The organism is Pseudomonas sp. NY15354 (assembly GCF_048068075.1).
Classification (GTDB): domain Bacteria; phylum Pseudomonadota; class Gammaproteobacteria; order Pseudomonadales; family Pseudomonadaceae; genus Aquipseudomonas; species Aquipseudomonas guariconensis_C.
In genome coordinates this window covers 114570-228018 of record NZ_JBLUPV010000002.1, presented here as the reverse complement: position 1 = coordinate 228018, position 113449 = coordinate 114570, and the positions used below count along the sequence as shown (strand labels likewise).

The window sequence follows — 113449 nt, the reverse complement described above, 5'->3', positions numbered from 1 at the left end:
CACCGCCGGCCTGCACTTCTGGCAGCTGGGTGAGTCGCACTACTGGGGGCACAACGCGATCATCCGCATGAAGCCCTTCATCGAGCATTGCGCCCTGGCGCCATTGCCGGGCAAGGGTGCGTTCGCCGGTGCGATCCTCTCCCACGACTTCGTCGAAGCCGCGCTGATGCGCCGTGCCGGCTGGGGTGTGTGGATCGCCTATGACCTGCCGGGCAGCTACGAAGAACTGCCGCCGAACCTGCTCGATGAGCTCAAGCGGGACCGTCGCTGGTGCCACGGCAACCTCATGAACTTCCGCCTGTTCCTGGTCAAGGGTATGCACCCGGTGCACCGCGCGGTGTTCCTGACCGGCGTCATGTCGTACCTGTCGGCGCCGCTGTGGTTCTTCTTCCTGGTGCTCTCGACCGCGTTGCTGGCGACCAACACGCTGATGGAGCCGCAGTACTTCATCGAGCCGTTCCAGCTCTACCCGCTGTGGCCACAATGGCATCCGGAGAAGGCCATCGCGCTGTTCTCCACCACCGTCGTGCTGTTGTTCCTGCCCAAGCTGCTCAGCGTCATCCTGATCTGGGCCAAGGGCGCCACCGCGTTCGGTGGTCGCATCAAGGTCACCTTGTCGATGCTGATCGAGATGCTGTTCTCCATGCTGCTGGCGCCGGTGCGAATGATCTTCCACACCCGCTTCGTCCTGGCCGCGTTTCTCGGCTGGGCGGCGACCTGGAACTCGCCGCAGCGTGACGACGACTCCACGCCGTGGAGCGAGGCCGTTCGCCGCCATGGCCCGCAGACCTTGCTGGGCATTGCCTGGGCGGCCCTGGTGGCTTGGCTGAATCCAAGCTTCCTGTGGTGGCTGGCGCCGATCGTGGGATCGCTCGTGCTGTCGATCCCGGTGTCGGTGATTTCCAGCCGTACGCGCCTGGGCCTGGCGGCCAAGGACGAGAAGCTGTTCCTCATCCCTGAGGAATACGCGACCCCGCAGGAGCTGCTGGCGACCGACCAGTACACCCACGAGAACCGCTGGCATGCCCTGCACGACGGCTTCGTCCGTGCGGTGGTCGACCCACGGCAGAACGCCCTGGCCTGTGCCATGGCCACTGCTCGCCATGGTCAGGCCGCGCCGATCGAGGCACTGCGCGTCGAGCGTGTGGCCAAGGCCCTGGAAGTCGGGCCTAAGGGCCTGGACGGCAACACCCGCCTGGCACTGCTGAGCGACCCGGTGGCGCTGTCGCGCCTGCACGAGCAGGTGTGGGCATCGAACAACGAGGCCTGGATCGGGGTATGGCGCAGCTCCATCACCAACGATCCGCACTCGCCGTTGCTGCCGCTGCATCCGGACAACCAGGCCCAGCCCTCGCTCGTTGGCGCCTGATTCCTCCCAAGGGCCGCTTTGCGGCCCTTTTCCAGGTTTCGCCAGTGTTCACCGGAGCCGTCACCTGAAGACTGACGAAGCCTGCGATCAGGGCTTGTGTCTCTATTTTGGCCAACAATGTCCCCCCCGGCTCTAGGTCCCAGGCCGCGCATGCGTTAGCATCCCTCTCGATATTGCGTATCGGTCTATCGACCTTTCCAACAATAAAATTCGCAACACTTTGCTAGGGGACTTGGTAATGATGAAGAAATACCTGTCGCGACTGCTGGTCGGTGTCACCGCACTGGTCGCCGTCACCGCCGCCCAGGCGGGCGCCATTGAAGACGCCGTCAAACGCGGCACCTTGCGGGTCGGCATGGACCCTACCTACATGCCCTTCGAAATGACCAACAAGCGTGGCGAGATCATCGGCTTCGAGGTGGACATTCTCAAGGCCATGGCCAAGTCCATGGGCGTCAAGCTGGAAACCGTCTCCACCGCCTATGACGGCATCATCCCGGCCCTGCTGACCGACAAGTTCGACATGATCGGCAGCGGCATGACCCTGACCCAGGAACGCAACCTGCGCCTGAACTTCAGCGAACCCTTCATCGTCGTCGGCCAGACCCTGCTGATCCGCAAGGAGCTGGCGGGTGAGATCAAGTCCTACAAAGACCTGAACAACGAGAAATACCGCATCACCTCCAAGCTTGGCACCACCGGCGAGATGGTCTCCAAGAAGCTCATCAGCAAGGCCAAGTACCACGGCTATGACAACGAGCAGGAAGGCGTGATGGACGTGGTCAACGGCAAGGCTGACGCCTTCGTCTATGACGCACCGTACAACGTGGTAGCCGTCGACAAGGCCGGCGCTGGCAAGCTGCTGTTCCTCGAAGAACCCTTCACCTACGAGCCGCTGGCCTTCGGCCTGAAGAAAGGCGACTACGACAGCATCAACTTCATCAACAACTTCCTGCACCAGATCAAGAACGACGGGACCTACGATCGTATTCACGACAAGTGGTTCAAGAACAAAGACTGGCTGAAGGAAATGGAATAAGGCCCAGGCCACAAGCCCGGCTTTATCACACCGACGCGCAGGCAAACCCTGCGCGTTCGCTTTTACGGAAGTACCCCAAGTGATCAAACACAAGAAAGCCCAGTGGCCCTGGCACGGTTTGACCGCGCTGGTCCTGGTGGGGCTGGCCTTCAGCCTCTATCTGGCCACTTCGATGATTTCCTACGAGTGGCGCTGGAATCGCGTCCCTCAGTATTTCGCCTACCAGGCCGAGGAGGCGCAGCGCGCCGCCGAGAACGGCACGGTCGAAGAGATTACGCTTTCGGGCGACACCGCCCGTGTCACGCTCAAGGATGAAAGCGGCGGGCAGCAGGTGGTCAGCGTCGCCAAGGACAGCCTGATGCTGAGCCGTGGCGATGACGTTGCCGAAGGCGACCAGATCGGCGTGACGCGCCAGTGGGCCATCGGCCCTCTGACCTGGGGCCTGTGGACCACCCTGTGGATCTCGGTGGTGTCCGGTGCCTTGGGCCTGGTGATCGGCCTGTTCGCCGGCCTGTGCCGGTTGTCGAACAACCCGACCCTGCGCGACCTTTCCACCGTCTATGTCGAACTGGTGCGCGGCACGCCGTTGCTGGTGCAGATCTTCATCTTCTACTTCTTCATCGGCACCGTGCTCAACCTGTCCCGGGAGTTCGCCGGGGTGGCGGCGCTGGCGTTGTTCACCGGCGCCTATGTGGCCGAGATCGTGCGCGCCGGCGTGCAGTCCATCGCCAAAGGGCAGAACGAAGCGGCCCGCTCACTGGGCCTCAATGCCAGCCAGTCGATGCGCCACGTGATCCTGCCCCAGGCGTTCAAGCGCGTGCTGCCACCGCTGGCCGGGCAGTTCATCAGCCTGGTCAAGGACACCTCGCTGGTTTCGGTGATCGCCATCACCGAACTGACCAAGAGCGGCCGTGAGGCCATCACCACTTCGTTCTCGACCTTCGAGATCTGGTTCTGCGTGGCAGGCCTGTACCTGCTGATCAATCTGCCGCTGTCGCACATTGCCAGCCGGCTCGAGCGGAGGCTTGCGCAAAGTGATTGAAGTCCGTGATCTGGTAAAAGTCTTCGACACCCGTGGCCAGGTGGTGCGGGCGGTGGACAACGTCACCACGCGCGTGTCCAAAGGCGAGGTGGTAGTAGTGCTCGGCCCGTCGGGCTCGGGTAAGTCGACCTTCTTGCGTTGCCTGAACGGCCTTGAGCATTTCGACGATGGCCATGTCTCCATCGATGGCCTGCAGTTGGATGACCCGAAGACCGACATCAACGCCTATCGCCGTGAAGTCGGCATGGTGTTCCAGCATTTCAACCTGTTCCCGCACATGACGGTGCTGGAGAACCTGTGCCTGGCCCAGAAGGTGGTGCGCAAGCGTGGCAAGGCCGAGCGCGAAGCCAAGGCGCGTGCGCTGCTGGAGAAGGTCGGCATCGCCCAGAAGGCCAACGAGTACCCCTCGCGCCTCTCTGGCGGCCAGCAGCAGCGGGTGGCGATCGCCCGTGCCTTGGCGATGGAGCCGAAGGTCATGCTGTTCGATGAACCCACCTCGGCGCTGGACCCGGAAATGGTCGGCGAGGTGCTGGATGTGATGAAGACCTTGGCCCAGGAAGGCATGACCATGGTCTGCGTGACCCACGAAATGGGCTTTGCCCGTGAAGTGGCCGATCGCGTGCTGTTCTTCGATCACGGCAAGTTGCTCGAAGACTCCCCGCCCCAGCAGTTCTTCGCGGCGCCCAAGGACCTGCGCGCCCAGGCGTTCCTGCGTCAGGTGCTTTAAGGAACTGCACGCTGCAAGCGGCAAGAAAAAGCCGAACCGAGATATTGAAACTTATCTCCGTTCGGCTTTTTCTTGAGCTCGCAGCGTGCAGCTGCTTTACAGCCGGAAGCGTGCTACCAGCCCCTGAAGGTGCGTCCCCAGGCGCGCCAATTCGACGCTGGAGCTTGCCGTCTCTTCGCTGGCCGCCGATGTCTGGTCAGAAATATCGCGCACGTTCATCACGCTGCGGTTGATCTCTTCAGCCGTGGCGCTCTGTTGCTCCGCTGCCGTGGCGATCTGCTGGTTCATTGCCTGGATCGACGAGACGGTGCGGGTGATGGTTTCCAACGAACCACCGGCGCGACGGGTCAGCTCGACGCTGCTGTCGGTCAGGGCGCGGCTGCCATCCATCACCCCGGCGACCCGCTGGGTGCCGCTTTGCAGGGCGGCGATCAGTTCCTCGATCTCCTCGGTCGATTGCTGGGTGCGCTGGGCGAGGCTGCGCACCTCGTCGGCGACCACGGCAAAGCCACGACCGGCTTCGCCTGCGCGGGCGGCCTCGATGGCGGCGTTGAGGGCCAGCAGGTTGGTCTGCTGGGCCACCGACTTGATCACGTCCAGCACGCTGCCGATCTTGTCGCTCTCGGCCTTGAGCTGGTTCATGGCCTCGCTGGAGTTGACCACTTCGCTGGCCAAGCGCTCGATCTGGGCAATCGCCTCGCCGACCACGCGATCGCCTTCGCGGGCCTGCTGGTCGGCCATCAGCGCCGCCTCAGACGCCTGCTCGGCGCTGCGGGCGACCTCGTGCACCGTGGCAGTCATCTGGTTCATGGCCGTGGCGACCTGATCGGTCTCGACCTTCTGATTGTTGACCCCGGCGCTGGTCTGTTCGGTGACCGCCGACAGCTCCTCTGCCGCGCTGGCGATCTGGGTAACGCCGTCGCCGATGCCGCTGATCAGCGTGCGCAGGCCTTGGTTCATGCGCTGCATGCTGGCTTGCAATTGCCCCAGCTCGTCATGGCGTTCGATCGGTTGATCGTTTTGGCTGAGGTCGCCATTGGCCACACGCTCGGCGGCGGCGAGGGTCTGGCGCAGCGGCACGATGATCTGGCGAGTGATGGTCCAGGCTGCCAGCAGGCCAAGCAGCAGCGCCAAGGCGGTGGCGCCGGCCAGCATGCGCTTGGCTTGGCGGGTGCCTTCGTCACGGACCTTGGTTTGCGAGACGGTCATCGCCTCGCTGGAATCCAGCAGCACAGTGCCTTGCGCGGCCATGTGCTGCAGGGCCTGTTCGCTGGCGGTTTGTGCGCTGTCAGGTTGCGTCGAGCGGCGCTGGTCGGCTTGCTTGAGCTGCTCGAAGCCTTGACGGTATTGGCGTACCGCCTCCAGTTGCTGTTGCAGGCGCTGGTGGTCGACAGGCTGTTCGATCTGCCCAAGCATCGATTGCACTTGCTGCTCGAGCTTGTTCAGGGTCGTGTCCAGCTCGGTGAGCGAGGCTTGATCGTGGCGGGTCGTATAGCTCAGGCGAGCTATGCGCAGATCCTGGGTGGTCTGGTAGATCAGTGAGATATTGCCCAGCTTGTCGCCACGGTGGGTGACATTGTCGATGCCGGTCCAACCCGTGGCGGTGATCGCCAGGGTCAGCAGCAACACCAGGCCGAAGCCAAAGCCCAACTTGCGATTGACGCTCATGTTCCCCAGAGACTGGGCAAACCATCGATACATGCTTCACTCCCCCGGTAGCTTGGTAGCATTTTTGTCATGCTTCCAAGGCCATCGGCTTGCCCGGGGGAAACTTGATGGGCGGTGCTTGACCCGCTCGTCAGAAAATTCGCGACAGCAACGCCGTCACGGCGGTCTCTACGCGCAGGATACGATCGCCCAGTTGTACCGGCGCCAGGCCTGCTTTGCCCAGCAGGTCGACTTCGTAGGGGATCCACCCGCCTTCCGGGCCGATGGCCAGGGTCACTGGCGACTCCACGGCGCGTGGGCAGGCCGGGTAGGGGCCTGGATGAGCGACCAGGCCAAGGGTCCCGGCCGCGATGGCGGGCAGACGGTCTTCGACGAAGGGCTTGAACCGCTTCTCGATGATGACCTCGGGCAGCACGGTGTCGCGTGCCTGCTCAAGGCCCAGGATGAGGTTCTCGCGAATCGTCTCGGGGTTCAGGAAGGGGGTCTGCCAGAAGCTCTTCTCGACCTTGTAACTGTTGACCAGGATCAGCCGAGGCACTCCCAGGGTGGCGACGGTCTGGAACAGGCGACGGAGCATTTTCGGGCGTGGCACGGCCAGCACCAGGGTCAGCGGCAGCTTGGCCGGTGGCGGCTGGTCGAAGGCCACCTGTAGCTCGGCCTCGTGGCTCGCCAGGCGCAGCACCGTGGCCTTGCCCATCAAGCCATTGACCTGACCGACGCGCAGGGAATCGCCCACTTCGACGCCATGGATCTCCTGCATGTGGGTGAAGCGCCGGTCGGCCAGCACTACGCGGTCGGCCGCGATGAAATCGGCCTCTTCAAGTAACAGCAGGTTCACGGTTGGGTCGCTGGCGGTTGATCGTTGTGGTCATCCGAGGCCGCTTCTTCGTCATGGCTGCGCTTGCGGATCAGGCTGCCGCACAGCACGCCGACCTCGAACAGCATCCACATGGGCACGGCGAGCAGGGTCTGGGAGAAGATGTCCGGTGGGGTCAGAATCATGCCGACCACGAAGCAGCCGATGATGACGTAGGGGCGGATCTTCTTCAGGTACTGCACGTCGACCACGCCGATCCACACCAACAGTACCACCGCCACCGGGATCTCGAAGGCGACGCCGAAGGCGAAGAACAGGGTCATGACGAAGTCCAGGTAACTGGAGATGTCCGTCATCATGGACACGCCCTCAGGCGTTGCGCTGGCGAAGAAACCGAAGATCAGCGGGAACACCAGGAAATAGGCGAACGCCATGCCGGCATAGAACAGGATGATGCTCGAAACCAGCAATGGAATGGCGATGCGCTTTTCGTGGCGGTACAGCCCAGGTGCGATGAAGCCCCAGATCTGCTGGAGGATGAACGGGATGGCCAGGAACAGCGAGACGATCATCGTCAGCTTGAACGGCGTCAGGAACGGCGACGCCACATCGGTGGCGATCATCGTCGCATTGGCCGGCAAGTGCGAGCGCAGGGGGGCCGAGACCAGGGTGTAGATCTGCTGGGCAAAGGAGAACAGCCCGGCGAAGATCAGGAAGATGGCGGCTACGCAGCGCAGCAGGCGGGTGCGCAGTTCGGTCAGGTGCGAGACCAGCGGCATCGGCTGGTCGTGTTCCGGTCTATCGCTCATGGGGCTCGTGGCGGCTGCGGCGGCTCAGTGGGGGCGGCTGGGGATACCGGGGCGCTGCTGCCAGGGGCTGCAGGGGGCACGGTGGGCGCCGCCGGTGTTTCGCTGCTGCCGATGGACGGCGTGGCAGGCCTGGTCGGGTCGAGGATGCGCTTGGCCTGTTCCTCCATCTGCAGGATCTGCTCGTTGTGCAGCTGGCGGCGGATTTCATCGGCACCGATCTCGCGCTCGACTTCCGTCTTGATGGCGTTGAAGCTGCGCTTGAGCCGACCGATCCACAGGCCTGCGGTACGCGCGGCGCCGGGCAGGCGCTCGGGACCGAGCACCAGCAGGGCGACCAGGCCGACGAGCAACAGCTCGCTGAAGCTGATGCCGAACATGGGTCAGTCTTTCCGCTGCGGCTCTTGGACCGGCTGGGCCTGGCCTTCGATGGTCTGGCCCTGGGGCTGCTGGGCGGTGTTCTGCACGGGCGCGGCAGGCTGGACTGGCGGCGGGGTCTGCTCGGCCGGCTTGTTTTCTTCCTCGTTCATGGCCTTGCGGAAGCCCTTGATCGATTCGCCCAGGTCGCTGCCCAGGTTCTTCAGCTTTTTGGTGCCGAAGACCAGGATCACGACAACCAGCAGGACGATCCAGTGTTTCCAGTCAAAAATGCCCATTTCGTACTCCTGAAATTTACAGGTACAGCGAATTTTTCTGGCAGCGCGGTCCCTGTGAGAGTGGGTTCACCGGAGAAGTCGATGCCCTACACCGCGTTGCATTCTTCGCGGGTAAACCCGCTCCCACAGGGGCGCGCTGCGCCCAGGGAATACATCAGGAAGGCTGGCGTGCGGCCTTCTCGTCATGCCCGGAAAGACCGAAGCGGCGCTCCAGCTCATCGAGCACGGCCTGTGGGTGCTGGCCCAGCGCGCTGAGCATCACCAGGCTATGAAACCACAGGTCGGCTGTTTCGTAGATGACATCGCTGCAATCCTTGCTGATGGCGGCATCCTTGGCGGCGATGATGGTTTCGACGGACTCTTCGCCAAGTTTCTCGAGGATCTTGTTCAGACCCTTGTGATACAGGCTGGCCACGTAGGAGCTGTCCGGCGCCGCTTGCTTGCGTTGCTCGAGTACTTCGGCGAGGCGGTTGAGGGTGTCGCTCATGTCAGTGTCCTGCGCTGTAGATGGCATCCGGATCCTTGAGGACCGGGTCGACGGTTTTCCACTGGCCGTCTTCGAAGACGCGATAGAAGCAGCTCTCGCGGCCGGTGTGGCAGGCGATATGACCCAGTTGCTCGACCATCAGGATGATCACGTCGGCATCGCAGTCCAGGCGCATCTCATGCAGCTTCTGCACATGGCCGGACTCCTCGCCCTTGCGCCACAGTTTGCCACGCGAGCGCGACCAGTAGATGGCGCGTTGTTCGGCGGCGGTCAGGGCCAGGGATTCGCGGTTCATCCAGGCCATCATCAATACGCGTCCGGTCTTGTGGTCCTGGGCGATCGCTGGCACCAGGCCATCGCTGTTCCACTTGATCTCGTCCAGCCAGTCTTTCATCGTCGACTCCAAATCCGGACCCGCGCCTGTGTCGGGCCCTTTGCGCTAGTGTGCCAGCCAGCCGCGCGGCTGGCTATTGGCGTACGATCAGGTAGAGCCCGGCCGCCAGCATCAGCCAGGCCGGCCAGGCTGCCGGCGCACTGAGGCTGACAGCCCCGGCCGCCAGGGTGGCGCCACCGCCGAGCAGGCCGGCCCCGAGCAGGCGCAGAGCCCAGCGATCGCCCTGGCGACGGCGCTCCGGCAGTTGTGGATCGTTCAGGTGCGGTTGCGACAGGCGCTCGAGCAGGTCGCGGGTCATGTCGGCCAGGTGCGGCAGTTGTTCCACCTGGCTTTGCAGGTTGCCGAATACCGCCTTGGGGCTCATGCGATCACGCATCCAGCGCTCCAGGTACGGCTTGGCGGTGCTCCACAGGTCCAGGTCGGGATAGAGCTGGCGGCCCAGGCCTTCGATGTTGAGCAAGGTCTTCTGCAGCAGGACCAGCTGCGGCTGGACTTCCATGTTGAAGCGCCGGGCGGTCTGGAACAGGCGCATCAGCACCTGGCCGAAGGAGATGTCCTTGAGCGGTTTCTCGAAGATCGGCTCGCACACGGTACGGATCGCCGCCTCGAACTCGTTGACCTTGGTCTGCGCCGGCACCCAGCCCGAATCGATGTGCAACTGGGCGACGCGCCGGTAGTCACGCTTGAAGAAGGCGATCAGGTTGCGCGCCAGGTAGTCCTGGTCTTCGGAGGTGAGGCTGCCGACGATGCCGCAGTCGATGGCGATGTACTGCGGGCTCCAGGGCTTGACCGTGCTGACGAAGATGTTTCCCGGGTGCATGTCGGCGTGGAAGAAGCTATCGCGGAACACCTGGGTGAAGAAGATCTCCACGCCACGCTCGGCGAGCAGCTTCATGTCGGTGCGCTGGTCGGCCAGGGTGGCAAGGTCGGTGACCGGCACACCATAGATGCGCTCCATCACCAGTACCTTGGGGCGGCACCAGTCCCAGTACACCTGGGGTACGTACATCAGCTCCGAACCTTCGAAGTTGCGACGCAACTGGCTGGCGTTGGCCGCTTCGCGCAGCAGGTCGAGCTCGTCGAAGATGGTTTTTTCGTAGTCGCTGACCACTTCCACCGGGTGCAGGCGGCGGGCGTCGGCGGAAACCCGCTCGGCGCCCTTGGCGATCAGGAACAACCAGGCCAGGTCCTGGGCGATCACCGGCTTGAGGCCTGGACGCACGACCTTCACCACGACCTCTTCGCCACTCTTGAGGCGCGCGGCATGCACCTGGGCCACCGACGCCGAGGCCAGGGGCTCGACGTCGAAACGGCTGAACACTTCGCTGACCTTGGCGCCGAGCTGCTCCTCGATCAAGGCCACCGCGTGCTTGGGGTCGAACGGCGGCACGCGGTCCTGCAGCAGCATCAGCTCATCGGCGATGTCGGTGGGCAGCAGGTCGCGGCGGGTAGACAGCAATTGGCCGAACTTGATGAAGATCGGCCCCAGGTCCTGCAAGGCCATGCGCAGACGCGCGCCCCGGCTGAGCTCGGACGGCTTGCGCGGGAACCAACGCCAGGGCAGCAGGGCGCGCAGGCTCATCAGCCACCAGGGCAGGGGGAGGTCGAACAGCAGGTCATCGAGGCGGTAGCGGATCACGACGCGCTGGATGCGCAACAGACGGCGGACGGCGAGCAGCTTCATGCGTTATCGCTGGTATCAAGGGATCGGGCGAGGCGGCGCAGGCGCGCCTCGAGGCGTTCAATATCGACTTTCAGGGCATCGAGCTCACTGAAGGCCGCTTCGGCTTCGCGCCGGCCGACCAGGGTGCGGGATTCCTCGGCCAAGTACTCGGAGAGGTTCTGGCTGAAGCGTGAGAGGCCCTGGCGGGTCCAGCGGGCGCGCAGGCGCAGGTGCCCGGCGACCAGGGCGGTGGCCACCGGCCCCAGCCAGCGCGAGAGCTCGTACTCCCAGTCCAGCTCTAGGTCCTGGAGCACACCGACCAGGTCCAGCAGCACGGCGCTGTCGCCATGCAACTCGACCTGCGGGCTGTGCAGCACGGCGTTCTTGTCCTTGGCAAAGGCCAGTTGGGCCAAGCTGCCGGCTGGGGCGCGCAGACTGCAATCGACCTCGCCTTCCCAGTGGGCGGCGAGCATCAGGCCTTCTTCGTCGGGCAGGATGTACAACTGCAAGGCCGGCTGGCGGCAATCGATCTCGATCACCTTGCCTTCGAGCGCGGCCAGGCGCGGCAAGGCCGTGCTGTCCATGCGCAGGACCCGGTTGAGCCCATGCTCGACGCTGGCGAGCAGGCCGGCCAGGAACATCAGGGCTTGATTCCCCGGTGCACGGCGACGATGCCGCTGGTCATGTTGTGGTAGGTGACGCGGTCGAAACCGGCCTCGACCATCATGGCCTTGAGGGTTTCCTGGTCGGGGTGCATGCGGATCGATTCAGCCAGGTAACGGTAGCTTTCCGAATCGTTGGTGATCAGCTTGCCGGCCAGTGGCATGAAGGCGAACGAGTAGGCGTCGTAGGCCTTGGACATCAGCTTGTTGGTCGGCTTGGAGAACTCCAGCACCAGCAGGCGGCCGCCCGGCTTGAGCACGCGCAGCATCGAGCGGATGGCTTCGTCCTTGTGGGTGACGTTGCGCAGGCCAAAGGCGATGGTCACGCAGTCGAAGTGGTTGTCCGGGAACGGCAGCTTCTCGGCGTCGGCCTGGACGAACTCGATGTTGCCGGCCACGCCGCGGTCGAGCAGGCGGTCACGGCCCACCTTGAGCATCGACTCGTTGATGTCGGCGAGCACCACCTGCCCGGTGGGGCCTACCAGGCGCGAAAACTTGGCGGCCAGATCGCCCGTGCCACCTGCGATGTCCAGCACCCGGTTGCCGCTGCGAACGCCCGACAGCTCGATGGTGAAGCGCTTCCACAGGCGGTGCATGCCGCCGGAGAGCACATCGTTCATCAGGTCGTACTTGGCGGCCACCGAGTGGAAAACCTCGGCGACTTTCTTGGCCTTCTGGCTCTCAGGGACGTTTTGGTAGCCGAAATGGGTGGTGGGTTCGGCGTGGTCGCCTTTGCGCTGGTCGTTCATATCGCTTCACCGGAAAAAATTACGGCCATTCTAGGGGCAACGGGCGGATTTGTCTTGGCGGGGTGCTCCGTTGGATGGGCGCGGGCATAATGGCTTCATTGTGTTGATATCCAGGATTACCCGCATGACCCAGATCAGCGTTGAACGCAAACACTCCCTCGGCCGTGAGGCTGCCCGCGCCAAGGCCGAGGCACTGGTAGAGCGGCTGACCCGCGAATACGACCTCAAGGCCAACTGGCAGGGCGACCGCGTCGATGTGTCGCGCAGCGGCGCCAACGGCAGCGTGCACATCGGCGAGGACACCATCCGCGTGGAGCTCAAGCTGGGCATGATGCTGTCGATGATGAGCGGCACCATCAAGGGTGAGATCGAGCGGGCACTGGACAAGGCCCTGGCCTGACGCCCGCTCCGAGCTGCATGTTTCAAGCTGCAAGAGAAAAGCAGAGCCGTGCACGGTTCTTTTGCTTTTGCTTGCAGCTGCTCTTAGGGTGAGAATTCTAATTTTCCTCCCTACCTTATGCTCAAGCCCGCATTCCATGGGCAGTTCCTCCATTCCCACACGTGAGTGAGGTGCAGAGCATGGCCAAAGTGAATCTGAAGAAAAAAGACGACGCCCCGGGCAGCACCCTGGGCGAGGTGCGCGGTTACGCGCGCAAGATCTGGCTGGCAGGCCTGGGTGCCTATGCCCGCGTCGGCCAGGAGGGCTCGGAGTACCTCAAGGAGCTGGTCAAGGCCGGCGAAGGCGTCGAGAAGCGTGGCAAGAAACGCGTCGATCAACAGCTCGATGCCGCCAATAACCAGCTCGACGAAGCGACCGAGCAGGTGAGCCGTGTACGGGGCAAGGTCGAGGTTCAACTCGACAAGATCGAAAAAGCTTTCGATGCACGGGTCGCCCGTGCCTTGAATCGCCTCGGCATTCCGTCTAAACATGACGTTGAAGCGTTGTCCATCAAACTCGAACAGCTGACCGAGTTGCTCGAGCGTGTCGCGCGCAAACCATAAGGAGAGCAGGATGGCTGGCAAGAAGAACACCGAGAAAGAAGGCAGCTCCTGGGTCGGCGGGATCGAGAAGTACTCCCGCAAGATCTGGCTGGCTGGCCTGGGTATCTATTCCAAGATCGACCAGGACGGCCCGAAGCTGTTCGAGTCGTTGGTCAAGGATGGTGAAAAGGCCGAAAAACAAGCCAAGAAGAATGTCGACGACGTGAAGGAGAGCGCCAAGTCGTCCACCTCTTCACGCGTCTCCGACGTGAAAGAGCGCGCGCTGGGCAAGTGGAGCGAACTGGAGGAAGCGTTCGACAAACGTCTCAACAGTGCCATCTCGCGCCTGGGCGTACCGAGCCGCAACGAGATCAAGGCTTTGCACCAGCAGGTCGATAGCCTCACCAAGCAGATCGAGAAACTCACCGGTGCTTCGGTGACGCCTGTGTCGAAGGCTGCCGCCAGCAAGACCGCCGCCAAGCCCCTGGCCAAGGCTGCTGCCAAGCCTGCGGCGAAGACGGCGGCTGCGAAACCGGCCGCCAAGCCGGCGGCTGCGAAGCCTGTAGCCAAGGCCGCTGCCAAGCCTGCGACGAAGACCGCTGCGGCAAAACCGGCTGCCAAGGCGACTGCCGCCAAACCTGCGGCCAAACCCGCTGCGGCCAAGAAGCCCGCGGTGAAAAAAGCACCAGCCAAGCCCGCGGCAGCCAAGCCAGCAGCGCCCGCCGCCAGTGCCGCCCCCGCTGCGACCGCCGCTCCGGCACCCGCCGCTGCGCCGGCCAGCAGCACGCCATCGGCACCGGTGAACGCCGCTACCCAGGCCTGATACCGCGTCGCTCCTTTCGCGGGTAAACCCGCTCCCACAGGTTCAGCGTAGAGCCCTGTGGGAGTGGGCTCGACCTGCGATGGCGTCAGCCCGGGCAGCCGGGGCAACGTTGGACCTTGTGGGAGCGGGTTTACCCGCGAATGCGTCAGCCCGACCAACGCAGCGGCTGCGTCTTACCCCTCCAGGTATTTCCCCGCCAGCTGTTCCGCGGCCCCGCGTGCAGGCCCCACCAGATGTGGCGCCACCAGCATCATCACTTGATACACCACGATGCCCACGTCCCCTTCACGGCCGAGCACTCGCTGGTAATCGAGCGAGAACATCAAGGTCAGGGTGATCTGTTCCACCAGTTGTCCCAACGCCTGCATCTCGCTGATCACAAGGCCTTGACTCTTTAGGCTCGCCAGCAGGGCCGCGAGGGTGCGCTTGAGGGCGTTGATCAGGCTGCGCATGCCGCGGGCCAGTTTCGGTAGGCGCCCGGTCAGGTTCGACAGGTCCTGGAACAGAAAGCGGTACTGGGCCATGTGCTCGACGATCAGGTGCAGGAACAGCCAGTAATCCTCAGCGTCCAGGCGCACCCCCAGAGGCGGGTCGAGCAGCGGCATGAGCGCTTCCTCGAAGCGCTCGAACAACCCCAGCACCAGCGGCTCCTTGCCATGGAAGTGGTAATAGAGGTTGCCTGGGCTGATGCCCAGTTCGTTGGCGATCTCCAGGGTCGAGACGTTGGGTTCGCCCTGGCGGTTGAACAATTGCAGGGCGCATTCGAGGATACGGTCGCGAGTCTTCATCGTTTCAGCGCGCCCTGACATAGCTGCCCGGCGCCGGGGCCAGCGGTGGGTAGCTGGCGTTGCCAAGCTCGGTGCCGGGCGCCTTCAGGCGGCCCGAGCGCTGGCCGATCCACTCCAGCCACTGGGGCCACCAGCTGCCTTCGTGACGCGTGGCGTCATGCACCCATGCACGTGGGTCGCTGGACAGTTTGGGGTTCTCCAGGAAATGCGCCTTGGGGTTGCCAGGCGAATTGATGATGCTCTGGATATGGCCGCTGTTGGCCAGCACGAAGCGGCGTTTGCCTCCGAGCAGCAACGCCGAGCGGTACACCGCATCCCACGGGGTGATGTGATCGTTGTTGCCGGCAACGGTGAAGCTGTCCAGGGTGACCTGCGCCAGGTCGATTGGTGTGCCGCACACTTGCATGCCGTTCGGGTAGGTCAGCGGGTTGAGTTTGAAGAAGTCCAGCAGCTCACCATGGAATGCAGCGGGCAGTCGGGTGTTGTCGGCGTTCCAGTAGAGGATGTCGAAGGCCGGTGGTGTCCTGCCCAGCAGGTAATTGTTGATCCAGTAGTTCCAGATCAGGTCGTTGGGTCGCATCCAGGCGAAGATCCGCGCCACTTCGCCGCCATCGAGTACGCCACGCTGGTAGGAGCGGCGCTTGGAGGCCTCGATGGTCTGCTCGTCGGCGAACAGGCTCGCGGGGCTGTCGAACTGGCTGTCCAGCAAGCTGACCAGGTAGGTGGCGCTGCGTACCCGACGCAATTGGCCCTTGGCCTGCAAGTGGCCTTGCAGGGCGGCCATGGTCAGGCCACCGGCACAGGCCCCCATCAGATTGGGGTCGCGGCTGCCGCTGATGCTGCGGCAGGCGACGAGGGCCTCTTCCAGCGCCTCCACATAGCTCGACAGCCCCCACTCGCGGTGACGTGGGTCGGGATTGCGCCAACTGACCATGAACACCTGCAGGCCGTTCTTCAGCATGTACTGCACGAAGCTGTTGGTCGGCCCCAGGTCGAAGATGTAGTACTTGTTGATCTGCGGCGGAATGATCACCAGCGGCCGAGCGTACTGTTTTTCGCTCATCGGCTTGTACTGGATCAGCTCCAGCAGCTCGTTGCGAAACACCACCGCGCCCGGCGTGGCGGCGAGGTTCACGCCCACTTCGAAGGCGCGCTCGTCCACCTGGCGCGGCAGGCCGTCGTTATGACGCAGGTCGTCGAGCAGGTGCGCCACGCCGCGGGCCAGGCTCAGGCCGCCGGTATTGAAGATTTCCTTGACCGCCAGGGGGTTGAGCAGCGAGTTGCTCGGCGCCAGGGCGTCGTTGAGCAGGTTGAACAAAAAGTGCACTCGGGCGCGGTCATCATCGTCCAGCGCGCTTTCCTCGATCCACTGACGGGTCTGTTTTTGCCAGGCCAGGTAGGCCTGCAGTCCGCGCCGGTAGAAAGGATTCTGGCTCCAGGTCGGGTCGCTGAAGCGGCTATCGCGCGGGTGGGGCTGATGGGGGGCGTCGCCGAGCATCACCCGCGTCAACTGACCGCCCAGGGCCAGCAGGTGATGGGCGGTATGCAAGGGGTTGCGCAGGCCAAGGCGGCCGACATTGCGCAGCGTCGAGAACAGATCGCGCCCGCGCAGGCCGGTGATCGCGTTTTGTACATTGATGCTCGTGGCGGGGACCGGTGTCGTCCCTTTTACCGGTTTGTCTTTCATCCCACACTCCGTCGTAAGGCTTCATCCACGTTCGTTTCGCGTAACCATCACCACCGGTGGGGCCCGGTTCAGCCGCCAGGACCTGGGGCCGGGCGCGGGTGCATGACCGCGCGCTGACGCTCCTGCTGGAGGAATTTCATGATGATCGGCGCCACGGCTTCGGCCCGGGTAATCAGGAACAAATGCCCATCGTCGATGATGTGCAACTGTGCATTGGGGATACGCCAGGCCAGCAGGCGCATGTTGATCAGGGGGATCAGCGGATCATCATCGCCGGCCAACACCAAGGTCGGCTGCTGGAGCTTGTGCAGCCAATGGATGCTGGTCCAGCCGAGGCCGGCGAACAGTTGCCAGTAGTAGCCGGTCTTGCCGCCGGAGCGCACTTTGGCCGCATGGTGCAGTGCCAGGTCAGGGTCGCGGCGAAAACCACCGCCATAGATCAGCGGGGCGATGCGGATCACATGGGAGGGCTGCACATAGCGCCGGGGGCTGGCCATCATCATCAGCACCTTGGGCTTACCCGGCACCATGAAGGCGCCGGCGGCCGTCGCGGCCAGGATCAGTTTCTTGCAGCGCTCGGGGTAGTCGTGGGCGAATTGCTGGGCCAGGGCGCCGCCCCAAGAGACGCCGATCACATTGACCTGGCCATAGTCGAGGTAGTCGAGCATGCGCGCGGTCAGCTTGGCCAGGCCCGGGAAGCGGTAGGGGCGGCTGGGCGTGGACGAGCCGCCGACACCCGGCACATCGAAGGCGATGACCTCGATGTCCGGGTCCAGCGCCTCGATGAACGGGAACACCAGCTCAAGGTTGGCGCCGATGCCGTTGAAGATCAGCAAGGGCGTCAGGTGCGGCTTGCCAGGGCGGACCGCGGTGCGAATGGACTGGTTGTCCAGCTCGACTGTCCTGAATATGTAGGGTTGCGGCATGCGCGGAACTCTAGGTCAATAAAGCGCCATGGCGCCGGCGAGCGGCCATGGCGACAGGTCTCATCGTTCGTGGACGTACGTGCCCGGTGCCGCTTCGCCCGCGCTGTAGGCGCGGTTGCCCAGGCGGGGCGGCGCTTTTTTCAGTTCACCTGCGCGTTCGCCCAGCCAGGCTTGCCAGTGTAGCCACCAGGAGTCGGCGTGCTTGATCGCGTTCTCCTGCCAGGCCACCGGATCGTCCGGCCGGTCTTCACCGGTCATGAAGCGTGCCTTTGGGTTGCCGGGCGGGTTGAGGATGCTCTGGATATGCCCGCTGTTGGACAGCACGAACTCGATCTTGCCGCCGAACAGGTGCGCCGAGCGATAGCAGGACTGCCACGGGGTGATGTGGTCGGCGGTGCCGGCGACGCTGTAGATGTCGCAGTGGACCTTCTTGAGGTCGATGGCGGTGCCGGACACTTCCAGGGCGTCGGCGCGAGTCAGTGGGTTGTTCTTGAACATTTCGATCAGGTCGCCGTGGAAGGCGGCGGGCAGGCGCGTGGTGTCGTTGTTCCAGTACAGAATGTCGAAGATCGGCGGCTCGTTGCCGAGCAGGTAGTTGTTGACCCAGTAGTTCCAGATCAGGTCGTTCGGGCGCATCCACGCGAACACCTTGGCCATGTCGCTGCCTTCTAGCACGCCGGCCTGGTAGGAGTGGCGCTTGGCGGCTTCGAGGGTCTGCTCGTCGACGAACAGCGCGACCTGGGTGTCCATGGTGGTGTCCAGTACGCTGACCAGCAGGGTCAGGGCATTGACCTTGTTCTCGCCCAGCGCCGCGTAGTGGCCGACCAGTGCGGTGCAGGTGATGCCGCCGGAGCAGGCACCGAGCATGTTCAGATCCTTGCTGCCGGTGATCGACAGCACCGCGTCCACGGCTTCCTTGAGTGCATCGATGTAGGTCGAAAGACCCCATTCGCGTTGAGCTTTGGTGGGGTTGCGCCAGCTGATGATGAAGGTCTGCTGGTTCGAGCGCAGGCAATAGCGCGCCAGGCTCTTTTCCGGGCTCAGGTCGAAGACGTAGAACTTGTTGATCTGCGGCGGCACGATCAGCAGCGGACGGGCGTGCACCTGCTCGGTGATGGGGCTGTACTGGATCAGTTCCAGCACGTCGTTGCGGTACACCACGGCCCCTTCGCTGGTCCCCAGGTTCTTGCCCACCTCGAAGGCATCCATGTTCACCTGGCTGGGCATGCCGCCGTTGTTGACCAGATCCTTCGCCAGGTTGGACAGGCCATCGAGCAGGCTCTTGCCGCCGGTCTCGAAGAAGCGCTTGACCGCTGCCGGGTTGGCCAGGGTATTGGTCGGCGCCATGGCTTCGGTCATGAGGTTGAGGACGAACTGCCCGCGGCTGACATCCTGGGGGGAGAGGTCGCTGTTGCCGATCCAGTCCTGCAGCTCCTTGCGCCAGGCCAGGTAGGTCTGCAGATAGCGGCGATACAGCGGGTTCTGACTCCAGGCCGGGTCGTTGAAGCGACGGTCGTCGCCACTGGGCTGCAGGCTGGATTTGCCCAGCAGCACGTTCTTGAGTTCCAGGCCGAAGTGCGCCACATGCTTGACGCTGTGCAGCGGCTGGCGAACGGTCTGGCGCAGGACGGTGCGTGCCGACGTCAGCAGATCCTTGCGACGAATGCCGATGACCGGGTTCAGGCCCAAAGTGTTCTCCGAGGCCTGCCGCTGCAACTCATCGTTGTTCTTGTTACTCATCTACGACGCTCCGTTGTCCTGAGACGAGTACCGGTTGGCTGTGGCGGGTACACAGACGATTGCCCGGTACTGCTGCTCGGGTGACCAGTGATAAGAAACAGCGGTGCTGCGACCGGATGCGTCAGGCGATGAGCTGCGGGGTTTTCTGCGTGTGAAGACAGCCTGCTTTCGCTCGCGACCTCTACATACCGGCCCGACCCTGACCGCGCGTTTGGCGATGCAGGGAACTTGCCAGCTCCATTGGTTACCCGACTTTCATGTAATGCGCAAGACAGCTCGCGCATGAGCTGTCTGTAAGGCATTCAAACAGATGAGATTAGAAAACGCGCTCTAAAGCGTGGAAGTCTTGCACTAGAGCATGAGTTTGACGACGGATTCGGCCGGATCCCGGGATTTTCCGGCTTTGTGCAACTCATCGAGGTACTCGGCCCACAACTGCTCCTGGCGCAGGCACAGCTGCTCGAGGTATTCCCAGGTGAACAGACCGCTGTCGTGGCCGTCATCGAAGACCAGTTTCAGGGCGTATTGCCCGGCAGGCTCCAGGCCCGTCAGGCCGACGTTGATCTTGCCGAACTGCAGGATCGGATTGCCGTGACCCTGGACCTCGGCGGAGGGGGAGTGCACGCGCAGGAACTCGGCGGGCAGGTGATAGACCTCGCCGGGGGCGTAGGTGAGGCTGAGGGTCTTGGAGGCTTTGTGCAGGTTGATGGCGGTGGGCAGGCGGGCCATGGGGGAATCTCTCGGGAGCTGATAAGGCAAGCTTCCAGCTTCTTGTGGAGGGATTCAAGGGCCCATTCGCGGGTGAACCCGCTCCCACAAGGTCACTGCAATCCTTGTGGAGCGGGTTACCCGTGAAGAAGGCGACGCTGGGCTTACAGGATGTAGCGCGACAGGTCTTCGTTCTGCGCCAGCTCACCGAGGTGGCTGTTCACGTAGGACGCGTCGATGCGGATCGGCGCTTCGTCATGGGCGCTGGCCAGGTCGCCCGCGCTGAACGACACCTCTTCGAGCAGGCGCTCGAGCAGGGTGTGCAGGCGGCGTGCGCCGATGTTCTCGGTCTTCTCGTTGACCTGGTAGGCGATCTCGGCCAGGCGCTTGATGCCGTCGGCGGCGAACTCGATGTTCAGGCCTTCGGTCTTGAGCAGCTCACGGTACTGCTCGGTGAGCGAGGCGTGCGGCTCCTGCAGGATGCGCTCGAAGTCTTCCGGGGTCAGCGCCTTTAGCTCAACGCGGATCGGCAGACGGCCTTGCAGTTCAGGCACCAGATCGCTCGGCTTGCTCAGGTGGAACGCACCGGAGGCGATGAACAGGATGTGGTCGGTCTTGACCATGCCCAGCTTGGTGTTGACGGTGCAGCCTTCGATCAGCGGCAGCAGGTCACGCTGGACACCTTCGCGGGAGACATCGGCGCCGCCGACGTTGCCACGCTTGGCCACTTTGTCGATCTCGTCGATGAACACGATGCCGTGCTGCTCGACCGCTTCCAGCGCCTTGGCCTTGAGTTCTTCCTCGTTGACCAGGCGGCTGGCTTCCTCGTCACGGACCATCTTCAGCGCTTCCTTGACCTTGAGCTTGCGCGCCTTGCGCTTGCCCTTGCCCATGTTGGCGAACAGGCTTTGCAGCTGATTGGTCATTTCTTCCATGCCGGGCGGCGCGGCAATCTCGACGCCCATGGACTCGGCCACTTCGATCTCGATTTCCTTGTCGTCCAGCTGGCCTTCGCGCAGGCGCTTGCGGAACAGCTGGCGGGTATTGGAATCGCTGCTCGACTGCGAGGCTTCCTCGGCGAAGCTGCTGACCCGGGCCTGAGGCAGCAGGGCGTCGAGGATGCGGTCTTCGGCGGCGTCCTCGGCGCGGTGGCGCACGCGGATGATCTCTTGCTCGCGGAGCATCTTCAGTGCGGCATCGGCCAGGTCACGGATGATCGATTCGACGTCACGGCCAACGTAGCCCACTTCGGTGAACTTGGTGGCCTCGACTTTGAGGAACGGGGCGTTGGCCAGCTTGGCCAGGCGACGGGCGATTTCGGTCTTGCCCACGCCGGTGGGGCCGATCATCAGGATGTTCTTGGGAGTGACCTCGGCGCGCAGCTCGGCCGGCAGCTGCATGCGGCGCCAGCGGTTGCGCAGGGCGATGGCCACGGCGCGCTTGGCGTCGTCCTGGCCGATGATGTGGCGGTTGAGTTCGTGAACGATCTCGCGGGGGGTCATGGACATGATGAAAATGGTCCTTGATCAGAGTGGGTCAGCGTGGAAAAGCCCTGTCACCGGGACAGGGCGCCAGAACAGCTGATCACTCGGCCAGGTCCTGCTCCTCGATGGTCAGGTTGTGGTTGGTGAACACGCAGATGTCGCCGGCGATGTTCAGGGCGGTCTCGGCGATCTCGCGGGCCGAGAGGTCGGTCTTGTTGAGCAGGGCGCGGGCGGCGGCCTGGGCGTAGGCACCACCGGAACCCATGGCGATCAGGCCGTCTTCGGGCTCGACCACGTCACCGTTGCCGGTGATGATCAGGGAAGCGTCCTTGTTGGCCACGGCAAGCATGGCTTCCAGGCGGCTCAGGGAGCGGTCGGTACGCCACTCCTTGGCCAGTTCCACGGCGGCGCGGATCAGGTGGCCCTGGTGTTTTTCCAGCTGGCCTTCGAAACGCTCGAACAGGGTGAAGGCGTCGGCGGTGGCACCGGCGAAGCCGGCGATGACCTGGCCGTGGTACAGGCGACGGACTTTCTTCGCGTTGCCCTTCATCACGGTGTTGCCGAGGGAAACCTGGCCGTCGCCGCCCATGACGACTTTGCCGTGGCGGCGGACTGAAACGATGGTAGTCAAGGGGGAGTCTCCACGCAGCGGGGCGAAAATGCCTGTTGCAGACTCATATGGGGGTGGGGGGAAGGATTTCAACCGTGGGGGATGAGTGGTAGCGCTGGGGCAGGACCATTTGCCTTGCGCCATTCGCGGGTAAACCCGTTTCCACAGGGGTATCGAGGCCCCTGTGGAAACGGGTTTACCCGCGAAAAGGGCGATGCGGTCTGTCAGGCCTCGTGGCAGACGTGCCCGTCGACCAAGGTATAACGCACCGCGCCCGGCAGGCAGTGGCCGATGAACGGGCAGTTCTCGCCGCGTGAATACCATTGCTCGCCCGCCACGGTGGAGGCGTTCGGGTCGAACAGCACCAGGTCCGCCGCTGCGCCGACCTTCAGCTCGCCCGCCGGCAGACGCATGGCCGCAGCCGGGCCGCTGGAGAGGCGTGCCAGCAGGGTCGGCAGGTCGAGCAGGCCGTCTTCGACCAGGGTCATGGCCAATGGCAGCAGCAGTTCGACGCTGCTGATCCCAGGCTCGGTGGCGCCGAACGGTGCCAGCTTGGCGTCACGCTCGTGGGGCTGGTGGTGGCTGGAGATCGCCTGGATCACCCCCGACTTGACGGCCTCGCGCAGGCCGTCGCGGTCGGCGGCGGTGCGCAGCGGAGGCTGCACGTGATAGAGGCTGGAGAAGTCGCGCAGGGCCTCGTCGGTGAGGATCAGCTGGTACAGCGCCACATCGGCGGTGACCGGCAGGCCTAGCTGCTGGGCCTGGGCGATCAGCCGTGCGCCGCGGGCACTGGTGATCTGGCTGAAGTGCGCTCGCACGCCCGTCTGCTCGACCAGCAGCAGGTTGCGCGCCAGGGCCACGGTCTCGGCCGTCTCGGGGATGCCCGGCAAGCCGAGGAAGCTGGCCATCGGGCCTTCATGGGCCAGGCCGCCCTGGGCCAGGTCGCGGTCCTGGGAGTGGAAGACCACGGTCAGGTCGAAGGTGGCGGCATATTCCAGCGCGCGGGCCAGGGTGCGATTGTTGGGGATTTCCTTCAGGCCGTTGCCGAAGGCCACGCAGCCGGTGTCGCGCAGGGCGACCAGTTCGGCCAGTTGCTCGCCTTCCAGGCCCTTGGTCAGCGCGCCGATCGGGTAGACCTTGCTGTTGGCCGCTTCCCGGGCGCGGTCGAGGATCAGTTCGGCGACTGCCGAGGTGTCCAGCACCGGTTTGGTCTGCGGCGGGCAGCACAGGCTGGTGACGCCGCCGGCGACCGCGGCGCGGGTCTCGCTGGCGATGTTGCCTTTGCGGCTGTAGCCCGGCTCACGCAGGGAGACGCCGAGGTCGACCAGGCCCGGTGCTGCCACCAGACCATCGGCCTGGATCGTGCGGGTGGCGCTGAAGCCGGCAGGCGCTGCGCCGATGGCGGCGATGCGACCGCCATCGAGGTGCAGGTCGGTGATGGTATCCAGGCCGCTGGCAGGATCGATGACCCGGGCGCCGATAATGCTGATGGTCACTGGGCGTTCTCCTGGTCGAATTGACGTTGCGCGGTCTGGCCGCTCATGGCCATGGACAGCACGGCCATGCGCACGGCGATGCCGTAGGTGACCTGGTTGAGGATCACCGAGTGCTGGCCGTCAGCCACGGCCGATTCGATCTCCACGCCACGGTTGATCGGGCCGGGGTGCATGACGATGGCATCGGGCTTGGCACCGGCCAGACGTGCGGTGGTCAGGCCGAACAGGCGGTAGAACTCGCCCTCGCTGGGCAGCAGGCCGCCGGCCATGCGCTCGCGCTGCAGGCGCAGCATGATCACCACGTCGACGTCTTTGAGGCCTTGGGCCAGATCGGTGTAGACCTTCACTCCGTACTGCTCGATGCCCACCGGAATCAGGGTCTTGGGGCCGATCACGCGGATGTCCGGGCAACCGAGGGCCTTGAGCGCCAGCATGTCGGAGCGGGCCACGCGCGAGTGCAGGATGTCGCCGACGATGGCGACCGAGAGGTTCTCGAAGCTGCCCTTGTGACGACGAATGGTCAGCATGTCGAGCATGCCTTGGGTCGGGTGCGCATGGCGGCCGTCACCGCCATTGATCACGGCGACGTCGGGGCAGACATGTTCGGCGATGAAGTGCGCGGCGCCCGAGTCGGAATGGCGCACGACGAACATGTCGGCGGCCATGGCCTCGAGGTTGCGCAGGGTGTCGAACAGGGTCTCGCCCTTGCTGGTCGAGGAGGTCGACACATTCAGGCTGATCACGTCCGCCGACAGGCGCTGGGCGGCCAGTTCGAAGGTAGTGCGGGTGCGGGTGGAGTTTTCGAAGAACACGTTGCAGACGGTCTTGCCGCGCAGCAACGGGACTTTTTTCACAGCCCGGGCGCCAACTTCCAGGAAGGAGTCGGCGGTGTCGAGGATCTCGGTCAGCAGTTCGCGGGGCAAACCGTCGAGCGAGAGAAAGTGGCGCAGCTGGCCCTGGTCATTGAGCTGCAGCGGGCGCTTGGCGTCGAATGGCGTCATCGCGGGGGACTCTTAAAGGGCGGAAGCGGTGGCGAGGTCCTGGCGCTCGAGGGCGAGCGGTGCGGGTCCGGTCAATTTTACCCGTTCAGTGGGCGCCAGTTGCAAGGTGGCGCCGAGCACGTTCGGGCGGATCGGCAATTCGCCGGCGTCCAGGTCCAGGAGGCAGACCAGGGTGACGCTGGCCGGGCGGCCATAGTCGAACAGTTCGTTGAGCGCGGCGCGGATGGTGCGACCGCTCATCAGCACGTCGTCCACCAGCACCAGGTGCTGGCCTTCGATTTCGAAGGGCAGCTCGGAGGGGCGCACTTGTGGGTGCAGGCCGTTCTGGCTGAAGTCGTCGCGGTAGAAGGACACGTCCAGGGTGCCCAGCGGGCTGCTGTCGCCCAGCGCCTGCTGCAGGGCCTGCGCTACCCACACACCGCCTGTGCGGATGCCGATGAAACGTGGCTCGGTGATAGTGCGACGGGCCAGGTGGGCGCGAAGGTCGACGGCCATCTGCCGGATCAGATCGGCGGGATTGGGTAGGCTCATTGCGTGCTCCTCGGGAGGGGGCGCCGGGCTGGCCGGCGGCAAAGCGGATTTAAGTGTTGGCCTCCAGCCAGCCTTGCAGCAGCAGGGCGGCGGCAATGGCATCGACCGGGTTGTCGCGGTAGCTGCCATGGCGCGTGCCTCGGGCCATCTGCTCGCCCTTGGCCTCGAAGGTGGTCAAGCGTTCGTCATGGGTGTGCACGGGCAGGTTGTAGCGGCCATGCAGGCGACGGGCGAACTTCTCGGCGCGGGCGCTCATCTCGCTGGGCGTGCCGTCCATGTTCAGCGGCAGGCCGACGACGATGGCGTCGGGCTTCCATTCGGTAATGAGTTTTTCTACCTGGGCCCAGTCCGGCACACCGTTCTGGGCCTTGAGCGTGCACAGCTCGCGGGCCTGGCCGGTGACCACCTGGCCGACGGCCACGCCGATCTGTTTGCTGCCATAGTCGAAGCCCAGCAGCAGGCGTACCTCGGCCATCAGGCGTGGCCCGCCTGGCTGGTCAGCAGGCTGAGCTTGATCCCAAGGCTGGCGGCTGCTGCCTCCAGGCGCTGGTCGCTGGCCAGACCGAAGATGATTTCGGGGTCGAAGGGGCAGTTGAGCCAGGCGTTGTCGGCAAGCTCGGCCTCCAGTTGGCCCGCTTCCCACCCGGCGTAGCCCAGGGTGATCAGGCTTTGCTTGGGCCCCACGCCTTCGGCGATGGCGAACAGTACGTCCTGGGAAGTCGAGAGCGATAGCCCCTGCAGTTCGACCGTGGCCTGATAGCTGCAGTCGCTGCTGTGCAGCACGAAGCCGCGGTCGGTCTGCACCGGGCCACCCTGGTAGATCGGGACTTGCAGGGTACTGGCCGGTGGCTCCTCATCCGGGCGCAGCTGCTCCAGGATGTCGGCCAGGTTCAGCTCCTGCGGGCGGTTGATCACCAGGCCCATGGCGCCGTTGGCGTTGTGCTCGACGATGTAGGTGAGGGTCTGGGCAAAGTTCGGATCGACCATGTGCGGCATGGCGATCAGGAACTGATGCTTGAGGTAGCTCGGGCTGAGGGTTTTCATGAGTGATAGTGTGGCGTCAGGTGGCGAGACTGACAAGGTGCTCATCGAGGCTTGCGCGAACCCCTGTAGGCGCGGGTTCACCCGCGACTGTGTCCGGCAAGGCGACGTCATTGCTCGATCTAAAGCATTCGCGGGTAAACCCGCTCCTGCAAGGCTTTGCGTGGCAACGGCCAATGCGCTCGGCGCAGTCCGCTGCCCAGGCCGCCGATCAGTTGCTGGACAGGCGGTCGCCCCGGGCAAAGCGCCAGGTGCGGATGATTTCCAGGCGGTCGAACTCGGCCAGGTCGCCCGTGAACGGCGCGAATGGCGCAGCCAGGCGGACGATGCGCTGGGCTGCCTGGTCGAGCACCGGCTGGCCTGAGGATTCGAGCACCAGCACTTCATACAGCGAGCCGTCGCGGTTGATCGAGACCATCATGCGCAAGTTGCCGTAGATCTGCTGGCGACGTGCTTCTTCCGGGTAGTTGAGGTTGCCCACTCGCTCGACTTTCTTGCGCCACTCTTCCTTGTACCAGGCACCTTTGTCGCGCATGGTCGAGGCCGCGTTCAGGCGATGGATGCGCGGGCGCTTGGCATACAGCTGCTGTTCGTTGGACAGCTCCGCCTCGAGGCTGGCGATCTGGCTGGAGAGCTGCGAGCTGTCGAAGTCTGGCGTGGCTGCCTGAGGCTTGGGCTGCGCTTTGCTTTCCTTGGGTTTGGGCTCGACCTTCTGCACCTTCGGTGCCTTGGTGGCCACTGCGGATTTCTGCGGGGCGGGCGGGGTTTCCTGGCGAGCGGCCGGGGGCGGGGTGATCTTGTTGATCTTGCTGTCCTGGAACGGCGCGACCTCGGTGGTCTTGGGCACGGCTTTCTTTTCCAGGGTGCCACTGCCTTGCTGGTTGTCCTGGGCCTGGAAATCCGCCTTCTCGGGCGGTTTCTCGCTTTTGAAGGTGGCCAGGGTGATGTCCATGGTGTGGCGGATTTCACTGGGCTTGCTGATGGAGAAGCCCACGCCGAGGATCAGCGCCAGGTGCACCAAGGCAGCCAGGAACAGGGTGAAGCCGAGCCGGTCCACCGGGCGGACGCGGGGTGGCAGCAGGTCGGCGGGGATGTCGGCGGGCAGCGTCATCAGGTATCCAAAGGCAGCTTCGAGTCACAAGCTGCAAGCTTCAAGTAAAAGCGGCTCGGTGCAGGCCTGCACGTACTTGCAGCTTACAGCTTGCGGCTGCGCATCATACCCCACTGCGCGGCGTTGCCACGTGTCCTCGGTCAGCGCGCCTTGAGCTTGCGATCAATGGCGTCCATCAACTGGGCGCCGATGTGGGTGTCGTAGGCGGCATCGATCTCGCGGATGCAGGTCGGGCTGGTGACGTTGATCTCGGTCAGGTAGTCGCCGATCACGTCCAGGCCGACGAACAGCAGCCCCTTCTCGCGCAGCGTCGGGCCAACCTGGGCGGCGATCCAGCGGTCGCGCTCGGTCAGTGGGCGGGCTTCGCCACGGCCGCCGGCGGCCAGGTTGCCGCGGGTCTCGCCGCTGGCCGGAATGCGCGCCAGGCAGTAGGGCACCGGCTCGCCGTCGATCATCAGGATGCGTTTGTCGCCGTCCTTGATTTCCGGCAGGTACTCCTGGGCCATGATCTGCTGGGTGCCGTGCTGAGTGAGGGTCTCGAGGATCACTGACAGGTTGGGGTCGTCCTTGCGGTGGCGGAACACCGAGGCGCCGCCCATGCCGTCCAGCGGCTTGAGAATCACGTCGCCACGGCTGTTGGCGAACTCGCGCAGGATGTCCACGCGGCGGCTGACCAGCGTAGGCGCCATGCACTGCGGGAACTGGGTGGCGAACAGCTTCTCGTTGCAATCGCGCAGGCTTTGCGGGCGGTTGACCACCAGCACGCCTTCACGCTCTGCCTGCTCCAGCAGGTAGGTGCTGTAGACGAATTCCATGTCGAAGGGCGGATCCTTGCGCATCAGGATCACATCCAGCTCGCTCAGGGCGCTGTCCTGCTCCTCGCCCAGCTCGAACCAGCGGGCCGGATCGGCGAACACCTTCAGCGGGCGCATCTGGGCCCGGGCCTGGCCTGCGCCCAGGTAGAGGTCGCGCTGCTCCATGTAGAACAGGCTCCAGCCACGTTCCTGGGCCGCCAGCAGCATGGCCAGCGAGCTGTCCTTTTTGTAGGAGATGGACGCGATGGGGTCCATGACAATCCCGAGGCGAACGCTCATGGGGTGATTCCTCTTGGCGGCGCGGGGCCGCGGTGATTCGAAAGAAAAGTGGCTCAGGGTGGCGCCGGGAGCGCCGATGGTCAAGGGGTTCGGCGGATGGAATGCCCTCCCGGAGTGTGCTAAAAATGCCGGACAAGCGGCTTGTGGGGCTGCGCACCGGCGCGGGAACTGCTGTGCAGTCCATCGCAGGCTCTGCCAGCTCTCACGCCTGGAATGCAAACCCTGTGGGCGCGGGCCAGGCCTGCGACGCGGCCCCTGGATTTCCGCCCCAGCAGCGATGGTAGCGCAACTATGGAACAACCCCTGAAGGTGATGGTGATCGACGATTCGCGCACGATCCGCCGCACCGCGCAGATGTTGCTCGGCGAGGCCGGCTGCGAGGTGATCACCGCCAGTGATGGTTTCGATGCCCTGGCCAAGATCGTCGACCACAAGCCCCAGGTCATCTTCGTCGATGTGCTGATGCCTCGCCTGGACGGTTACCAGACCTGCGCGGTGATCAAGCAGAACAGCGCCTTCAAGGACACCCCGGTCATCCTGCTGTCCTCGCGCGATGGCCTGTTCGACAAGGCCCGAGGCCGGGTGGTCGGCTCCGACCAGTTCCTGACCAAACCATTCAGCAAGGAAGAACTGCTCGATGCGATCAGGGCCCATGTGCCCGGTTTCGTCGCGCAAGAACAACACGCACCCTGACCCCGCCCACCCTGGCGGCGTCTTCTTTTCCTTTCATGGGGAAACAGCATGGCCCGAGTTTTGATCGTCGACGATTCGCCGACAGAGATGTACAGACTGACCGCCTGGCTGGAGAAGCATGGCCACCAGGTGCTCAAGGCCGACAACGGCGCCGATGGCGTGGCCCTGGCCCGTCAGGAAAAGCCCGACGCAGTGCTGATGGATATCGTCATGCCTGGCATGAATGGCTTCCAGGCCACCCGCCAGTTGAGCAAGGACCCTGAGACTCGTGCCATTCCGGTGATCGTGGTCACCACCAAGGACCAGGAGACCGACCGGGTCTGGGCCACGCGCCAGGGCGCGCGGGACTTCCTGACCAAGCCTGTGGAAGAGGCGGCCCTGATCAGCAAGCTCAAAGAAGTGCTCGGGGCTTGACCACCCGCCCCCATGGCGCGTCGCTGACCGCCTTCGAGCTGTTGCTGGACATCGACCGGCGCTGTCGCCTGTTGGTGGCCGACCAGCCCCTGCAGGACACCCGTGTGCAGCAGTGGAGCGGCATTGGGTTTCGTATTGCCGGGCAGTGGTTCGTGGCCCCCATGGGCGAAGTCGCCGAGGTTCTGCATGAGCCGCGCAGTAGCCGGGTCCCGGGTGTGCAGCCCTGGGTCTGTGGTGTGGCCAACCTGCGGGGTCGACTGCTGCCGGTGATGGACCTGAGCGCCTTCTTTGGCCTGGGTCCGGCCGTGGCGGGCAAGCAACGTCGGGTGCTGGTGCTGGATCACGAGGAGCTGTTCGCCGGCCTCTTGGTGGACGAAGTCCTGGGTCTTCAGCACTTCGCACTGAGCAGCCTGGAGCTGTCGCCGCCGCAGCCCTTGCTGCGTGCCGCGGCGCCCTTCGTCCAGGGCCATTTCCCCCGTGAACGCAACTGGGCGATCTTCAGCCCGTTCGCCCTGGCCCAGGCGCCGGGCTTTCTCGACGTGGCGTTGTAGAGGATCCTTCGACCGTGAACAAACCCGCCACTCCCGTCGCACCGGTTGCCGAGAGTCAGCGCAGCCGCAGTATCGCGCAGATCACCGCGCTGTTTCTGGTGCTGATCCTGGCGATCATCCTGCTGTTCGCCAACTTCGCTTACCTCAATACCCAGTCCAACTACGACAAGCAGTACATCGGCCATGCCGGCGAGTTGCGCGTGCTGTCCCAGCGCATCGCCAAGAACGCCACCGAAGCGGCGGCCGGCAAGGCACTGGCGTTCAAGCTGCTGTCCGATGCGCGCAATGACTTCGAGCGTCGCTGGCGCTACCTGCGCGAGGGCGACAAAGCCACCGGGCTGCCGCCTGCACCGCTGACCGTGCGGGACGAGATGGACGCGGTCCGCCAGGACTGGGACAACCTGCGCAAGAACACCGACACCATCCTGGCCAGCGAGCAGACCGTGCTGTCGCTGCACCAGGTGGCGGCGACGCTGGCCGAGACCGTGCCGCAGTTGCAGGTCGAATACGAAAAAGTCGTGGAGATCCTCCTGCAGAGCGGGGCGCCGGCGAGCCAGGTGGCGGTAGCCCAGCGCCAGTTGCTGTTGGCCGAGCGCATCCTCGGCTCGGTCAATACCGTGCTGGCCGGCGACGACACCTCGGTGCAGGCCGCCGACGCCTTTGGCCGCGATGCCAGCCGCTTTGGGCAGGTTCTCGAAGGCATGCTCGGCGGCAACCCGGCGATTCACGTGACCAAGGTCGAGGACGCCGATGCCCGCGCCCGCCTGGCCGAGATCGCCGAGTTGTTCCAGTTTGTCTCAGGCTCGGTGGACGAAATCCTTGAAACGTCGCCCGAGCTGCTGCGCGTGCGCGAGGCGGCCGGCAATATCTTCAGCCTCTCGCAAACCTTGCTCGATGAAGCCTCGCACCTGGCCAACAGTTTCGAGAACCTGGCCAGCGGTCGCACCCTGGCGACCATCGGCGGTTACCTGCTGGGCTTGGTGGCGCTGGCCTCGATCATCCTCATAGGCCTTGTGATGGTGCGCGCCACTCACCGCCAACTGCGCGAGACCGCCGAGAAGAACGAGCGCAACCAGCAGGCGATCATGCGTCTGTTGGACGAGATCGAGGAGCTGGCCGACGGGGACCTCACGGTCACCGTGTCGGTCACCGAGGACTTCACCGGCGCCATCGCCGATTCGATCAACTATTCGGTCGACCAGTTGCGCGATCTGGTGGCCACCATCAACCACAGCGCCGAGCAAGTCGCCGCCGCCGTGCAGGACACCCAGAACACCGCACGCCAGCTGGCCAAGGCCTCCGAACATCAGGCCGAGCAGATCAGCGAGGCGTCCCTGGCGGTGGGCGACATGGTCGAGTCGATCGACCGGGTGTCGTCCCACGCCTACGAGTCGGCCAAGGTCGCCGAGCGTTCGGTCGCCATCGCCAACAAGGGCAACGAGGTGGTGCACAACACCATCCACGGCATGGACAACATCCGCGAGCAGATCCAGGACACCGCCAAGCGGATCAAGCGCTTGGGAGAGTCTTCCCAGGAGATCGGCGATATCGTCAGCCTGATCGACGACATTGCTGATCAGACCAACATCCTCGCACTCAATGCCGCGATCCAGGCCTCCCTCGCCGGCGAGGCGGGGCGCGGGTTTGCCGTGGTCGCCGACGAGGTGCAGCGCCTGGCCGAACGCTCCTCGTCGGCCACCCGACAGATCGAGGCACTGGTGCGGACCATTCAGGTCGATACCAACGAGGCGGTGATCTCCATGGAGCAGACCACCGCCGAAGTGGTGCGCGGTGCGCGCCTGGCCCAGGACGCCGGGGTGGCCCTGGCCGAGATCGAAGGGGTGTCGCAGACCCTCGCCGAGCTGATCCACAGCATTTCCGATGCGGCCCAGTTGCAGACCTCCTCGGCCGGGCAGATCTCCCACACCATGGCGGTGATCCAGCAAATCACTTCCCAGACCTCGGCCGGCTCCAGCGCCACCGCCGACAGTATCCGCCACCTGGCGCGCATGGCCAGCGAGATGCGTCGCTCGGTGTCCGGGTTCACCCTGCCGGCACCCGCCGAGCGGCGTTGAGGAGCGACTGATGGCTGCTTCAGCAGTGAGCCCCGAACGCCACGACACTGTCGCTCTCGCATGGGTCAAAGCGCCCATCCTCGATTGCCTGGGGCAGGCCCGTCAGGCCTTGGAGCGGTTCGCCAGCGAGCCGGGCGATCCGGCGATGCTGGCTTTCTTCGTCGACAACCTGCATCAGGTCCAGGGCTGCCTGCGCATGCTCGAACTGCGCGGCGCGGCGCATCTGGCCGAAGAGCTTGAGTTACTGGGACGGGCCATGGCTGATGGCCAGGTCAGCCCGCGGGGTGACTGCCTGGGCGCGCTGTTCCGGGGGCTCGAGCAATTGCCGCCGTATCTGGAGCGACTGCGCGGCTCGCGGCATGACCTGCCGTTGGTGGTGGTGCCCCTGCTCAACCAGTTGCGCAACTGCCGTGGCGTCGAGCCATTGCCCCAGGGCAGCTTGGTCGGCGGCGTGGCGCAGCGCCTGGCTGGGGCGGCCGACCTGGCTGACCTGGACTTGTCCCTGGGCAACTGGCGCGAGCAGTTGCAGGCCGGTCACGGACGCGATGCCCTGCGCTCGGTGGTGACTGCGCTGTGCGATGACCTGATGCGCATCAAGGACCGCCTGGACCAGTACATGCGAGGGGACCGCTCGCAGCACGAGCAACTGGAGGCCCTGTTGGCGCCGTTGCGCCAGGTGGCCGATACCCTGGCGGTGCTTGCTTTCCAGCAGCCGCGCCGGGTGATCATCGACCAGGTGCTGGTGCTGCAGGCCCTGGCTCAGGGTGAGCAGGCGGTGGACGATGCCGTGCTGATGGATGTCGCCGGTGCCTTGTTGTACGTGGAGGCCACGCTCAACGGCATGGTCGGCCCGCTGGAAGAGAGCGGCCAGAGTGGCCTGCCGGGAGCGGATCTGACAGAGATTCGCCAACTGGTGCTCAATGAGTCCCTGGCGGTGCTGCAACAGGCCAAGGATCTGATCGGCGACTGCCTGGAGTCCGGCTGGCCAGCGGAGCGCTTGCAGCCGCTGCCGGGGCTTTTGCATCAGATCCGTGGCGCACTGACGATGCTGATGTGGCCTGAGGCCGCCGAGGTGTTCGGTGGCTGCGCCGGTTTTGTGCAGGGTTGGCTGTCACACCTGGAACAGCCGCCACCTGCAGATGAACTGGCGCACCTGGCCGAGGCCCTGAGCGCCGGCGAATGCCATGTGCAATGGCGGGTAGCCGACCCGCTGGTGGATGCCCAGCCGTTCATCGACAAGGCGCGGGCCAGCCTGGCGGCGCTGGGCGTGGCGTGCGGGCAGGCCCATGCCAGCGTCGAGCTCGAAGCGGTCGATGACGAATTGCGCGATGTCTTCCTCGAAGAGGCCGGCGAACTGCTCCCGGAAATCGAACGCCACTGGCTGCGCTGGCGCGCCGACAATGCCTTGCGCGAGGCTCTGGTCGAGGTGCGCCGGGCCCTGCATACCCTCAAGGGCAGTGGGCGCATGGTCCATGCCGAGGCGCTGGCGGAGCTTGCCTGGGGCGCCGAGCACTTGCTCAATCGTGTGCTGGAAGGCCGCATCACCCTCGGCGCCGACGGCGTGCTGGCCCTGCAGCAGGTGTTCGTCCGGCTCCCGGACCTGCTCGCCGACTTCGCGGTGGGCCATCTGCCGTCGCGGGTCGAGGTCGAGCCGTTGTCCAGTCATCTGCACCATCTGGCGATCAACGATGCGCCCGTGCCCGCGCAGGTCGACGGGCTCGACCCGCAATTGCTGGCGATCTTCGGCAACGAGGCCCAGGGCCACCTCGCCAGCCTGGAAGCGTTCCTGCGCGATGCCGATGGCCATGGCACGCCTGTCAACGACAGCCTGCAGCGCGCCCTGCATACCCTCAAGGGCAGCGCGGCGATGGCCGGGGTCCTGCCGATCGCCGAGCTGGCGACCGCCTTCGACCGTTTGGTGCGGGAATACAAAGGCCATGAATTGCCCTTGCAGGTGGCGGAGCTGGAGTGGCTGGAGGCGGCGCGCGCCCTGTTCCATCTCGGCCTTGCCCAACTGGGCAGCACGCCGTTGGCGGCCATTGCGGGGGCGGCGCAGTTGATCGAGGAAGTCGGGCAGTCGGTGGATGTGCGCCTGGCCTTCCTGCAGCAGGACCCACAGCACAGCCATCGACCCAAGCGCGACCCCCAACGAATCACCACATTCCTGACCCAGGGCATGGACATCCTGCTCGAGGCCGAGGCCCTGTTGTCGCGTTGGCAGGCGCAACCAGGCGACCGTTCGGTACTGGAAACCCTATTGGACGAGCTGACCACCCTCGGCCAGTCGGCGTACTTGGCCGAGCTGTGGCAAGTGGATGAAGTCTGCGAGGCGTTGCTCGACCTGTATGGCGCGGTGGAGGAGGGCAGTTTGGCCGCCAACCCGCGATTCTTCGACTTGGCCCAGCAGGCCCATGAGGCGCTGCTCGACCTGTTCGACGAGATCGCCGCCGGCCAGGAACTCAGTGCGCGCGTCGATTGCATCGCGGCCATGCGTGGCCTGTTGGACGACGCCCTGGATCCCGGAATCATGGGCGTGGTGGGGCAGGATGCGGTGGCCCCGCTGGCGGCCTACCCGGCACCGAACGATCCGGCATTGGTGCAGCTGTTCCTCGACGAAGCGGGCGATATCCTCGACGGTGCCGACCAGGTACTGGCGCAGTGGGCCCAGGACCCGGACAACTTCTCGGCGCTGTCGACCTTGCAGCACGATATCCAGACCCTCAAGGGCGGTGCGCAGATGGCGGCCGTGGGTGTGGTTGAGGTGCTGGCGCAGGCGCTGGGTGCGCTTTATGAGGACCTGGTGGACCGGCGTCTGGGCGCCACGCCCCTGTTGCTCGCGCTGCTGCGCCGCGGCCATCAGGCCGTCGGGCAGATGTTGCAGGCCCTGCGCGATGGGCAGGCGCCGGCTTCGGCAACGGCGCTTTTGGGCGAGCTGCGCGAGTATCGCCATGCGCCGCCAGCGCCTGCGGCCGTCGAGGCGGTGGCGGACGACGCCCAGCGCTCCAACGACAACGAACTGCTGGAAGTCTTTCTCGAAGAAAGCTCGGACATCGTCGAAAGCGCCGCCGCTGCGTTGGCGCGTTGGCAGGCCGATCCGCGCAACAGCGTCGAGGTGGAGAACCTGCTGCGCGACCTGCACACCCTCAAGGGTGGGGCGCGGATGGTCGAGATCGCTGCCATCGGCGACCTGGCCCATGAACTGGAATTCTTGTACGAGCTGCTTGCCGCCGGGCGGCTGCCGCCGAGCCCGCCCCTGTTCGCCCTGTTGCAGAACTGCCACGACCGCCTGGCGCACATGCTCGATGCGGTACGCCTGGGTCAGCCGCTGCATGCGGCCACAGCGCTGATCGACTATATCCGCAACTTCAGCAGCGCCGCTTTGACCGACAGCGCGGCGGGCCAGGCCCCGGTCGAAACGCCCTCTCCCGAGGCGCCGGCCGCCACGCCGGAGCGTGTGCCGGGCGACATGGTCAAGGTGGACGCCGAGCTGCTGGATGACCTGGGCAACCTGGCCAGCGAGCACTCCGTCATTCGCGGGCGCATCGAGCAGCAGGTCAACGACGCCCAGTTCGCCCTCAACGAGATGGAAACCACGCTTGAGCGGATGCGTGACCAATTGCTGCGCCTGGACATCGAGACCCAGGGGCGGATGTCCAGCCGCTACCCGGCCGAGGGCGACGCCTACGAAGACTTCGACCCGCTGGAGATGGACCGTCATTCCCAGTTGCAGCAGTTGTCCCGAGCGTTGTTCGAGTCGGCCTCGGACCTGCTCGACCTCAAGGAAACCCTGGCCCAACGTGCCCAAGAGGCCTACAGCCTGCTGCAGCAGCAGGCGCGGGTGAACAGCCAGTTGCAAGAAGGCCTCACGGCCACCTTGATGGTGCCATTCGAGCGCCTGGTGCCGCGCTTGCAGCGGGTGGTCCGTCAGGTGGCCAGCGAGTTGGGCAAGCAGGTCGAACTGGTGGTGGGCAACGCAGAAGGTGAGTTGGACCGCAGCGTGCTCGAACGCATGGTGGCTCCCTTGGAACATATGCTGCGCAATGCCGTGGACCATGGCCTGGAGTCGCGTGAGGCGCGCCTGGCGGCAGGCAAGCCGGAGCAGGGCACCATCCACCTGAACCTGCTCCACGAAGGGGCCGATATCGTCATCGAGATGAGCGACGACGGTGCCGGGGTGCCGCTTGAGGCGGTGCGCAACAAGGCCATCAAGCGTGGCCTGCTGGACCCGCAGGCGTACTTGAGCGACCACGAAATCCTGCAGTTCATCCTGCGCCCGGGGTTCTCCACCGCCGAGAAGATCACCCAGATTTCCGGGCGAGGCTTGGGGATGGACGTGGTGCATGAAGAGGTCAAGCAGTTGGGTGGCTCGATGAGTATCGAGTCGAGCCCGGGCAAAGGGGCGCGGTTCTTGATTCGCCTGCCGTTCACCGTGTCGGTGAACCGGGCGCTGATGGTGCACCTGGGGGAGGAGCAGTACGCCATCCCGCTCAACACCATCGAAGGCATCGTGCGTGTGCCCCCCGCAGAGCTCGAAGCGTGCTATCAGTTGAGCGCGCCACGCTACGTCTATGCCGGACATGAATATGACCTGCGCTACCTCGGCGAGGTGCTGCAGGGCGGCGGGGCGCGACCGAGTTTGCTGGGGCAGAGCGTGCCGTTGCCGGTGTTGCTGCTGCATTCCCAGGAGCAGTCGTTCGCCATCCAGGTCGACAGCCTGTCGCCGAGCCGAGAGATTGTGGTCAAGAGCCTGGGGCCGCAGTTCGCGGCAGTGCCGGGCCTGTCCGGAGCGACCTTGTTGGGGGATGGCCGGGTGGTGCTGATTCTCGATTTGCTCGGCCAACTGCGCGGGCAGCAGCGGCGCCTGGCTCGCCTGCCGGGTGGCTACGGTGGGCCGCGCCCGGTGTTCGGCCCGGCACCGCGTCAGCGTCTGCTGGTGATGGTGGTGGACGACTCGGTCACCGTGCGCAAGGTCACCAGCCGTCTGCTCGAGCGCCACGGCATGAGCGTGCTGACGGCCAAGGATGGGGTGGATGCCATGGCCCTGCTGGAGGAACACCGCCCCGATGTGCTGCTGCTGGACATCGAGATGCCACGCATGGACGGTTTCGAGGTGGCCACCCGCATCCGTCGCGATGCCCGCCTGAAGGACCTGCCGATCATCATGATCACCTCACGTACCGGTCAGAAGCACCGCGACCGGGCCATGGCCATCGGCGTCAACGATTACCTGGGCAAGCCATATCAGGAGTCGGTCCTGTTGCAGAGCATCGCCCATTGGAGCCAGCCCCATGCTTGAGTACATCGCCGGCCAGCGCAGCAGCCTGACCGGCCTGCTGCTGCCCTTGAGCGACCGCACCTTGGTGCTGCCCAACGTGGCAGTGGCTGAGTTGATCGGCCAGCGCGCCTTCGCCTGCCAGGCGGGCGACCCGGCCTGGCACCTGGGTTGGATCGACTGGCGCCAGCAGCGTCTGCCGCTGATCGGCCTGGAGGCCGCTTGTGGCGGCGAGACGGTCTGTGGCGAGCGGGCGCGGGTCGTGGTGCTCAACGCACTGGGTGATACCGGCCTGCGCTACCTGGCATTGCTGCTGCAGGACATCCCGCGCTCGTGCAAGCTCGACAGCCAGCTCAATTACGTGGATGTGCCGTTGGCGAGCCTGGAACTGGCGGCGGTGCAGGTGGGTGAGCAGGTGGCGCGGGTGCCTGACCTGGCAGCGCTGGAGCGGATGGTGCGTGACGCGGATCTTCACTAGCTTCAAGTTGTAAGCTTCAAGCGGCAAGCTGACCGTGTTGGGCTCGCCCATCCGCGTGCTTTGCTTGAGGCTCGCAGCTTGAAACTTGAAGCTGTCAGGGAGGTCAGTGTTTGCATGTATTACGGTGAACGCTTCAATGCCTGGACGCACCTGGTCGGTGCCGTGCTGGCCTGTATCGGAGCCATCTGGCTGATCGTCGTGGCCGGGTTGCAAGGCGATCCGTGGAAGATCGTCAGCTTTTCCATCTACGGCAGCACCCTGCTGCTGCTCTATAGCATCTCCACGCTCTACCACAGCACCCGTGGCCGGGCGAAGGTGATCATGCGCAAGCTTGATCATCTGTCGATCTATCTGCTCATCGCCGGCAGCTATACGCCCTTCTGCCTGGTCAGCCTGCGCGGCCCGTGGGGTTGGAGCCTGTTCGGCGTGGTCTGGGGCCTGGCCTTGATCGGCATGCTCCAGGAGATCAAACCGCGCTCCGAGGCGCGGGTGCTGTCGATCATCATCTATGCGGTGATGGGCTGGATCGTCCTGGTGGCGGTCAAGCCGCTGCTGCACAGTCTGGGTGGCGCCGGCTTCGCCTGGCTGGCGGCCGGCGGGGCGTTCTACACCATCGGCATCCTGTTCTTCGCCTTCGACAGCCGCTTTCGCCATTGGCATGGCATCTGGCACCTGTTCGTCATCGCCGGGAGCCTGATGCACTTCGTCGCGGTGTTCTTCTACGTGCGTTAGAAGTCGCCCCACAGCTGCTGGGCCACCGACAGCGCGACCACCGGCGCGGTCTCGGTGCGCAGGACGCGTGGCCCGAGGCGCGCTGCGTGGAAGCCTGCCGCTTTGGCTTGGTCGACTTCGGCGTCGCTCAAGCCCCCCTCTGGGCCGATCAGGAACGCCAGGCGGGCAGGTCGCGGGTGGCTGGTCAGCGGTTCTGCGACCGGGTGCAGCACCAGTTTGAGGTCAGCCTCGGTGTCCTTGAGCCATTCGGCTAGGGTCGCTGGAGGGTGGATCACCGGCAGCGTCGAGCGGCCGCACTGTTCGCAGGCGCTGATCGCCACCTGCCGCCAATGGGCCAGGCGTTTGTCTGCGCGCTCGTCCTTCAGGCGCACTTCGCAGCGCTCGCTGACGATCGGGGTGATGGCGTTGGCGCCAAGTTCGGTGGCCTTCTGGATCGCCCAGTCCATCCGTTCGCCGCGGGACAGGCCTTGGCCCAGGTGGACATGCAACGGGGATTCAGCCTGGCCGGGCAGCGCTTGGTCGAGGCTGACGCGCACGGTTTTCTTGCCGACTTCGAGCAACTGGCCAAGAAATTCCTGGCCACTGCCGTCGAACAGTTGCACGGCGTCGCCAGGGGCCATGCGCAGCACGCGGCCAATGTAGTGGGCCTGGGCTTCGGGCAGCTCGTGCTCGCCGAGGCTCAGAGGGGCGTCGATGAAGAAGCGGGACAGTCTCATGGCATGCTCGTTGGAAAGGGGGACTCGTCCTCTGTAGGAGCGGTCTTTCGCGGCACGAGGCCGCTCCTACAAGGGATATGCGTTCAGGTTTGTGGGGTTAGCCCGGATCGCGGAAGTCGGGGTGGAAATTGGCCGGCACCGCCACGCTGACACTGCTGCGGGTCGCGATGTCGATGCCTTCGCTGGCCACCTCGGCGAGGAAGTCGATTTGCTCTGGGGTGATGACGTAAGGCGGCAGGAAGTACACCACGCTCCCCAGTGGTCGCAGCAGCGCGCCACGGGTCAGGGCATGCTCGAAGACCTTCAGGCCGCGCCGCTCCTGCCAGGGGTAGGCGGTCTTGCTGGCTTTGTCCTGGACCATCTCGATGGCCAGGGCCATGCCGGTCTGGCGAATCTCGGCGACATGGGCGTGGTCGGCCAGATGGGCGGTGGCACTGGCCATGCGCGCCGACAGCGCCTTGTTGGCCTCGATCACGTTGTCCTGTTCGAAGATATCCAGCGTCGCCAGGGCCGCGGCGCAGGCCAGCGGGTTGCCGGTGTAGCTGTGCGAATGGAGGAAGGCGCGCAGGGTCGGGTAATCGTCGTAGAACGCCTGGTAGACATCGTCGGTGGTCAGGCAAGCGGCCAGGGGCAGGTAACCGCCGGTCAAGGCCTTGGACAGGCACAGGAAGTCCGGGCGGATCCCGGCCTGTTCGCAGGCGAACATCGTCCCGGTGCGGCCGAAGCCCACGGCGATCTCGTCATGAATCAAATGCACGCCATAACGGTCGCAGGCCTCGCGCAGCAGCTTGAGGTAGACCGGGTGGTACATGCGCATGCCGCCGGCGCCCTGAATCAACGGCTCGACGATCACGGCGGCGAGGCTGGCGTGATGCTCGGCCAGGGTCTGTTCCATGAGTGCGAACATGTTGCGCGAGTGCTCTTCCCAGCCCATGCCTTCGGGGCGTAGGTAGCAGTCGGGGCTGGGCACCTTGATGGTGTCGAGCAGCAGCGCCTTGTAGGTCTCGGTGAACAACGGCACGTCACCCACCGACATGGCGGCGATGGTCTCGCCGTGGTAGCTGTTGGTCAGGGTGACGAAGCGCTTCTTGTTCACCTGGCCCTTGTTCTGCCAGTAATGGAAGCTCATCTTCAGTGCCACTTCGATGCACGAAGAGCCGTTGTCGGCGTAGAACACCCGGTCCAGCCCCGCCGGTGTCATGGCCACCAGGCGTTCGGACAGTTCGATCACCGGCTGGTGGCTGAAGCCGGCCAGGATCACGTGTTCGAGTTGATCGACCTGGTCCTTGATGCGTTGGTTGATGCGTGGATTGGCGTGGCCGAACACGTTGACCCACCAGGAGCTGACGGCGTCCAGGTAGCGCTTGCCTTCGAAGTCCTCCAGCCACACGCCTTCACCACGGCGGATCGGGATCAGCGGTAGCTGCTCGTGGTCTTTCATCTGGGTGCAGGGGTGCCACAGGACCTTGAGGTCACGTTGCATCCACTGTTGGTTGAGGCCCATGGGCAGATCTCCTGGCGGGGCTTGCTGAGGCCGACAAGCCTAAGCAATGGGACCGCGCAGGACAACCGACGCGCAGTGCTTGATCACGCCGAAAATTAAATTTCCTGTGCTGGCAGGCACTTGATGTCACTACGCTGGCAGGGTCTGGATACCTGACGTATTCTTAACGCATCTCGTCCCAGGGGCATTCTCCCCCTCTTTTCTGTCACTTCTGATCCGGAGTTCGCCAACATGGCTGCTGCTTGGGTGCGCCTGTGCGCGTTGGTATTGATTGGTGTCTCCAGCGGTGCCGCGCTGGCCAAGGACACAAGCCCCACGGCGATCGTCGTGGGCGGGGGCCTGGCAGGCCTGACCGCGGCCTATGAGCTGCAGAGCAAAGGCTGGCAGGTCACGCTGCTGGAAGCCAAGTCCGGCATGGGCGGCCGTTCGGGCCTGGCCACCAGCGAGTGGATCGGCAACGGCAAGAGCCAGCCGGTGCTCAACCAGTACCTGGACCGTTTCAAGCTTGAAACACTGCCAGCGCCCGAATTCGTGCGCACCCCCGGCTACCTGATCGACGGCGAGTATTTCAGCGCCACCGACCTGGCCACCAAGCAGCCGGCTACCGCCGATGCGCTCAAGCGTTACGAGAAGACCCTCGATGACCTGGCCCGCTCGATCGACGACCCGCTGAACCCGGCCGCCACCAGCACCCTGTTTGCCCTCGACCAGCTGAACGTCTCCACCTGGCTGGACAAACTGCAACTGCCTACCACCGCACGCCAGCTGATCAACCAGCAGATCCGCACCCGCTACGACGAGCCGTCGCGTCTGTCGCTGCTCTATTTCGCCCAGCAGACTCGCGTGTACCGGGGTGTCAGCGATCGCGACCTGCGCGCCGCCCGTCTGCCAGGTGGCAGCCCGGTACTGGCCCAGGCCTTCGTCAAGCAACTCAAGACCATCAAGACCAGCTCGCCGGTCACCTCGATCGTCCAGGACAGCAAGGGCGTGACGGTCAAAGTCGGCAGCGTTGGTTACCAGGCTGATTACCTGGTCATGGCCGTGCCGCTGCGCGCCCTGGCGAAGATTCAGATGACCCCAGGCCTGGACAGCCAGCACCTGGCGGCTTTGAAGGGCACCAACTACGGTTGGCGCGACCAGATGATGCTCAAGTTCAAAAAGCCCGTCTGGGAAAGCCGAGCGCGCATGTCCGGTGAGATCTTCAGTAACGCCGGCCTTGGCATGCTGTGGATCGAACCTGCTCTCAAGGGCGGCGCCAACGTGGTGATCAACCTCTCGGGTGACAACGCCCGCCTGCTGCAGGCCTTTGGCGACAAGCAGATGGTCGATCAGGTGTTGATCCGTCTGCACGCGTTCTATCCGCAGGCCCGGGGCGCGTTCACCGGTTACGAAGTACGCCGCTACAGCACCGACGCGGGTACGGGTGGTGCCTACCTGGCCTATGGCCCCGGCCAGATCAGCAAGTACTGGCGCCTGTGGGAGCGTCCGGTGCAACGCATGACCTTCGCCGGCGAACACACCGACGCACTCTACCCAGGCACTCTGGAAGGCGCGCTGCGCAGCGGTCAGCGTGCCGCCAGCCAAGTGCAAGACCTGGCGGCCGGCAAGTCGTTCGATCCGGCCAAGGCCGCACCGGTCGCCGCCGCAGCTGCTGCGGGTGCCACCGCCGCTAAGGGCAAGGGCGGTTTCTTCTCCAACCTCTTCGGAGGCTCATCCGACAAGGCTGACAAAGCACCTGCCAAGGCCGAAGCGGTGAAGGCCGAAGAAGCCAAGCAGGACAAGCCAGGCTTCTTCTCGCGTCTGTTCGGTGGCGGCGACAAGGTCGAAACCAAGGCTGCGCCGATCGCCAAGGCCGACGAGGTCGCGCCGGTCGTGGCGCCTGAACCTGCGCCTACCCCTGCGCCGGTGGCCAAGGAGGAGCCCGTCAAGCCCGCCGCGAGCAAGGCTGCGCCGGCCAAGCCCACTCAGACCCACAAGCCGGCCGCCAAGCAGGCCCACAAGCCCGCGCCGGTGAAGAAGACCACGGCCAAGTCCGAACCTGTGAAAAAGCCACTGGCCAATACCCAGGCAAAGGCGGGCTGATCGCTCGGGCTGTTCGCGCTTGCACAGCCTAGCGCTGCTTTTTTCGCGGGAGAACCCGCTCTTACAGGGTGCTGCAGTGTTCTCAATGACACTGCTGTCTCTGTGAGAGCGGGTTTACCCGCGAAGAACGCGCCACCACAACTCGCCGCCAAACATCTATCGTTAATGTTTCCTTAATAGGAAACTTCCAAAATACCTATCGTATTTGTCGATAATCCCAAGCGAATTTTTCCGCTTTCTTTCGATACGTTACGCGTTAGTCTGTGCACCAGCTTTCACGGGGAATCACGCCAACATGCAACTGCGCAACTCTGCTTCTCGCTACGGTCTGGTCAGTATTGTCATGCATTGGGGCGTGGCCCTGGCGGTCTTCGGGCTGTTCGGCCTTGGCCTGTGGATGGTCGGCCTCGACTACTACAGCCCCTGGCGCAAGTCCGCACCCGACCTGCACAAGAGCATCGGTCTGGTGTTGTTGGCAGTCATGGTGCTGCGTGTGCTTTGGCGTTTCGTCAGCCCGCCACCGCCAGCGCCGGCCAACCACGGCGCGTTCACCCGCCTGGCTGCGAAGCTTGGCCATGCGACGCTCTACCTTGGGCTGTTCGCCGTGATGATTGCCGGGTACCTGATTTCCACCGCTGATGGGGTGGGCATCCCTGTATTCGACTGGTTCGAGGTTCCGGCGCTGGTCAGTGACCTGCCCGATCAGGCGGACACCGCCGGGGCCATACACCTCTACCTGGCCTGGGGGCTGGTGATCTTTGCCATCCTGCATGCCTTGGCAGCGCTGAAGCACCATTTCATCGACCGTGACGCGACCCTGACCCGTATGCTGGGCCGCAAAGCTTGACTCTCTACCTCAATTGCATAGGAAGGAAGTAAGGATGTTCAAAAAGACTTTTGCCGCACTGGCGCTCGGTACCGCACTGCTCTCCGCCGGCCAGGCCATGGCCGCTGAGTACAAGATCGACAAGGAAGGCCAGCACGCGTTCGTCGACTGGAAGATCAGCCACCTGGGTTACAGCTTCATCCACGGCACCTTCAAGGACTTCGACGGCAACTTCACTTGGGACAGCGCCAAGCCGGAAGACAGCAAGATCAACGTTGCACTGAAAACCGCGAGCCTGTGGTCGAACCACGCTGAGCGTGACAAGCACATCGCCAGCGCCGACTTCCTGGATGTGAAGAAGTATCCGGAAGCCAAGTTCGTCTCCACCGGCGTGAAGAAGACCGGCGACAAGACTGCCGACGTGACGGGCGACCTGACCATGCACGGTGTGACCAAGCCGGTCACCTTCAAGGCTACCTTCAACGGTGAAGGCAAGGACCCATGGGGCGGCGAGCGTGCCGGCTTCAACGCCACCACCACGCTGAACCTGAACGACTTCGGCATCAAAGGCCCAGGCCCGACCTCCCAGACCCTGGACCTGGACATCAGCGTCGAAGGCGTGAAGCAGAAGTAATTCGCTTTGCCCTAACGAAAACGCCGCCCATTGGGCGGCGTTTTCGTTTGCGTAGGCGCTGCGGGATCAGCCCTTGCGGGTCAGCAAGGCTGGACGCTCACCGCGCGGACGGCTCGGCAGATCATCGAGCTGCTCTGGCGTCGGGTAGCGATCGAGCTTGGATTCCTTGCGGATGATCACCGGCTGGTGGGTTTCACGCGGGCTGCGAACGGCTGGTTCCTGGCGGGAGAAGTCGTCGCGGCTCGAGGAGCGATTGCGACCGCCACCATTGTTGTCGCGACGTGCACCACCGTTGTTGTTGCGGGCACGTTTCTCGCCGGAGCCCTGGCCCTGGCTCTGACCTTGCCCTTTGCGCTGGCCGCCGTTGCTGCGCGGCTGGCCGCTGCCAGTGCGCTGGCCTTGGTTTTGGCCTTGCTGACCACCATTGCCGCCAGGACGACGGTTACGGCCTTGGTTCTTGGCGTTCTGGTAAGGACTGACGTAGTCGGCGCGGTTGCCGAAGTTGTCGATGTCGTCGTCCAGGAACTCTTCCGGATCACGGTCCACCGGGGCCGACGGCATGGCGCTCTGGCCTTGGGCCGCTTGCTGTTGGCGTGGCTTCTTGTTGCGTGGCTTGCGCTGCTGCTGGGATTTCTCGCCGGCCTTTTCCTGCTCGGCTGGCTTCTCGGCGGCGTGCTGCTTGGCCTTGCCTTTATCCTTGCCTTTGTCCTTGCGACCGCCGCTGCCGTCCTTGCTGCCTTCGGCGCGCTGCTGGTTGCGACCACCACGGCCGTTGTTCTGCGGGCGTTCGCGGACTTCCGGTTTCTCGGCTTCCACCTGGCTTGGGTCGAAGCCCATCAGGTCACCGTCCGGGATCTTCTGCTTGGTGACCCGCTCAATGCTCTTGAGCAGTTTTTCCTCATCAGGCGCGACCATGGAGATGGCTTCGCCCGAGCGGCCCGCGCGACCGGTGCGGCCGATGCGGTGGACGTAATCTTCCTCGACATTGGGCAGCTCGAAGTTGACCACGTGAGGCAGTTGGTCGATATCCAGGCCGCGCGCGGCGATATCGGTGGCGACCAGCACGCGCACGGTGTTGGCCTTGAAGTCGGCCAAGGCCTTGGTGCGGGCGTTCTGGCTCTTGTTGCCGTGGATCGCGGCGGCGCTCAGGCCGTGCTTTTCCAGGTACTCGGCCAGGCGGTTGGCGCCATGCTTGGTGCGGGTGAACACCAGCACCTGCTCCCAGGCACCGAGGGTGATCAGGTGGGCCAGCAGGGCACGCTTGTGGCTGGCCGGCAGGCGATAGACCCGTTGCTCGATACGCTCGACCGTGGTGTTCGGCGGCGTGACCTCGATGCGCTCAGGGTTGTGCAGCAGCTTGTCGGCAAGGTCGGTGATGTCTTTGGAGAAGGTCGCCGAGAACAGCAGGTTCTGGCGTTTGGCCGGCAGGCGGGACAGGACCTTCTTGACGTCGTGGATGAAGCCCATGTCGAGCATGCGGTCGGCTTCATCGAGGACCAGGATTTCCACGTGGGACAGGTCCACGCTGCCTTGACCGGCCAGGTCGAGCAGACGGCCCGGGCAAGCGACCAGGACGTCGACGCCCTTGGCCATGGCCTGGATCTGCGGGTTCATGCCGACACCGCCAAAGATGCAGGCGCTGATCAGGTTCAGGTCACGGGCATAGACCTTGAAGCTGTCGTGTACCTGGGCCGCCAGTTCGCGGGTCGGGGTCAGCACCAGTACGCGTGGCTGGCGCGGACCGTGACGCTGGGATTTGTCAGGGTGGCCACCCGGGAACAGACGCTCGAGGATCGGCAGTGCGAAACCGCCGGTTTTACCAGTACCTGTCTGGGCGGCGACCATCAGGTCGCGACCTTGCAACACGGCGGGAATGGCCCGCTGTTGCACCGGAGTGGGCTGGGTATAGCCCGCAGCCTCGATAGCGCGGACAAGAGCCTCGGAGAGACCGAGGGAAGCAAAGGACATGGGCAATCCTGTTCTCGTGGGGGCTGGGCCCGATGGGATGATCTGCCTGGCGCGACGGGCATCGGCGAGATGCGATCGCGTCCGGTCCAGCTGGGCATTCACTGCGCATCCGGGAAGCGGCGGGTGGCACTGGGAGTGCGTTGCCGACGGGTCGAGATGCCTGTTGCGAGGCCGAGCGTCCGGGCGTGAGCCGGGCGGGAAGGCCCGAGTATAACAGAGCTATCGCGGTGTGCTGCGTTCGTGCTGCTCAACGGCGTCAGGAATATTGCCAAGGTCGCTGTCGTACCGGGCATTGATGGCCGCATAGGCGGGGTCCTGCTTGAAGCGTCGCAGCTCGTCGGCGAAGGCCTGGGCCAAGCGTTCTCGCCCGGGCTTGTGCGCCAGGCCGAGGTACTGCGAGTGTCGGCTGATCACCAGGGGCAGCTCCTGGACCTGTCCCTCAAGCCCCAGTTGCCGGCGTAATTGGCGCCCCGCACGGCGGTCCGTGACCAGCAGATCGATACGTCCGAGCATCAACTTGCCGAAATTCGCTTCATGGGTGGGCGCCGGCTCCCGACGAAACAGAGGGGACTCGCTGAATGCCGGGTTATAGGTATAGCCCGGCGAGGTGCCTACGGTAAGGCCCTCAAGGTCTTCCAGGCGTTCGATGGCGTGGGGCTTGACGTTGTTCTGGAACAGTACGAACTCCACCTTGGAGAGCGGTTCGTCCGGATAGAACATGAACGGCTTGCGTGAGTCGATCTGGAAGATGTCCATCACGCCGTCGGCCAAGCCTTGCTGCACCATGGCCAGACAGCGCTTCCAGGGCATGAGTTGCCAGTCGACGTCGATGCCGAGTCGCTTGAGCACTTCGCTGGTGACTTCATAGTCGATGCCCCTGGGTTGGCCATCTTCCCAATAGATGTAGGGCGCCCAGTCGTCACTGACCAGACGCAGGCGCTCCGCCTGGGCAATTGGGCTCAGGCAGACGAGCAGCAGGGCACAAAGAAGACGGATGAAGTCAGGCATGGCGGCAGAGTACGTCCAATGTCTGTCTGGGGCCAGTGAAGCGTATTGTCAGCTTTTGTCAGGTTTGAGCAGATGTTCTTGCACGTCTCGGTATTTGCTCCCCAAAGAGAGGCGCAGGCCAGGATGGTGCAGCAATTGGTGCAGTTGCTCGCTGTCCAGACGCCCATGGCGTTGCTGAAGGTTTTCCAGCGCCTTGTCCCACCAGGCGAAGGTGCAGGCCCGGTCGAACTCATTGGCATAGGGGTAGCAACCATACAGCAGCTCCCGGGCGAACTGGCGTTGGTGGCTGGGCAGGGTCAGGCTCAAGGCTTTGTAACCCAGACGGTGCAAGGTGGGTGGCTTTGGCAGGCGGTCATTGACCAGGGCTACATCAGCCAGGGCCGCCTCGCTCAGAGGGTCATCGCCGTGTTTACGCAGCCAGGCCTGGATCTTGGCGCGGAACAGGTCTTTGCGGCTCCAGTAGTGATGGATGACGTCGGTGCAGTCGGTCACCGTGAGCGTGCGGTAGGCCGCGACGGCCAGGCAGAACTCTTCGAGGGTATAGGCGTTGGGGACGATGGGGTGGAACTCGTCCATCATCGCGATCGACTGGTCGAGTATCGCTGCATCCTCTGCTGCCAGCCCGATGACGCCGGAATTGACCAGGTTCATGTGGTCATCCGCCAGGCCTCGCTCGTGCAGGATGCTACGCAGGCCTTGGTACAGGTCGGTCTTTGGGTTTTCGCCATAGCGTGCGCCAATGGCATTGCACAGCAGGTTGCCAGGCTTGACGCGGCGCAGCAGTTCCATGGGCGATTGACGGAAGAACGTGTCGGTGTCGATCAGCACGGCCTGGGGATGCTGCTCGAGGGCCTGGCGCAACAGCACGTGCTTGCTGCGAAAGTGATAGCCATGGGGCTGGGCCCAGGTCGCGCGGGTTGCGTCGTCGATCAGGTGAACGGTGACCGGCAGCTTTGCGTAAGGCGCGCGATCGTCGGTATGGACCTGAATGTCCAGGACCTGGTTGCCGGCCTTTTTCAGCTGGGCAAGGGCACTGATGATGCTGAAGCAGGCTTCCTGATGGTAGGTCTTTGCGCCGAACGCCAGGTAGATGAGCTGGGGGGCAGTGGGAGGCAAAGGCTGCATGGGCTGCTCGCTAACAGGTCTTGGGCAGGATGAAAGGCTCTAGCCTAATACCAACACCTTAAGTTTGCCTTAAGGACCTGTTAGCGAAATGTGTCAGCGCGGCAGCTTCAGGTTGTTCCAAATCGCCAGGCTCGGCTCGGCCTGGTTCAGTGTGTAGAAGTGCAGGCCGGGGGCGCCGCCTTGCAGCAGTTGCTCGCACATGCGGGTGATCACCTCTTCGCCAAACGCCTGGATGCTGGCGGTGTCATCGCCATAGGCTTCCAGCTGCTTGCGAATCCAGCGAGGGATTTCAGCACCGCAGGCATCGGAGAAGCGCGCCAGCTTGCTGTAGTTGGTGATCGGCATGATGCCGGGCACGACCGGGATGTCCACGCCCATCTTCTGCGCACGCTCGACGAAGTAGAAGTAGCTCTCGGCGTTGAAGAAGTATTGGGTGATGGCGCTGTTCGCACCGGCCTTGACCTTGTGCACGAAGTTGGCGAGATCGGACTCGAAATTACGCGCTTGGGGGTGCATCTCTGGGTACGCCGCGACTTCCAGGTGGAAGTGATCGCCGCTTTCCTGGCGGATGAACTCGACCAGGTCGCTGGCATAGCGCAGCTCGCCATAGGCCATGCCCATGCCCGACGGGAGGTCACCGCGCAGGGCAACGATGCGCTTGATGCCTGCCGCCTTGTACTGGGCGATCAGTGCGCGCAGCTCTTCCTTGCTGTCGCCGACGCAGGACAGGTGCGGCGCGGCAGGAATCTTCACTTCGCTTTCCAGCTGCAGCACCGTGTTCAGGGTGCGGTCGCGGGTGGAACCACCGGCACCGTAGGTGCAGGAGAAGAAATCAGGGTTGTAGCCCGCCAGTTGGCGAGCGACGGCCATCAGCTTTTCATGGCCGGCGTCGGTCTTGGTGGGGAAAAACTCGAAACTGTAGCGGCGTTCTTGTGACATCACTCGTTCCTCGAGCAGCAAGCTTCATGCGGCTAGCTGCAAGTAAAAGCCAGATCGGTGATGGCCGATCTGGCTTGGGCATCGTTCAAGTCCTCGGGACTCAAGCAACAAGCGGCATGGGCGCGGCCTAGCTTTGCTTGCCGCTTGATGCTTCGAGCTAGCCGCTTAGTAGCGGTAGGCGTCCGGCTTGAACGGGCCTTCGACGGTCACGCCGATGTACTCGGCCTGTTGCGGGGTCAGCTGGGTGACCACGCCGCCGAAGCCGCGGACCATCTCCAGGGCGACTTCTTCGTCGAGTTTCTTGGGCAGTACTTCGACGGTCAGACGCTCGGCTTTCTGCGCGGCAGGCAGTTGGGCGAACTTCTGCTCGAACAGGAAGATCTGGGCCAGGACCTGGTTGGCGAACGAGCCATCCATGATGCGGCTTGGGTGGCCAGTGGCATTGCCCAGGTTCACCAGGCGGCCTTCGGCCAGCAGGATCAGGTAGTCGTCGTTCTGCGGATCGAAGGTGCCAGCGCCGGTACGGTGGATCTTGTGAACTTGCGGCTTGACCTCTTCCCATGCCCAGTTCTTGCGCATGAAGGCGGTGTCGATCTCGTTGTCGAAGTGACCGATGTTGCAGACCACGGCGCGCTTCTTCAGGGCCTTGAGCATGTTGGCGTCGCAGACGTTGACGTTACCGGTGGTGGTGACGATCAGGTCGATGCGGCCCAGCAGGTCCTTGTTGATGCCCGCTTCGGTGCCGGTGTTGATGCCGTCCTTGAACGGGGAAACGACTTCGAAGCCATCCATGCAGGCCTGCATGGCGCAGATCGGATCGACTTCGGTGACTTTGACGATCATGCCTTCCTGACGCAGGGACTGGGCCGAGCCCTTGCCCACGTCACCGTAGCCGATCACCAGGGCTTGCTTGCCCGACAGCAGGTGGTCGGTGCCACGCTTGATGGCGTCGTTGAGGCTGTGACGGCAGCCGTACTTGTTGTCGTTCTTGCTCTTGGTGACCGAGTCGTTGACGTTGATCGCCGGAACCTTCAGCTCGCCTTTGGCCAGCATGTCCAGCAGGCGGTGCACGCCGGTGGTGGTCTCTTCGGTGATGCCGTGGATCTTCTCCAGCATCGCCGGGTATTTCTTGTGCAGGATTTCGGTCAGGTCACCGCCGTCGTCCAGGACCATGTTGGCGTCCCATGGCTGGCCGTCCTTGAGGATGGTCTGCTCGATGCACCATTCGTATTCCTGCTCGGTCTCGCCCTTCCAGGCGAAGACAGGGATGCCGGCGGCGGCGATGGCGGCAGCGGCCTGGTCCTGGGTCGAGAAGATGTTGCACGACGACCAGCGCACTTCGGCGCCCAGGGCAACCAGGGTCTCGATCAGCACGGCAGTCTGGATGGTCATGTGGATGCAGCCCAGGATCTTGGCGCCCTTGAGCGGTTGCTCAGCCTGGTACTTGCGGCGCAGGCCCATCAGCGCGGGCATTTCCGATTCGGCGATGATGACTTCCTTGCGACCCCAATCGGCCAGGGAAATGTCGGCGACCTTGAAGTCGGAAAAACCTGCAGGCGTGTTTACAGCGCTCATCGAGAGCCTCCATTCGTAGTGTGCGAATGGGCGCCGTTGTGCGTTAGGCGTCCGCAGTGCGGACAACGCCCCAACCGAGCCTGACAGGCCGAGCCTGCTGCAGCGCCCCTCGGATGGGTGGCGGGATGGCCCCCGTGGCGGGTGGCCATGTGAATCGGCAGGGATTATAGCCGTGGCGTCGTGCCACGCCCAAGGTTTTCTGTCGACTAATCGAGACGATAGTCGATGTTCAATGGAGCGCTGCCGAAGGCTCTGCCATCATTACCCTATGTCAGTCATGCAGGTTAGGAGTACCGATGAATTTCCACACCCGCAAGTGGGTAAAACCCGAAGACCTCAACCCCAACGGCACCCTGTTCGGCGGCAGCCTGCTGCGCTGGATCGACGAAGAGGCGGCGATCTACGCCATCGTCCAGCTGGGCAACCAGCGCGTGGTCACCAAGTACATGTCGGAAATCAACTTCGTCAGTGCTTCGCGCCAGGGTGACATCATCGAGCTGGGCATCACCGCCACCGAGTTCGGCCGTACCTCCATCACCCTCAAGTGCGAAGTGCGCAACAAGATCACCCGCAAGGCCATTCTCACGGTCGACAAGATGGTTTTCGTCAACCTGGGGGAAGATGGCCTGCCGGCAGCGCATGGGCGTACCGAAATCAAGTACATCCAGGATCAGTTCCCCGATACCGCGGTGGAGTGATTTCGCAGGCAGCTTCTGCAGGCGAGCGCGATGCTCCGTAGAGGCAGCCTTATGCCGCACAGCAGGCCGTGGTGGCAATGGGGCTGCTTGGCAGCCCATCGCAGGCTTCGCCAGTGCCTACAGGTATAGCGCTGTACCTGTGTAGGAGCGGCCTTGTGCCGCGAAAGGGCCGCCAAGCGGCCCCGGCCTTTTCAAGGCTGTGCACTGACCCCGCGCACCACCCGCCCGATGCTCAAGCCCTGCACCAGGATCGACGACAGCACCACGATGTAGGTGATCGACAGCAGCAGGTCACGCTCGGCGCCTACGGGCAGCGACAGTGCCAGAGCTACTGATACCCCGCCGCGCAGGCCACCCCAGGTTAGTACGCGGACGGTGCCTTTGGGCACGCTACGCCAGCGGCGCAGCAACACGATCGCAGGCGCCACGGTCAGCAGGCGCGACAGCAGCACCGCCACGGCCAGCACGGCCCCGGCGGCCAGGTGCAGCCAGTTGAACGGCAGCAGCAACAACTCCAGGCCGATCAGGGCGAACAGCAGGGCGTTGAGCATGTCGTCGATCAGTTCCCAGAAACCATCCATGTAGCGACGCGTCATGTCGTTCATCGCCAGGTTGCGCCCCAGGTTGCCGATGATCAGGCCGGCCACCACCATGGCGATTGGCGCCGAGACGTGCAGTTCGTAGCACATGGCCGAGCCGCCGATCACCAACGCCAGGGTCAGCATCACCTCGACCTGGTACTGCTCGACGCTCTTGATCATGCGGTAGGTGGCGTAACCGATCACGCCGCCAAAGACGATCCCGCCGATGGCCTCGCGGGCGAACAACAGTGCGGTGTCGGCGAAGCTTGGCGCCTCGCCGAGCTGGACGATACCCAGCAGCACGGTGAACACCACCACCGCCGTGCCGTCATTGAACAGCGACTCGCCCACGATCGTGGTCTTGAGTGGCTTGGAGGCATTGGCGGTACGCAGTGCGCCGAGCACGGCGATCGGGTCGGTGGGGGAGATCAGCGCGCCGAACAGCAGGCAGTAGATCAGCGGCACGTTCCAGCCGAACAACGAGAAGACCCAATGGGCCAGATAGCCGATCACCACCGTGGCGATCAGTACGCCGAAGGTGGCCAGCAGGCCGATCGGCCAGCGGTAGCTGCGCAGATCGGCGAGGTTGACATGCAGCGCACCGGCGAACAGCAGGAACGACAGCATCCAGTGCATCAACAGGTCGTTGAAGTCGATCTGGTTCATCAGCCCCTCGACGCGTGCTTCCAGGCCGGGGAAGCCGATCAGGCTCAGGCCCTGGAGGATCAAGGAAAACAGCAGTGCGGTGACCATCACGCCAATGGCCGGTGGCAGGCCTATGAAGCGATAGTTGACGTAGGTGAGGAGGGTGGTCAGGCAGATAAAAGCGGCAACAAGTTCAAGCATCCCAAATCCTGTAACAGTGGCTTCCAAGTCGTTACCCGAAGCGCTCGGGCAGTTCTTTGATGACCTGGTGAGCGTTTCGGGACACACCTTATGACCCAATCCGTGGGATTCGTTCCGCCAGACAGGGCGCCGACTCCTACATCGGGCCCGGAAATCGATATAGTGTCGGACAATCAGGCCAACGAGGGCCTGGACTCTGTGCAAGGACCCTCCCGTGTTGGCAACTTCGCTGGTTTTGGTCGCGGCCCTGCTCCACGCGACCTGGAATACCCTGATCAAATTCAGTGGTGAGCGCCTGCTGGTGATCGCCAGCATGGACCTTGTAGCTCTGGCTTTCGCCGTGGCGGCAGTGGCATTCGTAGACGTTCCACCTGCGCACATCTGGCCCTGGTTGCTCGCTTCGGCGCTGGCTGAGCAGCTGTACCGTTTTCTATTGATCCAGGCGTATCGGGTCGGCGACCTGGGGCTGGTCTATCCTCTGATGCGCGGTTTGTCGCCCTTGGTGGTGCTGGGGCTGACACTGGCCTTTGCCGGCGAATCGCTGAGCGACAAGCAGATCATCGGCATTCTGCTGATTCCTTGCGGCATGGCCTGCTTGTTGTGGCAGGGCGGCGGCGGTGACCGCCTGCCGTGGTCGATGCTGCCGGTGGTCGCGCTGATCGGCCTGTGCATCGGTTGCTATACCTGGTTCGATGGCAGGGCCGTGCAGCTTTGGGGCAAGCCGTTGGATTACCTGGTCTGGTTGACCTTGCTCAGTGCCTGGCCCTTTCCGCTGTTGGCAAGCGTGGCGCGGCGGGCGCCATTCGTGCTGTTCTGGCGCACTCAATGGCGCCTCGGGCTGGCAGTGGGGATATGCGTGCTGCTGAGCTATGCCCTGGTGTTGTGGGCCATGCACTTGGGGTCGGTTGCTGAAGCTGCGGCGCTGCGGGAGTTGAGCGTGATCCTCGTGGTGCTGCTGGGCATGCGTTACCTCAAAGAACCTTTTGGCGGGCTAAGACTCCTAGCTTGCGGGCTGGTCCTGGCAGGCATGCTGGTGATGAAGCTCTGAAACCGACCATTTGAACAAGGAGTCCTATCCATGACCGTTGCCCTGTGGTGCATCCTGATTGCCATGATCCTGCCGCCGCTGTGCGGGTTGACGGCGAAGCTGAGCAGTGGCCGTTTCGGCCTGCGAGACAATCACGACCCGCGCGCCTTCCTCGATACCTTGTCGGGCCTGCCACGGCGTGCCCATGCTGCCCAGCAGAATAGCTTCGAGGCCTTTCCGGCATTTGCCGCCGCGGTGCTTGTCGCCGACATCGTCGGCAACGCCGAGCAGGTAACGCAGGATGTGCTGGCGGTGCTGTACATCACCAGCCGCCTGCTCTACATCATTTGCTACCTGGCCGATTTGGCCATCCTGCGTTCGTTGGTGTGGTTCGCCGGGCTGGCGCTGATCGTGGCGTTCTTCGTGGTCTCCATTTGAAGCCGGGTCGCTTTCTACGCGGGTAAACCCGTTCCCACAGGTGCTGCGTTGTTCTCAAACATAGCGCTGTGCCGGTGGGAGGGGCCGCGAAGAAGGCTCATCGACTCAAGGGACTTTCGGCACCTCAGGCAGCGCCGCCCCCTTGGGCCACAGCATCCAGATCTGCCCTGGCTGCTTCATGTTCCCGGCCAGCTCGCCGGCCTCTGGACCAGTCCCCCAGAACAGGTCCGCGCGAACCTCGCCGGTAATGGCGCCGCCCGTATCCTGGGCACCCACCGGTCGCACCACCGGGCTGCCATCCGGACGGGTGGTGGACAGCCACAGCAGGCTGCCCAGGGGGATCACCTTGCGATCGATGGCGACGCTGTAGCCAGCGCTCAGCGGTACGTTCAGCGAGCCGCGTGGGCCTTCGTTGCTGTCTGGACGGGTGCCGAAGAACACGTAGCTGGGGTTGCTGGCCAGCAGTTCGGGAACCCGCTGTGGGTTGGCCTGGGCCCAGGCGTGAATGCTGCCCATGGTCACGTCTTCTTTCTTCAACTGACCTTGCTCCACCAGCCAACGGCCGATGGGGCGATAGGGGTGGCCGTTCTGGTCGGCGTAGCCCAGACGCAGTTGGCGCCCGTCTTCGAGCTGAATACGCCCGGAGCCTTGGATCTGCAGGAACTGCAGGTCCATTGGATCGGTCAGCCAGGCCAGTACCGGTGCTTTTACGCCGTCGCGGTTGATCACTTCAGCGGTATCGTAGGGCTTGAGTACGCGGCCATCGAGGCGCCCGCGCAGGCGTTTGCCCTTGAGCTCTGGATAGACGCTGGCCAGGTCGACCACGATCATGTCCTCGGGAATGCCATACACCGGCACGTGGGCGGCATCGGTGCGGTTGAGGCTTCCGGGGTAGACCGGTTCGTAGTAGCCGGTGATCAGGCCGTTGGCGTTGTTCTGCGCCGAGCGCAGGCCGTAGACCTCCAGGCTCTGCTGCAGGAAGGCGCGGACCTGGGCGGCGTCCTCAGGCATCCGCGCCGCGGCCTCGCAGGTAGCGGCCCAGACCGGGTCACGCTTGAGCTTTTCGCAACCATTGCGCCAAGCCTGGAAACCCGCCAGCAGGTCGTCATCACTGACGCTTGGCAGGTCTTGCCAGGTGGCCGGGGCGTAGGTCGCCACGGCGTGGGGTTCGGGTTTGGCGTTCTCGCCACCGTTGCAACCGACCAGCAGGGCCAGGGTGGGAAGCGCCCAGGCAAAGTGGCGCAGAGCAGATCTCATGGTTGAATCCTTGAATGGGCGGCGTATTCGGGCTGCCCATGTTTTTCGTAAGGGTATTGGTCTTTGTCGAGCAGGCGAGGATACTGTTGGCCCTTTCCCTCTGCCAATGTGACCGTGATGTTGAAATGTTTCACCGTTCTGCTGTTGGTCGGCCTGTCCCTGGCGGCCTGTGACCGTGTCGATCCTAACTCACCACTGGGCCAGCGCAAGGCGATCTTCAAGCAGATGCTCAAGACCAGCGAAGATATGGGCGGCATGCTACGTGGGCGGCTACCGTTCGACGGCGCCCGGTTCGCCGAGGGCGCGGTGAAGCTCGAGGGCCTGGCCCACGAGCCGTGGCAGCATTTTCCACAGGTCAAGGATGAGGGCGACAGCAGCGCGCGGCCTGAGGTGTGGGAGCGTCAGGCGCGCTTCCAGGATTTGGCTCGGCAATTGGAGGGGGTGACGGGCGAACTGGTCAGCGTGACCCGTGATCAGCCGCTGGAGGCGGCAACTCTGAAAGCGCCAATGGACAAGGTCGAAGCTGCGTGCAAGGCCTGCCATACGGAGTTTCGCAACCACTGATTGCCCGCTGGAGCGGTGCCTGCGGCCGGCCCCACAGATGCGTTTGCACGCCCTGTGGGGGCGAGGCCTGCGATGGGCCGCGCAGCGGCCCCACGATGACAGGGCTTCCCACAACTACCGCGCAATGTCCCTCTCAGCGCTAGCCCGGGAAGCCAATGTCACTTGTTCAGTTCCAACTCGGCCTGCTTGAGCTGCGCCTCGGACTCGGCAAGCTTGCGCTCGCGCTTGGCGATCTTGCCCTTGTCGCCCTTGGCTTGGGCCTCGGCGAGGTCTGCCTTGCGTTCGGCTACTTCCGCCTTGGCCTCGGCGATCTTGGCTTCACGCTGCTGTTTGAGGTTGGCGTCGGTGCAGTGTGCGGCGTTTTCCTTCAAGGCTTTTTCCAGACCGCGAATCTCACCCCAGTTGTTGTGCTTGCGGGCGTATTCGAGCTGGTTCTCGATGGCGCTGCGCTTGGCCGCGCAACCGGTCAGGCCTGGGTCGGGCTGCGCTGCCTGCGCGGTGCCAGTCGCCAGGCCAAGAGTGACCAGCAATGTCAGGGCGGAACGGACTTTCATGAACATTTCCTTCAATAGCAACAAGATTTGTAGGGAATAGTGCCTACAACCGGTTGGCGAGTGAACCCTGGAAACGGGTGCTACATCGCTTTCAGAAAAGTCTTACTTCCGTACCGCTGAACATCAACGCTCCAGTCCGTCGACCGCTTCCTGCAGCTCCTTCTTGGCCTCGGCGAGCTTTTCCTTGCGCTTGTTGATCTTCTCCGGATCGCCTTTCTTCATGGCCTTGTCCAGGTCCTTGGTGCGTTGGTTCACTTCGTGGCGAGCCTCGAGCACCTTCTGCTCACGCTCCTTGCGCAGGCTGGAGTCGGTGCAGTGTTCGGTGGCTTCGGCCAGGGCCTTTTCCAGGCCGGCCTGTTGCTCGCTGTTGCCTTGGGTGCGCGCTTGTTCGAGTTGTTCGCTGATAGCCTGGCGCTTGGCCGCGCAGCCGGTCAGCCCAGGCTGCTCTTCGGCGGCCAGCAGGGGGCTGGCAGCCAGGCTGAGCAGGGCGGACAGTGCAAGGGACGAAAGCAATTTCATCGTGGACTCCATTCGAAGGCAGGACAGCGGAAAACGAAATGCTGCCCTGATCTGACGAAATTAGAAACCCTGGATTGCGTGTGCGCGCAATTGCTTTGCCAGCAGGCCCAGCGTTTCATCCGTGAAGAACGCTTCCAGTTGCGCGGCGCGTCCAGGGCCGATGTCGGGTTCGGCAAGCCATTGTTCGCGGCGCTTGGCCGCGAGCGTCTGCCAATCCGGCCCCAGTTGCAGGCTGCGGGGAGCCGGAACGCCGAGTGCCCGTAACCAGCGCTCGAACGGTTGCTGGCGAGCCTTGGCGAAGGCTTGCAGCAGTTGCTCGGCACGGGCCGTACCGATGCCTGGTATGCGCTGCAGGTCGGCACGCTCCAGGGCCAGCCAATCATGCAGGCTGGCCACTGCCCCGCTTTCTACCAGGCGGGCCCAGGTGCCAGGGCCAAGGCTGGGCATCTTCAAGCCCTGGCGGCCGCTCAACCAGGCCAGACGGGCGAGGAATTGCGCTTTGCAGGTGTCGTCGGGCTGCCAGCAACTGAGCGGATGGTGCTGCGTGGCGTCCGGCGCCGTCACGGGTGCTCGGTGCGCCGAGCGGTGCACCACGCTTTCCAGTCGCGGTACCGTCAGCCCGGCCAGCGTGATCGCCACCTGATCGCCTGGGCGGATGTCGAGTTTCTGCCAGCGTGCCAGTGAGCCGAGGCTGACCAGGCTGATGCGGCGGTCATCCAGCACGACCGGGTGCAGGTGCAGCATGGGTGTGATGCGACCGGTGCGGCCGACCCGAAAGCGCACCTCGCGCACCTCGGCCAGGGCTTGTTGGAAAGGGTACTTCCAGGCCGCTATCCAGGAGGGCGGCCTGGCTCGCCAGCGTTTGGCCGGCGGGCGACTGTCCTGGCGCAGGATCACGCCATCGGTAGCGAAGGGCAGGGGCGAGCGGTACCAATGCTGGCGCCAATGTGACGCCTGCTCGAAGGTTTCGATGGCGACGCTGTAGCGCTGGCTGTCGGCAAACCCCAGCTCCGCCAACCGAGACAGACGCTCGGCCTGTCGGGACGGCCCGTCGGGCCAATCCCAGACGAACAGGCCAATGTCGGTACCTTGGGTATCGTCCAGCGTCTTGCGCGCCAGCAGTCCGGCCACCGTGCCACGGGCATTGGCGCTGCCGGCCAGGGCTTGCGTGTGCTGCGCCTGGCGCCAGTAGAGTTCGCCTTGGAGTACGAGGTCCAAGGGCTCCGGCAGTTGCCGAGTGATGCCGCTCAGGTGGGGAATATGGCGGCTCCAGTCGTGCCCTTGGACGCCATCGCCGCGGCTTAGCAGTTGGACCAAATGGCCTTGGCGGTACACCAGCGACGCTGCAACGCCATCGACCTTCGGTTGTATCCAGACATCCCGTTTTCCTTGTAACCAGCCCGCCACGGCCTGCTCATCGGCCAGTTTGATCACGCCCGTATGGGGTATCGGGTGAGCAATGGTGCCGCGGGCGCTGGCCAGCGGATCATCACTGTCTGGCAGGTCGAAGCAGGTTTGCAGCATGTGCAAGCGTTGCCGGCTCTGGTCGTACAGTTCGTCCGCCACCGGTGAATGGCCCTGGCGGTGGTACTGGTCGTCCCACGCGGCGAGGGTTTCGCGCAATCGGGTGAGTTCATCGGAGGCACGAACCTGGGGCCAAGTCGGGCAGGTGGCGGCCTGAGTGACGACCGGCAGGAGTATGAGCAATGCAGCGATGAGCATTGAAAGCATGGCCAGCATCCTTGCTTGGCGGGAGGGAATGCTCAGGCTAGGCAATCGCAGGCATTGGCGCTGGGTGGAGTTGTCAGCCGATATGTCACGAAAAAGCCCCTGCCGATCACTCGGCAGGGGCTTTTTCTTGCAACCTGTGGCGTGCGGCCTGCAGTCAGCCGCTCACCCTTACAGACCGGCTGCGGCGCGCAGGGCGTCGACGCGGTCGGTACGTTCCCAGGTGAAGGTGGTGAAGGTGTCGTCGCCGACAGTCTTCTGCTGTGGGATACGGCCGAAGTGACCGTAGGCAGCGGTTTCCTGGTACATCGGGTGCAGCAGGTCGAGCATGGTGGTGATGGCGTATGGGCGCAGGTCGAAGCACTCGCGGACCAGTTGCACGATCTTGTCGTCGGCGATCTTGCCGGTGCCGAAGGTGTTGATCGAGATGGAGGTCGGCTGGGCCACGCCGATGGCGTAGGACACCTGGATCTCGCAGCGATCGGCCAGGCCTGCGGCGACGATGTTCTTGGCCACATAGCGGCCGGCGTAGGCCGCCGAACGGTCGACCTTGGACGGGTCCTTGCCGGAGAACGCGCCGCCACCGTGGCGGGCCATGCCGCCGTAGGAGTCGACGATGATCTTGCGACCGGTCAGGCCGCAGTCGCCCACCGGGCCACCAATGATGAAGTTGCCGGTCGGGTTGATGTGGAACTGGGTGTCCTTGTGCAGCAGCTCGGCAGGCAGGGTGTGCTTGACGATCAGCTCCATGACGGCTTCACGCAGGTCTTTGTAGGAGACTTCCGGGTTGTGCTGGGTCGACAGGACCACGGCATCGATACCCACGACCTTGCCGTTTTCGTAACGGCAGGTGACCTGGGACTTGGCGTCCGGACGCAGCCACGGCAACAGGCCGGACTTGCGTGCTTCGGCCTGGCGCTCGACCAGACGGTGGGAGAAGCAGATCGGGGCAGGCATCAGCACGTCGGTTTCGTTGCTGGCGTAGCCGAACATCAGGCCCTGGTCACCCGCGCCCTGGTCTTCCGGCTTGGAGCGGTCGACGCCTTGGGCGATGTCCACCGACTGCTTGCCGATGATGTTCATCACGGCGCAGGTGGCGCCGTCGAAGCCGACGTCGGAGCTGTTGTAGCCGATGTCGATGATGACTTTGCGCACCAGCTCTTCCAGGTCGACCCAGGCGGAGGTGGTCACTTCGCCGGCAATGATGGCGACACCAGTTTTGACCAGGGTTTCGCAGGCCACGCGGGCGTATTTGTCCTGGGCGATGATTGCATCAAGGACCGCGTCCGAAATCTGGTCGGCGATCTTGTCCGGATGCCCTTCGGACACGGACTCGGAAGTGAAAAGGGAGTATTCGCTCATCTCGACGGGTTCCTAAAAATTTACCGATGGTGAGTGTCGCCAGTCGTCCGCTGGAAATGGCGGACCTGAATCTGGAAACCGTTACGCAAGCCCACATAGAGGCTGTCCCCGGGTACTAGCCCCGCTACCCGGGCCCAACGGGCCAGGTCGTCCTGCTCGAAACCCAGCCAGAGATCGCCGCAGGCTTCCCGCGCCCAGCTCTGGTCATGGCTGCACAGCTCGGTGACCAGCAGGCTGCCGCCCGCTTTCACCCGTTTGGCCAGCAGGCGCAGGGCCAGGGCCGGGTCGCTGAAATGGTGCAACACCATGTTCAGCACAACGCAGTCGGCTTCCACATCCGTTGCACCCAGTGCATCGGCCAACTGCAGGTTTACATTACTCAGCCCTTCGCGCTCGCAGACTTGGCGGGCCAGTTCGAGCATGGTCGAGCTATTGTCCAGGGCTGTGACCTGATTGAAGCGCCGCGCCAGGTCCGGCAGGAAGCCGCCATCGCCGGGGCCGACTTCCAGCGCGCTGGCGCCGGGGCCGAAGCTTAGGTTGTCGAGCAGGGCCAAGAGGCTGTCGCGGTACTGCGGCAGGCCGGCGATCAAGTCTTGCTGGGCACGAAACTTTTCTTCCACGCGCAAGAAGAAGTCCTGGCTGGTGGCGGCGCGGCGCTGTTGCACTTGGGCGATGCGCGCTTGCACGTCCTGCGCCAGGGCCAGGCCATCCACCTCTTCGAGCAGGGCCGCGTGCAGGCGGCCGCCCAGGCGCAGGCTGTCGGGCAGGGCGCGGCGGTAGAAGATCGCATTGCCTTCGCGGCGCGTGGCCACCAGTTCGGCCTGCGCCAGCACCTTGAGGTGGTGGCTCATGCCGGATTGGCCGATGTCGAAGATCTGCGCCAGCTCCAGCACGCCGAACGAGTCACTGGCCAGTGCGCGCAGTACATTCAGGCGCAGCGGATCGCCGCTGGCCTTGCACAGGGCGGCCAGCTCGTCGCTGCGGTGATGGATGATGGGCGCGCTTGGGTTCATGGGGCGGCAGTCTAGACAGGGGATGCAGTCGTCGCAATAGCAATATCAAAAAGTTTTGATATTGGCTGATGGGCGGAGTCCTGGTTGTCTGGTTCACGGGCGAACCCGTGCCCATGGACTGGCGTTGCCCCTGTGGGTGCGGGTTTACCCGCGAGCAGGGGGTCGCCGACTTGCGAATTGTCCCGAATTGCGGCCCAAAGACAGGAAAAATACCCAACTGCGACCATCCGTCATTGCCCCCAGCCCCGCCTGTGGGCGAAAATGGCGGCCTTTTTCGTTTCACTACCTTTTCAAGCCCCAGGAGACTCAGCGATGCCCAGCCGTCGTGAACGTGCCAACGCCATTCGTGCCCTCAGCATGGATGCCGTGCAAAAGGCCAACAGCGGCCACCCAGGTGCCCCCATGGGCATGGCGGATATCGCCGAGGTGCTTTGGCGCGATTACCTGAAGCACAACCCGAGCAATCCGAAATTCGCCGACCGCGACCGTTTCGTGCTGTCCAATGGCCACGGCTCGATGCTCATCTATTCGCTGCTGCACCTGACCGGCTACGACCTGTCGATCGACGACCTCAAGGCCTTCCGCCAACTGCACAGCCGCACCCCGGGCCACCCGGAATACGGCTACACCGCAGGCGTCGAGACCACCACCGGCCCGCTGGGCCAGGGTATCGCCAACGCCGTGGGCTTCGCCCTGGCGGAAAAAGTGCTGGCGGCCCAGTTCAACCGTGACGGCCACACCATCGTCGACCACAACACCTATGTGTTCCTGGGCGACGGCTGCATGATGGAAGGCATCTCCCACGAAGTCGCCTCCCTGGCCGGCACCCTGGGCCTGAACAAGCTGATCGCCTTCTACGACGACAACGGCATCTCCATTGACGGTGAAGTACACGGCTGGTTCACCGACAACACGCCAGCGCGCTTCGAGGCGTACAACTGGCAGGTGATCCGCAACGTCGACGGCCACGACGCCGACGAGATCAAGACCGCCATCGAGACCGCTCGCAAGAGCGATCGCCCGACCCTGATCTGCTGCAAGACCATCATCGGTTTCGGCTCGCCGAACAAGCAGGGCAAGGAAGACTGCCACGGCGCACCGCTGGGCAACGACGAAATCGCCCTGGCCCGCAAGGAACTGAACTGGAACCACGGCCCGTTCGAAATCCCGGCTGACATCTACGCCGAGTGGGACGCCAAGGCTGCCGGTGCCAAGCTCGAAGCCGACTGGAACCAGCGTTTCGATGCCTACGCCAAGGCCTATCCTGAGCTGGCTGCCGAATTCAAGCGCCGTGAAAGCGGCGAGCTGCCAGCCGACTTCGCCGAGAAGGCCCAGGCCTATATCAACGAAGTCGCTGCCAAGGGCGAGACCATCGCCAGCCGCAAGGCAAGCCAGAACGCCCTGAACGCTTTCGGCCCGCTGCTGCCGGAGTTCCTCGGTGGTTCGGCTGACCTGGCCGGCTCCAACCTGACCCTGTGGAAGGGCTGCAAAGGCGTCAGCGCCGACGATGCCAGCGGCAACTACGTCTTCTACGGCGTGCGCGAATTCGGCATGACCGCCATCATGAACGGCGTCGCCCTGCACGGTGGCCTGGTGCCTTACGGCGCGACCTTCCTGATGTTCATGGAATACGCCCGCAATGCGGTGCGCATGTCCGCCCTGATGAAGCAGCGCGTCATTCATGTCTACACCCACGACTCCATCGGCCTGGGCGAAGATGGCCCGACCCACCAGCCGATCGAGCAACTGACCAGCCTGCGCAGCACGCCGAACCTGGACACCTGGCGCCCAGCCGACGCGGTGGAGTCGGCCGTGTCCTGGAAGCAAGCCCTGGAGCGCAAGGACGGCCCATCGGCGCTGATCTTCTCGCGCCAGAACCTGCAGCATCAGGAGCGCGACGCCCAGCAGATCGCCGACATCAGCCGCGGTGGCTACATCCTCAAGGATTGCGCCGGCGAGCCTGAGCTGCTGCTGATCGCCACCGGTTCCGAAGTGGGCCTGGCGGTCCAGGCGCATGCCAAGCTGACCGAGCAGGGTCGCAAGGTGCGTGTGGTTTCCATGCCGTGCACCAGCGTGTTCGACGCCCAGGACGCAGCCTACAAGCAGTCCGTGCTGCCGCTGGAAGTGGGTGCGCGTATCGCCATCGAGGCCGCCCACGCGGACTTCTGGTACAAGTACGTGGGCCTGGAAGGCCGCGTCATCGGCATGACCACCTATGGTGAGTCGGCGCCAGCCTCCGCGCTGTTCGAGGAGTTCGGCTTCACCCTGGAAAACATCCTGGGTACCGCCGAAGAACTGCTGGAAGACTGATGTGAAACGGAGGGCGGCAACGCCCTCCAGGTTGTGCAAGGCGAGGGCTTTGCCCTCGATCGGGACACAAGGCCGCTCCTACAGGGTGTTGCGCATGCAGCCTTCTGTAGGAGCGGCCTTGCGTCGCGATGGGCCGCAAAGCGGCCCCAGGCAGTGGTCATTAACGTATGTGTTCGTGAGTCCTCTGATGCCCCATCCGCGTCCCTACAAAGTTGCACTCAACGGTTACGGCCGTATCGGTCGTTGTGTCTTGCGCGCACTGTTCGAGCGAGGGGCGAATGCCAGCTTCGAGATCGTCGCGCTGAACGACCTGGCCGACCAGGCCAGCCTCGAGTACCTGACCCGTTTCGACTCCACCCACGGCCGCTTCCCCGGCGAGGTGAGGGTCGATGGTGACTGCCTGCACATCAATGGCGACTGCGTGAAGGTCCTGCGCAGCGCCACCCCGGAAGGCATCGACTGGGCGGCGCTGGGCGTCGACCTGGTGCTGGAGTGCTCCGGAGCCTACAACACCCGTGCCGATGGCCAGCGTTTCCTCGATGCCGGCGCGCCTCGGGTACTGTTTTCCCAACCGATGTCCAGTGAAGTGGATGTCGATGCCACGGTGGTCTATGGCATCAACCAGGACTGCCTGAGCGGCGATGAACGCCTGGTGTCCAACGCCTCCTGTACCACCAACTGCGGCGTGCCGCTGCTGCGTGTGCTGGACCAGGCGTTCGGCATCGAGTACGTGTCGATCACCACCATTCACTCGGCGATGAACGACCAGCCGGTGATCGACGCCTATCACCATGAGGATCTGCGTCGTACGCGTTCGGCGTTCCAGTCGGTGATTCCGGTGTCCACTGGTCTGGCACGCGGCATCGAGCGCCTGCTTCCGGAACTTGCCGGTCGAATCCAGGCCAAAGCCGTACGCGTGCCGACCGTCAACGTGTCGTGCCTGGACATCACCCTGCAGACCGCTCGCGACACCAGCGCGGCAGAGGTCAACCGGGTGTTGCGCGAGGCCGCGCTGAACGGCCCGCTCAAGGGGCTGCTGGCCTACACCGAGCTGCCCCATGCCAGCTGTGATTTCAACCATGACCCGCATTCGGCCATCGTCGATGCCAGCCAGACCCGTGTTTCCGGCCCTCGCCTGGTGAACCTGCTGGCCTGGTTCGACAACGAATGGGGGTTCGCCAACCGTATGCTCGACGTTGCCGACCACTTCCTGCACGTCGTCCACCAAACCCGCACCAAACAGCCCTGAAGGACTGCATTCATGACCGTGTTGAAGATGACCGACCTCGACCTGCAAGGTAAGCGCGTACTGATCCGCGAAGACCTCAACGTCCCTGTGAAAGACGGTGTGGTAGCCAGCGATGCGCGTATCCTGGCTGCGCTGCCGACCATCAAGCTGGCCCTGGAGAAGGGCGCGGCGGTGATGGTCTGCTCGCACCTGGGTCGTCCGACCGAGGGCGAATTCTCCGCCGAGAACAGCCTCAAGCCGGTCGCCGACTACCTGAGCAAGGCCCTGGGCCGCGAAGTGCCGCTGGTCGCCGACTACCTGGACGGTGTCGAGGTCAAGGCCGGTGACCTGGTGCTGTTCGAGAACGTTCGCTTCAACAAGGGCGAGAAGAAGAACGCCGACGAGCTGGCGCAAAAGTACGCGGCCCTGTGCGATGTGTTCGTCATGGACGCCTTCGGCACCGCCCACCGCGCCGAGGGCTCGACCCACGGCGTTGCCAAGTTCGCCAAGGTCGCCGCTGCAGGCCCGCTGCTGGCGGCCGAGCTCGATGCCCTGGGCAAGGCCCTGAAGGCCCCGGCCAAGCCGATGGCCGCCATCGTCGCCGGCTCCAAGGTGTCCACCAAGCTGGACGTGCTCAACAGCCTGAGCACGGTCTGTGACCAACTGATCGTCGGTGGCGGCATCGCCAACACCTTCCTCGCCGCGGCTGGCCACAAGGTCGGCAAGTCGCTGTACGAGCCGGACCTGGTCGAGACTGCCAAGGCCATCGCCGCCAAGGTCAGCGTGCCGCTGCCCGTGGACGTGGTCGTTGCCAAGGAATTCGCCGAGAGTGCCGAGGCCATCGTCAAGTCCATCGCCGACGTGGCCGATGACGACATGATCCTGGATATCGGCCCGAAGACTGCCGAACAGTTCGCCGAGCTGCTCAAGTCGTCCAGGACCATCCTGTGGAACGGTCCGGTCGGCGTGTTCGAGTTCGACCAGTTCGGCAACGGCACCAAAGTGCTGGCCAAGGCCATCGCCGACAGCGCCGCCTTCTCCATCGCCGGTGGTGGGGACACCCTGGCGGCCATCGACAAATATGGCGTCGGCGCTGATATCTCCTACATTTCTACCGGTGGCGGCGCGTTCCTCGAATTCGTCGAAGGCAAGGTCCTGCCCGCCGTGGCTATCCTGGAAGAGCGGGCCAAGGCCTGAGCATGGCGGCGCCTGGCAAAGGGAGCGACCTGATGGTCAAGCAATTGCCTGTGATGATCCTGACCCTGTTGCTGGGTGCCTGCTCCAGCAAATCTGCCGACACCGAGCCGTCGCAGCCGCCCAAGGGCGGCTGCTACCAGTCTCAGTGGCAGGCTGAGACCGCGCCGGTCATCAACAAGCGCATGGGCCCGGAAGGCCTGGAAAAGTACGACGACGAACACCAGCGCCAGGCGCCGGGCTGCCCTTGATCGGGCGCCAGGCAACCAAGGTTGGGTTTTGTGGTCTTGGATTAGGGGCCGCGTAGCGGATCCACGACGAGGTTTTTGGATGAAAGCGCTTCTGGCCGCATTGGCCCTGGCGACCCTGGCAGGATGCTCGCTGCTGCAGCCGGCGCAACCGGCTCCGGCGGATAACTGGACCCGCTGGGTCTGCGACACCCAGACCGAAGTGCTCTGGCGCTTCGCCGATGCCACGCAAGATTCGGTCGACGTACGCCTGGGTGGCGGCGACCAGGTCTATCGGCTCAAGTCTGAGCCGGGTGCCTCCGGTGCGCTGTACAGCGACGGGGTACTGGCCTTCCACACCAAAGGCGACGAAGGCCTGGTGTATTGGGTGGCAACCAACGATCTGATTGGGCGGGGCTGCAAGGCACCGTGACTGGCCGGGCCGCGACGGCGGCCCACACTACTTGAACAGCAACCGCCCCTGCGGCAGGCTTGCACGAAACAACGACGCTTGTCGGGAGAGAGATACACAATGGCACTCATTAGCATGCGCCAGATGCTGGACCACGCCGCCGAGTTCGGCTACGGCGTTCCGGCTTTCAACGTCAACAACCTCGAGCAGATGCGCGCCATCATGGAAGCTGCGGACGCCACCGACTCCCCGGTCATCGTCCAGGCTTCGGCCGGCGCCCGCAAGTATGCCGGTGCCCCGTTCCTGCGCCACCTGATCCTGGCGGCGATCGAAGAGTTCCCGCACATCCCGGTGTGCATGCACCAGGACCACGGCACCAGCCCTGACGTCTGCCAGCGCTCCATCCAGCTGGGCTTCAGCTCGGTGATGATGGACGGCTCGCTCAAGGAAGACGGCAAGACCCCGTCCGACTACGAGTACAACGTTCGCGTCACTCAGCAGACCGTGGCATTTGCCCACGCCTGCGGTGTGTCCGTCGAAGGCGAACTGGGTTGCCTGGGCAGCCTGGAAACCGGCCAGGCCGGTGAAGAAGATGGTATCGGCGCCGAAGGCACCCTGGATCACAGCCAGATGCTGACCGACCCGGAAGAAGCCGCCGACTTCGTCAAGAAGACCCAGGTCGACGCCCTGGCCATCGCCATCGGCACCAGCCACGGTGCGTACAAGTTCACCAAGCCGCCAACCGGTGACATCCTGGCCATCGACCGCATCAAGGAAATCCACAAGCGCATCCCCAACACCCACCTGGTGATGCACGGTTCCTCCTCGGTGCCGCAGGAGTGGCTGAAGGTCATCAACGAGTTCGGCGGTGACATCAAGGAAACCTACGGCGTGCCGGTCGAAGAGATCGTCGAAGGCATCAAGTACGGCGTGCGCAAGGTCAACATCGACACCGACCTGCGTCTGGCCTCCACCGGTGCCATCCGTCGCTACATGGCTGCGCACCCGAGCGAGTTCGACCCACGCAAGTTCTTCGCCGAGACCGTGAAGGCCATGCGTGATGTCTGCATCGCCCGTTACGAAGCCTTCGGCACCGCCGGCAACGCCTCCAAGATCAAGCCGATCTCCCTGGAAGGCATGTTCCAGCGTTACGCCAAGGGTGAGCTGGCTGCCAAGGTCAACTGATCCGGCGTCCATTGGGGCTGCTTCGCAGCCTATCGCGGCACAAGGCCGCTCCTACAGGAATGCACAGTCCCTGTAGGAGCGGCCTTGTGCTGCGATGGGGCGCGAAGCGGTCCCAGCTCATCAGGAATGCCGCCGTACCATGACCACCCTACGCTACCTGCAAGCCTACCCGCCTCACCTGCAAGAGCAGGTGCGCCAGATGATCGCCAGCGATCGCCTGGGCAACTACCTACGACAACGCTATCCCGAGCGCCACGATGTGCAGAGCGACAAAGCGCTGTACGGCTATGCCCAGGACTTGAAACAGCAGTACCTGCGCAATGCGCCGAACCTGGACAAGGTGTTGTTCGACAATCGCCTGGATCTGACGCATCGTGCCCTAGGCCTGAACACGGCGGTTTCCCGCGTGCAGGGCGGCAAGCTCAAGGCCAAGAAGGAAATTCGCATCGCCTCGCTGTTCAAGGACGCAGCGCCACAGTTCTTGCGCATGATCGTGGTGCACGAGTTGGCGCACCTGCGCGAACGCGACCACAACAAGGCGTTCTACCAGCTCTGTCAGCACATGGAGCCGGACTACCATCAACTGGAATTCGACCTGCGCGTCTACCTGACCTATCAGGAGCTGCCGGGCACTACCTGAGGATCGAGCAGCATGGATGTGAGCAAGACCAAGAGCAGTTTCTACCGGCGGCTCTACGTGGCCTGGTTGATCGACAGTCAGACCGCCACCAGCGTTCCGGCGCTGATGGAAGCCACCGGCATGCCCCGGCGCACTGCGCAGGACACCATCGCCGCACTGGCGGACCTGGATATCGTCTGTGAGTTCGAGCAGCAGGCGGGGGCGCGCAATCACGCTGGGCACTATCGCATCCATGATTGGGGTGCCATCGACAAGCAGTGGATCATCCAGCATCTGCGCCAGATCAGGGACGTGCTGGGGTATCCATGACCTGAGCGCCCGGCCGGTCTGTGCCCTCTTGCCTCAAGCCTTGCGCATACCGATATGCGGGATGCCATCCTCGAGGTATTGCTCCCCTGCCACTTCGAACCCATGCCGCGCATAGTAGGCCTGCAGATGTGCCTGGGCCGATAGGTAGATCGGTGTTCCCGGCCAGCAGTGCTCGGCGCACTCCAGGCCCTTGAGCAACAACTGATGGCCCAGGCCGCCACCGCGGGCGGCGGGAGCGGTCACCACCCGGCCAATGACCACATCGCCGCCTTGGGATTGAGGGTCGAGCAGGCGCAGGTAGGCCACCAAACGGTCCTGCTCCCATCCCATCAGGTGCAGCGTATCTCCGCAAAGGTCCTGACCGTCGACCTCCTGGTAGGCGCATTGCTGCTCCACCACGAAGACTTCGGTGCGCAGTTGCAGGATGGCATAGAGCTGCTCCTTGCCAAGGTCGGTATGGTGCTTGCAAATCCACTCGATGGACATGGGTATGAACTCTTTGAAGGGGCGGTCGATCATCGCAAATCCAGGCTCCGGCGACGAGTCGGACATTGCCCAAAAACAGGCTTCGCAACATTCGGCCAAAATAGAGGCTATTTGATATCATTTGTCGGCTGCCGGCCGAGAGGGCTTTGTGTAGTCTGCCCATCCTGTAGTAGTGCGGATCGCCACCATCAGAGTGGATCACCAACTGCGAAAGGACTCGAGCATGCGGCCACTGCTTTGCGCGCTTGGCTTACTGGTAATCGTGCTGGTCACACCCGCGATGGCGGTCGAGAAGTTGCGCCTGGTGGCCGATAGCTGGCCGCCCTTCACTGACAGTGACCTGCCCGGCGGTGGCCTGGCCACCAACATCGTCACCGCCGCCTTGACCCGCGCCGGCTATGCCAGCAATGTCGAGCAAGTGCCTTGGGCCAGAGCCCTGATGGGCATCGGTGAGGGGCGCTACGACATCCTCGTCAATACCTGGTACAACGATTCGCGCACGCGTCTGGGCGCCTTTTCCAAACCTTATCTGGTCAACCGCATCCGCCTGCTCAGGCCGCAAAACAAGCCGTTGAGCTACCGGCGGCTGACCGATCTCTACGACTACTCCATTGCCGTGGTGCGCGACTACGCCTATTCACCTGGGTTCGACAGCGACGCGCGTTTGCACAAGGTGGCGGTGCGTAATTTTTCCTCGGCGGTGCGCATGCTGGCGGCGGGAAGGGTCGACCTGACGGTGGAAGACGAGTTCGTCGCGCGCTACAGCCTGCAGCGTGAGACGAAGGAGGTGCGTGAAGCCGTGACCTTCGTGGAGCCCGCGCTGGGCGAGAACAACCTGCATATCCTGGTCAGCCTCAAGCATCCCGAACATCGACAGATCGTCGAGCGATTCGACCGCGCCATTGCCGCGATGAAGGCCGATGGCAGCTATGCCCGGCTGTTGCGCCAGCATGGGTTCTGACATGCGACGCTTTCGCAGGTGAACCCCGCTGCCAAACCGCCGCGCAGGGTCAGTGCGGCGGGTTTTCCTTGATCAGGTGCGCCGCCAGGGTGCGCAGCGGCCCAAGCTGGCGGCAGATCAGCGCCAGTTGCGTCTGCACCAGGCGCTGGTGTTCATCCAGTTCCTCGGGCATCTGCTCCAACGCGCCGGCCAGGGCTTCCTCGGCATCGCTGTGAATGGCCACGGGCAGGCGCGCGGCCAGGCCATTGGCGATCTCATCGAGGCTGTTGGCCAGGCTTTGTCCGGCGCCATCGATCAACTGCTCGTGGACCTCCGGCGGTAGCGCCGTGTCGCGGTGCGCGCCGAGCCCGGAGAGGTAGCTGAGCAGGGTGTGGGAGAGCACCAGGAAGCGGAAGCCCACATCGGCTTCCTTGCGGAAATGCCCAGGCTCCATGAGCATGTTGGCCAGCGTGGTCGACAGCGCCGCATCGGCGTTGTGGGCATTGCGGCGGGCCAGGCGGTAGGCCAGGTCGTCGCGCTTGCCATGGGCATACTGCTGCATGATCTGGCGCAGATAGGCACTGGCGCAGGTGAGGGTATTGGCCAGCACCTTGTTCAGGCGCCGCCCCTGCCAGTCGGGCAGGAACAGGAACACCGCCAGAATCGCGATCAGGCTGCCCACGAGGGTATCGAACAGACGCGGCAGGAACAGGCCGTACCCATCGCCGATCTGATTGAAGCAGAACAGCACCATCAAGGTGATCGCCGCTGTGGCCAAGGTGTAGCGGGTGGTCCGGTTGACGAAGAACACCACCCCGGCGACGACGGCGAACATCGACTGGATGATCGGGCTGGGGAACAGGTCGAACAGTGCCCAGCCCACGGTCAGGCCGACGGCCGTGCCGAGCACGCGCTGCACCAGCTTGCGGCGGGTCGCACCATAGTTGGGCTGGCAGACGAACAGGGTGGTGAGGATGATCCAGTAGCCTTGAGTCGGATGGATCAAGTGCACCATGCCGTAACCCACCGACAGCGCCAGGGACAGGCGCAGCGCGTGGCGGAACAGTAGCGAGGTCGGGGTGAGCTGGGTCCGCAGGCGACTCCAGACATCCTTGAGGTTGCGTGGCGAGCGGTCCAGCAGGCTGCTGTCGCTGGCATCGGCGAGGCTATCGGGGTTGCTGGCGGCGCCCAGCAGGCGGTCCAGGGTCGCCAGGTTGCCGGCCAGTGCCCGCAATGAGCGCAGCAGGCCGCGCCAGGCGGGGTTGCTTTGTTGGCGCAGGTGTTCCAGGGAGGCGTTGAGATCTTCCAGGGCTTCGGCAAAACCGCTGCCGTAGACGAACGGCTGGCGCAGGCGGATGGAATGTGACAGTTGCTGGCAGGCTGAGCCTTGCTGGCGCAGCAGGCGCTGGCAGCGGAACATCACATCACTGTGGAAGAACGCTTCGGCCAAGGCGTTGTAGGGGTAGTGCGAGGCGCTGACCCGTTCATGGATGTCCTGGGCCAGGAAGTACAGCTTCAGGTAACGGCTGACCTTGGCGTTCGGTTGGCTGTTGCCGACCCGGTGCAGGATGATTTCCTTGGCCGCGTTCAGCGCAGCCACCACCTTGCCGTTCTGCTGGGCCAGCTCCAGGCGCCGGGCTTCGAGATCCAGGTTGCGGATCGGCTCGAACAGGTTGGCCTTGAGCTTGAGGTAGCGGCCAAGCTCCATGAACAGCTTCGCCAGACTCTGCTGCACCGGCTGGTTGGAGAACAGCGCCTGCCACAGCACCGAGAGCAGGCCATACCACGCGGCACCGGCCACCAGCAGCAACGGCTCGTGCCAGAAGTCGCTGACCTGCCCGCCGCGCTGGTCCACGCCGATCATGGTGTACACCGAGAGGATCAAGGTCGCCGAGGCAATGGCGCCGTAGCGCTCGCCCAAGGCGCCGAGCATGGTCAGGGCGAAGGCTGCCAGGGCCAGGGCGCCGGCGAAAATCCAGGGGTAGGGGAACAGCAGTTCCACCGACAAGGCGGCGATGGCGAAACACACGAGGGTCACGGCCAGGGCGCTCAGGCGGCCTTGCCAGCCGTCGTCGGTCTCAGCCAGGGCGCTGGCGATGATGCCGAGGAACAGTGGGATCAACAGGGCCATTTCGTCCTGGTACCAGCACAGCGCCATGCTGCCGGTGAGCGCGACCGTTACCCGGATGCTGTAGCTGAATTTGTCTTGGCCCCACAAACGACGCAATGAATGGCGGAACGAGCTCGATGACATGATGGCCTTGGGCTGTGATCGAATGAATACCTTGCGCGCCGTCCGTTTCGAGGCTGCTGCGCAGCCCGGAAACCGGCACCTGAGCACAGACCAGCAAGAAGCGTTCCGTGCTGCTGAAAGGATTCTACTCTACACGAACTGCGCTGCAGCGTTGGCCGAGGCCCAGGCCCACTGGAAATTGAACCCGCCCAGATGGCCGGTGACATCGAGCACTTCGCCGATGAAATACAGCCCCGGGCTCTTGAGCGACTCCATGGTCTTGGACGACACCTCGCGGGTATCGACGCCGCCGAGTGTGACCTCCGCGGTGCGATAGCCTTCGGTGCCGGCCGGCACCAGCTGCCAGGCCGAGAGCTTGTCGGCCACCTGGGCCAGCTCGGCCGGGGTGTACTGCTTCATCGGCTTGGACACGAACCACTGCTCGGCCAGCAGGTTGGCCAGCTTGCGGGTGAAGACCTCGCCCAGCAGGGTCTTGAGCTCGCTGTTGGGGCGCTCGGCCTGTTGCTGTTGCAGCCAGCTCAGGGCGTCACGATCAGGCAGCAGGTTGATCTCCACCGTGTCGCCCGCCTCCCAGAACGAGGAGATCTGCAGGATCGCCGGGCCGCTCAGGCCGCGGTGGGTGAACAGCAGGTTTTCCCGGAAACTGGTGCCGTTGCAACTGGCGACGCAGTCCAGCGCGGTGCCGGAGAGTTCGGTGCACAGTGCCTTGAGTTGGGGCTCGGTGATGGTGAAGGGCACCAAGCCTGCACGTGTCGGCAGCAGGGTATGGCCGAATTGGCGGGCGACCTGGTAGCCAAAGCCGGTGGCACCCAAGGTCGGGATCGACAGCCCGCCGGTGGCGATCACCAGGGACTGGCAGGCGAAAGGGCCGGTGGAGGTCTGAAGGCAATAGCCCTCGGCGGTCTTCTCGATCTGCTCGATGCTGGTTTGCATATGTATCTCGGCGCCGGCTTCGTCGCATTCGGCGAGCAGCATGTCGAGGATGTCGCTGGACTTGTTGTCACAAAACAGCTGACCGAGTTTCTTCTCGTGGTACGGCACGCCGTGCTTGCACACCAGCTCGATGAAATCCCACTGGGTATAGCGGGCCAGGGCCGACTTGCAGAAGTGCGTGTTCTGCGAGAGGAAGTTGGCCGGCTCGGTGTACATGTTGGTGAAGTTGCAGCGACCGCCCCCGGACATGAGGATCTTCTTGCCCGGCTTGTTGGCGTGGTCGAGCACCAGCACTCGGCGGCCACGGCGGGCGGTGAGCTGGGCGCACATCAGGCCGGCGGCGCCGGCGCCGATGATGATCACGTCGGTGGAATGCACGGTGTAAACCTTTTCTGAAATGACACACGGGCCACAGTGGGAGCGGGTTTACCCGCGAAGGCGGTAGTGAGCCCACCATCGCATTCGCGGGTAAACCCGCTCCCACAGGCGTCGCGCAAATCTTTAGATGATGCGGACTTTCAGGGACCGGCCCTTGATCTTGCCGCTGTTCAGGCGCTGCATGGCTTGTTTGGCCACAGCGCGCTCCACGGCCACGAAGGCCTGGAAGTCGAAGATGGCGATCTTGCCCACCTGCTTGCCGGGGATGCCGGCGTCGCCGGTCAGGGCGCCGAGGATGTCGCCTGGGCGCAGCTTGTCCTTGCGGCCAGCGGCGATGCACAAGGTGGTCATGACCGGCAGCAGCGGCTCGCCACCCTTGTGCTTGAGGCTGTCGAGCTGCTCCCAGCGCAGTGGGCGTTTTTGCAGGTCTTCGATGGCCTGGGCGCGGTGGCCCTCGGCAGGGGCAACCAGGCTGATGGCGATGCCTTTTTCGCCGGCGCGGCCGGTGCGGCCGACGCGGTGCACGTGGATCTCGGGGTCACGGGCCAGCTCGACGTTGATCACCATGTCCAGGCCATCGATGTCCAGGCCGCGGGCCGCCACGTCGGTGGCCACCAGGACCGAACTGCTGCGGTTGGCGAACATCGTCAACACCTGGTCACGGTCGCGTTGTTCCAGGTCGCCGTGCAGAGCCTGGGCGACGATGCCCTTGGCGGTGAGGTGGGCGACTACGTCCTCGCATTGTTGCTTGGTGAAGCAGAACGCCACGCACGACTGCGGTCGGAAGTGGCCGAGCACGCGGGTGACCGCCTCCAGGCGCTGCTGCGGGTCGATCTCGATGAAGTGCTGCTCGATCTGGTTGTCGGCGTGCAGGCTCTCGACCTTGACCTGTTGCGGTTTGCGCATGAATTCGGCGGCCAACTGCTCGATGCCGGCTGGGTAGGTGGCCGAGAACAGCAGGGTCTGGCGGCGCGACGGGGCCTTGCCGATGATGCTGGCGATGGCATCGAAGAAGCCCATGTCGAGCATGCGGTCGGCTTCATCGAGTACCAGGGTGTTGAGCCCGTCGAGCACCAGGGTGCCCTTGTCCAGATGCTGCTGGATGCGGCCTGGGGTGCCGACGATGATGTGCGCGCCATGCTCCAGCGAGGCGATCTGCGGGCCGAGCGAAACGCCACCACACAGGGTGAGGATCTTGATGTTGTCCTCGGCACGGGCCAGGCGGCGCAGCTCCTTGGCCACCTGGTCGGCCAGCTCGCGGGTCGGGCACAGCACCAGTGCCTGGCAGCCGAAGTAGCGCGGGTTGATCGGGTTGAGCAGGCCGATGCCGAAGGCGGCGGTCTTCCCGCTGCCGGTCTTGGCCTGGGCGATCAGGTCCTGGCCCTTGAGGATGACCGGCAGGCTCTGGGCCTGGATCGGTGTCATCGAGGTGTAGCCGAGGGCGTCCAGGTTGGCCAGCATGGCGGCGGACAGCGGCAGAGTGGCAAAGGCGGTGGAATCGATGGTCACGAGGCGGGCCTGCGTTGCGAAGCGAAAAATGCCGCACAGTCTACCAGCCTCGTGGCCATTCGCCCTACGACTCCATGTGCGCTTCCTGACGACGGGCACGCCTTCCGTCCGTCGGCGAAAGCTGCAGGAAGATCGCCGCCGCCAGCATGGCCATCAGGCCGATGGTCAGGAAGGTCAACTGGAAGGCGCCCAAGGTGCTTTCCACGCCCTCGGCGCTGCCGGCAGCGGTGAAGCCGCCGAGCAAGGCGCCAGCACAGGCCACCCCCAGGCTCAGGGACAGTTGTGCGACCACCGACAGCAAGCTGTTGCCGCTGCTGGCGCTGGCGTCGTCCAGATCGATCAGGGTCACGGTATTCATGGCCGTGAACTGCATGGAGTTCACGGCGCCGAGCAAGGCCAGTTGCGCGAGCAGCAGGGCATAGGGCGTGTCCGCGTCCACCAGCCCCAGACTGGCCAGCAGCAGGCCAAGCAGCAGGGTGTTGCCGGTGAGGATGATGCGGTAGCCGAAGCGTTCGATCAGCGGCCGTGCGATGGACTTGGCGAGCATGGCGGCGGCGGCCAGCGGGATCATGCTCATGCCGGCTTCTGCGGGCGAATAGCCCAGTGCTACCTGCAGCAGCAGCGGCACCAAGAACGGCAAGGCACCGCTGCCCAGGCGAGCGAACAGGTTGCCGAGGATGCCGATGGCGAAGGTGCGCACCCGGAACAGGCTGGGCGAAAACAGCGGCTGAGGGTCGCGCCCCGCCCGTAGCCAATAGGCAGCCAGGCAGGCCATGCCGGCGAACAGCAGCAACATCACCCGCAGGTGCGGCAGGTGCAGCTCACCCAGGCCTTCCATGGCAATGGTGATCAGCACCATCGCCGCGCCGAACAGGAGGAATCCGGGGCCGTCGAAGGCGGTGCGCTCGGCGCCACGCAGGTCGGGGATGAACTTCCACACGGCATAGCAGCCCAGCGCACCGACGGGCAGGTTGAGCAGGAAGATCCAGTGCCAAGTGAGTATCTCCACCAGCCAGCCACCCAAGGTAGGCCCCAGCAGCGGGCCGAGCAGGCCAGGAATGGTGATGAAACTCATGATTCGCACCAGTTCCGAGCGTGGGTAGGCGCGAAGCACCACCAGTCGCCCGACCGGCAGCATCAGCGCACCGCCCAGGCCCTGGATGACCCGCGCCAGGATCAGGAACGTGAGGCTGTTGGCCATGGCGCACAGCAGCGAGCCCAGGCTGAACAGCAGGATGGCGCTGAAGAAAATGCGTTTGGTGCCGAACCGGTCGGCGATCCAGCCCGAGGCGGGGATCAGCAGGGCGACGGTGAGCATGTAGGCGATGATCACGCCCTGCATGCGCAAGGGGTCTTCGGCCAGGGAGCGCGCCATGGCGGGCAGGGCGGTATTGAGAATGGTGCCGTCCAAGGACTGCATGAAGAAGGCGATGGCCACCACCCAGGGGATCCAGCGGGCGGTGACGGGGTCCAGTGGCGCGCGATCGGACATCAGCTACCTCTCTGTCGTGTGTTACCTGTGTGGGCCTGTTCGCGGGTAAACCCGCTCCCACAGGCACAGCGGTGTTGTTGAGAACACCGAAGAACTTGTGGGAGCGGGTTCCCGCGAAGGGGCCGATCACAATGTCAGGGTCAGGCCTTTGACCAATGCCCCCGGCAAATGACTCGACCCGGTGCTGCGCTGGCCGTAGGTGCTGGTCGACAGGATCAGCTCCCGCTCGCACGTGAGCGCCTCCAGCTGGCTGCCCAGCAGGTTGTACAGACTGTCGTCGAAGCGCATGGTGCCGACCGGGCCCTGGATGCTGCCATCCTGCACCCAGAAGGTGGCGAAGCGGGTCAGGCCGGTCATGCGGGCGGCGGGCAGGTCCGAGTAGTTCAGGTACCAGAGATTGCTGATGTACAGGCCTGTGCCGAGCCGCTCGAGGATCTGCGCCGACGGCAATTGCCCCGGCGCCAGGCTCAGTGCGCAAGGCGACTCGAAGCTGTCGGCGCCGTTGGCCTGCAACTCGAATTCCGCAGCGCTGCGCGCACTGATCAGGCGTGCCTGGGCACGGCCGTCGCGAATCAGGCGAACGTCTTGGCGCGGCGAGCCTTCATTGGAGAACGGTGGGCTGAGCGAGCCGCTGACCTGCTCATCGAAACTGACTTGCGGGCTGAGACTGGCATCGCCGTTGTACAGGCGTTGCAGCGCGCTGTTGCCTGTGGCCAGGGCCTGGGCGGAAAAACCACCCCAGCAGAGCATGCCGGCGATTTCGTCCATGGCTGCCGGGGCCAGGTAGGCGCGGTAGCTGCCGGGCTTGAGGATGATTGCCGGGCGGCCAAGGAACTTAAGTTGCTCTCGGGATTGGCGCAGGCGTGACACCAGGGCTTCGCTCTCCCATGCGTTGCCTGCGTAGTTGGCTTTTACTGCCTGGCCATTGGCATGGAACAAGCTCCAGTCGAAGTTGAAACTGTTGGCCTGGTGCCAGCCAAAGGCGCCGAAGGAACTGGCAAAGCCCCGGCAAATGGGGCCTGCGGCATAGATGCCGACCAGGTCCAGCTCGCTCGCTTCGCGCTCGATCAGGCCCAGGACATCAGCGCAGTCCGGTAGCGGCTGCGCTTGCAGGCTATGGCACTGCCAGGGGCTTTCGTCCAGGCGCAGGTACGGGTCGACAGGCAGCAGCGGCAGGATCTGGCGCAGTTGGGCCAGCGCGTCGTGCAGGCGCTGGCGGTCCAGCTGCGGGTCGTCGCCCAGGGTGAAGTGCTGCTCGGCCTGGCGCCCGTCATGGATCAGGCGCAAGTGCGCGCTGGCCTGGGTGACTTCACCCGCCTGACGTACGCGGGCATGGTTGAAGCGGATGAACTGCGAGTGCTCGGCGCTGTAGCCAAGGGTGAACTGTTCGCCGGCCTGGAGCGCGTCGCGCAGGGCGCCTGTCAGGTCCTCGAAGCGTTGCTGGGGCGTGGCGCTCATCAGGCGTCTCCTCCGAATACGTCGATCTGGCGGAACACGCACGCCGGTGAGGCGTGGCCAACCCGTACCACCTGATTGGGCTCGCCCTTGCCGCAGTTGGGTGTGCCGAGCACCTGGAAGGTGCTGTGATCGCCCACGGCGACCAGATTGCCCCAGAACTGCGCGGAGATGCCGCGGTAGTTGGGGTTCTTCACCACGCCCTTGAGCTCGCCGTTTTCGATCAACTGGCCCCACTCGCAACCGAACTGGAACTTGTTGCGTGCGTCGTCGATGGACCAGGAGCGGTTGGTGCGCATGAGGATGCCATGCTCGATGCCGCCGATCAGCTGCGCCAGTGACTTATCACCCGGCTCGATGTTGAGGTTGGCCATGCGGTCGATCGGTGCGCGGTTCCAACCGCAGGCCCGGCTGTTGGCGACGCCGTCCAGGCCCGAGCGGTACTGCGACAAGGCGCCACCCAAGGGGCGCAGCAGCCGCCCGTCGCGGATCAGAAACTGCTTGCTCGCTGCCGTGCCGTCGTCATCGAAGCTGTAACTGGCCAGCTCTTCGCCGATGGTCGGATCGAAGGTCACATTGAGCAGCTTCGAGCCGTATTGCAGGTGGCCGAAGTCGCTCGCCTTCACGAAGCTGGTGCCGGCGTAGTTGCGCTCATCGCCCAGGATGCGGTCCATCTCCAGTGGGTGGCCAATGGATTCGTGGATCTGCAGCATCATCTGGTCCGGCATCAGCAGCAGATCGCGCGGGCCGCTGGGGGTATTGGGCGCAAGCAGCAGTTGCAGGGCTTCGTCGGCGATGCGCCGGGCCGCGCCGACCAGGCCGCAGCGCTCGATGACCTCGAAACCGCCTTGCTGGCCGAAGTTCTCCCGGCCGAGGCTGCGGCTCTGGCTGTCCTGGCCGTCGCTGGCGGTCACGCCCAGGCCCGGGAACAGGAAGCGCTGGGCATGGCGCAGCTCGGCACCGGCGGAGTTGAGGTAGGTCTGCTCGACCAGGCTGATGCCCAGGCTCGCCTGCCAATCCACCAGGCGACTGTCGTTGGGCACGCTGGCCGATTCGGCGGCGAGCAGTTCCAGGCACTCGGCAAGGCTGGGCAGCGGTTGGTCGAAGTGAGGCGAGACATGATCATGACGCTCGCTGGCCACCGGTTGCCCGCTCAGGTCCAGCAAGCTGTGGGCGGCAATCGTGCGAGCCAGCGACTCGGCCTGTTCGAGGGCGCGTTGCAGGCCGGCCTGGGACAGGTCGGCAGTGGCGGCATAGGCCTCCACGCCCTTGACGCGCACGGTGAGCATGGCGCCTTCGTCCTGACTGAAGAACGGCGGCTCAGCCACATTGCGACGCACCGACAGGCTCTGGTGCGACTGCTTCACATGGCGCAGGGAAAACAACTCGGCCGAACTGCGCAGCGCGGCAAAACGCTGGCGCAGCAGGGCGCTGGAATCGAACATGCGGGAACCTCCGGTGCGCGGTGGCTCCCCCTTTAGAACCACCCCTCTGCACGCTCAGGCGAGTCATGTTGCTTGCCTTGAGCCGCGCGAGGTCATTATGGCAGCCTCGCACTTTGCAGGTGGAGGAAATAACGTGTGGCGTGAAGCTTTCACGGTACACGCCCGCGGGCTGTGGACTCCCGTGCTCAACTATCGTCAAAAGGTAAATCTTGTTGTGAACAGCAGACGGATCAGCTGGTGGTGCTGGGGCGCGTTCGATGCCCTGTTGTTAATCGACTACGTGTTCAAGGCGATCGCCGGTGGCAGGGTTCCATTCGTTTCCGATGCGCTACGGATTCCCATGGTCGCCAGCGACGAAGGTATGGCGACCGCTGTGCTTTTTGCCTTGCGCCTGGGCCTGCTGGTGTCAGTGGGAATCAGTTGTGTGCTGTTCTTCGCCCAGCGCAATGGCGTGAAATGGCTGGTGGGGTTGCAACTGCCTGTCAGGTTGCTCTTGTTCATTCCCTCCGTTTCGGTCCTTTACCTGTACGAGGGGTACCAAGCGTCAGCCCATCCGTTGATGTTCTTTTTGATCGTGCTGGCGTGCGAACTGTTCAAAATCTGGACGCTCTGGTTCTTCGGTAGAAGACAGATAGTCGCCTGACTCAATGTCACAGATAAAAAAAGGAGAGCCGAAGCTCTCCTTTTTTGTTCACCTGCCCCCGCCCATACGGTGTTGAAACGGGGCTGGTCTTCACGCGGACACATTTCGTGCAGACGCTAATGATGCATGTCCGGTCAGTGACAGCGAATTAGGTAAATGCTCGTCGCAGTCAGGTGAGACGAGGTTTTATAACTGAGGGCTGTTATTTTTCTGGTTGGCCTGTGACCGCTGAGTGGTGGGCATCTGAAGCAGCGTGGTCTCAGTCAGAATCAGGAAATTCCCTACTTTATTTTCGGTGGGCGTTGATAAACGTTTTTTTCTAAGACACAGATACTGCTGCTTTTTTCAGGATGTGACGCAATGGAGCGACTCTCTCACTGGAAGCAAGTCTGGAAAGAGGATTTAGGCAAGGTAGAAAGTCCTTTTTTTGCAGTGGCACGTGTTCGTAGCAATTTGCGGGAGGGAGGCGACCTGTGGGGGGCAGCAGCGCTTTTGAAATCTTGTGGGCTAAATACATCGAGGAACCTGACTGAAGTGCAGATAGCGCGGGTGTTATGTTCGTTGGAACAAGGGCAATGGATGCTCATGAGGCGGAGGCCTGTTCTTCCCATTGATCCGAAGCGTTATTGGTATGCAAAGTTATGCAGGTCCAGAGTGGATGAGAGATATTGGAGGGGGTACAACGGTCCTGGTAAATGGAAAACACTAAAAATCGAGATGAATAAGGCCGTCACCAGTATGGCGTTCATTGCTAACTTTCTTACTTCGCGAGGTGACGAAGGGCGAGTTTTTTTGTCGTCTGGGAAGGACTATGCCAATACGGCAAGAACGGTTACACAGCAGTGGGTGGCATTGAGGGGTGATGAAAGCGAAATTGCACGTTTATCGGCCATTCATCCTTATGGCGCTGTGCGCAAGGTTACACAGTATTACGTGGAGGCTGACGATCACTGGTCCGTGACAGGAGCATCTTGGCATTGGCGGCCTGTGACTGCTGATGAGAGCTATGAGTTTAGAGAGGAATGAACAGGCAATGCCGACGATCCATCTCAGGCGTCCGATACTGCTCTTTTGGAGTGCAATGGATGCCTTTTATGTGTGTTTCTTGATTATCAGCAGCGTCCGGCGAGGGGACGTGCCGTTTTGGTCTGACCTCAATGCTGCGCTCGTAAACATGCAGAATTGGGGCGGCGGTTTGGAAGTCCTGGTGTGGCTTGGATGGATCACTCAGCTATCGGTAGTCGTGAGTGGTGTCCTGTTTTATGTGGGGTGTAGGCGCGCTCTGCATTTGGCGCTCGTACAGATTCCATTTCGAGTGCTCTTCATCGTCCCTTCCATCGCCTTGATCGTGTTGATTCCAGACCTCAGTGCCGGCTTGTGGCTGGGCCTGTTGATGCTTTCTGAGGCAGTCAAGGGCTGGAGCCTCTGGTGGCTATGGCGTAACTGGCCTGCTTACCCCCTTCGCGGCGCGTAAATGTCACAGATAAAAAAAGGAGAGCCGAAGCTCTCCTTTTTTGTTCAGCGGTGAATCAGCCGATGGTCATCAGGCTGGCGTTGCCGCCTGCCGCTGCGGTGTTGACGCTCACCGCGCGCTCGATCACCAGGCGCTCCAGGGCGATCTGGTGGTCGCCGCTCGAGAGGCCGTGGACACCGACGATGGCACCGGCGCGCTTGGCTACCTGCTCGCAGACGCCGCGCAATTGGTCGGAGTCGCCGTGGTGGATGACGGCGTCGAAGGCGACTTCGTCCTTCTGCCAGTCGGCCACCAGCTTGACCTTCGCTTGCAGCTCCTTCGGCAGGCGGGCGCGCAGGCTCTTGGCAGGCTCCGCGTCGACCCATACCGCCGAGCTGCCCACGGCCAGTACGGCAGCCAGCTGAGCCAGCAGATCGCCGTCGTTGTCGGCCAGGCATAGCACGTGCTCACGTGGCAGCACGGTGTAGGTGTTGCGCTCGCCGGTCGGGCCGGGCAGCACGCGGCTGATACCGCTCTGGGACTGGGCGGCGAACTGTTCGCACAGGTTGGCCAGGTCGCCCAGCTGGCTGCTGGCGGCCCAGGTCTTGAGGGTCTGCAGCGGCTTGATCAGCTGGTCACGCAGGACGGTGTCGACCTTGCCTTCGCCGTCGACACGCTGGAAGTGGCGGGCGATGGCGTCGGCCGGGCGGGTCGACAGCAGGCGGTACAGGTACAGCGGGCCACCGGCTTTCGGACCGGTGCCGGACAGGCCTTCACCACCGAACGGCTGGACGCCGACCACGGCACCGACAATGTTGCGGTTGACGTACATGTTGCCGGCGTTGACGTTGTCCACCACCTTGGCGATGGTCTCGTCGATGCGGGTATGTACGCCCAGGGTCAGGCCGTAGCCGGAGGCGTTGATCTGCTCGATCAGCTGGTTGAGCTCGTTGCGGTTGTAGCGCACCACGTGCAGGACCGGGCCGAAGATCTCGCGCTTGAGCTCGTCGAAGCTTTCCAGCTCGATCAGCGTTGGCATCACGAAGGTGCCGCGCTTGATCTCTTCGCCTTCGGCGATGGCGACCTGATAGACCGAGCGGCCTTTGTCGCGCATGCCCTGGATGTGCTTCTCGATACCTGCCTTGGCTTCGGCGTCGATGACCGGGCCGATGTCCACGGACAGGCGCTCGGGGTTGCCCAGGCGGCTTTCGGCCATGGCGCCCTTGAGCATCTCGATCACGCGGTCGGCGGAATCTTCCTGCAGGCACAGCACGCGCAGGGCCGAGCAACGTTGACCGGCACTGTCGAACGCGGAGGACACCACGTCGATCACCACCTGCTCGGTGAGGGCCGAGGAGTCGACGATCATGGCGTTCTGGCCGCCGGTTTCGGCGATCAGCGGGATCGGACGGCCCTGGTTGTCCAGGCGGCCGGCGATGTTGCGTTGCAGCAGGCGAGCGACTTCGGTGGAACCGGTGAACATCACGCCCTTGACGCGCTCGTCACCGACCAGTCCGGCACCGACGGTTTCGCCGCGGCCTGGCAGCAGTTGCAGCACGCCTTCAGGGATGCCGGCTTCCAGCATCAGGCGGACGGCCTGAGCGGCGACCAGCGGGGTCTGTTCGGCAGGTTTGGCCAGGACCGGGTTGCCCGCGGCCAGGGCGGCGGCCACCTGGCCGGAGAAGATCGCCAGCGGGAAGTTCCACGGACTGATGCACACCACCGGACCCAGCGGGCGGCAGCTGTCGTTGCTGAAGTCGTTGCGCGCCTGCACTGCGTAGTAACGCAGGAAATCCACTGCCTCGCGCACTTCGGCGATGGCGTTGGCGTAGGTCTTGCCGGCTTCGCGCACCAGCAGGCCCATCAGCGGTTGGATATCGGCTTCCATCAGGTCCGCGGCGCGTTCGAGGATCGCGGCGCGTTCGGCGGGCGGAGTGGCCTGCCAGATTGGCGCGGCATTGAGCGCGCATTGGATGGCATTGTCGACGTCCGCGACGGTGGCTTCCTGCACGTGGCCGACGACATCACGATGATCGGCCGGGTTGAGCACCTGTGCGGCTGGCTGCTCGCTGGCTGCGCAGGCCAGCAGCGGGGCGGCCTTCCAGTCGTTGTGGGCGGTGGCCAGCAGGGCGCAGGACAGCGACGCCAGGCGATGTTCGTTAGCCATGTCGATGCCGGCCGAGTTGGCCCGCTCGCTGCCATACAGTTCACGCGGCATCGGAATGCGCGGGTGCGGCAGGCCGATGCTGCCTTCCTGGGTGCCCATGCGCTCGATGCTGGCGACCGGGTCGGCGACCAGTTCCTGGATGGAGATCGAGTGGTCGGCGATGCGGTTGACGAACGAGGTGTTGGCGCCGTTTTCCAGCAGGCGACGGACCAGGTAGGCCAGCAGGGTTTCGTGGGTGCCGACTGGGGCGTACACGCGGCACGGACGGTTCAGCTTGCCTTCGGAGACCTTGCCCACCACCTGCTCGTACAGCGGCTCGCCCATGCCATGCAGGCACTGGAACTCGTACTGGCCGGGGTAGTAGTTCTGGCCGGCGATGTGGTAGATGGCCGACAGGGTGTGGGCGTTGTGGGTGGCGAACTGCGGATAGATGGCTTCCGGGACCGACAGCAGCTTGCGGGCGCATGCGATGTAGGAAACGTCGGTGTAAACCTTGCGGGTGTACACCGGATAGCCTTCCAGGCCTTCGACTTGGGCGCGCTTGATCTCGCTGTCCCAGTAGGCGCCCTTGACCAGGCGAATCATCAGGCGATGGCGGCTGCGCTTGGCCAGGTCGATGACGTAGTCGATCACGTACGGGCAGCGCTTCTGGTAGGCCTGGATGACGAAGCCGATGCCGTTCCAGCCGGCCAGCGAGGGTTCGAAGCACAGGCGCTCGAGCAGGTCCAGGGACAGCTCCAGGCGGTCGGCTTCCTCGGCGTCGATGTTCAGGCCGATGTCGTACTGCTTGGCCAGTTGGGTCAGCGACAGCAGGCGCGGGTACAGCTCTTCCATCACACGCTCGTACTGGGCGCGGCTGTAGCGCGGGTGCAGTGCGGAGAGCTTGATGGAGATGCCCGGGCCTTCATAGATGCCGCGGCCGTGGGAAGCTTTGCCGATCGAGTGGATCGCCTGCTCGTAGGAGGCCAGGTACTTCTGGGCGTCGTGCTCGGTCAGGGCAGCCTCGCCGAGCATGTCGTAGGAGTAGCGGAAGCCCTTGGCTTCGAACTTGCTGGCGTTGGCCAGGGCTTCGGCGATGGTCTCGCCGGTGACGAACTGTTCGCCCATCAGGCGCATGGCCATGTCGACGCCCTTGCGGATCATCGGTTCGCCGCTCTTGCCGATGATGCGGGTGAGCGAGGAGGTCAGGCCGGATTCGTTGTGGGTGGAGACCAGCTTGCCGGTCAGCAGCAGGCCCCAGGTGGCGGCGTTGACGAACAGCGACGGGCTGTTGCCCAGGTGCGGCTGCCAGTTGCCGGTGCTGATCTTGTCGCGGATCAGGGCGTCACGGGTGCCTTTGTCCGGGATGCGCAGCAGGGCTTCGGCCAGGCACATCAGTGCCACGCCTTCCTGGGACGACAGGGAGAACTCCTGCAGCAGGCCCTGGACGATGCCGGCGCGGCCGCTGGCACTCTTCTGGTTGCGCAGTTTTTCGGCAATGCCGGCAGCCAGCTTGTTGGTGGCCTCGGCCTGCTCGGTGGAGAGGCGCGCCTGCTCCAGCAGCATCGGCACCACTTCAGGCTCGGGGCGGCGGTAGGCGGCGGTAATGGCCGACCGCAGGACCGATTGCGGCAGAATGCTTTCGGCGAACTCGAGGAAGCACTGGTGGCTGTGGTCGGGCTGAACGTCGCCGGCATCATCGCTGAGGCTGGCGGCATGGCCGTTGAGTTCGTTCAGGGTAGCGCCACCCTCGAGCTTCTCCAGGTAGTTGAAGATCGCCTGCTTGATCAACCAGTGCGGCGTGCGGTCGATGGACTGCGCAGCTGCTTTGAGTCGCTCACGGGTCGGGTCGTCGAGTTTGACCCCAAGGGTGGTCGTCGCCATTTCTTATCCTCGTTATTGCCACGGATGTGGCCTAAGCTGGCGGCAAGATTAGCTGTAGGACAATCTGGGTGCAACCGGGTGCAACCCGTTTTTTGATCGGCGTAGGTGCAACTCGTCCGACGGCTTCTTCGATGGCATGAAAAAGTACTTTCTTGGTGCTTTTTCTTATGAAAACCACGGGTTTTGAAACAAAAAGGCGCAAAGAAGCGGTTTTGTCTGAAAATGCAGGTCCGGGTGCAACTTGCAAATGAAAAAGGGTTGCACCTCGTTCATGTTGTTGCATAGGATGCGCCGCCTAGGTGCAACCGCCTTGCCGGCGGTCGCAAGACATAAAAACAACGCCAGGGCACAACCATGGGCAATCCACTCACGATCACCTTCGTGATCTACATTGCGGCAATGGTGCTGATCGGCTTCGCCGCCTATCGCTCCACCAAGAACCTCTCCGACTACATCCTGGGCGGACGCAGCCTCGGTAGCGTGGTCACCGCGCTTTCGGCCGGCGCCTCCGACATGAGCGGCTGGCTGCTGATGGGCCTGCCGGGCGCCATCTACTTCGCAGGTCTTTCCGAAGCCTGGATCGCCATCGGCCTGACCGTCGGCGCCTACCTCAACTGGTTGTTCGTCGCTGGCCGTCTGCGTGTGCAGACCGAGTACAACGGCGATGCCCTGACCCTGCCGGACTACTTCTCCAGCCGCTTCGAAGACAACAGCGGTCTGCTGCGAGTGATCTCGGCCATCGTCATCCTGGTGTTCTTCACCATCTACTGCGCTTCCGGCATCGTCGCTGGCGCCCGCCTGTTCGAAAGCACCTTCGGCATGCCGTACGAGACCGCCCTGTGGGCCGGCGCCGCCGCCACCATCGCCTACACCTTCGTCGGCGGTTTCCTGGCGGTGAGCTGGACCGATACCGTCCAGGCTTCGCTGATGATCTTCGCCCTGATCCTCACTCCGATCATCGTGCTGATCTCCACTGGCGGCTTCGACACCACCTTCCTGGCCATCGAAGCGCAGAACCCTGCCAACTTCGACATGTTCCGCGGTGCGACCTTCATCGGCATCATCTCCCTGATGGGCTGGGGTCTGGGCTACTTCGGTCAGCCGCACATCCTGGCGCGCTTCATGGCCGCCGACTCGGTCAAGTCGATCGCCAAGGCCCGTCGTATCTCCATGACCTGGATGATCCTGTGCCTGGCCGGTACCTGCGCCGTCGGTTTCTTCGGTATCGCCTACTTCTCGGCTCACCCCGAACTCGCCGGTCCTGTCACCGAGAACCACGAGCGTGTGTTCATCGAGCTGGCCAAGATCCTGTTCAACCCGTGGGTCGCCGGTGTCCTGCTGTCGGCCATCCTGGCCGCGGTGATGAGCACCCTGAGCTGCCAGCTGCTGGTGTGCTCCAGCGCCCTGACCGAAGACTTCTACAAATCCTTCCTGCGCAAGAATGCCTCCCAGCGTGAGCTGGTCTGGGTCGGTCGCCTGATGGTCCTGGCCGTGGCCCTGATCGCCATCGCCATGGCCGCCAACCCGGAAAACCGCGTACTGGGCCTGGTGGCCTACGCCTGGGCCGGCTTCGGCGCGGCCTTCGGTCCGGTTGTGCTGATCTCTGTGCTGTGGAAAGGCATGACCCGCAATGGTGCGCTGGCCGGTATCGTTATCGGCGCCCTGACCGTGATCCTGTGGAAGAACTACGTCGGCATGGGGCTGTACGAAATCATCCCAGGCTTCCTGTTCGCCAGCATCGCCATCGTTGTGGTGAGCAAGCTGGGCAGCCCGTCGAGCAGCATGGTTTCGCGCTTTGAAACCGCTGATGCGGCGTACCACTCGAACAAGTAAGACCTTCTGGGTCGGCTGCGATCTTTTTGCGGGTAAGTCCGCTTCTATAGCTGCTTCACTGGGCTTGTGAAGGCGGGTTTTCCCGCGAATGCTTCACCCCGACTGCCGTACCTGACTCCGCTGGCGCGACAAGGTAAACTTGTCGCCCCCGCAGGAGTTGCCATGAACTATCGTCACGCCTTCCACGCCGGCAACCATGCCGACGTCCTCAAGCACATCGTGCTGACACGCCTCATCGCCCTGATGTCGCGCAAGGAACAGCCATTCGCCTACATCGATACCCATGCCGGTCTCGGCCTGTACGACCTGCAGGGCGACCAGGCGACCCGCACTGGCGAATACCTCGAAGGTGTCGCTCGGCTCTGGAATCGCGAAGACCTGCCAGCCGTCACCGCTGACTACCTGCGTATCATCAAGCGCCTGAACCCGGACGGCGAGCTGCGTTACTACCCCGGTTCCCCGGAGCTGGCACGGCGCCTGATGCGTCAGCAGGATCGGGCGTTGCTCAATGAGAAGCACCCTGAAGACGGCCCGCTGCTCAAGGACAACATGAAGAAAGACCCGCGCGTGGTCGTGCACCTGGGGGAGGGCTGGCATGTGCCTCGGGCCTTGCTGCCGGTCCAGGAAAAGCGCGCAGTGATGCTGATCGACCCGCCGTTCGAGCAGGCCGATGAGCTCAAGCGCTGCACCGTGGCGATGAAAGAGGCGATCGGTCGCATGCGCCAGACTGTTGCGGCGATCTGGTACCCGATCAAGGATCAGCGCTCGCTGACACGTTTCTATCAGGACCTGACCAGCACTGGGGCACCCAAGTTGCTGCGGGTCGAGCTGTACGTCCATCACCAGGACAGCCCGCAGGGCCTCAATGGCTCGGGCCTGGCCATCGCCAATCCGCCTTGGGGTTTGGAAGAGGAACTGCGCGAGCTGTTGCCATGGCTGGCCAATGAGTTGGCGCAAACGGCCGGCAGCTTCCGCATGGACTGGCTGATCGCCGAGTAAAAGAGCCTGCTGCCCAAGCTATCACAGGCTGCGCTAGCGCCCGCGGTGCAGCACTGGCTCCTGCGGCCCCTTCCGGCAATCGCACCCCCTGCTGTTTGCGTTATAATTCCGCCCTTTAGCCGCCATCCGCCTGCAAGGCCGATGGCGCATCCCTACCGAAAGAAGAGGCTAGACCCTTGGCATTGACGATTCTTGGCCTGTCCGGCGCCCTTAGCCATGACCCTTCCGCGGCCCTGTACATCGACGGCAAACTGGTTGCCGCCGCCGAAGAAGAGCGCTTCGTGCGTGACAAGCATGCGAAGAACCGCATGCCCTACGAGTCGGCGAAGTTCTGTCTGGAGCAGGCCGGCATCAAGCCGTCCGACGTCGACGTGGTGGCCATTCCGTTCGCCCCCATCAGCCTGTTCGGCAAGGCGCGCTGGCACTACGCCAAGCGCTACTGGTACGCCCCGGATCGCGCCCTTGACGCGATCCTGATGGGCAACCGTCGCTACAAGCGCTACCGCAAGAAGATCGTCTGGTGCCTGGAGCAGTTGGGCTTCGATCCGAAAAAGATCAAGATCGAGCCGGTCGAGCACCACCTGGCCCACGCCTCCAGCGCCTATCACTGCTCGGGCTTCAAGGAAAAGACCGCGATCCTCGGTATCGACGGCAAAGGCGAGTACGCCACCACCTTCTTCGGCTACGGCGAGAACGGCAAGATCCACAAGATCAAGGAGTTCTACGATCCGGACTCCCTGGGCGGCCTGTATGGTGCGATCACCGAGTTCCTCGGCTTCGAGATGCTCGATGGCGAGTTCAAGGTCATGGGCATGGCGCCGTATGGCGATGCCAGCAAGTATGACTTCTCCCGTCTGGCCAGCTTCGAGAATGGCGAACTGGTGATCAACACCGAGTACGCCAACGTCATCGGCCTGCGCCGCTATAAAGAGAAGGGCAAGGGCTTCTACTTCTCGCCCAAGCTGATCGAGTGGCTGGGGCCCAAGCGTGAAGGCGACATCGCCGACGAGCCTTATATCCATTACGCCGCGAGCATGCAGGCGCTGTTCGAGAAGCTCGCGCTGCAGATGATCGACCACTATCTGGGCGACATCCTCAAACAGGGTGGCAAGCTGGCCTTCGCCGGCGGCTGCGCACTGAACGTCAAGCTCAACCAGAAGATCATCGCCCGCCCGGACGTCAAGGAACTGTTCGTCCAGCCGGCCTCCGGCGATGCCGGTACCGCCGTCGGTGCCGCAGCCTATGTTTCCCACGCCCGCGGTGTGCCGGTCGAGAAGATGGAACACGTTTACCTCGGCCCTTCGTACTCCAACGAAGATGTGATCGCGGCCTGTGCCCGTCATCCGAATGCACCCAAGTGGCGCAAGATCGACGACATGCCGCAGCGCATCGCTAAGATCATGGTCGATGGCAATCCTGTGGCCTGGTTCCAGGGCCGCATGGAGTTCGGCCCGCGTGCATTGGGTGGTCGTTCGATCATCGGCTGCCCAAGCGTGCCGGGCGTGGCCGACCGGATCAACGAGCAGATCAAGTTCCGCGAGCGCTGGAGACCCTTCTGCCCGTCGATGCTCGATACCGTCGGGCCGCAGATGATCAAGGTCGATCACCCAGCGCCTTTCATGACCTTCACCTTCGAGGTCGCCGAGGAATGGAAGACCCGCGTGCCAGAGGTGGTCCACGAGGATGGTACCTCTCGCGCCCAGGTGCTCAAGCGTGAATACAACCCACGCTACTACGACATGATGAAGGCCCTCGAGGACCTCACCGGCAATGGCGTGTCGCTGAACACCTCGCTGAACCGCCGTGGCGAACCCATGATCTGCTCGCCGACCGACGCCCTGAACATGTTCTTCGGCTCGGACCTGCAGTACCTGATCATGGAAGACATCCTGGTAGTCAAGGACGGCGCGGCGCCTTATGACCAACCGCTCTGAACGGCGCGTCCTGCAGTTCTGCCACGGCTATGACGGGCCATTCCTGGACTGTGCCCGTCAATATGCCAGCCTGTTCGAGGGCAGCGGCTACAAGGTCACCACGGTCTTTCTCACCGGCAAGGCCGACCCGAAGGTAGCCGCTGGCTGTGCGTCGGACGAAGTGCTGTTCCTGGAGTTCAGCTCCAAGGCCGTACGTGGCCTGAAGCTGGGCGCGATCGCCGCGCTGCGCAAGATCGCCGCGGCCCGCGACTTCAGCTTCTGCATCGCCCACCGCTTCAAGCCGATCTATGTGGCGCTGCTGGGTACCGGCTTGCCGGTGATCGGCGTGCACCACGCGTTCGGTGACTACCAGCGCGGTGGTCGGCGCCTGTTCGCCAACCTGTTCAGAAAGCGCCTGAGCCTGCTCGGCGTCTCCGACGCGGTGCGTGACGACATGCGCCGGTGCCTGGCGCAGTGGCCGGCCGAGCGAATCCAGACCCTGTACAACCGCATCGATGTCCCGGGCCTGCAGGCCAGCCTAGTGCCGCGTGATGAAGCGCGCCAGGCCCTGGGGCTCGATCCGCAGGCATGGATTGTCGGCAACGTCGGTCGCCTGCACCCCGACAAGGACCAGGCCACCTTGCTGCGAGGCTTTGCCGAGGCGTTGCCTGGCCTGCCTGCCGGTGCTCGTCTGGCGATCCTGGGCGAAGGCCGGCTGGAAGCTGCGCTCAAGGCGCAGGCGGCGCAGCTGGGTATTGCCGGTCAGGTGGACTTTTTGGGGCAGGTGCCCAATGCGCGTCGTTATTTTCAGGCGTTCGATGTGTTCGCCTTGAGTTCCGATCATGAGCCGTTCGGCATGGTCCTGCTGGAGGCGATGGTCGCCGGTGTACCGCTGCTGGCCACCGCGTGTGGCGGTGCGCTGGAGGTGGTCGAAGGCGTGGGTGTGCTGTTCCCGCTGGGGGATGCCGGGCAACTGGCACAGGGCCTTAAGCACATGGCCGGGCTGGATGCGTCGCAGCGCCAGGCGTGCGCCGAGCACATGCTGCAACGCCTGCATGAGCGGTTTTCCGATCAGGCCGTGCGCGAGGCCTTCTGGGCTCTGCCGCAGGTTCGGGCGCTGGTGGCGGAGGCGTGATGCTCAATCATATCCGGGCCCTGCGCGAGCGCGGCTGGTCCGTCATCGATGGGCAGGCCTACGCCGATGCCTGGCAGCGCTTTGGCGGCAGTGTCGCCACCCATCCACAGGTAGTCGAGCAATTGGCCGGGCTGGCCCAGATCCCAGTGCGATACCTGGGCTGGCACCAGGCGGGTGAACTCAAGGCCGCGATTCCCACCTGGGGGCGTCACCTGGCGCTGTCCAAGGATGTGCTCAAGCGCCACGGCAAGAAGGGCCTGTTCGACCTGGGCAACGCGGAAATCATCCTGCCCGCTGCCGCTGATGCCGGGGCGCCACTGCGCCATGCGGCGCGTTATCTCTCCGCGCTGAACCAGGGGCGATTCACCGGCCTCAAGGCGCAAGCCGAGCAGTTGGCCATGGCCCGCCTACCCGAGGACTTGTCGAAGAAGTTCCGCTACAACCAGCGCCGCGAGCTGCGCCTGCTGGAAGAAGCAGGCGGGGTGGTGCGGCCGATCAGCGATTTCAGCGCGGCCGAGATTGCCGCCATGTACTGTGACCTGTTCCAGCGCCGCTGGGGCTTCCCGGCCACGGGGGCGGCGCGCATGGCCGAGGTGTTGGAGCGCCTGCGGGATTTGCTGATCGGCTCGGTGCTGCTGCTCGATGGGGCACCGATCGCGATCCAGTTGGTGTACCGAGTCGAGGCGCCGGAATGGGTCAGTGTCGAGTACATCAATGGGGGGGTAGACCCCGAGACCAAGGCCTTCAGTCCGGGCAGCGTCCTGAGCTTCCTCAATACCCAGGCTGCCTGGGAGGATGCTCGAGCACGCAACAAACCGCTGCGGTTCTCTTTCGGTCGTGCTGACCGCGAGTACAAGGACCGCTGGTGCAACCCCGTGCCGGTATTCCAATCGTGAGCCGCAAGCAGCAGTTGCTCAAGCGGCATCGGCGCAACAAGCGCCTGGGCCTGCTGCTGGGGCTGGTCCTGCTGATCGTCATAGGTGTGGCGAGCTGGTGGTGGCTGCCGCTGTTGCTGTTGCCGCTGCTGTGGGTCGCGCACGAGGCCTGGTTTGCCGATCACCTGTTTTATTCGCCCTCCGAAGACTATGCCTTCCGATTCGGCGAGCAGACCCGCGAGGCCGCCGCGCGGCTTCATGCCGGCCTGCTCCAGGTCGATGCGCCGCTGGCGGGTGATGAGACGCTGATCCTCGAAGTACGGGTCAAGGCCAATTGGCTGGGACGCTTTCTCGACCCTCGGGTGATGCTGCACGGCGAGTCCGAGCAGGATCGCCAGACCTTCGAGCGCGGCGTCGATGGCGTGCGCTTTCTGAACCTGACCGGTTTCGCCGCGCCGCTGATGGCGGGCACCTTGCGCCTGCGCGGCCGCCACTGCCGATTGATCGGCGAACCTCGCCTGTGGATAACCCCTTCGATCGAATTGCACAAGCGCCGCGTCATGGTCATCGCGCCCCATGCCGATGACGCCGAACTCGCAGCCTATGGCCTGTACAGCCAGGCCGAAGAAGCCTGGGTGGTGACCCTGACCGCAGGCGAGATCGAGGCGGAGCACTACCAACAGATGGGTTTGCCCAAGGCTGAGGCCGCGCGTCTGAAAGGCCGTCTGCGTGCCTGGGACAGTATTGCGGTGCCGCGCTGGGCCGGGGTGCCGGAGTCGCGCTGTGTGCAGTTGGGCTATTTCTGCCTGCAACTGCCGGCGATGCACGCGGCGCCAGACCAGCCAGTGGGCTCGCGCGAGGCCGATATGGCCGATACCCGCCCGTTCCGCCGTTTCAACGCCTTCGACTTGCCTGGCGATGCCGATGGTGCGCCGACTTGGAACAACCTGTTGGCCGATCTGCGCGCGGTACTCGAGCAGGCGCGACCCCAGGTGCTGGTGATGCCGCACCCACAGCTGGATCCGCATCCCGATCACATCTGTGCCCAAGCAGCGGTGCTGGAGGCGTTGCAGGGTCTGGATTGGCAGCCCGAGACGCTGCTGTGCTACGCCAACCACCTGCACGACAACGACCGCTGGCCGATGGGCGACAGCGGCGATGGCGTTGCCTTGCCGCCGCAGATGAGCGCGGACCAGGCCTGGGCACCATGCAGCCAGGTGCTGAGCCTGGCCACCCAGCGTGACAAGGCCATGGCCCTGGGCATGATGCACGACCTGCAGCCATCCGCGCCGTTCAAGCGTCGCTTGCGGCGTGCCCTGCAGCACTGGCTGGCGGGGCGCAAGCCGTCGCCCTATGGCGAGAACGAATTCTTCCGCAAGGCGGTACGCCGCCATGAGCTGTTCTGGCGTCGCCCATTTGAGCGCGACGAATGATTGAAGGCGCAGAGGCCCAAGCAAAGCAATGAAAGTCCTATTTCTGGTGCAGAAGGAGCAACGGGCGATCCTCGATCGTCTGTACGACGGTGTGGCCGCCAATTGCGATTGCGACCTGCGCTGGCTGAGCAGCGAGGACCAACGCAACCTGCGTCGCTACTTCAAGCGCGAGGTGGATGTCACGCGCTACGACCGAATCGTGTTCTTCCTGCGCTTCAAGCAGGAGATCCGCCAGGTCCCTTTCATCCGCAGCGTGCCCAACCTGGTGATTCTCGAGCACGACGCCTACCAGAACTACATCCCCTGCAAGTACACCGGCAAGTTCAGTGCGCACTATCGCCAACTGCCGTGGGCTCGGGTGATCAGCTCCGGCTACATGGTCAGCGAGCGACTGCGTCAGGAAGGTTTCGACGCGGTGTTCGTCCCCAAGGGCTACGACGAGCAACTGCTCACCGACCAAGGGCGCGAACGCGATATCGAGTTGGCCTTCGTCGGCAGCACGGGGAGCGTCGCCTACAGCGGCCGCAAGGCGTTACTCGACGAGCTTGGTCAGGTCGAGAACCTGGTGGTGACACGCACCAAGTCCGGCGAAGACTACTGCAACACGCTCAACCGCATTCGCTTCTTCGTCAGTGCCGACGTGGGCATGGGCGAATACATGATCAAGAACTTCGAGGCCATGGCCTGTGGCTGCGTGCTGCTGGCCTACGACCAGGGCGAGGCGGAGAACCGCGCGCTGGGCCTTGAGGACATGCACAACGTGGTGCTGTACGACAGCATTCCGATGTTGCAGGAGAAATTGAACGTCTTGCGCAACGACCCTGAGCTCGCCGAGCGCATTGCGCGCAAGGGGCGCGAGCTTGCGGTTTCACGCTTTAGCTTCGCCGAGGTGGGGCGCAGTATCGTCGAGCAAATGACGCCAGCGCTGCGTCCACACCCGCCACTGACCCGTTGGCAACGCCTGCGCCTGGCGCTGGGGGTCTGATCGGTTCCTTCTGCCTGTATCTGGGGCTGCCGAACAGTCCCAGGATCAGCCGCTATCTATCCAGGATTGCTGCTCTCACACGAGCCAGCAGGCATCAATGGCTCAGCAGCGCAGCCTCGAAGTCGGTGACGGGGAACTGGTTGGCGAGTTTTTCCCGCTCGATGTAGCGCGCCATGTGCTGGACATTGCGCCGTACCATCCGCGCCGAAAGCGGCGCCCGCAAGAAGCGCATGTCCGCTACATCGATCAGCCCCAGGCGTTGGTCAGGTGTCATCACCACGTTGCCCAGGTGCAGCGAGCGAAAATAGATGCCCGAGCGGTGCAAGTGCCGGATCAGGTCGATCAGTCGTGGCAACAGGGCATCCCAGCTGAAGCCGGGTTTGCGCGACAGTTGCAGCAACGTCTCGCCTGGCAAGGGGTGGTACAGCACCGCGGTGCGCCCTGGCAGTTCGAGCTTGTGGTGGCTGATCACTTCCAGGGTGGGGATCCCCAGTTGCGTCAGGCGTGCCGCGTTGTCGACGAAACGCTGCGAGTAGGGGCGCAGCAATGCAGATGAAATCAAACGCTTGCGACGAAAGATTTTAAGGATATTGCCATTCCCTAGCAGGTAGACTTTGGCGCCGTAGCTATCTGCCTCTAGAACCTTGGCACCGAGTGTCAGCTGATCGAAGTCGACCTGGGAAAGCCGGGAGCATTGCATGGGTAGGGCCTTGTCGTCTGGCAAGCAAAATGACGGCAATAATGCCGAAAATAATGCGTCAGTACCATGATGGTGGCGTTTGATTGTTTCAGGGATGAAACCATGAAGGAGTGTGCCGGTCCGTGCCGCGACTGGCCGGGTAGGTCTGGAGTGCCCCTGAAGCGTGCCCTGGACAAACCCTGTGTTAAAATTTCCGGTTCAACCTGAACAGCGAGCTCGATGATGGCCGAAACACCGCTACCGGCGGAGCAAACCTCCAGCCTGAAGATCTACTTCCGGCTGCTGAGCTACGTCAAACCCTATATCGGCATTTTCCTGCTGAGTATCGTGGGTTTCGTGATCTTCGCCTCCACCCAACCGATGCTGGCGGGGATTCTCAAGTATTTCGTCGATGGATTGAGCGATCCACAGGCGGTCCTGTTCCCCGACGTTCCCTACCTCAAAGACATGCAGCTGCTGCAGGCCGTGCCGTTGCTGATCATCTTGATCGCTGCCTGGCAGGGCCTGGGTTCGTTCCTGGGCAACTTTTACCTGGCCAAGGTCTCCCTGGGCCTGGTGCATGACCTGCGGGTGGAGTTGTTCAACAAGCTGTTGGTGCTGCCGAACCGCTACTTCGACAGCCACAACTCCGGTCACCTGATTTCCCGCATCACCTTCAACGTGACCATGGTCACCGGCGCTGCCACCGACGCGATCAAGGTAGTGATCCGCGAAGGCCTGACCGTGGTGTTCCTGTTTGCCTACCTGCTGTGGATGAACTGGAAGCTGACGTTGGTGATGGTTGCCATCCTGCCGGTCATCGCCCTGATGGTCAGCACCGCCAGCAAGAAGTTTCGCAAGCAGAGCAAGAAGATCCAGGTGGCCATGGGTGACGTCACCCACGTGGCATCCGAGACCATCCAGGGCTATCGCGTGGTCCGCAGCTTCGGCGGCGAGTCCTACGAGCAGCGTCGCTTCAGCAACGCCAGTCAGAGCAACACCGACAAGCAACTGCGCATGACCAAGACCGGCGCGTTGTATACGCCGATGCTGCAACTGGTGATCTACAGCGCCATGGCCGCGCTGATGTTCCTGGTGCTGTTCCTGCGCGGCGATGCCTCGGCCGGTGACCTGGTGGCCTACATCACCGCCGCAGGCCTGCTGCCCAAGCCGATTCGCCAGCTTTCGGAGGTCAGCTCCACCATCCAGAAGGGCTTGGCCGGCGCCGAAAGTATCTTCGAGCAGCTGGACGAGAAGCCCGAGGTGGACACCGGTACCGTGGAGAAGGACAAGGTCGAAGGCCGTCTGGAGGTGCGCAACCTCAGCTTCACCTACCCAGGGACTGAGCGCCAGGTGCTGAGCGATATCAGCTTCACCGCCGAGCCTGGGCAGATGATCGCCCTGGTGGGGCGCTCCGGCAGCGGCAAGTCCACACTGGCGGCGCTGATTCCGCGCTTCTACCACCATGATCAGGGGCAGATCCTGCTCGATGGTGTGGAAATCGAGCAGTACCGTCTGCGCAACCTGCGCCGTCATGTGTCCCAGGTGACCCAGCATGTCACCCTGTTCAACGACACTGTCGCCAACAACATCGCCTATGGTGACTTGGCTGGCGCGCCGCGCGAGGCGATCGAGGCCGCCGCCGCCGATGCCTATGCCAAGGATTTCGTCGACCAACTGCCCAAGGGCTTCGACACCGAGGTCGGCGAGAATGGCGTGCTGCTCTCCGGCGGTCAGCGCCAACGCCTGGCGATCGCCCGCGCGCTGCTCAAGAACGCACCGCTGCTGATCCTCGACGAGGCCACCTCAGCGTTGGATACCGAGTCCGAGCGGCATATCCAGGCGGCGTTGGACCACGTGATGGAAGGTCGCACCACCTTGGTGATCGCTCACCGCCTGTCGACCATCGAGAAGGCCGACCTGATCCTGGTCATGGACCAGGGGCGTCTGGTGGAGCGCGGCACCCATGCCGAGCTGCTTCAGGCTAATGGCCATTATGCCCGCCTGCACGCCATGGGGCTGGACGAGCCTGAAAAGGCCGATATCACCTGAACCCCCTGGATCGGGGCCTCGTCGGCCCCGATCATCATTGGTAACGCACAGATCGCAGCTGGCCATAAAGCCGTCGCCGACCCTGTGCTAATATCCTGCCCCTGTTCATTATTTTTCATATGGGTTGCCCATGAAGTTGTCCATGCCGCGTTTCGATCAAGCCCCGGTCCTGGTGGTCGGTGATGTCATGCTCGACCGCTACTGGCATGGCGGTACCTCGCGGATCTCTCCCGAAGCACCGGTGCCGGTGGTCAAGGTCGAGCAGATCGAGGATCGCCCCGGCGGCGCGGCCAACGTCGCACTGAACATCGCTGCCCTCGGCGCACCAGTCTCGCTGGTTGGCGTGACCGGGCAGGACGAGGCTGCCGACAGCCTCGCCAACAGCTTGCAGGCCGCGGGCGTGCGTTCGGTCTTCCAGCGCATCGCCCACCAGCCGACCATCGTCAAGCTGCGGGTCATGAGCCGCCACCAGCAGCTGTTGCGCATCGATTTCGAAGAGCCGTTCGCCACCGACCCACTGTCACTGGGCGAAGAAGTCGATGGCCTGCTTGAAGGTATCAAGGTGCTGGTCCTTTCCGACTACGGCAAGGGTGCGCTGAAGAACCACCAGAGCCTGATCCAGGCGGCGCGGGCCAAGGGCATTCCAGTCCTGGCCGACCCTAAGGGCAAAGACTTTTCCATCTACCGTGGCGCCAGCCTGATCACCCCGAACCTCAGCGAGTTCGAGACCATCGTCGGCCGTTGCGTCGATGAGGCCGAGCTGGTCGCCAAAGGCTTGCAACTGCTGCAGGACCTGGAGTTGGGCGCACTGCTGGTGACCCGTGGTGAACACGGCATGACCCTGTTGCGCACTGGCCACCCGGCCCTGCATTTGCCTGCCCGCGCCCGCGAAGTGTTCGATGTCACCGGCGCCGGCGATACCGTGATCTCGACCCTGGCCGCGGCCATTGCCGCCGGTGAGGACCTGCCCCATGCCGTTGCCCTGGCCAACCTGGCCGCTGGCATCGTGGTCGGCAAGCTGGGTACCGCGGCCATCAGCGCCCCGGAGCTGCGTCGTGCGATCCAGCGTGAGGAGGGCTCCGAGCGCGGCGTGCTCACCCTCGAGCAGTTGCTGCTGGCCATCGATGATGCCCGTGCGCACAACGAAAAGATCGTCTTCACCAATGGGTGCTTCGACATTCTCCATGCCGGCCATGTCACCTATCTGGAGCAGGCCCGCGCCCAAGGCGACCGTCTGATCGTGGCAATCAATGATGACGCTTCGGTCAGCCGCCTCAAGGGGCCAGGCCGGCCGATCAACAGTGTCGATCGGCGCATGGCTGTACTGGCTGGCCTGGGTGCGGTGGACTGGGTCATCAGCTTCCCAGAGGGCACGCCGGAAAACCTGCTGAGCCAGGTCAAGCCGGACGTGCTGGTCAAAGGGGGCGACTATGGCATCGACCAGGTGGTCGGCGCCGACATCGTCAAGGCCTACGGCGGCACCGTGAAAGTGCTGGGGCTGGTGGAGAACAGCTCGACCACCGCCATCGTCGAGAAGATCCGCAAGCACTGATCTGCGCCAAAGACGTCGCGGACCAGCCCGCTCCCAGACAGATGGCGCAATGCCTATGGGGGCGGGCTGGCTCCGCGCGAGTCGTTACTTGTGCAGGGCTCGCTGCAACAGCGCCCGCGCCTTATCGCTGAAACGCTGCAAGTTGGAGGCCGGTGCCTGCGCCAGCCCTTGCTGCTTGATCCATTCCTTCCAGCGAATCCGCTCATCCTTCACCACCCAGCCATCCTGTCGGGCAAAGCTTTCGGCCAGATACAGACCCCGGGTGCTGGCTGGCACCAATTGGTCTTTCTTCAAGGTGTAGAGCTCGGCGGTGGGCTGGCCATCGATCAATGGCATCAGGTACAGATCCGGACGCTTGCGGTTCAGACGCGCGACCAGTTGGTCGCCTTCGAGCCTTTCGTCGACATGGAACAGGCTGAGCGACTTGGCCTCCCGAGGGACTTGCAGGCGCAGGTCATAGATCAACTGCAGGGATGCCGTTGGCAAATGCACATAGGCGCGTGGGCGCTCCAGCAGCATCAGGTTGTCGCAGTGAACCGGACGTGCAGCGCCGGATTCGGGACTCAGGACAAACGGTAGGGCCTCGCGGTAGTGCAGGGCGTCGGCGTAGGGTGCCGGCAGCCAGGTGTCGTTGAAGCGCCCGCCCAGCCAGCCTTCGGGCGTCTCCATCAGGCACTCTTCGGCCACCTCTTGGATAGCAGTGTGCAGCGGCAGGTTGAGCTCCTGGGCGGGGACGTAACCGGAAATGAGCTTGAGCACCACATCGCCGCGATCCTGGCGGCGCTGACGCACCAGCACCCAGTAGTCGCGATGCTGCCAATGCAATGTCAGGCGCACCGATACCCCAAGGTTGGCCAGTTCGACCACGAAGCGCTCGGGGTTGTCCAGTTGAATGGCTTTGCGTCGCTGCTGCACCTGGGAGAAGTTCAGTGGCATGCCGATGCGCTTGTAGGCCAGGCCGTCGGGCGTGGCTTCGACATGCAGCGGCAAAGTCTTGAAGTTGCTCGGATTCTTGCGGATCAGCGTTCGCGGCACGAGGCTCCTCCTTGCGTTGGGCGCCCGTCTGGGCGATTCAAGGCCGTCCCAGGATTCGGGCGACGGTGGCCACGTTATGGGCCAGGTGCAACGGGTTGATGGTGCCGACGATAGCACTGCTTACCCCGGGGTGGGAGAACAGCAGCTCGAAGCTGGCCTGCACCGGATCGACCCCGGGCGCGAGGCAAATGTGCCCGCTGGCCAAGGCCTTTTTCACCAGGATGGCCTTGCCGTGTTCGGCAGCGTAGTCCAGCACCGGGCGTTCCGCCTGCTCGTTGAGGTTGTAGGTGACCATGGCGCAATCGCCTTGCTCCAGCGCCTTGAGGCCGCCCGCGACGGTCTTGCCGGACAGCCCATAGCCGAGGATCTTGCCCTCTTGCTTGAGTTCGGCGAGGGTCTGGTAGACGCCTTGCTGTTCGAGGATCGCCAGGTCATTGCCGTCCGAATGCACCAGTACCAGCTCGATGCGGTCAGTCTCCAGGCGACGCAGGCTGCGCTCCACCGACAGGCGTGTATGGGCGGCGCTGAAGTCGAACCGGGACTGGCCGTCCTCGAACTCCTCGCCCACCTTGCTGACGATCACCCACTCATCGCGTTGGCCGCGCAGCAGCGGGCCCAGGCGTTCCTCGCTGCGCCCGTAGGCAGGGGCGGTGTCGATGAGGTTGATGCCCAGCTCGCGCGCCTGGGCCAGCAGCAGTCGGGCCTCGTCATCGCCTGGAATGGTGAATCCGCTGGGGTACTTGACGCCCTGGTCGCGGCCTAGCTTGACCGTGCCCAGGCCCAGAGGCGAGACCTTCAGGCCGGTGCTGCCCAGTGGGCGATGGAAGTCGTGCAGGGTCGGCAGGCTCATGGCAGCAGTTGCTCCCAGGCAGGCACACCGAGGGCCGGGCGAGGCAGATCGGCCAGGTTCGGTTGGGCGCTGGGGCGGATACCGTCGCGGTCCAGGCTCGCCAGGACGCGATCGGCGAAGTCCGGGGCCAGGGCCAGTTTGGTCGGCCAGCCGACCAGTAAGCGCTGCTGATCGGCCAGGAAGGCGTTGTCCGGCCGCACCAGGCCTGATTGCGCAGGTTCGGCTCGGTCGACCCGCAGGGTTGCCCAGTGCACTTGGCTCTGGTCGACCCACGGCAGCAGGCTGGCGATTTCTTTTTGCGCCGCGGCAATCTGCGCCGCAGGGTCGCGGGCGACCCCTTCGGCTTCGGCCAGATCCCCACCCAGGTACCAGACCCACTGGCCATTCGCAGCCGGGTGGGTGGTGACGGTCACCCGTGGCTTGGGTCCGCCGCCCAGGCAGTGGGCATAGAGCGGTTTGAGGTTCGGTCCCTTGGCCATGACCATATGCAGCGGACGGCGTTGCATGGCCGGTTGGCTCAGGCCCAGGGCCTGGAGCAGCGCCTCGGTGCCGGCGCCGGCGCTGAGGACGATGCGCTGGGCACGGATCTCCCAGTCATCGACACGCAAGCCGATCAGGTCGTCACCTTCTTTTAGAGGCTCGATGCGCTCGCCGGCCAACAGGCTGTCGCCGGCCAGCTCGGCCAGGTTGGCGAGCAGGCTGGGCACGTCGATGACCAGTTCGGCCAGGCGATAGACCTTGCCCTTGAAGGCGCGATCTTGCAGGGCAGGAGGCAATTGATCGCCCTTGACCTGATCGACCCGGCCGCGCACGGCCTTGCTGGCGAAGAAGCTGGTGAGGTTGCCGGCCAGGGTGCCGGGAGACCACAGGTAGTGGGCTTCGGACAGGATGCGGGTATGGCCGAGGTCAAGTTCGCCGTTGCCGGCCAAGGCTTCGCGCCAGCGCCGAGGCATGTCGGCGATGGCCTCCGACGCGCCGGTCAGGGCGCCGTGCAGGGCGTACTTGGTGCCGCCGTGGATGATGCCCTGGGATTTGATGGTCTGCTCGCCGCCGAGGCTGGCACGCTCGACCAGCACGGTCGAGTACCCCAGGCGCCGCAGCCGGGCATTGAGCCAGAGGCCTGCGACCCCGGCGCCGACGATCAGCACGTCAGTGGAAATGGCAGATGGCATGCGGGCACCTCTAGAACTGGGACAGTTGCCCAGTATACAGGCTGTGGCCGATTGCTTGCCCGGGGAGGTGCTAAGACCGCAGTGTCCCGTTCGCGGGTAAACCCGCCCACAGGGTTCGGCGCTGTCCTTGAGTGCAGCGCGGCTCAGCAGTGGCGAGGATCAGCGATGTCTTTGCGTATCGACGCGGATGTTGTGGGAGATTCTATGGTGCTGGACAAGCTCAAATTGCCTTTGGTTGGTATTCCTTGATACTTCTGAACTGTGCATATAAGGCCCAGGCTCCGACCGGGATTGCGTCGCTCTTAAGACTTACGCAATCCCTGTGGGAGCGGGTTCACCCGCGAACACCGGCAAAGCCGGTGCCATCCATCGCGGAGTCTGCTTCGCGTCGGTTCGACGCCTCGTTAAACCCACAGGGTTCGGCGCTGCCCACGCGTTGGCTGGTTGTTCAGTGCCCGGCGGTCTTGGAGAACAGTTGGATCACCACCACGCCGCCGACGATCATGGCCATGCCCAGCATGGCCGGGAAATCCAGCTTCTGCCCATAGATCACCAGCGCCACCGCGCTGATCAGCACGATGCCCAGGCCCGACCAGATAGCGTAGGCGATACCCACCGGAATGCTGCGCACCACGAGGGTCAGCATCCAGAACGCCACGGCGTAGCCGCACACCATCAGCAGCAGTGGCAGAGGGGTGCTCAAGCCTTTCACTGCCTTCATGGAAGCGGTGGCGATGACTTCTGCGCAGATGGCGATGGTCAGGTAGGTATATGCGTTCATGGTGAGAGTCTCCGTTGCAAGGCTCGCATTCTAGGCCTTAATGAAATGGGGTAAAGTCATTACCTATCTATTCTGGAGATGGGTTGCATGGCCGAGCAGTGGAGCCTGGATCAATTGCGTCTGTTCTTGCGGGTGGCTGAGTTACGGTCGTTTTCCGCGGTCGCGCGGGAGCAGCGTAAGGCGCAATCGGCCATTAGCAACGCCATCGCATTGTTGGAGGCAGACCTGGGCGTGACGTTGTTCGAGCGCAGCAGCGGACGCCAGCCACGCTTGACCGAAAGCGGCGCCGCCTTGCTCGAGGACGCCCGAGAACTGCTGCGCCAGTGCGAACGCCTGGACGGCCGGGCCTTGGCGCTGATGCGAGGGCAAGAGGCATTGCTGAGGGTGGCCAATGACGAAGCCATGCCCTACCAGCCGGTCATCGACAGCTTGGACGAACTGTCCAGCCGTTTTCCGTTCCTCGAGGTGCAATTGGCCAGCGGCGCCCAAGGGGATGTCGCACGCAAGCTGGTGGAGCGGCGCGCGGACCTGGGGCTGTTCTTCCATCACGAGCAGATTCCCGCTTCGCTGGAGCGCCGGGCGCTGGGCAGCGTCGAGATGGTCACGGTCTGCGCCGTGGGCCATCCGCTGGCTCGCGAGCAGCGGGTCAGTCGTCAGCAATTGGCACGTCATCGGCAATTGCTGATCACGCCCCAGCAAAGCGGCTACCCCGGCGGCGAGGCGATCAGCCCTCAGGTGTGGCGCGCTGATAGCTTCTACTCCATGGCCGAGCTGCTGATGCGTGGCCTGGGCTGGGCCTGGTTGCCACGGCATGTGGTGCAGTACCCGACCTACCAGACGCACATGGTCGAACTGGACAGCGAGTGGCGTCCGCCAGCATTGGTCGTCGAGCTGGCTTGGCGCCGTGACCAGCCGTTAGGGCCGGCGGCGCAATGGTTGGCCGAACGCTTCGCCGTGCACCTGCGGGCGATTGGCTGAGGGCTCCGGCTCGCAGGCCTTTTCGTGCAGTTCCTAGTACACTGCGTCGCCATGAACAGAACCCTCTATACCTTGCTGTTTCACCTGGGCCTGCCGCTGGTCGCGCTGCGCCTGTATCTGCGCGCCCGCAAGGCTCCGGCCTACGGCCAGCGTATCGCCGAGCGCTTCGCCTGCAAGCTTGCGCCCATGCGCCAGGGGGGCATTTGGGTACATGCGGTATCGGTGGGCGAGAGCATCGCCGCGGCGCCGATGATTCGCGCCTTGCTCAAGGCCTACCCAGACCTGCCCATCACCCTGACCTGCATGACCCCGACCGGGTCGGAGCGGATTCGCGCGATGTTCGCCGACGAGCCGCGCATCCAGCATTGCTACCTGCCATACGACCTTCCGTGGACGGCGGGACGTTTCCTCGATCATGTACGGCCACGACTGGGCATCATCATGGAAACCGAGCTGTGGCCGAACCACATTCACCAATGCACCAAGCGCGGTATCCCAGTGGCCTTGGCCAATGCGCGGTTGTCCGAGCGTTCGGCCCGCGGCTATGCGCGTTTTGCCGGGCTGACCGGGCCGATGCTCGCCGAGATGAGCCTGATCGCCGTGCAGACCGAGGCGGAGGCCGAGCGTTTCCGTAGCCTGGGCGCACGCCCCGAGTGCGTACAGGTGACCGGGTCGATCAAGTTCGACTTGAAGATCGACGAGCAACTGCAGCCGCGTGCCAGGGCGCTGCGCGAGCAGTGGGGCGCCGAGCAGCGCCCGGTGTGGATCGCCGCCAGTACCCACGACGGTGAGGATGCGTTGATTCTGGAGGCCCATCGGCAGTTGTTGCAGGCCCATGGCGATGCGTTGCTGGTTCTGGTGCCGCGTCACCCTGAGCGTTTCGATGCGGTGCATGCCCTGTGCCGCGAGCAGTTCGAGACAGTGCGACGCTCTTCGGGGGCGCCGGTGAGCGGCCAGACTGCTGTGCTGCTGGGCGATACCATGGGCGAATTGCTGTTCCTCTATGCGCTGGCCGATATCGCCTTCGTCGGCGGAAGCCTGGTGGCCACGGGCGGCCACAATCCGCTGGAACCTGCCGCGCTGGCTTTGCCGGTGATCATGGGACCGCATGTGTTCAACTTCCTGGAAATCAGCGCCCTGTTGCGTGAGGCCGGGGCGTTGCAGCAGGTGGACGATGCCGAGGGGCTGGCCGGCGCTGTGCGCCGCTTGATCGAGCTGCCGCAGGATGCCCGGCGAATGGGGGTGGCAGGCAAGACCGTGATGCAGGCCAATCAAGGAGCGCTGGAGCGGCTGTTGCAGTCGCTGGGCAACTACCTGGCGTGATGCAGAAGGTAGCAAACAGATAGTTCATCCACGCCCTGCGTGCTGCTTACGCTCATGTCCGGAACGCCAACAGGCGCGTCGCAGACTTGAGGAAAAGCCGCATGTACAGCAAGACACTCACCGCATTTGTTCTAATGATCTCCAGTTCGGCGCATGCCGCGATCGGGGTGTTGAAGTATCTAGAGTTCGTCGAGCCCTGGGCCAGCGTGAGCGTGATCCACCCGGATCCCAATGCCAGCGTCCGCCATACCGGGTCGTATTTCCTGGACGCGCTCAGAGGGCCGCACTTTGTCATCGATCGCTCCGCCAGTTGGTCCGTGGATGACAGAGATGAGGGCAGAGTGGTAATGGTGCCGAAAGTGTTGGGAAAACACAGCTTCGTCGAGGAAATCGAGGTGGTTTCGGGTTCCCGGGCGTGTAATTTCAGCATCATGTACGACCTGCGGCGTGTCAGGCTCCACGCCGCGTCCATGGGCAAGGCGTACGCCGATTGCCGGTCCTCGCTGCATGTCGATGGCGATCACAATGCCATCCGCTTTTACATGAAGTGAGGGGGGCGACAGGCGCCCCAAATGCTTCACGAGCCGCGGAGTAAGCGGTGCTTCGCAAGGCCAGGCTTGCTCGTGAAGCGTCTGTGGCGCAAGGCTTCAGGGGCGCCGCTCGAAGTTCTTCGCCGCCGCAGCCGCCAGGTCCGGTGGGAGGAAGTCCTTGTCAGGGTTGTAGTCGGCTTTCAGGTAGCGGCCCAGGTCCTGCAGATCCTGCGGGCTGAGCGTCCCGGCGGCCTGTTTCAGGCGAAGATTGTCGAGGATGTAGTCATAGCGGCTGTTGTTGTAGTCGCGCACCGAGGTGTACAGCTGACGCTGGGCATCGAGCACATCGACGATGTTGCGGGTACCGACCTGGTAGCCGATCTCGGTAGCCTCCAGGGCGCTCTGGTTGGAAATGATCGATTGCTTGCGCGCCTGGACCTGTTCCACGTCGGTGTTCACCGCACGGTGCAGGTTGCGGGTGTTCTCCACCACCTGACGGCGCAGGCTTTCGCGCTGCTGTTCGCTCTGGCTCAGGCGCTGGTAGGCCTCGCGCACCTGGGAGCTGGTCAGCCCGCCGCTGTAGATCGGGATATTCAACTGCAGGCCGATACTGGTCTGCTCCACGTCGCCGCTGTAACGCCCGAACGGTGAGGGGTTGGTAAAGCCGAGGTTGTCGTTGTCGCCCTTTTGATATTGGGCCACTGCATCGAGCGTCGGGGCATGGCCGGCCTTGCGCTGGCGCAGGGTTTCCTCGGCGGCGGTCACGGCATGGTTGGTGGCCAGCAGGTTGAGGTTCTGCCGCGCCGCGGTATCGACCCACGCCTTGGCATCGTTGGGAATCGGTACCTGCACCGGCAAGGTGTGGACCACGCCCTGAATCGAGGAGTACTCGCGATTGGTCAAGGTCACCAAGGCCTCGAAGGCATCCTGTACCTGGCGTTCGGCGATGATCCGGTTGGCCCGGGCGGTGTCGTAGCTGGCTTGGGACTGCAGCACGTCGGTCTTGTCCGAGAGGCCGACATCGAAGCGCTCGTTGGACTGGTCCAGCTGGCGCTTGAAGGCCGCTTCCTCGGCTTTGGTCGAGGCCAGGTTGTCCTGGGCGCGCAGTACCGCGAAGTAGTTTTCGGCGGTCTGCAGGATCAGGTTCTGCTCGGTGGCCGACAGTTCCAGGGCCGCCTGCTCGTTGACGGCTTCGGCCGCCTGCAGTTGGAACCAGCGATCGGCACGGAAGATCGGTTGCGCCAGGGTGGCGCTCCAGGAATTGCCGCTGCGGTTGGAGGTTATGGACGGCTCGTCGATCTTGGTGCGCGTGTTGAGCATCTCGGCACCGGCCGACAGGTTTGGCAGCAGCCCGGCCCGGGCCTGGGGAACCACTTCTCGGCGGGCGCCGTAGTCGGCGCGGGCAGCGGCCAGATCGGCGTTGTTGTCGACCGCCTCCTGGTAGACGCTGACCAAGTCGGTTTTCACCGTCGTGGGCATATCCGCTGCCCAGACCACTCCGTTGGACGCACAAGACACGGCTATCGCCAGTGAGAGTTTGCGCAGCATAGGCAATCCTTGAAATGAATTTCTGAACTGTTGAGTATCGGGCGATGGGCCAGTGTAGTGCCGGGCGCACCCGGCAACAATCGTCTGACGAGCCTTTCATCATTCGCCAATTTACACGCTTGGCTTTGCCGACCACTTGAGTCTAGACTGCGCATGTTCTTGTCGGGGTGCCTTGAATCGAAGGCTGAGATCGGATAGTTCCGGATCCCGTTGAACCTGATCAGGTTAGCGCCTGCGTAGGGAACAAGATTGCTCGCTTTCCCGGCGAGATCTTGTGCCAGGTCCGGGATTGTCGAAGCTCAAGCTCAAGGCACTCCTCGTATCCGGCACCACACCGTCCTAGGTGTATCCGCGCCCCTTCAGGTTCTCCCCGACATTCCACGCTGTCTGGAGAGCCTGTGATGAGCCAACAAGAAAAATCGATCCACCTCAGCGAGTCGGCGCAAGTCGACCAGCAGTCCGTGCAACCGTTCCCCCGTTCGCGCAAGGTCTATGTCGAAGGCTCGCGCCCCGATATCCGCGTGCCCATGCGCGAGATCAGTCTGCATGACACGCCAACAGACTTCGGCGGCGAGCAGAATGCCCCGGTGCTGGTGTACGACACTTCCGGCCCCTACACCGATCCCAATGTGGTCATCGACGTGCGCAAAGGCCTGGGCGATGTGCGCTCGGCGTGGATCGAGGCCCGTGGCGACACCGTGCGCCTGGATGGCCTGAGCTCGAATTTCGGCCAGCAGCGCCTGAACGATGCCGACCTGGCCAAGCTGCGCTTTGCCCACGTGCGCAACCCGCGTCGCGCCAAGCCAGGCGCCAACGTCACCCAGATGCATTACGCGCGTCAGGGCATCATCACCGCCGAGATGGAATATGTCGCCATCCGCGAAAACATGAAGCTGCAGGAGGCCCGCGCCGCTGGCCTGCTGGACCAGCAGCATGCCGGGCACAGCTTCGGTGCCAGCATTCCCAAGGAAATCACCCCTGAGTTCGTGCGCGAGGAAATCGCCCGCGGCCGCGCGATCATTCCCGCCAACATCAACCACCCGGAACTTGAGCCGATGATCATCGGCCGCAACTTCCTGGTGAAGATCAACGGCAACATCGGCAACAGCGCCCTGGGCTCCTCGATCGAGGAAGAAGTGGCCAAGCTGACCTGGGGCATCCGCTGGGGTTCGGACACGGTCATGGACCTGTCCACCGGCAAGCACATCCACGAAACCCGCGAGTGGATCATCCGCAACTCGCCGGTGCCGATCGGCACCGTGCCGATCTACCAGGCCCTGGAAAAAGTCGGCGGTGTCGCCGAGGACCTGACCTGGGAGCTGTTCCGCGACACGCTGATCGAACAGGCCGAGCAGGGCGTGGACTACTTCACCATCCACGCCGGCGTGCTGCTGCGCTACGTGCCGCTGACCGCCAAGCGGGTCACCGGTATCGTCAGCCGCGGTGGTTCGATCATGGCCAAGTGGTGCCTGGCGCATCACAAGGAAAACTTCCTGTACACGCATTTCGACGAGATCTGCGAAATCATGAAGGCCTACGACGTCAGCTTCTCGCTGGGCGATGGCCTGCGTCCGGGCTCGATCGCCGACGCCAACGACGCGGCCCAGTTCGGTGAGCTGGAAACCCTGGGCGAGTTGACCAAGATCGCCTGGAAGCACGACGTGCAGTGCATGATCGAAGGCCCTGGCCACGTGCCGATGCAGTTGATCAAGGAGAACATGGACAAGCAGCTCGAGTGCTGCGACGAAGCACCGTTCTATACCCTCGGCCCACTGACCACCGACATCGCACCTGGCTACGACCACATCACCTCCGGTATCGGTGCGGCGATGATCGGTTGGTTCGGTTGCGCCATGCTCTGCTACGTGACGCCCAAGGAGCACTTGGGCCTGCCGAACAAGGACGACGTCAAGACCGGCATCATCACCTACAAGATCGCCGCGCATGCCGCCGACCTTGCCAAGGGGCACCCGGGCGCACAGATCCGCGACAATGCCTTGTCCAAGGCGCGCTTCGAGTTCCGTTGGGAAGACCAGTTCAACCTCGGCCTGGATCCGGACACCGCCCGTGCGTTCCATGACGAGACTCTGCCCAAGGAGTCGGCCAAGGTCGCGCACTTCTGCTCGATGTGCGGGCCTAAGTTCTGCTCCATGAAGATCACCCAGGAAGTCCGTGAGTACGCTGCCAACCAGCGTATCGAGGCGACGGATGTGTCCGTGGAAGAGGGCATGCGCGAGCAGGCCGAGCGGTTCCGCCAGGAAGGCAGCCAGCTGTACAAAAAGGTGTAATGCATCACGGCCCCTTCCTGTGGGAGGGGCACATTTTCCTGTGTGGGGCACGGCCCTGTGGGGGCGGGTTTATCCGCGAATGCTTTGGTGAGTTCACTGACGCATTCGCGGGTAAACGCGCTTCCACAGGGCTGTGCCCTTCGTCAGTTTGACTCGGTTTCCCTAACAACAATTCTGGTAAATCTGCCGATGACCACCCCCAGCCACTTCTCTCCCGACCACCCGGTCCCCCACGGGCAGCGCCAATTCGGCGCGCGCGACCTGTTTTCCCTCTGGTTCTCCCTCGGCATCGGCCTGATGGTCCTGCAGGTTGGCGGGCTGCTGGCGCCAGGCCTGGGCCTGGCTGGCTCGGTGCTGGCGATCGTGCTGGGCACTGCGGTGGGCGTGCTGCTGTTGGCGGCGGCCGGCGTCATTGGCAGCGACACCGGTCTGTCGGCCATGGCCACTCTGCGCTTGAGCCTGGGGCGCCATGGCGCGCGCCTGCCGGCGCTGCTCAACCTGTTGCAGCTGGTGGGCTGGGGCTCGTTCGAGATCATCGTCATGCGCGACGCTGCCAGCCTGCTCGGCACCCGGGCATTCGGCGAGGGCAGTGGCTGGAGCAGTCCGCTGCTCTGGACCTTGTGCTTTGGCGCACTGGCCACTCTGCTGGCGGTCAGCGGCCCACTGACCTTCGTGCGCAAGGTGCTGCGCAAATGGGGGATCTGGCTACTGCTCGGTGCCTGCCTGTGGCTGACCTGGAACCTGTTCGTCAAGGCGGACTTGGCGGGCCTGTGGCGCCAGGCGGGCGACGGCTCGATGTCGTTGGCGGTGGGTTTTGACATCGTCATCGCCATGCCGCTGTCGTGGTTGCCGCTGATCGCCGACTACTCGCGTTTCGGCCAGCGTGCCAGCCGCGTGTTCGGCGGTACGGCGCTGGGCTTTTTCATCGGCAATGCCTGGCTGATGAGCCTGGGCGTGGCGTACACCCTGGCCTTCGCGCCGAGCGGTGAGGTCAATGCACTGCTGCTGGCCCTGGCGGGCGCGGGGCTGGGTATCCCTCTGCTGCTGATTCTGCTGGATGAGTCGGAGAACGCTTTTGCCGACATTCACTCGGCGGCGGTGTCTACTGGTTTGCTGGTGCGCTTGAAGATCGAGCACCTGGCCCTGGCCATCGGCGTGCTGTGCACATTGATCGCCCTGCTGGCGCCGCTGGCGCAGTACCAGAACTTCCTGCTGTTGATCGGATCGGTGTTCGCGCCGTTGTTCGGGGTGGTGCTGATGGACCACTTCGTCATTCGTCGTCGGCAGATGCCGGCCGCGATCGGCGGGCTACACTGGCAGGCGCTGGTGGCCTGGGCGGTGGGGGTGGCGGCGTATCACTTCATGGCCAATGTCGCGCCGGAGCTTGGGGCGACCCTGCCGGCACTGTTGCTGGCAGGGGTGCTGCATGGCTTGCTGAGCCTCAGCCGCGGCCAGGAAACAGCTCGGGCTTGAGCACGCCATTGAGGCGCGGGTAGGGGATCTTCAGTTCGATGTGGCCCATGGAATAGGGCGCAATGGCATAGACCTCGTACTTGACCACCACCGCGCCGTAGGTCAGTGCCACGTGCGGGGACTTGCGGAAGGGCCAGGTCTTGACGAACTCGGGGTCCTTGTCCATGCCGGTGCTGATCATCCAGGCGCGGTGGGACTCCTCGACAGTCTTCCAGAAGGTCTCCTCCTGGCCGGGCAGCAGCATGTCTTGCAGGGTCAGGACCTTGTCCAGCTTGCGCGAATAGTTGATGAAGCCGCGCCCGGGCATGCCATGGGCGCCGCCGCTGTCCAGGTAGCTGGACAGTTCGATGATCACCAGCCCGTCATGCTGCTCGCGTACCTTGGCCTGCAGGTAGCTGCTGTTGCGCTTGTCGGCGCTGGCCAGGTATTGCTGCTCGTAGGCTTGCAGCGAGGCGGGCGCCGTGCCGCGCTGGTTGTCTTCGGTCAGTTGCAGCAAGCGCTTCTCGACGATGGCATCGAGCTTGGGCAGGGCCGGGAAATGAATGGTGTCGATGTTCACCAGCGGGCAGTCGCTCTCGCTGCAACCGGGCTTGACGTGTTCCCAGGCGTCGCGCTTGACCTCCAGTGGAGCTCGGTAGTTGGGCGCGAACAGGCTTTGGCAGGCGCCAAGGGCCATTGCCAGCACAGCCACGGAAGTCAGTTTGACAAGCGTCATGATGATCCTTGCAGAACAGATGGAGTCGAGCTTCGACCGTCGGCGCGGCCTTCAGTTCGCCACTAAGCTAACAGAGTAGAGACGCTCTGTCCCGGCTGCCTGAACGGTCACTGGAAAGGGGTGAAACACGGCGGCTCGCAGAGTAGGATGGCGCGATGCAGTAGACGAGGTAACGAGGACTCCCATGTCAGACACGTTGAATTCAGTGCCCAAGACGGTCGAGATCGTCGAGCAGGCGAACTGCTTCCAGGGCTTCTACCGGCTCGACAGGGTGCGTTTGCGCCATGAACTGTTCGCCGGCGGCATGGGGCGGGAGATCAGCCGAGAACTGTTCGTGCGTCACGATGCGGTCTGCGTGCTGCCATACGATCCTCAACGTGACGAGGTGGTGCTGATCGAACAGTTCCGCGTCGGCGCCCTGGGCAAGGTCGAGAACCCTTGGCTGATCGAGATGGTCGCCGGGCTCATCGACAAGGCCGAGGAGGCTGAGGCGGTCGCCCATCGTGAAGCCGAGGAAGAGGCCGGCCTGACCTTCAGCGCATTGTGGCCGATGACCCGTTACTTCCCATCGCCTGGCGGCAGCGACGAGTATGTGCACCTGTTCCTCGGCCGCTGTTCCAGCGAAGGTGCTGGCGGGTTGCATGGCCTGGAGGAGGAGGGCGAGGACATCCGGGTGCGCGTCTGGTCGTTCGAGGACGCGTTGCAGGCGGTGCGTGACGGGCGTATCTGCAACGCCGCGACCATCATCGGTCTGCAATGGCTGGCGCTGAACCGGGCGGAAGTGCGAGGTATGTGGTCGTGAACCTGTTACGCGAGCGCTACCGGGTCGACCTGGCCGGGCTGCAGGCAGCCTGCGAGGCCAACTACGCCCGTCTGATGCGTCTGTTGCCCGACATGCGCACCACCCAGAGCTCGCGGCGCATCGGCATGACCCAAGGTGACCAGATGCTGGGCGTGCTGGTGCTCGATGTGCTGCTGGCCTGCCCTTACACCACCACCTTGCGCGTGCGTCAGGAGCATAGTCTGCCGTGGCTGCCGGTGCCGCATCTGGAAGTGCAGGTGTACCACGATGCGCGCATGGCTGAAGTGGTCAGTGCCGAACATACCCGGCGCCTGCGCAGCATCTACCCCTACCCCAATGCAGCGATGCACCAGCCAGACGAAAAGGCGCAGCTCAACCTGTTCCTGGGCGAGTGGCTCAGCCACTGCCTGGCCTGCGGCCATGAGTTGGAAGCTGTTCGCTGAAATGTGACGGCGGTCGGCTTCGGCCCTTTGCTCCAACCCCTTCGGCATCCCATAATCGCGCTGAATCCGTTCGAGGAGCCGGCCGTTGCCGCAATCCAATCTCCCTCAAACCCCGGCACCCCTGCAGGTGGTGCAATTGACCGACGCCCACCTGTTCGCGGACGCGGGCGGCACCCTGCTGGGCATGAATACCCGAGACAGCTTGCGCCATGTGGTCGAGCAGGTGCGCCGCGAGCAGCCGCACCTGGACCTG

Annotated in this window: 103 protein-coding genes and 2 riboswitches (2 of these 105 only partly in view); of the genes, 50 read left to right on the top strand and 53 right to left on the bottom strand. The window is 63.9% G+C overall.

All coding sequences use genetic code 11. The annotated features are described in order from the left end of the window. From mdoH to ACNFCH_RS02935, 4 genes are all read left to right on the top strand, one after another. On the top strand, positions 1-1369 hold the 3' portion of the coding sequence (gene mdoH / locus ACNFCH_RS02950) for a glucans biosynthesis glucosyltransferase MdoH (protein WP_196162473.1). 1205 nt of this gene lie to the left of the window's left edge; the window shows 1369 of its 2574 coding nt (coding positions 1206-2574); the start codon falls outside the window, past its left edge; it ends in the stop codon at positions 1367-1369. A gap of 241 nt (positions 1370-1610) precedes the next feature. Continuing rightward, positions 1611-2408, top strand: a complete 798-nt coding sequence (locus tag ACNFCH_RS02945; protein WP_070090622.1) for a transporter substrate-binding domain-containing protein — start codon at positions 1611-1613, stop codon at positions 2406-2408. Positions 2409-2487: 79 nt separating this feature from the next. Further along, positions 2488-3450 carry an amino acid ABC transporter permease gene (locus ACNFCH_RS02940; protein WP_070090592.1) on the top strand — a complete coding sequence of 321 codons (963 nt, stop codon included), beginning with the start codon at positions 2488-2490 and terminating at the stop codon, positions 3448-3450. Further along, a complete protein-coding gene (locus ACNFCH_RS02935; protein ID WP_196162672.1) occupies positions 3443-4177 on the top strand; it encodes an amino acid ABC transporter ATP-binding protein in 735 nt (244 codons plus the stop codon). Before ACNFCH_RS02940 ends, ACNFCH_RS02935 begins: the two co-directional genes overlap by 8 nt. 96 nt (positions 4178-4273) lie before the next feature. On the opposite strand, the gene ACNFCH_RS02930 is transcribed toward ACNFCH_RS02935, so the two are convergent. The 10 genes from ACNFCH_RS02930 to ubiE all read right to left on the bottom strand — a co-directional run bounded on the left by ACNFCH_RS02930 (position 4274) and on the right by ubiE (position 12079). Continuing rightward, entirely contained in the window at positions 4274-5878 is a 1605-nt protein-coding gene (locus ACNFCH_RS02930) for a HAMP domain-containing methyl-accepting chemotaxis protein (RefSeq protein ID WP_416742204.1), read from the bottom strand. A gap of 97 nt (positions 5879-5975) precedes the next feature. Next, the gene (locus tag ACNFCH_RS02925; protein WP_416742203.1) at positions 5976-6683 is read right to left on the bottom strand and encodes a 16S rRNA (uracil(1498)-N(3))-methyltransferase; all 708 of its coding nucleotides are present in this window, start codon (positions 6681-6683) and stop codon (positions 5976-5978) included. Further along, positions 6680-7471: a twin-arginine translocase subunit TatC gene (tatC, locus tag ACNFCH_RS02920; RefSeq protein WP_337156797.1), complete on the bottom strand. Its 792-nt coding sequence runs from the start codon at positions 7469-7471 to the stop codon at positions 6680-6682. Before tatC ends, ACNFCH_RS02925 begins: the two co-directional genes overlap by 4 nt. Then, positions 7468-7848 (bottom strand): Sec-independent protein translocase protein TatB, encoded by a 381-nt coding sequence (gene tatB, locus ACNFCH_RS02915; protein ID WP_337156796.1) that lies wholly within the window; start codon positions 7846-7848, stop codon positions 7468-7470. Before tatB ends, tatC begins: the two co-directional genes overlap by 4 nt. A 3-nt stretch (positions 7849-7851) precedes the next feature. Continuing rightward, the gene (locus tag ACNFCH_RS02910) at positions 7852-8124 is read right to left on the bottom strand and encodes a twin-arginine translocase TatA/TatE family subunit (protein WP_196162478.1); all 273 of its coding nucleotides are present in this window, start codon (positions 8122-8124) and stop codon (positions 7852-7854) included. A gap of 154 nt (positions 8125-8278) precedes the next feature. Next, the gene (locus tag ACNFCH_RS02905; RefSeq protein ID WP_196162479.1) at positions 8279-8611 is read right to left on the bottom strand and encodes a phosphoribosyl-ATP diphosphatase; all 333 of its coding nucleotides are present in this window, start codon (positions 8609-8611) and stop codon (positions 8279-8281) included. Position 8612: 1 nt separating this feature from the next. Beyond that, a complete protein-coding gene (gene hisI / locus ACNFCH_RS02900) occupies positions 8613-9005 on the bottom strand; it encodes a phosphoribosyl-AMP cyclohydrolase (RefSeq protein ID WP_027592414.1) in 393 nt (130 codons plus the stop codon). A 73-nt stretch (positions 9006-9078) separates the two neighbouring features. Beyond that, positions 9079-10689: a ubiquinone biosynthesis regulatory protein kinase UbiB gene (gene ubiB, locus ACNFCH_RS02895; RefSeq protein WP_070090585.1), complete on the bottom strand. Its 1611-nt coding sequence runs from the start codon at positions 10687-10689 to the stop codon at positions 9079-9081. Beyond that, positions 10686-11309: a ubiquinone biosynthesis accessory factor UbiJ gene (locus tag ACNFCH_RS02890; protein ID WP_337156795.1), complete on the bottom strand. Its 624-nt coding sequence runs from the start codon at positions 11307-11309 to the stop codon at positions 10686-10688. Before ACNFCH_RS02890 ends, ubiB begins: the two co-directional genes overlap by 4 nt. Further along, the gene (ubiE, locus tag ACNFCH_RS02885) at positions 11309-12079 is read right to left on the bottom strand and encodes a bifunctional demethylmenaquinone methyltransferase/2-methoxy-6-polyprenyl-1,4-benzoquinol methylase UbiE (protein ID WP_043207154.1); all 771 of its coding nucleotides are present in this window, start codon (positions 12077-12079) and stop codon (positions 11309-11311) included. The genes ACNFCH_RS02890 and ubiE overlap by 1 nt, the downstream gene beginning before the upstream one ends. Positions 12080-12203: 124 nt before the next feature. Here ubiE and ACNFCH_RS02880 point away from each other — a divergent pair, with 124 nt between their 5' ends. The 3 genes from ACNFCH_RS02880 (at position 12204) to ACNFCH_RS02870 (ending at position 13883) form a co-directional block, all read left to right on the top strand. Next, on the top strand, positions 12204-12479 hold the full coding sequence (locus ACNFCH_RS02880; RefSeq protein ID WP_196162482.1) for a polyhydroxyalkanoic acid system family protein: 276 nt from the start codon (positions 12204-12206) through the stop codon (positions 12477-12479). Between the two features lie 179 nt (positions 12480-12658). Next, positions 12659-13081, top strand: coding sequence for a phasin family protein (locus ACNFCH_RS02875; RefSeq protein WP_337156794.1), 423 nt, complete (start codon positions 12659-12661; stop codon positions 13079-13081). A 10-nt stretch (positions 13082-13091) separates the two neighbouring features. Then, positions 13092-13883, top strand: coding sequence for a phasin family protein (locus ACNFCH_RS02870; RefSeq protein ID WP_337156793.1), 792 nt, complete (start codon positions 13092-13094; stop codon positions 13881-13883). A gap of 173 nt (positions 13884-14056) precedes the next feature. Here the strand turns inward: ACNFCH_RS02870 and ACNFCH_RS02865 are convergent, their stop codons facing one another. From ACNFCH_RS02865 to gshB, 14 genes are all read right to left on the bottom strand, one after another. Continuing rightward, a complete protein-coding gene (locus tag ACNFCH_RS02865; protein ID WP_337156792.1) occupies positions 14057-14671 on the bottom strand; it encodes a TetR/AcrR family transcriptional regulator in 615 nt (204 codons plus the stop codon). Between the two features lie 4 nt (positions 14672-14675). Next, positions 14676-16358: a class II poly(R)-hydroxyalkanoic acid synthase gene (phaC, locus tag ACNFCH_RS02860; protein ID WP_416742202.1), complete on the bottom strand. Its 1683-nt coding sequence runs from the start codon at positions 16356-16358 to the stop codon at positions 14676-14678. 68 nt (positions 16359-16426) lie between these two features. Next, positions 16427-17284 carry a poly(3-hydroxyalkanoate) depolymerase gene (gene phaZ, locus ACNFCH_RS02855; protein ID WP_043207169.1) on the bottom strand — a complete coding sequence of 286 codons (858 nt, stop codon included), beginning with the start codon at positions 17282-17284 and terminating at the stop codon, positions 16427-16429. 60 nt (positions 17285-17344) lie between these two features. Continuing rightward, the gene (gene phaC / locus ACNFCH_RS02850; protein ID WP_337156790.1) at positions 17345-19024 is read right to left on the bottom strand and encodes a class II poly(R)-hydroxyalkanoic acid synthase; all 1680 of its coding nucleotides are present in this window, start codon (positions 19022-19024) and stop codon (positions 17345-17347) included. A gap of 351 nt (positions 19025-19375) precedes the next feature. Next, complete coding sequence (locus ACNFCH_RS02845; RefSeq protein ID WP_070090577.1) at positions 19376-19753, bottom strand: gamma-butyrobetaine hydroxylase-like domain-containing protein; 378 nt, start codon at positions 19751-19753, stop codon at positions 19376-19378. A gap of 143 nt (positions 19754-19896) precedes the next feature. After that, positions 19897-21240 (bottom strand): ATP-dependent protease ATPase subunit HslU, encoded by a 1344-nt coding sequence (gene hslU, locus ACNFCH_RS02840; RefSeq protein ID WP_043207178.1) that lies wholly within the window; start codon positions 21238-21240, stop codon positions 19897-19899. Positions 21241-21316: 76 nt separating this feature from the next. Beyond that, a complete protein-coding gene (hslV, locus tag ACNFCH_RS02835) occupies positions 21317-21847 on the bottom strand; it encodes an ATP-dependent protease subunit HslV (protein WP_043207181.1) in 531 nt (176 codons plus the stop codon). A gap of 203 nt (positions 21848-22050) precedes the next feature. Next, entirely contained in the window at positions 22051-23322 is a 1272-nt protein-coding gene (locus tag ACNFCH_RS02830) for a dihydroorotase (RefSeq protein ID WP_337156789.1), read from the bottom strand. Next, positions 23319-24323 carry an aspartate carbamoyltransferase catalytic subunit gene (locus ACNFCH_RS02825; protein ID WP_337156788.1) on the bottom strand — a complete coding sequence of 335 codons (1005 nt, stop codon included), beginning with the start codon at positions 24321-24323 and terminating at the stop codon, positions 23319-23321. The genes ACNFCH_RS02830 and ACNFCH_RS02825 overlap by 4 nt, the downstream gene beginning before the upstream one ends. Positions 24324-24335: 12 nt before the next feature. After that, the gene (gene pyrR, locus ACNFCH_RS02820; protein ID WP_070090573.1) at positions 24336-24854 is read right to left on the bottom strand and encodes a bifunctional pyr operon transcriptional regulator/uracil phosphoribosyltransferase PyrR; all 519 of its coding nucleotides are present in this window, start codon (positions 24852-24854) and stop codon (positions 24336-24338) included. A gap of 49 nt (positions 24855-24903) precedes the next feature. Then, positions 24904-25329 carry a Holliday junction resolvase RuvX gene (gene ruvX, locus ACNFCH_RS02815; protein ID WP_070090572.1) on the bottom strand — a complete coding sequence of 142 codons (426 nt, stop codon included), beginning with the start codon at positions 25327-25329 and terminating at the stop codon, positions 24904-24906. Next, on the bottom strand, positions 25329-25898 hold the full coding sequence (locus ACNFCH_RS02810; RefSeq protein WP_070090571.1) for a YqgE/AlgH family protein: 570 nt from the start codon (positions 25896-25898) through the stop codon (positions 25329-25331). Before ACNFCH_RS02810 ends, ruvX begins: the two co-directional genes overlap by 1 nt. 208 nt (positions 25899-26106) lie before the next feature. Beyond that, the gene (locus tag ACNFCH_RS02805; RefSeq protein ID WP_337156786.1) at positions 26107-27006 is read right to left on the bottom strand and encodes an energy transducer TonB; all 900 of its coding nucleotides are present in this window, start codon (positions 27004-27006) and stop codon (positions 26107-26109) included. A 140-nt stretch (positions 27007-27146) separates the two neighbouring features. Next, on the bottom strand, positions 27147-28100 hold the full coding sequence (gene gshB, locus ACNFCH_RS02800) for a glutathione synthase (RefSeq protein ID WP_337156785.1): 954 nt from the start codon (positions 28098-28100) through the stop codon (positions 27147-27149). Positions 28101-28391: 291 nt separating this feature from the next. Here gshB and ACNFCH_RS02795 point away from each other — a divergent pair, with 291 nt between their 5' ends. From ACNFCH_RS02795 to trhA, 7 genes are all read left to right on the top strand, one after another. Beyond that, complete coding sequence (locus ACNFCH_RS02795) at positions 28392-28793, top strand: response regulator (protein ID WP_070090568.1); 402 nt, start codon at positions 28392-28394, stop codon at positions 28791-28793. A gap of 48 nt (positions 28794-28841) precedes the next feature. After that, positions 28842-29207, top strand: coding sequence for a twitching motility response regulator PilH (pilH, locus tag ACNFCH_RS02790; RefSeq protein ID WP_043207202.1), 366 nt, complete (start codon positions 28842-28844; stop codon positions 29205-29207). Beyond that, positions 29204-29758, top strand: coding sequence for a chemotaxis protein CheW (locus ACNFCH_RS02785; RefSeq protein WP_070090566.1), 555 nt, complete (start codon positions 29204-29206; stop codon positions 29756-29758). The genes pilH and ACNFCH_RS02785 overlap by 4 nt, the downstream gene beginning before the upstream one ends. Before the next feature lie 71 nt (positions 29759-29829). Further along, entirely contained in the window at positions 29830-31833 is a 2004-nt protein-coding gene (locus ACNFCH_RS02780) for a methyl-accepting chemotaxis protein (RefSeq protein WP_337156974.1), read from the top strand. A 10-nt stretch (positions 31834-31843) separates the two neighbouring features. Further along, positions 31844-37129: an Hpt domain-containing protein gene (locus ACNFCH_RS02775; RefSeq protein ID WP_416742201.1), complete on the top strand. Its 5286-nt coding sequence runs from the start codon at positions 31844-31846 to the stop codon at positions 37127-37129. Further along, positions 37122-37583, top strand: a complete 462-nt coding sequence (locus tag ACNFCH_RS02770; protein WP_337156783.1) for a chemotaxis protein CheW — start codon at positions 37122-37124, stop codon at positions 37581-37583. Before ACNFCH_RS02775 ends, ACNFCH_RS02770 begins: the two co-directional genes overlap by 8 nt. A 114-nt stretch (positions 37584-37697) precedes the next feature. Beyond that, positions 37698-38315 carry a PAQR family membrane homeostasis protein TrhA gene (trhA, locus tag ACNFCH_RS02765; protein ID WP_196162498.1) on the top strand — a complete coding sequence of 206 codons (618 nt, stop codon included), beginning with the start codon at positions 37698-37700 and terminating at the stop codon, positions 38313-38315. Here the strand turns inward: trhA and ACNFCH_RS02760 are convergent. Both ACNFCH_RS02760 and ACNFCH_RS02755 read right to left on the bottom strand, forming a co-directional pair. Beyond that, entirely contained in the window at positions 38312-39031 is a 720-nt protein-coding gene (locus tag ACNFCH_RS02760; RefSeq protein ID WP_416742200.1) for a 16S rRNA (uracil(1498)-N(3))-methyltransferase, read from the bottom strand. The genes trhA and ACNFCH_RS02760 overlap by 4 nt on opposite strands. A gap of 97 nt (positions 39032-39128) precedes the next feature. Further along, positions 39129-40535: an adenosylmethionine--8-amino-7-oxononanoate transaminase gene (locus ACNFCH_RS02755; RefSeq protein ID WP_337156780.1), complete on the bottom strand. Its 1407-nt coding sequence runs from the start codon at positions 40533-40535 to the stop codon at positions 39129-39131. Positions 40536-40766: 231 nt separating this feature from the next. Here ACNFCH_RS02755 and ACNFCH_RS02750 point away from each other — a divergent pair, with 231 nt between their 5' ends. The 3 genes from ACNFCH_RS02750 to ACNFCH_RS02740 all read left to right on the top strand — a co-directional run bounded on the left by ACNFCH_RS02750 (position 40767) and on the right by ACNFCH_RS02740 (position 44077). Continuing rightward, positions 40767-42617 carry a flavin monoamine oxidase family protein gene (locus tag ACNFCH_RS02750; RefSeq protein WP_337156779.1) on the top strand — a complete coding sequence of 617 codons (1851 nt, stop codon included), beginning with the start codon at positions 40767-40769 and terminating at the stop codon, positions 42615-42617. Positions 42618-42912: 295 nt separating this feature from the next. Next, on the top strand, positions 42913-43464 hold the full coding sequence (locus ACNFCH_RS02745) for a cytochrome b (protein ID WP_323113365.1): 552 nt from the start codon (positions 42913-42915) through the stop codon (positions 43462-43464). 34 nt (positions 43465-43498) lie between these two features. Further along, the gene (locus tag ACNFCH_RS02740) at positions 43499-44077 is read left to right on the top strand and encodes a YceI family protein (protein ID WP_196162503.1); all 579 of its coding nucleotides are present in this window, start codon (positions 43499-43501) and stop codon (positions 44075-44077) included. A gap of 66 nt (positions 44078-44143) precedes the next feature. On the opposite strand, the gene ACNFCH_RS02735 is transcribed toward ACNFCH_RS02740, so the two are convergent. From ACNFCH_RS02735 to ahcY, 5 genes are all read right to left on the bottom strand, one after another. Beyond that, positions 44144-46045, bottom strand: a complete 1902-nt coding sequence (locus ACNFCH_RS02735; protein ID WP_337156778.1) for a DEAD/DEAH box helicase — start codon at positions 46043-46045, stop codon at positions 44144-44146. Positions 46046-46264: 219 nt separating this feature from the next. Further along, entirely contained in the window at positions 46265-47053 is a 789-nt protein-coding gene (locus ACNFCH_RS02730) for a substrate-binding periplasmic protein (RefSeq protein WP_337156777.1), read from the bottom strand. A 48-nt stretch (positions 47054-47101) separates the two neighbouring features. After that, positions 47102-48178: a hypothetical protein gene (locus tag ACNFCH_RS02725; RefSeq protein ID WP_337156776.1), complete on the bottom strand. Its 1077-nt coding sequence runs from the start codon at positions 48176-48178 to the stop codon at positions 47102-47104. Positions 48179-48271: 93 nt separating this feature from the next. After that, the gene (gene metF, locus ACNFCH_RS02720; RefSeq protein WP_196162507.1) at positions 48272-49117 is read right to left on the bottom strand and encodes a methylenetetrahydrofolate reductase [NAD(P)H]; all 846 of its coding nucleotides are present in this window, start codon (positions 49115-49117) and stop codon (positions 48272-48274) included. A gap of 165 nt (positions 49118-49282) precedes the next feature. Further along, entirely contained in the window at positions 49283-50692 is a 1410-nt protein-coding gene (gene ahcY, locus ACNFCH_RS02715; protein ID WP_323113367.1) for an adenosylhomocysteinase, read from the bottom strand. A 21-nt stretch (positions 50693-50713) separates the two neighbouring features. Next, a riboswitch (S-adenosyl-L-homocysteine riboswitch) is annotated at positions 50714-50809 on the bottom strand. Between the two features lie 179 nt (positions 50810-50988). On the opposite strand from ahcY, the gene ACNFCH_RS02710 reads away from it, so the two are divergent. Further along, positions 50989-51390 carry an acyl-CoA thioesterase gene (locus tag ACNFCH_RS02710; RefSeq protein WP_070090552.1) on the top strand — a complete coding sequence of 134 codons (402 nt, stop codon included), beginning with the start codon at positions 50989-50991 and terminating at the stop codon, positions 51388-51390. Positions 51391-51581: 191 nt separating this feature from the next. On the opposite strand, the gene ACNFCH_RS02705 is transcribed toward ACNFCH_RS02710, so the two are convergent. After that, positions 51582-52817, bottom strand: a complete 1236-nt coding sequence (locus tag ACNFCH_RS02705) for a cation:proton antiporter (RefSeq protein WP_416742199.1) — start codon at positions 52815-52817, stop codon at positions 51582-51584. A 214-nt stretch (positions 52818-53031) separates the two neighbouring features. On the opposite strand from ACNFCH_RS02705, the gene ACNFCH_RS02700 reads away from it, so the two are divergent. Further along, complete coding sequence (locus ACNFCH_RS02700) at positions 53032-53865, top strand: EamA family transporter (protein WP_416742198.1); 834 nt, start codon at positions 53032-53034, stop codon at positions 53863-53865. A 30-nt stretch (positions 53866-53895) separates the two neighbouring features. Further along, a complete protein-coding gene (locus ACNFCH_RS02695; protein WP_196162511.1) occupies positions 53896-54282 on the top strand; it encodes an MAPEG family protein in 387 nt (128 codons plus the stop codon). A 105-nt stretch (positions 54283-54387) separates the two neighbouring features. Here the strand turns inward: ACNFCH_RS02695 and ACNFCH_RS02690 are convergent, their stop codons facing one another. Beyond that, positions 54388-55539 (bottom strand): murein transglycosylase A, encoded by a 1152-nt coding sequence (locus tag ACNFCH_RS02690; RefSeq protein WP_416742197.1) that lies wholly within the window; start codon positions 55537-55539, stop codon positions 54388-54390. A gap of 117 nt (positions 55540-55656) precedes the next feature. Between ACNFCH_RS02690 and ACNFCH_RS02685 the strand changes: the two genes are divergently transcribed. Continuing rightward, positions 55657-56103, top strand: a complete 447-nt coding sequence (locus ACNFCH_RS02685; RefSeq protein WP_416742196.1) for a c-type cytochrome — start codon at positions 55657-55659, stop codon at positions 56101-56103. Positions 56104-56261: 158 nt separating this feature from the next. On the opposite strand, the gene ACNFCH_RS02680 is transcribed toward ACNFCH_RS02685, so the two are convergent. The 5 genes from ACNFCH_RS02680 to ACNFCH_RS02660 all read right to left on the bottom strand — a co-directional run bounded on the left by ACNFCH_RS02680 (position 56262) and on the right by ACNFCH_RS02660 (position 61279). After that, positions 56262-56657, bottom strand: coding sequence for a DUF1090 domain-containing protein (locus tag ACNFCH_RS02680; protein WP_337156771.1), 396 nt, complete (start codon positions 56655-56657; stop codon positions 56262-56264). Positions 56658-56780: 123 nt separating this feature from the next. Then, positions 56781-57176, bottom strand: a complete 396-nt coding sequence (locus ACNFCH_RS02675; protein WP_196162515.1) for a DUF1090 domain-containing protein — start codon at positions 57174-57176, stop codon at positions 56781-56783. Positions 57177-57236: 60 nt separating this feature from the next. Beyond that, a complete protein-coding gene (ligB, locus tag ACNFCH_RS02670; protein ID WP_416742244.1) occupies positions 57237-58898 on the bottom strand; it encodes an NAD-dependent DNA ligase LigB in 1662 nt (553 codons plus the stop codon). A 177-nt stretch (positions 58899-59075) separates the two neighbouring features. Then, a complete protein-coding gene (gene metK / locus ACNFCH_RS02665) occupies positions 59076-60266 on the bottom strand; it encodes a methionine adenosyltransferase (RefSeq protein WP_196162517.1) in 1191 nt (396 codons plus the stop codon). A gap of 20 nt (positions 60267-60286) precedes the next feature. Next, the gene (locus tag ACNFCH_RS02660) at positions 60287-61279 is read right to left on the bottom strand and encodes an ArsR/SmtB family transcription factor (RefSeq protein ID WP_416742195.1); all 993 of its coding nucleotides are present in this window, start codon (positions 61277-61279) and stop codon (positions 60287-60289) included. 312 nt (positions 61280-61591) lie between these two features. On the opposite strand from ACNFCH_RS02660, the gene tkt reads away from it, so the two are divergent. From tkt to ACNFCH_RS02620, 8 genes are all read left to right on the top strand, one after another. Further along, positions 61592-63589, top strand: coding sequence for a transketolase (gene tkt / locus ACNFCH_RS02655; RefSeq protein WP_337156768.1), 1998 nt, complete (start codon positions 61592-61594; stop codon positions 63587-63589). 187 nt (positions 63590-63776) lie between these two features. Beyond that, positions 63777-64838, top strand: coding sequence for an erythrose-4-phosphate dehydrogenase (gene epd / locus ACNFCH_RS02650; protein ID WP_416742194.1), 1062 nt, complete (start codon positions 63777-63779; stop codon positions 64836-64838). Between the two features lie 12 nt (positions 64839-64850). Further along, positions 64851-66014: a phosphoglycerate kinase gene (locus ACNFCH_RS02645; protein WP_416742193.1), complete on the top strand. Its 1164-nt coding sequence runs from the start codon at positions 64851-64853 to the stop codon at positions 66012-66014. A 32-nt stretch (positions 66015-66046) separates the two neighbouring features. Next, positions 66047-66262 (top strand): hypothetical protein, encoded by a 216-nt coding sequence (locus ACNFCH_RS02640; protein WP_416742192.1) that lies wholly within the window; start codon positions 66047-66049, stop codon positions 66260-66262. A 79-nt stretch (positions 66263-66341) separates the two neighbouring features. Further along, positions 66342-66671: an MliC family protein gene (locus ACNFCH_RS02635; RefSeq protein ID WP_070090537.1), complete on the top strand. Its 330-nt coding sequence runs from the start codon at positions 66342-66344 to the stop codon at positions 66669-66671. Between the two features lie 99 nt (positions 66672-66770). Next, positions 66771-67835, top strand: a complete 1065-nt coding sequence (fba, locus tag ACNFCH_RS02630) for a class II fructose-bisphosphate aldolase (protein WP_070090536.1) — start codon at positions 66771-66773, stop codon at positions 67833-67835. A gap of 139 nt (positions 67836-67974) precedes the next feature. After that, positions 67975-68475 (top strand): M48 family metallopeptidase, encoded by a 501-nt coding sequence (locus ACNFCH_RS02625; protein ID WP_337156766.1) that lies wholly within the window; start codon positions 67975-67977, stop codon positions 68473-68475. A 12-nt stretch (positions 68476-68487) separates the two neighbouring features. Next, the gene (locus ACNFCH_RS02620) at positions 68488-68784 is read left to right on the top strand and encodes a winged helix-turn-helix domain-containing protein (RefSeq protein WP_070090534.1); all 297 of its coding nucleotides are present in this window, start codon (positions 68488-68490) and stop codon (positions 68782-68784) included. Positions 68785-68817: 33 nt separating this feature from the next. Here the strand turns inward: ACNFCH_RS02620 and ACNFCH_RS02615 are convergent, their stop codons facing one another. Continuing rightward, positions 68818-69270 (bottom strand): GNAT family N-acetyltransferase, encoded by a 453-nt coding sequence (locus tag ACNFCH_RS02615; RefSeq protein WP_084854304.1) that lies wholly within the window; start codon positions 69268-69270, stop codon positions 68818-68820. Positions 69271-69493: 223 nt separating this feature from the next. On the opposite strand from ACNFCH_RS02615, the gene ACNFCH_RS02610 reads away from it, so the two are divergent. Further along, the gene (locus ACNFCH_RS02610; RefSeq protein WP_416742190.1) at positions 69494-70231 is read left to right on the top strand and encodes a substrate-binding periplasmic protein; all 738 of its coding nucleotides are present in this window, start codon (positions 69494-69496) and stop codon (positions 70229-70231) included. A 49-nt stretch (positions 70232-70280) separates the two neighbouring features. Here the strand turns inward: ACNFCH_RS02610 and yccS are convergent, their stop codons facing one another. The 6 genes from yccS to ACNFCH_RS02580 form a co-directional block, all read right to left on the bottom strand. Beyond that, on the bottom strand, positions 70281-72464 hold the full coding sequence (gene yccS, locus ACNFCH_RS02605; RefSeq protein WP_416742189.1) for a YccS family putative transporter: 2184 nt from the start codon (positions 72462-72464) through the stop codon (positions 70281-70283). Positions 72465-72593: 129 nt separating this feature from the next. Continuing rightward, on the bottom strand, positions 72594-73775 hold the full coding sequence (locus tag ACNFCH_RS02600) for an NAD(P)/FAD-dependent oxidoreductase (protein WP_416742188.1): 1182 nt from the start codon (positions 73773-73775) through the stop codon (positions 72594-72596). A 123-nt stretch (positions 73776-73898) separates the two neighbouring features. Then, positions 73899-75278: an ATP-dependent RNA helicase DbpA gene (gene dbpA, locus ACNFCH_RS02595; RefSeq protein ID WP_416742243.1), complete on the bottom strand. Its 1380-nt coding sequence runs from the start codon at positions 75276-75278 to the stop codon at positions 73899-73901. Between the two features lie 70 nt (positions 75279-75348). Continuing rightward, a complete protein-coding gene (gene mdtD / locus ACNFCH_RS02590) occupies positions 75349-76776 on the bottom strand; it encodes a multidrug transporter subunit MdtD (protein WP_337156762.1) in 1428 nt (475 codons plus the stop codon). Positions 76777-76902: 126 nt separating this feature from the next. Beyond that, on the bottom strand, positions 76903-78234 hold the full coding sequence (locus ACNFCH_RS02585; protein ID WP_337156761.1) for a TldD/PmbA family protein: 1332 nt from the start codon (positions 78232-78234) through the stop codon (positions 76903-76905). After that, complete coding sequence (locus ACNFCH_RS02580; protein ID WP_337156760.1) at positions 78234-79676, bottom strand: TldD/PmbA family protein; 1443 nt, start codon at positions 79674-79676, stop codon at positions 78234-78236. The genes ACNFCH_RS02585 and ACNFCH_RS02580 overlap by 1 nt, the downstream gene beginning before the upstream one ends. A gap of 97 nt (positions 79677-79773) precedes the next feature. On the opposite strand from ACNFCH_RS02580, the gene ACNFCH_RS02575 reads away from it, so the two are divergent. From ACNFCH_RS02575 to ACNFCH_RS02565, 3 genes are all read left to right on the top strand, one after another. After that, positions 79774-80319 carry a hypothetical protein gene (locus tag ACNFCH_RS02575; protein ID WP_416742187.1) on the top strand — a complete coding sequence of 182 codons (546 nt, stop codon included), beginning with the start codon at positions 79774-79776 and terminating at the stop codon, positions 80317-80319. Between the two features lie 360 nt (positions 80320-80679). Then, positions 80680-81345, top strand: a complete 666-nt coding sequence (locus ACNFCH_RS02570) for a hypothetical protein (protein ID WP_416742186.1) — start codon at positions 80680-80682, stop codon at positions 81343-81345. 7 nt (positions 81346-81352) lie between these two features. Beyond that, entirely contained in the window at positions 81353-81793 is a 441-nt protein-coding gene (locus ACNFCH_RS02565; RefSeq protein WP_337160172.1) for a hypothetical protein, read from the top strand. Between the two features lie 55 nt (positions 81794-81848). On the opposite strand, the gene putA is transcribed toward ACNFCH_RS02565, so the two are convergent. Beyond that, complete coding sequence (gene putA / locus ACNFCH_RS02560; protein WP_337160171.1) at positions 81849-85802, bottom strand: trifunctional transcriptional regulator/proline dehydrogenase/L-glutamate gamma-semialdehyde dehydrogenase; 3954 nt, start codon at positions 85800-85802, stop codon at positions 81849-81851. 354 nt (positions 85803-86156) lie between these two features. On the opposite strand from putA, the gene putP reads away from it, so the two are divergent. The 7 genes from putP to ACNFCH_RS02525 all read left to right on the top strand — a co-directional run bounded on the left by putP (position 86157) and on the right by ACNFCH_RS02525 (position 94975). Continuing rightward, positions 86157-87635: a sodium/proline symporter PutP gene (gene putP / locus ACNFCH_RS02555; RefSeq protein WP_337160170.1), complete on the top strand. Its 1479-nt coding sequence runs from the start codon at positions 86157-86159 to the stop codon at positions 87633-87635. A gap of 162 nt (positions 87636-87797) precedes the next feature. Then, positions 87798-88634, top strand: a complete 837-nt coding sequence (locus tag ACNFCH_RS02550) for a 23S rRNA (adenine(2030)-N(6))-methyltransferase RlmJ (RefSeq protein ID WP_070090523.1) — start codon at positions 87798-87800, stop codon at positions 88632-88634. Between the two features lie 176 nt (positions 88635-88810). Then, positions 88811-90568, top strand: a complete 1758-nt coding sequence (locus ACNFCH_RS02545) for a carbamoyltransferase (protein ID WP_070090522.1) — start codon at positions 88811-88813, stop codon at positions 90566-90568. Next, positions 90552-91682, top strand: a complete 1131-nt coding sequence (locus tag ACNFCH_RS02540) for a glycosyltransferase (RefSeq protein WP_337160169.1) — start codon at positions 90552-90554, stop codon at positions 91680-91682. The genes ACNFCH_RS02545 and ACNFCH_RS02540 overlap by 17 nt, the downstream gene beginning before the upstream one ends. Next, entirely contained in the window at positions 91682-92578 is an 897-nt protein-coding gene (locus ACNFCH_RS02535) for an antimicrobial resistance protein Mig-14 (protein WP_416742185.1), read from the top strand. Before ACNFCH_RS02540 ends, ACNFCH_RS02535 begins: the two co-directional genes overlap by 1 nt. Further along, positions 92575-93990: a PIG-L deacetylase family protein gene (locus ACNFCH_RS02530; protein ID WP_416742242.1), complete on the top strand. Its 1416-nt coding sequence runs from the start codon at positions 92575-92577 to the stop codon at positions 93988-93990. Before ACNFCH_RS02535 ends, ACNFCH_RS02530 begins: the two co-directional genes overlap by 4 nt. Before the next feature lie 28 nt (positions 93991-94018). Then, positions 94019-94975 carry a glycosyltransferase family protein gene (locus tag ACNFCH_RS02525; protein WP_416742184.1) on the top strand — a complete coding sequence of 319 codons (957 nt, stop codon included), beginning with the start codon at positions 94019-94021 and terminating at the stop codon, positions 94973-94975. Between the two features lie 94 nt (positions 94976-95069). On the opposite strand, the gene ACNFCH_RS02520 is transcribed toward ACNFCH_RS02525, so the two are convergent. Further along, positions 95070-95675, bottom strand: coding sequence for a toluene tolerance protein (locus tag ACNFCH_RS02520; protein WP_196162537.1), 606 nt, complete (start codon positions 95673-95675; stop codon positions 95070-95072). Positions 95676-95897: 222 nt separating this feature from the next. Here ACNFCH_RS02520 and msbA point away from each other — a divergent pair, with 222 nt between their 5' ends. Continuing rightward, positions 95898-97706: a lipid A export permease/ATP-binding protein MsbA gene (msbA, locus tag ACNFCH_RS02515; RefSeq protein WP_337160167.1), complete on the top strand. Its 1809-nt coding sequence runs from the start codon at positions 95898-95900 to the stop codon at positions 97704-97706. Between the two features lie 130 nt (positions 97707-97836). Next, the gene (gene hldE / locus ACNFCH_RS02510; protein ID WP_337160166.1) at positions 97837-99258 is read left to right on the top strand and encodes a bifunctional D-glycero-beta-D-manno-heptose-7-phosphate kinase/D-glycero-beta-D-manno-heptose 1-phosphate adenylyltransferase HldE; all 1422 of its coding nucleotides are present in this window, start codon (positions 97837-97839) and stop codon (positions 99256-99258) included. A gap of 84 nt (positions 99259-99342) precedes the next feature. Here the strand turns inward: hldE and ACNFCH_RS02505 are convergent, their stop codons facing one another. From ACNFCH_RS02505 to ACNFCH_RS02490, 4 genes are all read right to left on the bottom strand, one after another. After that, positions 99343-100293, bottom strand: coding sequence for a metal ABC transporter ATPase (locus ACNFCH_RS02505; protein ID WP_337160165.1), 951 nt, complete (start codon positions 100291-100293; stop codon positions 99343-99345). Positions 100294-100330: 37 nt separating this feature from the next. After that, on the bottom strand, positions 100331-101143 hold the full coding sequence (locus ACNFCH_RS02500) for an aldo/keto reductase (RefSeq protein WP_416742183.1): 813 nt from the start codon (positions 101141-101143) through the stop codon (positions 100331-100333). After that, entirely contained in the window at positions 101140-102315 is a 1176-nt protein-coding gene (locus tag ACNFCH_RS02495; protein ID WP_337160163.1) for an NAD(P)/FAD-dependent oxidoreductase, read from the bottom strand. Before ACNFCH_RS02495 ends, ACNFCH_RS02500 begins: the two co-directional genes overlap by 4 nt. Positions 102316-102763: 448 nt before the next feature. Continuing rightward, positions 102764-103096: a DMT family transporter gene (locus tag ACNFCH_RS02490; protein ID WP_043207325.1), complete on the bottom strand. Its 333-nt coding sequence runs from the start codon at positions 103094-103096 to the stop codon at positions 102764-102766. A gap of 87 nt (positions 103097-103183) precedes the next feature. Here ACNFCH_RS02490 and ACNFCH_RS02485 point away from each other — a divergent pair, with 87 nt between their 5' ends. From ACNFCH_RS02485 to ACNFCH_RS02475, 3 genes are all read left to right on the top strand, one after another. After that, positions 103184-104074 carry a LysR family transcriptional regulator gene (locus tag ACNFCH_RS02485; RefSeq protein WP_070090506.1) on the top strand — a complete coding sequence of 297 codons (891 nt, stop codon included), beginning with the start codon at positions 103184-103186 and terminating at the stop codon, positions 104072-104074. Between the two features lie 51 nt (positions 104075-104125). Beyond that, positions 104126-105397, top strand: coding sequence for a lipid IV(A) 3-deoxy-D-manno-octulosonic acid transferase (gene waaA / locus ACNFCH_RS02480; protein WP_337160162.1), 1272 nt, complete (start codon positions 104126-104128; stop codon positions 105395-105397). 101 nt (positions 105398-105498) lie between these two features. Beyond that, entirely contained in the window at positions 105499-105948 is a 450-nt protein-coding gene (locus ACNFCH_RS02475; protein ID WP_337160161.1) for a hypothetical protein, read from the top strand. Positions 105949-106044: 96 nt separating this feature from the next. Here ACNFCH_RS02475 and ACNFCH_RS02470 read toward each other — a convergent pair whose 3' ends face one another. Continuing rightward, on the bottom strand, positions 106045-107475 hold the full coding sequence (locus ACNFCH_RS02470) for a TolC family outer membrane protein (RefSeq protein WP_070090503.1): 1431 nt from the start codon (positions 107473-107475) through the stop codon (positions 106045-106047). A 153-nt stretch (positions 107476-107628) separates the two neighbouring features. Further along, positions 107629-107735: riboswitch (TPP riboswitch) on the top strand. Between the two features lie 141 nt (positions 107736-107876). Between ACNFCH_RS02470 and thiC the strand changes: the two genes are divergently transcribed. Then, positions 107877-109763 carry a phosphomethylpyrimidine synthase ThiC gene (gene thiC, locus ACNFCH_RS02465; RefSeq protein WP_070090502.1) on the top strand — a complete coding sequence of 629 codons (1887 nt, stop codon included), beginning with the start codon at positions 107877-107879 and terminating at the stop codon, positions 109761-109763. 189 nt (positions 109764-109952) lie between these two features. Further along, positions 109953-111236, top strand: a complete 1284-nt coding sequence (cytX, locus tag ACNFCH_RS02460) for a putative hydroxymethylpyrimidine transporter CytX (protein WP_337160160.1) — start codon at positions 109953-109955, stop codon at positions 111234-111236. Here cytX and ACNFCH_RS02455 read toward each other — a convergent pair. Further along, a complete protein-coding gene (locus ACNFCH_RS02455; protein ID WP_337160159.1) occupies positions 111205-111951 on the bottom strand; it encodes an RsiV family protein in 747 nt (248 codons plus the stop codon). The two genes, cytX and ACNFCH_RS02455, sit on opposite strands and share 32 nt — an antisense overlap. Positions 111952-112135: 184 nt before the next feature. Here ACNFCH_RS02455 and ACNFCH_RS02450 point away from each other — a divergent pair, with 184 nt between their 5' ends. From ACNFCH_RS02450 to cpdA, 3 genes are all read left to right on the top strand, one after another. After that, positions 112136-112753, top strand: a complete 618-nt coding sequence (locus ACNFCH_RS02450; protein ID WP_416742182.1) for an NUDIX domain-containing protein — start codon at positions 112136-112138, stop codon at positions 112751-112753. Continuing rightward, entirely contained in the window at positions 112744-113196 is a 453-nt protein-coding gene (locus ACNFCH_RS02445) for a DUF1249 domain-containing protein (protein ID WP_070090498.1), read from the top strand. Before ACNFCH_RS02450 ends, ACNFCH_RS02445 begins: the two co-directional genes overlap by 10 nt. 85 nt (positions 113197-113281) lie before the next feature. Then, a protein-coding gene (gene cpdA / locus ACNFCH_RS02440; RefSeq protein WP_416742181.1) for a 3',5'-cyclic-AMP phosphodiesterase crosses the window boundary here: on the top strand, positions 113282-113449 show its beginning. Its footprint extends 648 nt past the window's final position; only the first 168 of its 816 coding nucleotides appear in the window; the start codon lies at positions 113282-113284; its stop codon lies beyond the right edge, outside the window.

Bases quoted from the DNA above. Each gene is read 5' to 3' on its own strand.
- ACNFCH_RS02945 (WP_070090622.1), top strand. From the start codon at position 1,611: ATGAAGAAATACCTGTCGCGACTGCTGGTCGGTGTCACCGCACTGGTC.
- ACNFCH_RS02930 (WP_416742204.1), bottom strand. From the start codon at position 5,878: ATGTATCGATGGTTTGCCCAGTCTCTGGGGAACATGAGCGTCAATCGC.
- tatC (WP_337156797.1), bottom strand. From the start codon at position 7,471: ATGAGCGATAGACCGGAACACGACCAGCCGATGCCGCTGGTCTCGCAC.
- tatB (WP_337156796.1), bottom strand. From the start codon at position 7,848: ATGTTCGGCATCAGCTTCAGCGAGCTGTTGCTCGTCGGCCTGGTCGCC.
- ACNFCH_RS02910 (WP_196162478.1), bottom strand. From the start codon at position 8,124: ATGGGCATTTTTGACTGGAAACACTGGATCGTCCTGCTGGTTGTCGTG.
- ACNFCH_RS02905 (WP_196162479.1), bottom strand. From the start codon at position 8,611: ATGAGCGACACCCTCAACCGCCTCGCCGAAGTACTCGAGCAACGCAAG.
- hisI (WP_027592414.1), bottom strand. From the start codon at position 9,005: ATGAAAGACTGGCTGGACGAGATCAAGTGGAACAGCGATGGCCTGGTG.
- ubiB (WP_070090585.1), bottom strand. From the start codon at position 10,689: ATGAAGCTGCTCGCCGTCCGCCGTCTGTTGCGCATCCAGCGCGTCGTG.
- ACNFCH_RS02890 (WP_337156795.1), bottom strand. From the start codon at position 11,309: ATGTTCCTGGCCGGCCTGCTCGCCAGCGTCGAGCATGGGCTCAACCGG.
- ubiE (WP_043207154.1), bottom strand. From the start codon at position 12,079: ATGAACGACCAGCGCAAAGGCGACCACGCCGAACCCACCACCCATTTC.
- ACNFCH_RS02880 (WP_196162482.1), top strand. From the start codon at position 12,204: ATGACCCAGATCAGCGTTGAACGCAAACACTCCCTCGGCCGTGAGGCT.
- ACNFCH_RS02875 (WP_337156794.1), top strand. From the start codon at position 12,659: ATGGCCAAAGTGAATCTGAAGAAAAAAGACGACGCCCCGGGCAGCACC.
- ACNFCH_RS02870 (WP_337156793.1), top strand. From the start codon at position 13,092: ATGGCTGGCAAGAAGAACACCGAGAAAGAAGGCAGCTCCTGGGTCGGC.
- ACNFCH_RS02865 (WP_337156792.1), bottom strand. From the start codon at position 14,671: ATGAAGACTCGCGACCGTATCCTCGAATGCGCCCTGCAATTGTTCAAC.
- phaC (WP_416742202.1), bottom strand. From the start codon at position 16,358: ATGAAAGACAAACCGGTAAAAGGGACGACACCGGTCCCCGCCACGAGC.
- phaZ (WP_043207169.1), bottom strand. From the start codon at position 17,284: ATGCCGCAACCCTACATATTCAGGACAGTCGAGCTGGACAACCAGTCC.
- phaC (WP_337156790.1), bottom strand. From the start codon at position 19,024: ATGAGTAACAAGAACAACGATGAGTTGCAGCGGCAGGCCTCGGAGAAC.
- ACNFCH_RS02845 (WP_070090577.1), bottom strand. From the start codon at position 19,753: ATGGCCCGCCTGCCCACCGCCATCAACCTGCACAAAGCCTCCAAGACC.
- hslU (WP_043207178.1), bottom strand. From the start codon at position 21,240: ATGTCCATGACCCCCCGCGAGATCGTTCACGAACTCAACCGCCACATC.
- ACNFCH_RS02825 (WP_337156788.1), bottom strand. From the start codon at position 24,323: ATGACGCCATTCGACGCCAAGCGCCCGCTGCAGCTCAATGACCAGGGC.
- pyrR (WP_070090573.1), bottom strand. From the start codon at position 24,854: ATGAGCCTACCCAATCCCGCCGATCTGATCCGGCAGATGGCCGTCGAC.
- ruvX (WP_070090572.1), bottom strand. From the start codon at position 25,329: ATGGCCGAGGTACGCCTGCTGCTGGGCTTCGACTATGGCAGCAAACAG.
- ACNFCH_RS02810 (WP_070090571.1), bottom strand. From the start codon at position 25,898: ATGAAAACCCTCAGCCCGAGCTACCTCAAGCATCAGTTCCTGATCGCC.
- ACNFCH_RS02805 (WP_337156786.1), bottom strand. From the start codon at position 27,006: ATGACGCTGCCCGCCGACATCCCCGCCGACCTGCTGCCACCCCGCGTC.
- gshB (WP_337156785.1), bottom strand. From the start codon at position 28,100: ATGAGCGTTCGCCTCGGGATTGTCATGGACCCCATCGCGTCCATCTCC.
- ACNFCH_RS02795 (WP_070090568.1), top strand. From the start codon at position 28,392: ATGGAACAACCCCTGAAGGTGATGGTGATCGACGATTCGCGCACGATC.
- pilH (WP_043207202.1), top strand. From the start codon at position 28,842: ATGGCCCGAGTTTTGATCGTCGACGATTCGCCGACAGAGATGTACAGA.
- ACNFCH_RS02775 (WP_416742201.1), top strand. From the start codon at position 31,844: ATGGCTGCTTCAGCAGTGAGCCCCGAACGCCACGACACTGTCGCTCTC.
- ACNFCH_RS02770 (WP_337156783.1), top strand. From the start codon at position 37,122: ATGCTTGAGTACATCGCCGGCCAGCGCAGCAGCCTGACCGGCCTGCTG.
- trhA (WP_196162498.1), top strand. From the start codon at position 37,698: ATGTATTACGGTGAACGCTTCAATGCCTGGACGCACCTGGTCGGTGCC.
- ACNFCH_RS02760 (WP_416742200.1), bottom strand. From the start codon at position 39,031: ATGAGACTGTCCCGCTTCTTCATCGACGCCCCTCTGAGCCTCGGCGAG.
- ACNFCH_RS02755 (WP_337156780.1), bottom strand. From the start codon at position 40,535: ATGGGCCTCAACCAACAGTGGATGCAACGTGACCTCAAGGTCCTGTGG.
- ACNFCH_RS02750 (WP_337156779.1), top strand. From the start codon at position 40,767: ATGGCTGCTGCTTGGGTGCGCCTGTGCGCGTTGGTATTGATTGGTGTC.
- ACNFCH_RS02745 (WP_323113365.1), top strand. From the start codon at position 42,913: ATGCAACTGCGCAACTCTGCTTCTCGCTACGGTCTGGTCAGTATTGTC.
- ACNFCH_RS02740 (WP_196162503.1), top strand. From the start codon at position 43,499: ATGTTCAAAAAGACTTTTGCCGCACTGGCGCTCGGTACCGCACTGCTC.
- ACNFCH_RS02735 (WP_337156778.1), bottom strand. From the start codon at position 46,045: ATGTCCTTTGCTTCCCTCGGTCTCTCCGAGGCTCTTGTCCGCGCTATC.
- ACNFCH_RS02730 (WP_337156777.1), bottom strand. From the start codon at position 47,053: ATGCCTGACTTCATCCGTCTTCTTTGTGCCCTGCTGCTCGTCTGCCTG.
- ACNFCH_RS02725 (WP_337156776.1), bottom strand. From the start codon at position 48,178: ATGCAGCCTTTGCCTCCCACTGCCCCCCAGCTCATCTACCTGGCGTTC.
- metF (WP_196162507.1), bottom strand. From the start codon at position 49,117: ATGTCACAAGAACGCCGCTACAGTTTCGAGTTTTTCCCCACCAAGACC.
- ahcY (WP_323113367.1), bottom strand. From the start codon at position 50,692: ATGAGCGCTGTAAACACGCCTGCAGGTTTTTCCGACTTCAAGGTCGCC.
- ACNFCH_RS02710 (WP_070090552.1), top strand. From the start codon at position 50,989: ATGAATTTCCACACCCGCAAGTGGGTAAAACCCGAAGACCTCAACCCC.
- ACNFCH_RS02705 (WP_416742199.1), bottom strand. From the start codon at position 52,817: ATGCTTGAACTTGTTGCCGCTTTTATCTGCCTGACCACCCTCCTCACC.
- ACNFCH_RS02695 (WP_196162511.1), top strand. From the start codon at position 53,896: ATGACCGTTGCCCTGTGGTGCATCCTGATTGCCATGATCCTGCCGCCG.
- ACNFCH_RS02690 (WP_416742197.1), bottom strand. From the start codon at position 55,539: ATGAGATCTGCTCTGCGCCACTTTGCCTGGGCGCTTCCCACCCTGGCC.
- ACNFCH_RS02685 (WP_416742196.1), top strand. From the start codon at position 55,657: ATGTTGAAATGTTTCACCGTTCTGCTGTTGGTCGGCCTGTCCCTGGCG.
- ACNFCH_RS02680 (WP_337156771.1), bottom strand. From the start codon at position 56,657: ATGAAAGTCCGTTCCGCCCTGACATTGCTGGTCACTCTTGGCCTGGCG.
- ACNFCH_RS02675 (WP_196162515.1), bottom strand. From the start codon at position 57,176: ATGAAATTGCTTTCGTCCCTTGCACTGTCCGCCCTGCTCAGCCTGGCT.
- ligB (WP_416742244.1), bottom strand. From the start codon at position 58,898: ATGCTCATCGCTGCATTGCTCATACTCCTGCCGGTCGTCACTCAGGCC.
- metK (WP_196162517.1), bottom strand. From the start codon at position 60,266: ATGAGCGAATACTCCCTTTTCACTTCCGAGTCCGTGTCCGAAGGGCAT.
- ACNFCH_RS02660 (WP_416742195.1), bottom strand. From the start codon at position 61,279: ATGAACCCAAGCGCGCCCATCATCCATCACCGCAGCGACGAGCTGGCC.
- tkt (WP_337156768.1), top strand. From the start codon at position 61,592: ATGCCCAGCCGTCGTGAACGTGCCAACGCCATTCGTGCCCTCAGCATG.
- epd (WP_416742194.1), top strand. From the start codon at position 63,777: ATGCCCCATCCGCGTCCCTACAAAGTTGCACTCAACGGTTACGGCCGT.
- ACNFCH_RS02645 (WP_416742193.1), top strand. From the start codon at position 64,851: ATGACCGTGTTGAAGATGACCGACCTCGACCTGCAAGGTAAGCGCGTA.
- ACNFCH_RS02640 (WP_416742192.1), top strand. From the start codon at position 66,047: ATGGTCAAGCAATTGCCTGTGATGATCCTGACCCTGTTGCTGGGTGCC.
- ACNFCH_RS02635 (WP_070090537.1), top strand. From the start codon at position 66,342: ATGAAAGCGCTTCTGGCCGCATTGGCCCTGGCGACCCTGGCAGGATGC.
- fba (WP_070090536.1), top strand. From the start codon at position 66,771: ATGGCACTCATTAGCATGCGCCAGATGCTGGACCACGCCGCCGAGTTC.
- ACNFCH_RS02625 (WP_337156766.1), top strand. From the start codon at position 67,975: ATGACCACCCTACGCTACCTGCAAGCCTACCCGCCTCACCTGCAAGAG.
- ACNFCH_RS02620 (WP_070090534.1), top strand. From the start codon at position 68,488: ATGGATGTGAGCAAGACCAAGAGCAGTTTCTACCGGCGGCTCTACGTG.
- ACNFCH_RS02615 (WP_084854304.1), bottom strand. From the start codon at position 69,270: ATGTCCATCGAGTGGATTTGCAAGCACCATACCGACCTTGGCAAGGAG.
- ACNFCH_RS02610 (WP_416742190.1), top strand. From the start codon at position 69,494: ATGCGGCCACTGCTTTGCGCGCTTGGCTTACTGGTAATCGTGCTGGTC.
- yccS (WP_416742189.1), bottom strand. From the start codon at position 72,464: ATGTCATCGAGCTCGTTCCGCCATTCATTGCGTCGTTTGTGGGGCCAA.
- mdtD (WP_337156762.1), bottom strand. From the start codon at position 76,776: ATGTCCGATCGCGCGCCACTGGACCCCGTCACCGCCCGCTGGATCCCC.
- ACNFCH_RS02585 (WP_337156761.1), bottom strand. From the start codon at position 78,234: ATGAGCGCCACGCCCCAGCAACGCTTCGAGGACCTGACAGGCGCCCTG.
- ACNFCH_RS02580 (WP_337156760.1), bottom strand. From the start codon at position 79,676: ATGTTCGATTCCAGCGCCCTGCTGCGCCAGCGTTTTGCCGCGCTGCGC.
- ACNFCH_RS02575 (WP_416742187.1), top strand. From the start codon at position 79,774: ATGGCAGCCTCGCACTTTGCAGGTGGAGGAAATAACGTGTGGCGTGAA.
- ACNFCH_RS02570 (WP_416742186.1), top strand. From the start codon at position 80,680: ATGGAGCGACTCTCTCACTGGAAGCAAGTCTGGAAAGAGGATTTAGGC.
- ACNFCH_RS02565 (WP_337160172.1), top strand. From the start codon at position 81,353: ATGCCGACGATCCATCTCAGGCGTCCGATACTGCTCTTTTGGAGTGCA.
- putA (WP_337160171.1), bottom strand. From the start codon at position 85,802: ATGGCGACGACCACCCTTGGGGTCAAACTCGACGACCCGACCCGTGAG.
- putP (WP_337160170.1), top strand. From the start codon at position 86,157: ATGGGCAATCCACTCACGATCACCTTCGTGATCTACATTGCGGCAATG.
- ACNFCH_RS02550 (WP_070090523.1), top strand. From the start codon at position 87,798: ATGAACTATCGTCACGCCTTCCACGCCGGCAACCATGCCGACGTCCTC.
- ACNFCH_RS02540 (WP_337160169.1), top strand. From the start codon at position 90,552: ATGACCAACCGCTCTGAACGGCGCGTCCTGCAGTTCTGCCACGGCTAT.
- ACNFCH_RS02535 (WP_416742185.1), top strand. From the start codon at position 91,682: ATGCTCAATCATATCCGGGCCCTGCGCGAGCGCGGCTGGTCCGTCATC.
- ACNFCH_RS02525 (WP_416742184.1), top strand. From the start codon at position 94,019: ATGAAAGTCCTATTTCTGGTGCAGAAGGAGCAACGGGCGATCCTCGAT.
- ACNFCH_RS02520 (WP_196162537.1), bottom strand. From the start codon at position 95,675: ATGCAATGCTCCCGGCTTTCCCAGGTCGACTTCGATCAGCTGACACTC.
- msbA (WP_337160167.1), top strand. From the start codon at position 95,898: ATGGCCGAAACACCGCTACCGGCGGAGCAAACCTCCAGCCTGAAGATC.
- hldE (WP_337160166.1), top strand. From the start codon at position 97,837: ATGAAGTTGTCCATGCCGCGTTTCGATCAAGCCCCGGTCCTGGTGGTC.
- ACNFCH_RS02500 (WP_416742183.1), bottom strand. From the start codon at position 101,143: ATGAGCCTGCCGACCCTGCACGACTTCCATCGCCCACTGGGCAGCACC.
- ACNFCH_RS02495 (WP_337160163.1), bottom strand. From the start codon at position 102,315: ATGCCATCTGCCATTTCCACTGACGTGCTGATCGTCGGCGCCGGGGTC.
- ACNFCH_RS02490 (WP_043207325.1), bottom strand. From the start codon at position 103,096: ATGAACGCATATACCTACCTGACCATCGCCATCTGCGCAGAAGTCATC.
- ACNFCH_RS02485 (WP_070090506.1), top strand. From the start codon at position 103,184: ATGGCCGAGCAGTGGAGCCTGGATCAATTGCGTCTGTTCTTGCGGGTG.
- waaA (WP_337160162.1), top strand. From the start codon at position 104,126: ATGAACAGAACCCTCTATACCTTGCTGTTTCACCTGGGCCTGCCGCTG.
- ACNFCH_RS02475 (WP_337160161.1), top strand. From the start codon at position 105,499: ATGTACAGCAAGACACTCACCGCATTTGTTCTAATGATCTCCAGTTCG.
- ACNFCH_RS02470 (WP_070090503.1), bottom strand. From the start codon at position 107,475: ATGCTGCGCAAACTCTCACTGGCGATAGCCGTGTCTTGTGCGTCCAAC.
- thiC (WP_070090502.1), top strand. From the start codon at position 107,877: ATGAGCCAACAAGAAAAATCGATCCACCTCAGCGAGTCGGCGCAAGTC.
- cytX (WP_337160160.1), top strand. From the start codon at position 109,953: ATGACCACCCCCAGCCACTTCTCTCCCGACCACCCGGTCCCCCACGGG.
- ACNFCH_RS02455 (WP_337160159.1), bottom strand. From the start codon at position 111,951: ATGACGCTTGTCAAACTGACTTCCGTGGCTGTGCTGGCAATGGCCCTT.
- ACNFCH_RS02450 (WP_416742182.1), top strand. From the start codon at position 112,136: ATGTCAGACACGTTGAATTCAGTGCCCAAGACGGTCGAGATCGTCGAG.